Origin of the sequence: Mesorhizobium sp. CC13 (assembly GCF_039907765.1) — a bacterium.
In the GTDB taxonomy this organism is placed as follows: Bacteria; Pseudomonadota; Alphaproteobacteria; order Rhizobiales; family Rhizobiaceae; genus Aminobacter.
This window is the reverse complement of record NZ_JARDJI010000022.1, coordinates 1-85,092: the sequence shown is the minus strand read 5'-3', so window position 1 is coordinate 85,092 and position 85,092 is coordinate 1. Positions and strand designations below refer to the sequence as shown.

The window sequence follows — 85,092 nt, the reverse complement described above, 5'->3', positions numbered from 1 at the left end:
TCAGGTGACCTTGAACATCACCAGCCTGCCATGACCGCCCTCTCTCAGCGAATTTGCAGAACTCTCAGCACACTACCCGCAACTGCCAATCTCCCCCCTTGTGGGGGAGATGTCCGGCAGGACAGAGGGGGGCGCCACAAGGCGCAAACCATCCCGGTTAGCGGATAAGGATGGCCCTGAGATCATTGACGTTGGTGCCGGTCGGCCCGGGCACAAAAAGGTCGCCCACCGAATTGAACGCGGTCCAGGCGTTGTTGCCGGCGAGCATGGCCTTGGCGTCGACGCCGGCCGCGCGCATACGGGCGACCGTCGAGCCGTCGGCGAAGGCGCCGGCATTGTCCTCGGAGCCGTCAATGCCGTCGGTGTCGGCGGCGAGCGCGTCGATGCCGGAAAGCCCATCGATGCCGATGGCGAAGGCGAGCAGGAACTCGCTGTTGCGCCCGCCCTTGCCTCCCTTTTCACCAGGTTTGGCGCGAAGCGTCACGGTGGTCTCGCCGCCCGACAGGATCAGCACCGGCTTGGCGAAGGGACGGTTGCGCGTGACGACCTCGCGGGCGACCGCCGCGTGCACGCCGCCGACCTCGCGCGCCTCGCCCTCGATGGCGTCGGAGAGGATCACCGTCTCGACGCCGAGCTTGCGTGCAGCTTCGGCGGCGGCGTCGAGCGACACGGCGGCGGAGGCTATGACATGCACTTCGTTGTGGGCAAAGCGCGGATCGGATGGCGACGGGGCGTCGGCGGCCGCCGAATTGATATGCGCCATGACATTGGCCGGAAGCTGGATCCGGTAGGTTTCGATCAGCCGCAGCGCGTCCGCGCGTGACGCCGCGTCGGGCACGGTGGGGCCGGAGGCGACCAGCGCCGGGTTGTCGCCGGGAATGTCCGACACCACCAGCGAGACGACGCGCGCCGGATGGGCGGCTGCGGCGAGCCGGCCGCCCTTGATGGTCGAGATGTGCTTGCGGATGGTGTTCATCGCCGAGATCGGCGCACCCGAGGCAAGCAGCGCCTCGTTGACCGCGATCTCGTCGGCGAGCGCGAGCCCGCCCGCCGGCGACGGAAGCAGCGCCGAGCCGCCGCCCGAGACCAACGCCACGACCAGGTCGTCCTCGGTCAGGCCCTTGACCGTCTCGAGCAGCAGTTTCGCCGCCTCGAGGCCGTTGGCATCCGGCACCGGATGCGAGGCTTCGACGATGCGGATGCGCTCGCAGGGTGCTGAAAAGCCGTAGCGGGTGACGACCACGCCCTCCAGCGGCCCGTCCCATGCCTTCTCGAAGGCCGCCGCCATCTGCGCCGAGCCCTTGCCGGCGCCGATGACGATGGTCCGCCCCTTGGGCCTTGCCGGCAGGTGCCGGCGGATGGTCAGCTCGGGATCGGCAGCCGCGACGGCGGCCTCGAAGATCTTCGTCAGGAACTGCTTCGGGTCGGTGATGGTCATCCGGACTCTCGCTATACGCTTTGCTTGTTCATGTTGCGCTGCCCCTCATCCCCCTGCCGGGACCTTCTCCCCGTGAACGGGGAGAAGGAGGCTGGCCGCAGCGTCGCCGCATCTCCCTTCTCCCCGCCCGCGGGGAGAAGGTCCCGGCAGGGGATGAGGGGCGGCGCAGCATTCAAATCATGCAGGCCCGAGCACAAGCTCCTGCCTGGGAATGCCGAGATGGTCGCAGATCGCCGCCACCACGACCTCATGGTCCTGGCGCTCCGGCAGTCCGGACACGGCGATCGAACCGATAACGCCCGCGCCCTTGACCCGGATCGGGAAACCGCCACCGGCAAGCACGTAGTCCTCGATCGGCAGCGCCTCGCCGACCGGGAAGGTCCGGTCCTCGCGCGCCTTGGCCAGCACCATGCGGTAGCTGCTGCGGTGGAACATCCTGACGACGTTGAACTTGCGCCGCGCCCACTCGGTGTTGCTGACCGTAGAGCCGGGCAGCGCGCAGTAGAAAAGCGTGCGGTCCCACAGGCGGATGTCGACGACGATAGGGAATTTCTCGGCGAGGCCGCGCGCGCGGAGGGCCGAGCCGATCTCGTAGGCCGTTGCCTCGTCGAAAGCGTCGAAGACCAGCCGGGCCTCCTGCTCGGCGATCTTCTTCACATCATCGGCTGCCGCCATCGTCCGCTCCTCCTTCAGACCAGAGGTCACATGGCAGACACCGGGCGATGACGCAAGGTCAGGATGCCTGATCCATGGTCGACTTTGCCGGGCGGCCGGCGACATAGACCTCGGCCACGGCGCGGTCGTCGCCCAGCGTCTGGAGCAGGAACAGCTCCTCGGCCAGCGTCTCGACGCGCTCCATGCGCAGCCGCATGCCGGGCGTCGCGCGGGCGTCGAGCACGACGATGTCGGCGTCGGTGCCGACCTCCAGTGTGCCCACCTTGTCGGAGATCGACAGCGATTCGGCGTTGCCGCGCGTCAGCTGCCAGTAGGAAGCGAGCGGGTTCAGCTTCTCGCCGTTGAGCGCGATGACCTTGTAGGCCTCGTCCATGGTGCGCAGCATCGAATAGTTGGTGCCGCCGCCGACGTCGGTCGCGGTCGCGATGCGCAGCGGCTTTTCGCGCCGCCTATAGCGGTGGTAGTCGAACAGCCCCGAGCCGAGGAACAGGTTGGAAGTCGGGCAGAACACCGCGATCGAGCCGTGTTCGGAAATCGCGTCCGATTCGCGCTCGCCGAGATGGATGCAGTGGCCGAGCAGCGTGCGCTTGCCGAGCAGGCCGTAGTGCTCGTAGATGTCGGTGTAGTCGCGCGACCAGGGATAGAGTTCCTGGGTGAAGGCGATCTCGGCGTGGTTCTCCGACAGGTGCGTCTGGATGTGCAGGTCGGGATGTTCCCTGGCGAGCTGGCCCGCCATCTCCATCTGCTCCGGCGAAGACGTGATCGCGAAGCGCGGCGTGATCGCATAGAGCTGGCGGCCCCTGCCGTGCCATTCGGCGATCAGCGCCTTGGTGTCGTCGTAGCTCGCCTGCGGCGTGTCCAGCACGCCCTCTGGCGCGTTGCGGTCCATCATCACCTTGCCGGCGATGTTGAGCATGTTGCGGTCGTGCGATTCGGCGAAGAAGGCTTCCGCCGACTGCTTGTGCACCGAGCAGTAGGCGGCGACGGTGGTGGTGCCGTGCCGCACCATCTCGTCGAGGAAGGTCCTGGCGATGCGGCGCCCATGCTGGGCGTTGATGAAGCGCGTTTCCTCCGGGAAGGTGTACTTGTTCAGCCACTCGAGCAGTTCGGCGCCATAGGAGGCGATGATCTGCATCTGCGGCACATGCACGTGGGCGTCGATGAAGCCGGGCAGGATGAGGTGGGACCGGTGGTCGATCACCCTCGCGCCGCTGCCCGCCTCGGCGGCCACCCGCTCGTAGGCGCCGACGGCCGCGATCTTGCCGTCACGCATGAGCACGGCGCCATCCGCCTCATAGGCATAGGAGGCGTGGTCGTCGGCACTGTCGGGCCAGCGCAGGAAGGAGAGCGTGCGGCCGCGGAGGAGCGTTGTCGTCATGATGGAACCCTACGAGCTTTTCTGCCCAGGCGAAATCGGCCGTTTCCTCGCGGAAACGTGCTTCCGGTTTCGATCCGGGCCTTCTCAGTCGTCAGCGCAGCTTCTGCGCTTCTTCGAACCAGGTGGCGAGCATCTGCCGCTCTTCCGGCGTGATCTGGGTGACGTTGCCGGGCGGCATCGCATGGCTGCGGCCGGCCTGCAGGTAGATCTCGCGCGCATGCTGGGCAATCTGGGCGTCGGTCTCGAGCTTCACGCCCTTGGGCGCCTGGTAGACACCCTCGTAGGAAGGCGTGGCGGCATGGCACATGGCGCAGCGGCCGAGCACCGTGTCACGGACCGCCGGGAACTGCGCCGCGGCGATCAGCGGCTGGGCGGCGGCCGCGGCATTGGCGGCGTTCTTGTCCTCGCCGGTCAGCACCTTCGGCACAGTCGACAGCCACATGATGACGATGAACAGCAGGGTGGCGGCCAGCCAGGTCCAGTGCGGGTTGCCGGCACGCCTGTGGACGGTGTTGAAGTAGTGGCGGATGAGCACGCCGATGATGAAGATCAGCGCGCCGATGATCCAGTTGAACTGCGTGCCGAAAGCCAGCGGATAGTGGTTCGACAGCATGAAGAACAGGACCGGCAGGGTCAGGTAGTTGTTGTGCGTCGAGCGCGTCTTGGCGATCTTGCCGTATTTGGGGTCCGGCGTGCGCCCGGCGATCAGGTCGGCGACCACGATCTTCTGGTTCGGGATGATGATCATGAAGACGTTGGCCGACATGATCGTGGCGGTGAAGGCGCCGAGGTGCAGGAAGGCCGCGCGGCCGGTGAAGAGCTGCGTGTAGCCCCAGCTCATGAACACGACGACGCCGTAGAGCACCAGCATCAAGAGGGTGTCGTTGTCGCCGAGGCGCGACTTGCACAGCTGGTCGTAGACCACCCAGCCCAGAGCGATCGACGCCAGCGAAATGCCGATCGCCACCGGAACCGACACGTCGAGCACGTTGCGGTCGATCAGGAAGAGCTCGGCCCCGCCGTAATAGACCACCCACAGCAGCGCGAAGCCCGACAGCCAGGTGGCGTATGATTCCCATTTGAACCAGGTCAGGTGCTCGGGCATCTGCGCCGGCGCAACCAGGTATTTCTGGATGTGGTAGAAGCCGCCGCCATGCACCTGCCATTCCTCGCCATGGGCGCCGGCAGGCAGGTTCGCGTGCTTTCTGAGTCCCAGGTCGAGGGCGATGAAGTAGAACGATGAGCCGATCCAGGCGATGGCGGTGATGACGTGCAGCCATCTGACGCCGAAGCTCAGCCAATCCCACAAAAGCGCGTAATCGTTCACCATCCGCCGATCCTCTTCCCAACGTGGCGGCAATCTTACGACGCCGCACGCCCTGCGGAAGAGGACGGATTCGCGATGACTTTCAAAAAAATCTGGAAAATACTAGCGTATTGCCGCACGGCATAAGCCGGCTATGGGAGGCCAATGGCATATCTGGACAACATCGCCGTCTTCGTGCGGGTCGTGGAGCTCGGCAATCTCTCGGCCGCGGGCCGCGACATGCGCATTTCCCCGGCCGTCGCCTCCAACCGAATCAAGGAGTTGGAGAAGCACTTGGGCGTGCGCCTGTTCAACCGCACGACGCGGCAGCTGATGCCGACCGAGCACGGCACGGTGTTCTACGCCGGCGCCAAGCAGGTGCTGGATTCGATCGTCGAGGCGGAGGCCGCCGTCGCGGCACTCTCGGGCCAGCCGCGTGGCACGATCCGCGTCACCGCCCCGCTCGGCCTCGGGCGCAGGCTGATCGCCTCGGGCATCCCCGAGTTCCACGACAAATATCCCGACATCGAGGTCCGGCTCCGGCTTTCCGACCACAATGTCGACATCCTCAAGGAAGGCCTGGACGTCGCCTTCCGGCTGGGCCTGATCGAGGATTCGAGCCTCAGGATGCGCGGCATCATGGAATGCGAGCGCGTGCTGGTCGCCTCGCCCAAATATCTGGAGCGACGCGGCGAGCCGCAGTCGCCGCAGGAGCTGGTCTCCAACAAGCACGACTGCCTGATGCTGCGCTATCCCGGCTCGCGCGAGTTCTTCTGGCTGCTGGAGACGAGCGCGGGCCCGGCCAAGTTCGAGGTCCACGGCCCCTTCGATTCCGACGACGGCGACGTGCTGACCGGCTGGGCGCTGGCCGGCCGCGGCATCGTCAACAAGCCGCGCTTCGAGGTCGAGCCCTTCCTCCGCGACCAGCGGCTGAAGGTCATCCTGCCGCAGACCCCGCCCGTTCCGGTGCAGTTCGCGGCCGTCTATCCGCACAAGAAGCTGCAGGACCCGAAGGTCCGGCTGCTGCTCGACTTCATGGCCGACCGCTGCCAGCGGCTGATCAAGGACATCCTCGCCGGGCGTTGAGCCCGTCATGCCGCCGCTCGCTCGAGCCGCCTCAGCCGACCACTCACCGGGCCCGGCACGATGCCGCGCTCGACACGGCCCGCAACGGTCATTGCCATACGGTCGAACCATGGGCTTCGGCCGCCGGCGCTTTCACACGCTCCAGTCCCTGCGACAGACTTCCGCCAGCCAGCTGCAATCAATAATCGGTTGCACGCCATCTCAACTGATTTTATAATGCAACCAGTTTTCCGGGGAGTTCCCTTGCATGGACCAGCAGCATCGCTCGGGCTGTCCGATCAACCTCACCCTCGAGGTCGTCGGCGACAAATGGAGCCTGATCGTCTTGCGCGACATGATGTTCGGCAATCGCCGCCACTTTCGCGAACTGCTGACCCAGTCCGGGGAGGGCATCGCCTCCAACATCCTGGCCGACCGGCTGAAGCGGCTGCTCGAGGACGGGCTGATCAGCAAGGCGGGCGACCCCAGCCACAAGCAGAAGGCGATCTACAGCCTGACCGAAATGGCGATCGAACTGCTGCCGGTGTTCGCCCACATCGCCGCATGGGGACGCAAGTGGCTGCCGGTGAGCGAGGAACTCAGCATCCGCGCCGAACTTCTGGAAAAGGGCGGGCCGGAGATGTGGGACCGCTTCATGGAGGAACTGCGCGCCGACCATCTTGGCGAGCCGCTGTCGCAGGCCGCCGCCAAACGCCTGCCGGTTCGCGCCGAACTGCAGGCCGCCTATCTTGCTGTCGTGGCCAGGAATGCCACGGCTGCGGCCGGCTGAGGCTCAGCCCTTCGTGGCGCCCGCCAGCGCCGTCATGATCTCGGCGGCAGCCAGTGCGGCGATCACGGCGGGCCGTTTGTCCTTCACCGCGCTCCCGCCGATCGGGCAGACGAGCCGGGCGAAAGCCTCCTCGCTGCCGCCCGCGGTCTTCAGGAACCAGCTCCTGAACGTCGCCTTCTTGGTCTTCGAGCCGATCATGCCGACATAGGCGGCGTCATCGCGCTTCAGCGCCTCGGCGACGATCAGGAAATCGAGCGCATGGTCATGGGTGAGCACGACGAAGGCCGCCCCGGGAGGCGCCTCGCGCACCATCTCTTCCGGCACCGGGGTCAGCCGGGTGTCGATGCCTACGGGCATGCCGTCCAGCGCATCGGCGCGGGTCTCGACGACCACCACATTGAGCGGCAGCAGCGCGAAGGCAGATGCCAGCGCATGGCCGACATGGCCGCCGCCAAAGACTAGGACATGCGGCAGGGCCGCGTCCGACGTCTCGGCCAAGGCGACCAGCTCCGCCGCGATCGCCTCGTCCACCGCGCGCACGGCGATCTCGACGCGCCCGCCGCAGCACTGGCCGATCTCCGGGCCAAGCGGGATGTCGAGGGTGACATCCTTTGTTATGTCGGCAAGTTGCCCCTCATCCCCCTGCCGGGACCTTCTCCCCGCAGGCGGGGAGAAGGAGGCTGGCATCGACGTCGACGCCCCCCTCTCCCCGTCTTTCACGGGGAGAGGGTAAGGGTGAGGGGCATCTCTCAGCATCGCCCGCGCCGCGTCGATCGCCATGAATTCGAGCTGGCCGCCGCCGATGGTGCCGAAGATGCGCTCCGGCGACACCAGCATCCACGCGCCCTTTTCGCGCGGGGTCGAGCCCTTGGCCTCGGTCACCTCGACCAGCGCCGCCGAGGGCGCTGTGTCGAGAAATGCCCGGAGGCGCCTGCCCGTCTTGCTCACTTGGCCTGGGCCGCCTCGGCCCGGAGGCGTTCGATCGCCATCAGCACCCGCTCCGGCGTCGCCGGCGCGTCGAGACGCGGGCTGATCTTGTGGTCGGCGACGCTGGCGACCGCATCCGACAGCGCCTGCAGCACCGAGATGCCGAGCGGCAGCGGCGGCTCGCCGACGGCCTTCGAGCGGTGGACGGTCGGCTCATAGGCCTCCGACCAGTCGGTCAGCGCCACGTTGAAGATCTTCGGCCGGTCCGACGCCAGCGGGATCTTGTAGGTCGACGGCGCGTGCGTGCGCAGCCGGCCCTTGCCGTCCCACCACAGCTCCTCGGTCGTCAGCCAGCCCGTGCCCTGGACGAAGCCGCCCTCGACCTGGCCGATGTCGATGGCCTGGTTCAGCGACCGGCCGGTGTCGTGCAGGATGTCGGCGCGCTCGATGACGTATTCGCCGGTCAGCGTGTCGACCGAGACCTCCGAACAGGCCGCGCCATAGGCGTAGTAGTAGAAGGCATGGCCCCTGCCCTTGCTGCGGTCCCAGTGGATCTTCGGCGTCTTGTAGTGGCCGGCCGCCGAGAGCTGGATGCGGTTGAGATAGGCCTGCTTGACCAGGTCGTTGAAGGAGATCTCCTGGTTGCCGACGCGCACCCGGTTGGGCAGGAACACGATCTGGTCGGCCGGCACCTGGTATTTCTCGGCGGCGAAGTCGGTCAGGCGCTTGCGGATCTGCCGGGCCGCGTTCTGCGCCGCCATGCCGTTGAGGTCGGCACCCGAGGACGCCGCGGTCGGCGCCGTGTTCGGTACCTTGGCCGTGGTCGTCGCGGTGATCTTCACCCGGTCGAGGTCGATCTGGAACTCCTCGGCCACCACCTGCGCCACCTTGAGATGCAGCCCCTGCCCCATCTCGGTGCCGCCGTGGTTCATGTGCACCGAGCCGTCGGCATAGACATGCACCAGGGCACCGGCCTGGTTGGACTCGGTCTTGGTGAACGAGATGCCGAACTTGACCGGCGTGAGTGCCAGGCCGCGCTTGACGAAGCGGCTGTTGTTGTTGAAGGCCGCGATCTCGCGCCGGCGGCGCTGGTAGGACGAGCTTTCCTCCAGTTCCGCCACGATGCGGTGGATGATGTTGTCCTCGACCTTCTGGTGATAGGGCGTCAGGTTGCGTTCGCCCGGCGTGCCCATGGCGTCGTAGAAGTTGAGCTTGCGGATCTCGAGCGGGTCCTTGCCCACCGCAAACGCCACTTCCTCGATGACGCGCTCGGCGCCGACCATGCCCTGCGGGCCGCCGAAGCCGCGGAACGCCGTGTTCGACACCGTATTGGTGTAGAGCGGCGCCGACTTGGCGTGCACGTTCGGATAGAAATAGGCGTTGTCGCAGTGGAACAGCGCCCGGTCGCCCACCGGCCCGGAGAGATCGGCCGAGAAGCCGGCATTGAGCGCGAACATGAAGTCGACGCCGAGGATCTGGCCCTCGTGGTCGAAGCCGACCTCGTAGTCGATGACGAAGTCGTGGCGCTTGCCGGTCGCGGTCATGTCCTCGTCGCGGTCGAGCCGGACCTTGACTGCGCGCTTGTGCTTCTTGGCGGCGATGGCGGCGATCGCCGCGCACTGGTTGGCCTGGGTTTCCTTGCCGCCGAAGCCGCCGCCCATGCGGCGCACTTCCACCGTCACCGCGTGGCTCGGCACGCCGAGCACGTGGGCAACGAGGTGCTGGGTCTCGCTCGGCCCCTGCGTCGAGCAGTAGACGATGACCTCGTCGTCCTCGCCGGGCACCGCCAGCGAAACCTGGCCTTCGAGATAGAAGTGGTCCTGGCCGCCGAGCTTCATTCGCGCCTTGACCTTGCGCGGGGCGGCGGCGATGGCAGCGGCGGCGTCGCCGCGATTGAGCGTCAGCGGCGAGGTGACCTGCTTGTCCTTCTCCGGATCGAGGTCCCAGATGTTGATGATCGCCGGCAGCTCTTCATATTCGATCTTGGCGAGGCGCGCCGCGCGGCGAGCCTGCTCGCGGGTCCTGGCGACCACCGCGAAGATCGGCTGGCCATGGAACTGCACCTTGCCCTCGGCGAAGACCGGGTCGTCATGCATGCCGCTCGGCGACACGTCGTTTTCGCCGGGTACGTCTGCATACGTCAGCACGTCGACGACACCGGGGGCGGCGCGCACCGCAGACAGATCGACCGACTTCAGCGTGCCATGCGCGACATTGGACAGGCCGAGCCCGATATGCAGCGTGCCCGCTGGTTCCGGCATGTCGTCGATATAGACGGCCTCGCCGGCCACGTGCTTGTGCGCGGAATCGTGGCGCTGGTCGGTGTGCACGCCGCCGGTGATCTTTGCGGCCTTGAGGTTCGGTTGGTGCTGGGTCATGTCACGCAGCCTCGTATCTCGACACCGTCAGCGGCGCCTTGGTGCCGGTGGTTTCCGCGTAGAAGCGCAGGAGCAGGTTCTTCGCCACCAGCGCACGATACTCCGCCGTGGCGCGCATGTCGGTCAGCGGCGTGAAGTCCTCGGCATATCTGGCCATCGCCGCATCCACGGTCGCCTCGCTCCAGGGCTGGCCGAGCAGCGCCTTTTCCACGGCGCTGGCACGCTTTGGCGTCGCCGCCATGCCGCCATAGGCGATGCGGACATCGGCCACCGTGCCGTCCTTGGCGAGCTGCAGCCAGAAGGCGCCGAGCGACGCGGTGATGTCCTCGTCGCGGCGCTTGGTGACCTTGTAGACGGCGAAATGGTCGCCCTTCGCCGGCACCGGCACATGCACGGCCTCGACGAACTCGCCCGGCGCGCGGTCCTGCTTGCCATAGGCGATGAAGAAGTCCTGCAGCGGGATCGTGCGGCGCGACTTGCCCTTGCGCAGGGTAAGCGTCGCGCCGAGCGCGATCAGCGGCGGCGGCGTGTCGCCGATGGGCGAGCCGTTGGCGACGTTGCCGCCGATGGTGCCCATGTTGCGCACCTGCTCGCCGCCGATGCGGTCGATGAGCGGCCCGAGCGCCGGAATGCGCTTCGACAGCGTCTCGAAGGCCTCGGTGTAGGTGACGCCGGCGCCGATGGAGACGACGCCCTTGTCCTCGCTCAGCGAGTGCAGGCCGTCGATGTTGGCGATGAAGATTGCGGGCGCGATGTCGCGCATGTGCTTGGTGACCCAGAGACCGACGTCGGTCGAGCCGGCGACCACGGTCGCGGTCGGCTCGGCTTCGAGCACGGCGGCGAGGTCGTCGACATCGGCCGGGATGACGAAGCGGTCCTTGCCCTCGCCGACCTCGACGCGGGTGCCGTCCTTGAAGGCTTCGAGCCGGGCGGTGATCGCCTTGCGTTCGGCCAGCAGCGGGTCCTTGGCCACCTTGCCGTAGTCGGAGATGGCGCGCGCCGCGCGCATGATCGCCTCGTAGCCGGTGCAACGGCAGAGATTGCCCTGCAGCGCCTTCTCGATCGCCGCGTCCGACGGTTCGGGCGAGACCATCCACAGGCCGTAGAGCGACATCACGAAGCCCGGCGTGCAGAAGCCGCATTGCGAGCCGTGGAAATCGACCATCGCCTGCTGCACCGGATGCAGCTTGTCGCCGCCGCCGGCGAGATGTTCGATGGTCACGACATGGCAGCCGTCGAGCGAGCCGACGAAGCGAATGCAGGCATTGACGCTTTCATAGAGCAGCTTGCCGGCGGACAACCGCCCGACCAGCACCGTGCAGGCGCCGCAGTCGCCCTCGGCGCAACCTTCCTTGGTGCCGCGCAGCGAACGGCTGAGGCGCAGATAGTCGAGCAGCGTCTCGGCGGGCGCAACGTCGGAGAGCGCAACGTCCTCGCCGTTGAGGATGAAGCGGATCTGGTTGCGTGTCTTGACCGTCGCCATGGCTCAGCTGCCCCTGTAGGTGGAATAGCTGTAGGGGGAAATCAGCAAGGGCACATGATAGTGCGTCCGCTCGGCCATGCCAAAGCGGATCGGCACGACGTCGAGGAACGCCGGCTTCGGCATCTCGGTCCCCTGGCGGCGCAGGTAGTCGCCGGCCTCGAATACCAGTTCGTAGTCGCCGGTCAGGAATTCGTCGCCGGCAAGCAGCGGTGCATCGCAGCGGCCGTCGGAATTGGTGGCGACCTTCTTGAGCAGCGTCCGCGCATCGCCCTCGATACGGAACAGCGTGATCGACAGCCCTTCGGCAGGCTTGCCCGATGCAGTATCAAGGACATGGGTGGTGAGGCGTCCGCCTTCGGCCTTTGTCATTCGCTCTCCCTACTGGCGACATGCGCCATCGTCACAGATTTTGCGCCATTTAAGGGCATTGCATAAGGTGCGGTCGAGAAGAGGCGTACAAAAAGACTTTCAAAATTTTTCGAGGGAATATCTCCCGTTCCTTTCGCTATCCTGCTCAAGTGGCAGAAAACACCGCTTTCGAGGTACCATGCGTTACGTAAGAGATATGCGCGGCTACGGCGCGAACCCACCAGACCCGAAATGGCCGGGCGGTGCCAATGTGTGCGTGCAATTCGTGGTCAACTACGAAGAGGGCGGCGAGAACAACGTCCTGCACGGCGACGCCGCCTCGGAAGCCTTCCTCTCGGAGGTCGTGGGCGCGGCTCCATGGCCGGGCAAGCGCCACTGGAACATGGAATCGATCTATGAATACGGCGCCCGCGCCGGCTTCTGGCGGCTCCACCGCATGTTCACCGAAACCAGTGTGCCGGTGACCGTCTATGGCGTCGCCTCGGCCCTTGCCCGCTCGCCCGACCATGTGGCGGCGATGCAGGACGCCGACTGGGAGATCGCCTCGCACGGCCTGCGCTGGATCGACTATCGCGATCACGAGGAAGCCGCCGAGCGCGCCGACCTGCTGGAAGCGATCCGCCTGCACAAGGAAGTCGTCGGCGAACGCCCGACCGGCCTCTATCTCGGCCGCACCTCGGTCTACTCGGTGCGCTTGGCGGCTGCCGAAGGCGGCTTCGATTGGATTTCCGACACCTATGACGACGAGCTGCCCTACTGGCTCGACCATGACGGTCACGGCAACGCCATTCCGCCGCAGCTGGTGATCCCCTACACGCTCGACGCCAACGACATGCGTTTTGCAACCGCGCAGGGCTTCAACTCGGGCGACCAGTTCTACGCCTACCTGAAGGACAGCTTCGACACGCTCTACCGCGAGGGTGCCGCCGGCCGGCCGCGCATGATGAGCATCGGCCTGCACTGCCGCCTCGTCGGCCGTCCCGGCCGCGCCGAAGCGCTGCGCCGCTTCATCGAATATGTGCAGGGCCACGACAAGGTCTGGATCGCCCGCCGCGCCGACATCGCCAGGCATTGGCGCGAAAACCATCCCTACAAGCCGCAGGCGCTGCGACCCTCGCGCATGGAGCGCCCGGAGTTCGTCCAGCGCTTCGGCTCGATCTTCGAGCACTCGCCCTGGGTCGCCGAACGCGCCTTCGACCTTGAGCTGGGCCCCGCCCATGACAGCGCCGGCGGCCTGCACAATGCGCTCTGCCGCGCCTTCCGTTCCGGCACCGACGCCGAGCGGCTCGGCGTGCTGACCGCCCACCCCGATCTCGCCGGCAAGCTGGCCCAGGCCAAGCGCCTGACCGAGGAATCGACCAGGGAGCAGGCCTCCGCCGGCCTCGACGCGCTGACCGACGCCGAGCGCGCCCGCTTCACCGAGCTCAATAACGCCTATGTCGAGAAGTTCGGCTTCCCCTTCATCATCGCCGTGCGCGACAACGACAAGGCAAGCATCCTCAAGGCATTCGAGTCCCGCATAGCCAACTCCCGAGACCAGGAATTCTCGACTGCCTGCAAGCAGGTGGAACGCATCGCCTGGTATCGCCTCAACGACCTCCTTCCCCGCTAAGACCGATGACAAAACGCTCCTATTACGCGCCGAAAGGCGGCCTGCCTCCCCAGACGGACCTGATCACCGATCGCGCCGTCTTCACCGAAGCCTATGCGGTGATCCCGAAGCGCGAGTTCTCGGACATCGTCACCAGCTTCCTGCCGCACTGGGACAAGACGCGGCTCTGGGTCATCGCCCGCCCGCTGTCGGGCTTTGCCGAGACCTTCTCGCAATACATCATGGAAGTGCAGCCGGGCGGCGGCAGCGACCGGCCGGAACCGGATGCGGGCGCCGAAGGCGTGTTCTTCGTGGTCGAGGGCGAAGTGACCGTGACGGTTGCCGGCAAGCGCCATGTGCTGACGCCGGGCGGCTATGCCTACCTGCCGCCGGCCAGCAAATGGACCGTCCGCAACGCCGGCACCGAGACCGCGCGCTTCCACTGGATCCGCAAGGCCTACGAATATGTCGAGGGCCTCGACGCGCCCGAGCCGCTGTTCCTCAACGACAACGACGTCGAGCCCAACCCGATGCCGGACACCAACGGCACCTGGGCGACCACGCGCTTCGTCGATCCCGACGACCTGCGCCACGACATGCACGTGACGGTCGTGACCTTCGAGCCGGGCGGCGTCATCCCCTTCCCGGAAACCCATGTCATGGAGCACGGCCTCTACGTGCTCGAAGGCAAGGCGGTCTACCGCCTGAACAACGACTGGGTCGAGGTCGAGGCCGGCGACTTCATGTGGCTGCGGGCCTTCTGCCCGCAGGCCTGCTATGCCGGCGGCCCCGGCCGCTTCCGCTACCTGCTCTACAAGGACGTCAACCGCCACATGAAGCTTGGCGCGCCGTTCGCCTCGCGCCGCGGCTGATCACCGGGAGCCGATCGTGAAGCGCATCGTCGCAAGACCCCTGACCCGCGAAAACTTCGCCGAATTCGGCGAGGTCATCGACACCAACTGCGACACGCACTACCCGATCAATGCCGGCAAATGCGAGCGCTTCCACGCGCTCGCCCGCGCCGAGGCAACCGGACCGGACGCCTGCGTCATCATCAACATCTTCAAGGGGACGCCCTACGACTTCCCCTTGAAGCTCTCGATGGTCGAGCGTCACCCGCTCGGCAGCCAGGCCTTCATCCCGCTGTCGCCGCGTCCCTATCTCGTGGTCGTATGCCCCGACACCGACGACGGCCCGGGCGAGCCGCACGCCTTCGTCACCGCGCCCGGCCAGGGCGTCAACTATCCGCGCAACCTCTGGCATGCGGTGCTGACCCCGATCGGCGAGAACCAGGATTTCATCGTCGTCGACCGCGGTGGCTCGGGCTCGAACCTGGAAGAATTCCATTTCTCCCACCCTTACGAAATCGTCCTCCCGGAAGGCTTCTGACACATGGCCGAGCTGTCCCTGATCGAGCGCCTGTTCGACGTCATCGAAGACGACATCGTGCCCAAGACGGCCGAGGGCGTGAAGAAGGGCAACAAGCTGTTCGGTGCCGCGCTGCTCGCCAAGGACGACCGCTCGCTGGTCATCGCCGAGACCAACAACGAGCTCGAAAACCCGCTCTGGCACGGCGAGATGCATTGCCTGAAGCGCTTCTACGAGATGCCGAAGGCGGATCGTCCCGACACCAGGGAACTGATCTTCCTGTCGACGCACGAGCCCTGCTCGCTCTGCCTGTCGGCCATCACCTGGGCCGGCTTCGACAATTTCTACTACCTCTTCAGCCATGAGGATTCGCGCGACAGCTTCGCCATCCCGCACGACCTCAAGATCCTGAAGGAGGTCTTCACGCTGGAGCCCGGCGGCTACAACGCCGAGAACGCCTACTGGAAGAGTTTTTCGCTGCGCAAGCTGGTGCGCGGACTGCCCGAGGCCGACCGCAAGCGCCTGGAAGAACGCGTCGCGAAAATCTCGAAGCTCTACGACGAGATGTCGGAGACCTACCAGGAGAGCAAGGCCGACAACGACATCCCGCTGAACTAGCTCAGCGCCTGGCCGCCTTGGCATAGACCTCAAAGCGGTCCCGCCGGCCCACGGCTATGACCAGGATCACCAGCCGGCCGTCCTCCACTTCATAGACGGGGCGATAGCCGGCGCTGCGGAGCTTGATCTTGTAGCGGTCCTTGGCGCCGTGCAGCTTGGCCGAGGGAACGCGCGGGTTGTCGCAACGCTCCTTCAGCTTCTTGCGGAATTGCTCGCGCGTGTTGGCGTCGAGCGCCTTCCATTCCTTCAATGCGGTTTCGAGGAACTCGACCTCATAGGGCATCGAGATCGACCCGAATGCGCTTTTCGCCCTTGCGGGCGTCGGCGAGCGCATTGAGTTCGATATCCTCGAGCCGCTCCATCATCGCCTCGAATGCCTTCGCCGGCACGCAATAGAAGGCCGGTTCATTCCGGTTGAGAATGGCGACGGGGAAGCCTTCCCCGGCAGCAACCGTGCCCATCGGGTTCTTCTTCAGCTCGGAGACGCTGGCCGTGACTTCGGCGAGGACTGTGTTCGGCATTTTCGTAGCCCCTTTTCGAGAACTATAAATAGTACCTTTAACAGGTCTCTTCAATCTGCTGTGTCGTGCGGCCGTCGGTGACGTTTCCGCGCTAGCCAGCAACGCTGCAGGCGTGCACAAATGGGCAGGCACAAGACTGGAATATCAATGAAAACCATCACCGAGTTTCCGCGCGACATCGTCGAATTTCCCGACATGGGCATCGTCATGCCCGACGGCACGCGGCTGTCGGCGCGGGTGTGGATGCCTGCCGATGCCGACCAGGACCCGGTGCCGGCGATCCTCGAGCACCTGCCCTACCGCAAGCGCGACGGCACCACGACGCGCGACTGCCTCACCCACCCTTACTTTGCCGGCCACGGCTATGCCTCGATCCGCGTCGACATGCGCGGCAACGGCGATTCCGAAGGGCTGATGGAGGACGAATACACCGACCAGGAATGGCAGGACGCCTGCGAGGTCATCGCCTGGGCGGCCGCCCAGCCCTGGTGCAACGGCAAGGTCGGCATGATGGGCATCTCCTGGGGCGGCTTCAACGGCCTGCAGGTGGCAGCCCTCCAGCCCAAGGCGCTCAAGGCCGTCATCACGCTCTGCTCCACCGACGACCGCTACGCCGACGACATCCACTACAAGGGCGGCCTTCTGCTCAACGAGAACATGGGCTGGGGCGCGACCATGCTGTCCTATTCGTCGCGCCCGCCGGATCCGGCGCTGGTCGGCGACAAATGGCGCGACATGTGGCTCGACCGGCTGGAGCACGAACCCTTCCTGCCCGGCGTCTGGCTGGGGCACCAGCGGCGCGACGCCTACTGGAAGCGCGGCTCGGTCAACGAGGACTATTCCGCCATCAAGGCCGCGGTTCTGGCCGTCGGCGGCTGGGGCGACGCCTACAAGAACACCGTCTCGCGGCTGGTCGCGAACCTGAAATCGCCCACCAGGGGCATCGTCGGCCCGTGGATCCACAAATACCCGCACTTCGCCGTGCCGAAGCCCGCGATCGGCTTCCTGCAGGAGGCGCTGCGCTGGTGGGACCGCTGGCTGAAGGGCAAGGACACCGGCGTCGAGGACGACCCGGCGATGCGGCTCTACGTCATGGATTCGGAGCCGCCGCGCGACTGGTATCTCGAGCGCAGGGGCCGCTGGATCGCCGAACGGCAATGGCCGTCGCCGAACATCGTCGCCAGGAGCCTCTCGCTCGGCGCCGGCGGCCGCCTGGCCGAGGCCGCCAGGCTCGACGCTCCGGTGACGATCGCCTCGCCGCAGGACTGCGGCATGGACGGCGGCGAATATTGTGCGATCTGGCTGGGACCCGAACTGCCGGGCGACCAGCGCCACGACGACCGGAAGTCGGCCTGCTTCGACGGCCCGCCGCTGCAGGCGCCCATGGACATCGTCGGCAGCCCGGTGATCCGGCTGAAGCTCGCCGCCGACCGCAAGCGCGCGATGGTCGCGGTGCGCCTGTGCGACGTCCAGCCCGACGGCGCCTCGACGCGCATCACCTATGGCGTGCTCAACCTCTGCCACCGCAACGGCCACGAGTTCCCCGAAGACGTCGTGCCGGGCGAGACGTTCGAGATCGCCTTCAAGCTCGACGACATCGCCTACCGCATTGCTGCGGGCAACCGGCTACGCGTCGCCGTCTCGTCGACCTACTGGCCGCTGGTCTGGCCGTCGCCGGAAAAGGTGACGCTCACGATCCACGACGGCGCGATCGACCTGCCGGTACGTCCGCCCAGCGAAGGCGACGAATGGACCTTCGAGGAGCCCGAGGGTGCCACCCCATGGCAGATCGAGACCCTGCGCGAGAGTTCGAACAGCCGCAGGATCGAGCGCGACGAAGCGACCGGCAAGGTGACGCTCGCCATCGTCGACGACTTCGGCGAAATCCGCGACGTCGACCACGGCCTGGTCATCGGCGACGTCGCCCGCGAGACCTGGACAATCCTCCCCTCCGACCCGCTCTCGGCCCATGGCGAGACCCACTGGACGCAGACATTGTCCAGAAACGACTGGGCCGTCCGCACCGAGACCTTCAAGACGATGCGCTCGGATGCGATGAATTTCCATCTCACGGGCCGCATCGAGGCTTACGAAGGCGAAAAACTGATCTTCGAACGCGATTTCGACGAAGTTATTCCCCGCGACGGGATCTGACGCTCGCGGGCATTTGGTCCAGAAGCGACATGCCGATTGCGCCATGCGATGTCGTAATCGGTCTTGCCGCTGTCCTTGCGTGCGGTCAATATCGGCATCAGAAGTCGAGCCATAACGACCGCCAGAGTGAGGAGCCTTCCAATGTCCGATGAACTGGAATTCCTGAGCCGTCATGTCGCTGTAGGCAAATTGAGCCGGCGCGACTTCCTGGGCCGCGCCGCTGCCCTTGGCGTCTCCGCAGCATTCGCCAACACGCTTATGTCCAACGCCGCCAGGGCCGAAGGCCCGGTCAAGGGCGGCATCCTTCGCGCCGGCATGCAGGGTGGCGCCGCAACCGACAGCCTCGACCCGGCATCCTGGTCGAGCCAGGTTCCCTATTTCTTCGGCCGCCAGTGGGGCGAACAACTGGTGCAGATCTCGCCCACCGGCGAAGTGCATCCCGCCCTTGCCGAGGAGTGGGGCGCATCCGACGATGCCAAGACCTGGACCTTCAAGATCCGCAAGGGGGTGCAGTTTCACAACGGCAAGGAGATGACCCCCGACGACGTGGTGGCGACAATGGAGCGCCACTCGGACGAAAAGGCGAAGTCTGGCGCGCTCGGCCTGATGGGCGGCATCGCCTCGGTCAAGACGGACGGCCAGAACGTCGTCTTCACGCTCAAGGAGGCCAATGCCGACCTGCCCTTCCTGCTCGACGACTACCACCTGATGATCCAGCCCAACGGCGGCAAGGACAAGCCCGATGCCGGCATCGGCACCGGCCCCTACAAGGTTACCGTCAACGAGGCGGGCGTGCGGCTCGGCGGCGAGAAGTTCGCCAATTACTGGCGCGACGACCGCGGCTTCGCCGACCAGATCGAGATCATCGTCATCAACGACGCCACGGCGCGCACCTCGGCGCTGCAGGGCGGCCAGGTCGACATCATCAACCGCGTCGAACCGAAGATCGTCGATCTGATCAAGCGCGTGCCGGGCGTGGTCATCCGCAACGTCGCCGGCCGCGGCCACTACGTCTTCATCGCCCACTGCAACACCGCCCCCTTCGACAACAACGATCTTAGGCTGGCGCTGAAATACGCGCTCGACCGCGAGGAGATGCTGCAGAAGATCCTGATGGGCTACGGCTCGGTCGGCAACGACACGCCGATCAACAAGGCCTATCCGCTGTTCACCGAGATGGAGCAGCGCAAGTACGATCCCGACAAGGCGGCCTTCCACTACAAGAAGTCCGGCCATTCCGGCTCGGTGCTGCTGCGCACCTCCGACGTCGCCTTCCCCGGTGCGGTCGATGCCGCCCAGCTCTACCAGCAGAGTGCCGCCAAGGCCGGCATCACCATCGAGGTCAAGCGCGAGCCGGGCGACGGCTATTGGTCGGAGGTCTGGAACAAGCAGCCCTTCTCCGCCTCCTATTGGGGCGGGCGGCCGACGCAGGACCAGATGTATTCGACCGCCTACTATTCCAAGGCCGACTGGAACGACACGCGCTTCTTCCGCGAGGACTTCGACAAGATGCTGTTTACGGCACGCTCCGAACTCGACAATGACAAGCGCAAGAAGATCTACGCCGACATGGGCCAGATCGTCCGCGACGAAGGCGGGGTCATCACGCCGATGTTCAACGACTTCATCGACGCCACCAGCGGCAAGGTCGGCGGTTGGGTCGATGACGGCAACCAGGAGATGATGGGCGGCTACGCGCTGTCGAAGTGCTGGCTGAACGCCTGACGAGGGCGCAAGCGGCATGTCCAACCCAATCCTGAAACTGATCGCCCAGCGCATTGCGCTGGGCCTTCTCCTGCTTCTGGCCGTTTCGGTCCTGATCTTCGCCGGCACGCAAATCCTGCCCGGCGACGTCGCCCAATCCATTCTCGGCCAATCGGCCACGCCGCAGGCGCTCGCCAACCTGCGCGAGTCGCTCGGCCTCAACGATCCTGCCTATGTCCGCTACTTCAGGTGGCTGGGCGGGGTGCTGAGCGGCGACCTCGGCACGGCCTTGTCCAGCCGGCAGGACATCGCCGCCGCCATCGGCGGGCGCCTCAAGAACACGCTGTTCCTCGCTTTCTGGGCGGCAATCGTTTCCGTGCCGCTGGCGATCCTGCTCGGGCTGCTCGCGGTGCGCTACCGTAACGGCTTCATCGACAAGGCGATCTCGGGCCTGGCGCTGGCCTCGACCTCGCTGCCGGAGTTCTTCGTCGGCTACCTGCTCGTCTATTTCTTCGCCGTGAAGTGGCAGATCTTCCCCGGCATCTCCACCGTCTATGACGGCATGCCCTTCCTCGAGCGGATGAAGGCGATCGCCCTGCCCGCCACGGCGCTGACGCTGGTGGTGCTCGCCCACATGATGCGCATGACGCGCGCGGCGATCCTCAACGTCATGCAGTCGGCCTACATCGAGACGGCCGAACTCAAGGGGCTTTCGCCCTTCGACATCATCCGCAAGCACGCCTTCCCCAACGCGATCGCACCGATCATCAACGTCGTCATGCTCAACCTCGCCTTCCTCATCGTCGGCGTCGTCGTCATCGAGGTGATCTTCGTCTATCCGGGCATGGGGCAGTACCTGGTCGACCATGTCGCCAAGCGCGACGTGCCGGTGGTTCAGGCGGTCGGGCTGATCTTCGCCGCGGTCTACATCGGCCTCAACATGGTCGCCGACATCGCCGCCATCGTCGCCAACCCGCGCCTCCGGCACCCGAAATAGGACGGCGCCATGCGAGACCTCAAACGCATTCCCATCGGCGCCTGGATCGGCTTGATCCTGACCACGCTGTTCCTGATCGCGGCCGTCTTCGCGCCGTGGGTCGCACCTTATGGCAAGGCCGAAATCGTCGGCGACGTGTGGGCGCCGACGAGCGGCCAGTTCCTGCTCGGCACCGACAATCTCGGCCGCGACCTGCTCTCGCGCATGATCTACGGCGCCCGCACGACGATCTTCATCGCCGTGCTGGCGACCGCGCTGTCCTTCTCGCTCGGCTCGATCCTCGGCTTTACCGCAGCCGTCGTGGGCGGCTGGTTCGACACCACCATGTCGCGGCTGGTCGACCTCCTGATGGCGATCCCGACGCTGATCTTCGCGCTCGTGGTGCTGTCGGTGCTGCCCTCGACGCTGCTGACGCTGATCCTGGTCATGGGCATCCTCGACGCCACCCGCGTCTACCGCCTGTCGCGGGCGGTGGCCGTCGACATCAACGTCATGGACTTCGTCGAGGCGGCCAAGCTGCGCGGCGAAGGCAAGGCCTGGATCATCTTCCGCGAGATCCTGCCCAATGCGCTGTCGCCGCTCGTCTCCGAGCTCGGCCTGCGCTTCATCTATGCGGTGCTGTTCCTCTCGGCGCTATCCTTCCTCGGCCTCGGCGTGCAGCCGCCGGACGCGGACTGGGGCGGCATGGTCAAGGAGAACAAGGACGGCATCGTCTTCGGCATCCCGGCGGCGCTGATCCCGGCCGCGGCGATCGCCGCACTCGCCATCTCCGTCAACCTCGTCGCCGACTGGGTGCTCAACCGGACGACCGATCTCAAGGGAGGGCGCGGCAATGGCTAGGACACCCAGGCCGGCAGCCGGCTCGGACATGCTGCTCGACATCCGCAACCTCCGGCTCGAGGCCAAGGTCTACCCGCCCGGCGAGGCGCCCAGGACGATCACGCTCGTGCACGACGTCTCGCTCAGCCTGCACCGGGGCAAGGTGCTCGGCCTGATCGGCGAATCCGGCGCCGGCAAGTCGACCATCGGGCTGTCGTCGATGGCCTACGGCCGCGGCGGCGTGAAGATCACCGGCGGCGAGATCATCCTCAACGGCCGCGACATCCGCAAGGCCGGCACGCCCGGCGTCCGTGCCCTGCGCGGCCGCGAGGTCTGCTATGTCGCGCAGTCGGCGGCGGCCGCCTTCAACCCCGCCCACCGGCTGATGGACCAGGTGGTCGAGGCCTCGGTGCTGCACGGCGTCTGCAGCCGCGAAGAGGCCGAGAAACGCGCTGTGGCGCTGTTCAGGAAGCTCAGCCTTCCCGATCCGGAAAACATCGGCAAGCGCTTCCCGCACCAGGTCTCGGGCGGCCAGCTGCAGCGCGTCATGACCGCGATGGCGCTGTGCTCCGAACCCGACCTGATCGTCTTCGACGAGCCGACGACCGCGCTCGACGTCACCACCCAGATCGACGTGCTCGCCGCGATCAAGGAAGCGATCCGCGACACTGGCGTGGCCGCCCTCTACATCAGCCACGACCTCGCCGTGGTCGCCCAGGTCGCCGACGAGATCATGGTGCTCAGGCACGGCAAGCTGGTGGAATGGGGCGGCACGCGCCAGATCATCAAGGAGCCGCGACAGGAATACACCACCGCCCTGGTCTCCGTGCACGAGATCGCGCATGAGGAGAAGAAGCCGGACGCGGCCCCCTTCCTGTCGGTGAAGAACGTCACTGCGGCCTACGCCGGCGGCAGGATCAAGGTGCTGAAGAACGTCTCGGTCGACGTCCTGCCCGGCCAGACGCTCGCCGTCGTCGGCGAATCCGGTTCCGGCAAGTCGACGCTGGCGCGCGCCATCACCGGGCTTCTGCCGCCAGAACAGGGCAGCATCAGCTTCGCCGGCCGGACGCTCGCCAACCGCCTCGCCGACCGCACCCGCGACGACCTGCGCGAGTTGCAGATGATCTACCAGATGGCCGATGTGGCGATGAACCCGCGCCAGACGGTGGCGACGATCATCGGCAGGCCGCTGGAGTTCTACTTCGGCATGGGCGGCAAGGAACGCGACGCCCGCGTCGCCGAGCTGCTCGACAAGATCGAGCTCGGGCGCGGCTTCGCCGACCGCTATCCGGCGGAGCTTTCGGGCGGCCAGAAGCAGCGCGTCTGCATCGCCCGGGCGCTGGCGGCCAAGCCGCGGCTGATCATCTGCGACGAGGTCACCAGCGCGCTCGACCCGCTGGTCGCCAACGGCATCCTCAAGCTGCTGCTCGAGCTGCAGCGAGAGGAAGGCGTCGCCTACCTCTTCATCACCCATGACCTGGCCACGGTGAAGTCGATCGCCGATTCCATCGCCGTCATGTATCGCGGCGAAGTGGTGCGCTACGGGCCGAAGTCCCAGGTGCTCGAGCCGCCCTTCGACGCCTATACCGACCTGCTGCTCTCGTCGGTGCCGGAGATGGAGATGGGCTGGCTCGAAAAGGCCATCAAGGGCCGGAGGATGGCAAGCGCGGGGAATTGAGGGGTCGCCCTTCCCTCCCCCCGTTCACCGGGGAGAGGGATCACCACACCCACTCGCCACGCCCCGGCGCGGCCACCACATCGACGATGCGGGTGAAGCTGATCGGGCGTGTCAAATCGCTGAATTTGCCAGAGATACCAATCTTTGGTATCGTCAAGGCATGAACAAGAACACCTCCATCTCGCTCGGCCTGCATTTCTCCGAGTTCGTCGACCGACAGGTCGAGGACGGTCGCTACAGCTCGGCCAGCGAGGTCATCCGCGCCGGGCTGCGGCTGCTGGAAGAGCACGAGCTGCAGGTGGCGCAGCTCCGCGCCGCCATCATCGAAGGTGAGGAGAGCGGCCCGTCCAAGCCGTTCGATCCAGTGAACTTCCTTGGCCGGATGCGCGCCGGCCATGGCCGATAAGCGGCTTCTTTTTTCTCCTGCCGCCGAAGCCGACCTCGAGGCGATCTGGCTGTATACCGCCGAGCATTGGAGTGCCGAGCAAGCCGACCGATACGTGCTGCAAATTCACGGTTGCGGCCTGGAGATAGCGGCAGGTAGGCGCAAAGGCCGATCCCTTGCGAGTATCCGTCCCGGCTATTTCAAGGCGAATGTCGGATCGCATCTTGTCGTCTACCGCATTGTAGGCGACGCGGTAGACGTCGTCCGTATTCTTCACCGGCGCATGGATATCGAGGCTCGGCTGGACGAGTAGCTTCGAACCCGCGAATGCGCATGTGCCCAACCTGCTGCATCCGGCCGAGCCTCACCACACCCACTCCGCTCGCCCCAGCACGGCGACCGCATCGACGATGCGGGTGAAGCTGGCGCGCGCGCGACCGACGGTGTGACGGGCGCGCAGGTAGCCGTGCACCAGCCCCGGTTCCTCGTGCCAGAACGCCTTGCCGCCGGCGGCGACCACGCGTTCGCCATAGGCCTCGCCGTCCGAGGACAGCGGGTCGCATTCGGCGGTGATGATCACCGTTGGCGGCAGGTTGCAGAAATCCGCGTCTGCGAGCGGCATGAGCGTGATGTCGCCGGTGCGGTCCTCGCCGCCGGTGCGGATGTCCTTGTAGAATTCGAGGTCGCGCATCGTCAGCATCGGCGCCTCGGCGTGACGGACATAGGAGCCGCGCGACTGGTCACCGCCGAGCCCGGGATAAATCAGCACCTGCCCGGCCGGCCGGCGCTTGTGCCCGCGCGTGGCGTGGCTGACGGCGGCGGCGAGGTTGCCGCCGGCGCTGTCGCCGGCGAGCACGATGGGCTGCGCATAGGCCTCGATCGCCCATTCGAAAGCGGCCATGGCGTCGTCGAATGCCGCCGGATGCGGGTGCTCCGGCGCCAGCCGGTAGTCGACCGACACCACCTCGTAGCCGGTACGGCCGCAGAGTTCGGCGCAGACGTCGTCATGGCTGTCGAGCCCGCCGAGAATGAACCCGCCGCCGTGGAAATAGAGCACCACCGCCTCCGGCTTCTTGCCGGCCAGGTGGTAGACGCGAATGCGCACCTCGCGCCCGGGCGCCGGAATGGCCGTCGTCTCTGCCGTCACGCCATCGGGATAACCGGCGAAGAACTCCCGGCACATCCGGTCGTAGACCACGCGCTGCTGGGTGATCGTGTAGTCGATCGTGTCGGGCGGATAGTAGGAATTGGTCCGCTCGATGAAGGCCCAGGTCTCGGCGTCGATGAGTTTGGCGTAGTCGGTCATTGGAGCAGGCTCCGGTGGAGGTAGAACTCCTTCGCGCCCCCCTCTGGTCCTGAGCTGGTCGAAGGGCCGGACATCTCCCCCACAAGGGGGGAGATTAGGCTGTCACCAACGTCGCGACCAATCACAAGCTTCTCAGGTGTGCGCCGCGTTGCGAAGCCGAGGAGCTTGGCGAGAGGCCAACGCGACTGATCTCCCCCCTCGTGGGGGAGATCGCCGGCAGGCCAGAGGGGGGCGCGAAGAAACTCGACCATGCCGCCACCCCCTACTTCCCCTTCCACACCGGATCGCGCTTTTCGGCAAATGCCTTGAAGCCCTCGAGATTGTCCTCCGAGCTGTAGAGTTCGTCCACAGTGCGGAACTGGCGCTTGGTGATGCGGTTCATCGTTTCCTGGAAGCCCATCGCCTCGGCCGCGCGGGCAACCTCCTTGATTGCGGCAAACACCAGCGGCGGGCCGCCGGCGAGCAACCGGGCGATCTCCCAGACCCGGTCCTCGAGCTTGTCGGCCGGCAGCACCTCGTTGACCAGCCCCCAGCGATGCGCCTCGGCCACGTCCATCCAGCGGCCGGTCAGCAGCAGGTCCATCGCCACGTGATAGGGAATGCGCTTGGGCAGCTTGATGGTGGCGGCGTCGGCCAGCGTGCCGGCCTTGATCTCCGGCAGGGCGAAGCTCGAATGATCCGAGGCGTAGATCAGGTCGCAGGACAGCGCCAGCTCGAAGCCGCCGCCCACCGCCATGCCGTTGACGCAGGCAATCACCGGCTTGTTCAGGTCGCGCAGCTCCTGCAGCCCGCCGAAGCCGCCGACGCCATAGTCGCCGTCGACCGCATCGCCGTTTGCCGCGGCCTTCAGATCCCAGCCGGCCGAGAAGAACTTCTCCCCCGCCGTCTTGACGATGGCGATGCGCAAGCCGTCGTCGTCGCGGAAGGCCTTGAAGGTCTGCCCGAGCAGCCGCGACGTGGCGAGGTCGATGGCGTTGGCCTTGGGCCGGTCGAGCGTGACCTCGAGGATGGCGCCCTCGCGGCGGGTTTTCACGACGTCGGACATTTTTCCCTCCATTGCCCTCACTCACCCTTGGCCTGGATGGCCCTCACGACCTTTGGCCCCTCACCCTTTCCCTCTCCCCGTAGATGACGGAGAGAGGGGGGCGTCAACGCCGCGGCCATCCTCCTTCTCCCCGTCACGACGGGGAGAAGGTCCGGCAGGGGATGAGGGGCCATTTGAACCTACCAGCAGCGCGTCCGCGATCCAGGCGCCCTGCCCTTCGCCGCAGACGATCAGCGGGTTGATGTCGAGTTCCTCGATTGCATCGGCATGATCGGAGACGAATGCGGCAATCGTCATGATCGCATCGACGGCAGCGCCGACATCAGCCCTGGCGCGGCCACGATAGCCGTCGAGCAGCGGGTACATCTTGAGCCCCTTCAACGCCGCCTCGACCTCGTCGCGCGAGGCGGGCAGCAGCAGCGTCGCGCTGTCCTTGATGAGCTCGACCAAAACGCCGCCGGTGCCGATGGTCATCACCGGGCCGAACAGCGGATCCCTGACGATTCCAACGATCAGCTCCGCCACGCCGCCCGACACCATCTTCTCGACATAGACCCCGGAGCCCAGCGGCAGGAGCGCGACGGCCGCCGCGCCCACATCCTCGCCGGTCCGCAGATTGAGCCGCACCCCGCCCAACTCGCTCTTGTGGGCAACGCCCAGCGCCTTGAGCGCGACGGGATAGCCAAGCGCCTCGGCCGCCGCGATGGCTTCGGCTACGCTTTTCGCGCGACGACCCGCCGGCACGGCAAGGCCTGCTTCGCGCAGCAGGGATTTGGCGGCGGCTTCGTCGAGGGTTCCACCCTCCCTCTTGTGGGGAGGGTCGGCGCGCAGCGCCGGGGTGGGGGTATTGGCGGCGGCTCGGTTACTCCCACCCGCGCCTTCGGCGCGACCTCCCCACAAGGGGGAGGTAGAAGGCTTGCTCCACGCTTCTGCAATCCCCGCCGCCGCCTCCGCCGCGTCCATCGCCTCTGCGATCCCCTGCAACGGCACGATGCCGCGCGCAAACAGGTCGGCCGCGTGTTCCTCGGTCAAATTCTCCGACATCGACGCCACGATCGCCCCGCGCGCGCCATTGGCCATCAGCGCCGCCTCGAAGGCGCGCACCGTCGGCCACCAGTCGGCGTCGGAGCAGCGGTCGTTGCGCGGGAAATCCAGCACCAGCATGTTGAGATCGAAGCCGCCCGACGCCATCGCCGCGAAGGTCGCGGTCATCGCCGGTTCGTCGTTCCAGATGAAGGTGTGGTAGTCGAGCGGGTTGGCGACCGCCACGAAGGCGCCGAGCGTCGACTTGACCCGGGCATAATGCTCCGGCGTCAGCGCCGGGAAGTGGAGCCGCCGGCCCTCGGCGCTGTCGGCCATGACCGATGCCTCGCCGCCCGAACAGCTCATCGACGACAGCGAAAAGCCCGGCAGCGGGCCGACCGCGTGCAGAAGCTTCAGCGTTTCGAGCAGCGACGGGATGGTGTCGACGCGGGCGATGCCCAGGCGCTTGAGGAAGGCGTCGGACGCTGCGTCCGAACCCGCCAGCGACGCCGTATGCGAGATCGTCGCCTTGCGCGCCTGCTCGGAGCGGCCGACCTTCATGGCGACGATCGGCTTGTTCAGTTCCCGCGCCCGCGCCGCCAGCCGCTCGAAGCCCTCGACCTTGTCGAAGCCCTCGATATGCAGGCCGAGGCAGGACACCCGCTCGTCCTCGATCAGGCCCAGCGCCATCTCGGACAGGCCCGTCTGCGCCTGGTTTCCCGCCGTCATCAGGAAGGCCACCGGCAGGCCGCGCTTCTGCATGGTCAGGTTGCAGGCGATGTTGGACGACTGCGTGATGATGGCGACGCCGCGCCCGCCAGGCGCCAGCCTCTGGCCGCCATGCTGGTCGGGCCACAGAAGCGCGCCGTCGGCATAGTTGATCAGGCCGTAGCAGTTGGGCCCGATGACCGGCATGGCACCGGCGGCCGCCACCAGCTCGGCCTGCAGCCGCTCGCCATCGGCATCGTCGTTGCCGGCCTCGAGGAAGCCCGAGGCAAAAGAGATCGCTCCGCCCGCGCCGCGCGCAGACAGCTGCGCGATCACCTCGATGGTCAGGAAGCGGTTGACGCCGACGAAGGCCGCGTCGGGCGCTGCGGGCAGCTCGGCCACCGAGCGGAAGGTTTTTATCCCCTCGACTGCCTCCTTCGTCGGGTGCACCGGCCAAATGTCGCCGGCAAAGCCCATTTTCAGGCATTGCCTGACCACGGCTGCCGCCTGCGAGCCGCCGAAGACTGCAATCGACTTCGGCCGCAGCAGGCGTTCGAGCCTGCCCTTGCCGGGTTCGGGCGGGGCCAGCTTCGGGGTGGGGGTAGATGAAGTCGAGCCAGACATATTTACCCCCACCCGGCCCTGCGGGCCATCCTCCCCACAAGGGGGAGGGTCGAACCAGGAAGCCGCGACATCATCCGCCCACCGCCCTGAGCAGGGCGCGGGAGATGATGTGCCGCTGGATTTCCGACGTTCCTTCCCAGATGCGCTCGACGCGGGCGTCGCGCCAGATGCGCTCCAGCGGCAGGTCGTCCATCAGGCCCATGCCGCCATGGATCTGGATCGCCTCGTCGGCGACGTAGGCCAGCATCTCGGTGGCCTTCAGCTTGGCCATCGCCATGTCCTGGTCGGTGACCGTGCCCTGGTCGTATTTCCAGCCGGCCTCCATCACCATCAGCTCGGCCGCCTTGAGTTCGGTCGCCATGTCGGCGAGCTTGAACGACACGCCCTGGAACTTGCCGATCTGCTGGCCGAACTGCTCGCGCTGCGCCGCATATTCGACGGCGTGGCCCAGCGCCCGCTCGGCGCGGCCGAGGCAGGTGGCGCCGACCTGCAGGCGCGTCGCGCCCAGCCAGCTGTTGGCGACCTCGAAGCCCTTGTGCACCTCGCCCAGTACCTGGCTCGCCGGCAGGCGGCAGTCGTCGAACTCCAGCACCGAATTGGTGTAGCCGCGATGCGAGACGTTGCGGTAGCCGTCACGCACGGTGAACCCTGGCGTGCCCTTGTCGACGAAGAAGGCGGTGATCTTCTTGCGTTTTCCGCGCGGCGTATCTTCCTCGCCAGAGGCCATGAAGACGATGGCGAAATCGGCGAGGTCGGCGTGGGAGATGAAATGCTTGGTGCCGTTCAGCACCCAGTCGCCGCCCTTCTCGACGGCGGATGCCTTCATGCCGCGCAGGTCGGAGCCGGCGCCCGGCTCGGTCATGGCGAGGCAGTCCCACTTCTCGCCGCGGATGCAGGGGAAGAGATACTTTTCGCGCTGCTCCGGCGTGCCGGCGAGCAGGATGTTGGACGGCCGCGCCACGCAGGTCCAGTGCAGCGCATAGTTGGCGCGGCCGAGCTCCTTTTCGTAGAGCAGCCAGGTCAGCGTATCGAGCCCCGCCCCGCCGACATCCGCCGGCATGTTGGCGGCATAGAGCCCGGCGGCGATCGCCTTTGCCTTGATCTCCTCGATCAGCTCGCGCCGGAGATGACCGCTGCGCTCGACCTCGCGCTCATGCGGGTAGAGCTCGTTCTCGACGAAGGCGCGCGTCGTGTCGACGATGAGCCGCTGTTCCTCGGACAGACCGAAATGCATTCTTAGCCCTCCCCGGGATGGTTGGGGTCGCTGGACTTTGCCGACAGGGAAGCACCCCCACTCCGTCGCGCTGCGCGCGCCACCTCTCCCCCTGCCCGGGGGAGAGGACGGGCGCCAAGGCTGCGGCCGGCCTTCCTCTCCCCCGTAGAACGGGGGAGAGGTGGTTTGCGCAGCAAACCGGAGCGGGGGTCGACCTCCTCGAACTGCATCGTCTCAGCCCTTCTTCTTTGCCGCCGCCTTCTTCACCGGCTTGGTCGCCTTGGCCTTCTCGGCGGCCTTCGACACCTTGGGCTTCGCCTGCGCGGCGAGCTGCCTGGTGTAGTCCTTGTAGAGCGCGCCGGCGCCCCAGCCCTTGCCCTTGTTCTGCTTCGACAGCGCATCCATGATCGCCACGAGATTGTCGTCTCGGATCTTTTCCAGCTCGCGGATCGACCATTTGTCGGATTGCTCGTCCGACTGGGTCGCGATCAGGTCGACCAGCTCGTCGTTGAACTCCGGCACGTCCATCAGCTTGGTCCACGGCCATTTCAGGCAGGGGCCGAACTGGGCCATGAAGTGGCGCATGCCGGCCTCGCCGCCGGCGATGCGGTAGACCTGGAACATGCCCATCTGGGCCCAGCGCAGGCCGAAGCCGTAGCGCATGATGTCGTCGAGTTCCTCGACCGAGCAGATGCCGTCCTTGATCAGCCACAGCGCCTCGCGCCAGGCCGCCTCCAGCAGGCGGTCGCCGACGAAGGCCTCGATCTCCTTGCGGATGACGACCGGCTTCATGCCGATGGAGGCATAGATCTCCTTGGCGACCTCGATGGCCTCGGGGAAAGTCTGGGCGCCGCCGACGATCTCGACGATGGGCAAAAGGTAGACCGGGTTGAACGGATGGCCGACCACCAGCCGCTCGGGGTGCTTCTTCATCGCCACCTGCATGTCGGACGGCTTGATGCCGGAGGTGGACGAACCGATGATCGAATTGGCGGGGGCGTGGCTGTCGATCTCCGCCAGCACCTTGTGCTTGAGGTCGAGCCGTTCGGGCACGCTTTCCTGGATGAAGTCGGCGTCGGCCACTGCTTCCGCGATGGTCTTGGCGAAGCTCAGCTTGCCCTCCTTGGGCAGGCCGCCGGGCAGCATCTGCTTGTAGGCCCGGCGCGCGCCCTTCATCACCTCGCCGACCTTGCGGGAGGCCTCCGGGTCGGGATCGAAGATCGACACGTCGATGCCGTTGAGCAGCAGCCGCGCCACCCAGCCCGCGCCGATCACCCCGCCGCCGATGGCGGCTGCCTTGGAAATTGTCATGGTTCCAGTCCCCCAAATTCGACCCCCGCTCCGGTTTGCTGCGCAAACCACCTCTCCTCCGATCGACGGGGGAGAGGAAGGACGGCCGCAACCTTGGCACCTTTCCTCTCCCCCGGGCAGGGGGAGAGGTGGCGAGCGCAGCGAGCCGGAGTGGGGGTGATTGTCTTCATCGCAAGGTGGTCACGCCGCCAGCGGCGCGCGCTTCGTAAGATTCAGCTTCTTGCGTACCTCTTCGGGCCCGATGACCCGCGCGCCGAGGGTCTCGACGACCGTCACCGCCTTCTCGACCAGCTGCGCATTGGTCGCCAGCACGCCCTTGTCGAGCCAGAGGTTGTCCTCGAGGCCGACGCGCACGTTGCCGCCGGCAAGCACTGCGGCCGCGGCATAGGCCATCTGGTTGCGGCCGAGCGAGAAGGCCGAGAAGGTCCAGCTCTTCGGCACGTTGTTGACCATGGCCATGAAGGTGTTGAGGTCGTCGGGGGCGCCCCACGGCACGCCCATGCACAGCTGCACCAGCGCGTCGGGCTTGAGCACGCCCTCCTCCACCAGCTGCTTGGCGAACCACAGGTGGCCGGTGTCGAAGGCCTCGATCTCCGGCTTGACGCCCATCGCCGTCATCATGCCGCCCATGGCGCGCAGCATGCCCGGCGTGTTGGTCATGACGTAGTCGGCCTCGGCGAAGTTCATCGTGCCGCAGTCGAGCGTGCAGATCTCCGGCAGGCACTGGCGCACATGCTCGACGCGGTTCGACGCGCCGCCCATGTCGGTGCCGGCTTCCTTCAGCGGCAGCGGGCTCTCGACACCGCCGAACACCATGTCGCCGCCCATGCCGGCGGTGAGGTTGAGCACCACGTCGACGTCGGCCTCGCGGATGCGCTCGGTCACCTCGCGGTAGAGATGGATGTCGCGGCGCGGCTTGCCGGTCTCGGGATCGCGCACATGGCAGTGGACGATCGCCGCGCCCGCCTTGGCCGCCTCGATGGCCGAGTCGGCGATCTGCTTGGGCGAACGCGGCACCAGATGGCTGCGATCCTGCGTTCCACCGGACCCGGTCACGGCACAGGTAATGAAGACCTCGCGGTTCATCTCGAGCGGCATCGCATTCCTCCCATACGAAACATCTGGCCGCGATCATCGCGCCGCTTGCGCGCGTCTGTTTTGCGTTTTACGAAATCCAAATGGCCAAGAGCGAAAAACCGACAATCTTTCGCAGCGAGCGGGCCCCGCTCAGGGTGACGATGCTGGTCTTCTCCGGCGCGTCCATCATGTGCGTGGCCTCCGCCATCGATCCGCTGCGCGCCGCCAACCGCATCGCCGGCGAAACGCTGTTCGATTTCCGCCTCGTCTCGGCCACCGGGGAGCCGGCGTTCACCACCTGTGGCCTGCCGGTAGCCGTATCCGGTGCCTTCGATCCCGGCGAACCATGCGACGTGCTCGTCGTCATCGCCGGCTTCGGCACGCAGGGCTACGCCACCTCCAAGCTGCTCGGCGGCCTGCGCCGCGCCGCGCGTGGCGCGCGGGCGGTCGGCGGCGTCGAGGCCGGCACCTGGCTGGTCGCCCGCGCCGGCCTGCTGGACGGCCGGGCCGCGACCACGCACTGGGAGGACCTGGAGGACTTTTCAGTGGCCTTTCCCGAGGTCGAGGTGCGCCCCGACCGCTACATCATCGACGGCCCGGTGTTCACCTGCGGCGGTGCCGCGCCGACCTTCGACCTGATGCTGCATCTGGTGCGGTCGCGGCTCGGCATGGCGGTGGCGCTCGATGTGGCCAGCGTCTTCATCTACGACCAGTCGCGTGCCGCAACCGATGCCCAGCCGCTGGTCTCGCTCGGCCGGCTCGACGGTTACGATCCGCGGCTCGCCCAGGCGATCCGGCTGATGGAGGCGCATGTCGACCGCCCGCTGACGATCGCCGCGATCGCCAGGCGCGCCGGGGTGACGGCGCGCACGCTCGAAAGCATCTTCCGCGCCTCGATCGGCGAAACGCCGGGCGCCTACTATCTCAGGCTCAGATTGAGTGCCGCCCGCCGGCTGGTGGTGGATACCCGCGTCAGCATGGCCGAAGTGGCCGAGCGCACCGGCTTCTCCTCCGCCGCCGCCTTTTCCCGCAGCTTTTCGCGTGCGTTCGGAACGGCCCCGGTCAGGATGCGGCGGGGGTAGTTGGCGCTCTGCCGGCGGCGCCCGTGTGCTTCATACCCCCACCCTCAATCCCTCCCCACAAGGGGGAGGGAGGTTTTGCGTCGCGCTATACGATCCAATGGTGACAACATCTCGCTTGGCGCGAGCAGCCCCGGAATCCCCCTCCCCCTTGTGGGGAGGGGTTAGGGGTGGGGGTAACCTCACATGCACGAGCGAGGATGCAGGCGGCCTATCAGCCCCGCTTGCGAACAATCCACTCGACCGCAGCTTCCAGGTCGTCGACGACCGCGGTCGGGTGCGGCGCGAAGCGGCCCTCGTCGCCCGGCCGATACTTGCCGGTGCGGACCAGCAGCCCTGCCCCCAGCCCGGCACGCAACGCGCCGGCGACGTCGCTCTCCATGTCGTCGCCGACCATGACGGCATCGCCCGGCCCGCAGCCCAGGCCGGCAAGGGCGGCGTGGAAGAAGTCGCGCGACGGCTTGCCGAGCACGATCGCCTGCTTGCCGGCGGCGAACTCGAGCGCGGCGACGAAGGCCCCGGCATCGAGGCTGAGGCCGCCATCGGCGTCCTTGAAGGTCCGGTTGGTGGCGAGCGCCAGGAACTCGGCGCCGTCGACGAGCTGCCGGAAGGCGCCGTTCATCGCGGCATAGTCGAACGCCTCTGCGGCGTCGCCGACCACGACGGCCTTCAGCTCGCCCGCGGGGACGCCGGAGAACTCCGCTTCGAGATCCGGATGCACGAGCAGATGCGGGCTGCAGCCATGCGCCGTAAGCCAGGCAACCGCGGCGTTCGCCGGCGTCAGCAGTTCGTCATCCGCGATGGTAATGCCGAGCCCGGCCAGTTGCACCACGATCGCCTGCCGCGGCGAGCGCGTGGTGTTGCTGACGAAGCGGATGGGCAGACCGGCATCGCGCAGAAGCGCGATCGCCTCGACCGCGCCCCGGATCGGCGTGTCGCCGTCATAGACGACGCCCGAAAGATCCAGGAGCACCGCGCGTATCATCTAAGGAGGATGGCTGACCATCCTCCGTTCGTCAAACGCGGCGGCAAGGGGCTATGCCGCGTCGCGGCCTTCGTGGTCGATCCGCGCCCGCATGCTCTCGGCGAGCACGAGTTCGAGCCGCTTTGCCACTGCCCGGCTCCATTCGTCGGACAGTTCGGTCTCCGTGACCGGCGGCAGCGCCATCAGGCGGTCGACGATCGAAACGGCCTCCGACTTGTCGAGGAGAGCCTCGATCGCCGGATCGTGCCTGTCGGTGGTGAAAGTCTTTTGTTCCCGTCTCATGGAACACTAAGTGGCTGATTCGACTGGCGCCATGAGGGCGAGAAAGGGGCAATTCGGGGGCAAGGTGTGCCCCCGCCGGAACCTCAACCGCCTGCGCCCCACCCGCCAACCGCGCGTGGGGCCTCCATGGTTTCCGACAGCCGTGCCTGGAACGCGCCGTCAGACGTAGCGGTTGACGACGTTCTCCAGATATTCCTGCCGCCCCGACTTCGGCTGCGGCTCGATGCCGTCCTTGACCACGCGCGCGGCGATCTCCTCCAGCGTGCGCTCGCCTGCCAGCATCGCCTTGGCCTCGGCCGCGTTCCAGCCGGCGTAGCGGGCGTCGAGCGGGCCGGACAGCGCCTTGTCCTCGATCATCCTGGCCGCCGCCTTCAGGCCACGGGCGCAGGCATCCATGCCGCCGATATGGGCGACCAGCAGGTCCTCCGGATCGAGCGACTGGCGGCGCAGCTTGGCGTCGAAATTGGTGCCGCCCGTCTTGAAGCCGCCGCCGAGCAGCACCTGGTAGTAGGCCAGCGCCATCTCCGGCACGTTGTTGGGGAACTGGTCGGTGTCCCAGCCCGACTGGTAGTCGTTGCGGTTCATGTCGATGGAGCCGAAGATGCCGAGCGCATTGGCGGTCGCCAGCTCGTGCTCGAACGAGTGACCGGCCAGGATCGCGTGGCCCTGCTCGATATTGACCTTCACCTCCTTCTCCAGCCCGTACTTTTTCAGGAAGCCGTAGACGGTGGCGACGTCGTAGTCGTACTGGTGCTTGGTCGGCTCCTGCGGCTTCGGCTCGATCAGGATCGTGCCGGTGAAGCCGATCCTGTGCTTGTAGTCGACGACGAGGTTGAGGAAGCGGCCGAGCTGGTCGAGTTCGCGGCCCATGTCGGTGTTGAGCAGCGTCTCATAGCCTTCGCGCCCACCCCACAGCACGTAGTTCTCGCCCTTGAGCCGCTTGGTGACGTCCATGCAATGCTTCACAGTCGCTGCCGCATAGGCGAAGACGTCCGGATCGGGGTTGGTCGCCGCACCCGCCATGAAGCGGCGGTTGGAGAACAGGTTCGCCGTGCCCCACAGAAGTTTGACGCCGGTCTTGGCCATCTTGGCCTCGAAATGGCCGGCGATCTCGTCGAGGCGCTTGGCACTCTCGGCGAAGTTGGTCCCCTCGGGCCGCACGTCGGCATCGTGGAAGCAGAAATAGGGCACGCCCAGCAGCGAGAACAGCTCGAACGCGACGTCGGCCTTCAGCCTGGCATGCTCCATCGTTTCCCCAAACCAGGGGCGTTCAAAAGTCTGGCCACCGAACGGGTCGCCGCCCGGCCAGGCGAAGCTGTGCCAGTAGGCGACGGCGAAGCGCAGATGGTCCTCCAGCCTTTTGCCGAGCACCACCTCGTCGGCGTTGTAGTGGCGGTAGGCCAGCGGATTGGTGCTGTCGGGCCCCTCGTATTTGACGGGCTTGATGTCGCCGAAATAGCCGGTGCTCATGGGAGAACTCCTTTCAGTGAGTAAGCATCGCCGCCCGCTGCCGGGCGACTGCAGAATTTCCGAATTCGATTACTTCAGGCGTAATTGGTTCCAGTCGAGCCTGCTGCGACAAAGGCCGCGTCAACCAGGACGAACCCGACGGAGTGCAGAAATGACCGATTACAACGCCATCGCCGAGGCCTACATCGCCGCCTGGAACGAGACCGACGCAGCCGTCCGCAAGGCCAAGATGGACGCCGCCTTCACCTCCGCCGTCAGCTACCGCGACCCGATCATGCAGGGCGACGGCCATGGCGGCATCGACGCGCTGATCGCCGGCGTGCACGGCCAGTTCCCCGGCTTCCGCTTCAGGCTGAAGGGCAGTGCCGACGGCTTCGGCGACAACATCCGCTTCTCCTGGGGCCTTGGCCCCGACGGCGTCGACGCGGTGATCGAGGGCTCCGACTTCGCCACCATCGAGGGCGGCCGCCTGAGCGCCATCACCGGCTTCCTCGACAGGGTGCCGGGCTGAGGCGACGCGACTGATCTCCCCCCTTGTGGGGGAGATGCCCGGCAGGGCAGAGGGGGGTGCGAAGGAGTGCGACCTCACATCGCCCCCCGGATCGCCGGATAGAGCTTGCGGTAGCGCTGGTAGGCTTCGTCATAGGCGCCTGCCATCGCTGCCGCCGGCTCGATGGTTTCGGCTGTCGCCGGCGGCGTGCAGACCTGATGCGGGTCGGCGCCTTCGGCGGCGATGAGGCCGAGGCGCGCGGCACCGAAGGCGGCGCCGAAATCGCCATCGGCGGGAATGTCGACCGGCAGGCCGAGCGCCGTGGCGATCGACTTTAGCCAGTAGCGCGAGCGCGAACCGCCGCCGATCGCCGTCACGCGCGTCAGCGTGGTCCCGGCCTTGGCCAGCGCCTCCAGGCTGTCGCGGAAGGCGAAGGCCACGCCCTCGAGCACCGCCTGCGTCATCGCCGCCCGGTCGATCTCATGCACGAGGCCGGTGAACGAGCCGCGGATCGCCGCGTCGTTGTGCGGCGTGCGTTCGCCCGAAAGATAGGGCAGGAAGGTGACGCCCGACGGCGCGCGCAATTCGCCGCCCAGCTCGCGGGTCAGTTCGGCAGCATCCTTGCCGGTGATGTTGCACAGCCAATTGAGCGAGTCCGTCGCCGACAGGATGACGCCCATCTGGTGCCAAGCATTGGGCAGCGCATGACAGAAGGTATGCACGGCGCTTTCCGGATTGGGCAGATAGGCGCCGTTGGCGGCAAACAGCACGCCCGACGTGCCCAGCGACACGAAGGCCGCGCCCGGCTTGACCGTGCCCATGCCGCAGGCGGAAGCGGCGTTGTCGCCGGCGCCGCCGGCAATGACCACGCCCTGCCCCATGCCCCACTTCGCCGCCAGTTCGCCGCGCAAGGTGCCTGCCCGGTCGGTGCCTTCGACCAGCGACGGCATGTGCTCGGCGCCGAGACCGGTGGCGGCCAGAAGCTCGGGCAACCAGCGCCGAGCCGCGACGTCCAGCCACGAAGTTCCGGCGGAGTCGGACATCTCCGAAATGTATTCGCCCGACAGCCAGAGCCGCAGATAGTCCTTGGGCAGCAGCACCTTGGCCACCTTGGCGAAGATTTCGGGCTCGTTGGCCTTCACCCAGGCGAGCTTGGGCGCGGTGAAGCCCGGGAAGACGATGTTGCCGGTGATCTTGCGAAAGCGCGGATCGGCGTCGAGCGCGGCCGCCTCGGCAAAGCTGCGTGTGTCGTTCCACAGGATGCAGGGACGCAGCACCTTGCCGGAGGCATCGAGCAGCGTCGCGCCATGCATCTGGCCCGACAGGCCGATGCCGCGCACGGCGGCGATCTCCTTGGGATGCGCCGCCTTGAGTTCGGCGACCGCCTCTTCCGTGGCGGCGATCCAGTCGGCCGGGTCCTGCTCGGACCAGCCGTGATGCGGCCGCGACACGTCGAGCGAACCGTGGCCGGAGCCGATGATCTTCTGGTCGGCGTCCATCAAAAGCGCCTTCACGCCTGACGTGCCGAGATCGAGCCCGAGATACATGCCATTCCTCCCGAATGAGCGACGCGGACGCTCGTCGCGTCCATCCTCTCACGTCATTGGCCGGCCTCATCGCCAACAGGCTGAAACGGCCGGGCCACCTGCCCGTTCCTCCGACGGACGATGCTTATTAGCAAACATTCCCGGGCCGGGTCGACATTTATTTCGGAACTCGCAAAAAATAAATCGAGCGCCTCGGCGACGGGCCTTCGGTCTCAGTCAGCCATGCGCGAGAAGTGCAGCTCGCTGGACGAACAGGCCCGATAGCGGGCTTGCCGGCCGCGCATGGTTGCGTGCGGTGGCCAGCTTCACGGCCAGCGCGTCATTGCCGTCGCGCAGGGCGGCCTCGATCAGCGTCAGCTCGATGACGTCGCGCTGGGCGTGGCTGCCGCCGAAGCGGTGGGCGATGGCACGCACGGGTTCGAGCAGGCTGACGGTCTCGCCATAGCGCCCTTCCCCGAAGGCCTTCACCGCAAGCGTCACCGGGTGGCCGACGTCACGGGTGAAGGCGGCGTTGTCGTCGTCGCGGGCAATCGCCTCGCGCTGGGTGTCGAGCATCGCCTTGGACGGCGCTTCGAGCCCGGCGCCGACGAAAGCCATCATCGCATGCGCATCGTTGAAGGCGTAGTTGCCGGCTGCGGCCTTCGGCGCCCAGTTGGCCGCGAGATCCGCCCAGCGTGCGCCGACATCGACGCCACCCAGATGCAGCCGCCACAGGATCGCCGAGGCATCGACCATGTTGAGCGCCAGCTTCGACTGCGCGCCGTAGATCGGCCCGTCATAGAGGGCGAGCACCTCGTCGGTCTCGCCGAGATCGTAGTGGAACAGCGCCAGGTGCCACCAGTTGTGCACCTGGAGAAAGCTCTCCTTCGTCCAGGCCTCGGCGTTGCCGCGCATCCAGGCGATGCCGTCGCCCTGGCGGCTCTGCATCTCCATCACATGCGCCACCGCATGCTGGGCCCAGCCGTCGCGCGGCTCCAGCGCCACTGCCTCCCGGCCCAGCGCCTCGGCGCGCGCATAGTCGCCCATCTCCTCGAAGCCGAAGGCCTGCATGCCGAGGATGGCGTGATAGCCCGGCATGCCCCTGCCCCATGCCGGCATCGCACGTGCGATGCGGTCGCGCAGCATCAAGGCGTTGCCGGTGAAGAAGTCGATCTGGTGCCCGGCCTGCAGCGCCAGCGCATCGGTGGGATGCTCCGCCGTCAGCTCCGCCAGGATATGCCCGGCTTCGTGCCAGTGACCGCCGGCGAGACGCCCGAGGGCGGCGACATGCGCCTTCTCGCGCGCCGTTGCGGCAAGACCGGCCGCCGTATGGTGGCAATCCCGCGCCACGACCATCGCCTCGCGCTCGGTCGACAGACCGTAGAGCCAACCCTTCAGCACATGCGCCATGACGAAGTCGGGCGCCGCCGCGATCGCCTTGTCGGCGGAGCCGACCGGATCGCCGACGAAGCGCTGCAGTTCGCTCACGCCTCGCTCGTAATACGCGGCGGCCGCCTCGTCGGCGCCGCTCAGCGCAAGACCGAGCCTGTCCTTCACCACGACGGGCTCCTCAGTGCCCGGAGCGTGCCGCCGCCGCCGCGATGCCGGCGCCGACCAGCAGCGTGCCGCCGGTACGGTTGAAAATGCGGATGGCGCGCGGGTTCGACACCACCTTGCGGGCCCGCGCGGCCACCAGCGCGTAGCCGAAGGCGTTGGCGAAGGCGAGCGTCAGGAAGGTCAGCTCGAAGATCGCCATCTGCGTCCAGAAATCGGCGCTGCGGTCCAGGAACTGCGGCAGGAAGGCGACGAAGAAGGTTATGCTCTTGGGGTTCAGCGCCGTCACGATCCAGGCATGCGCCATCATCTTGGCGGCTGACGCTGCATCCGTGCGCGGCTTGGCGTCGAGCGCACCACCGGCGCGGAACAGCTTGATGCCGAGATAGATCAGGTAGGCCGCGCCGATCCACTTCACGATGGTGAAGATCGTGGCGGACGCCGCAAGCAGTGCGCCGATGCCGAGCATCGACAGCGTCATTGCGGTGAAGTCGCCGAGCGCCACGCCCACCGCCATCGGCAGCGCCGTGCGCCAGCCCTGGCCGAGCGCATAGGAAACGACCAGGAGGATCGTCGGCCCGGGGATCACGAGCAGCACGGCGGATGCGGCGGCAAAGGCGGCCCAGCTTTCGAACGACATGGCGGTCTCCCTGTTGAGCGGCGATCAAGCTCCGCCGCGGCACCGTTGTAAAGCCCTTAACGGGAAGCACGCCGCATTCACCCTTTCTCAACCATGAATGCCGAAAATGCGGTCTATCCGGCCGGAGTTTTCTCGGGGCCAGGCCACCCGCGTAACCAGTGGAATTGTGCCGTGTCGAAATCGCCTGCTTCGCCGGTCTCCGGCCCGAACGACCACAACGCCCCGAAATCCGCCTCGCGCCGCAGCGTCCTTCTCGGCATCGGCGCTGCCGGCCTGCTCGCCGGCTGCAGCCGCACGCTCGACATGGAGATGCTGCAGGTGCCGGAGATGGGGCTCGACACCACGCCCACCGGATCGATCCGGCCCAGCATCAGCGTCGACAAGCAGGTCACCAGCCCCGAGCTGATGTACGCTTCCTTCACCGACGAAGGCTACCAGCTGCCGGAGATCCCCTTCGCCAAGGTCGACCCCAAGTTCCGCCGCCAGATCGTCGTCGATCCGACCGGCGAAGCGCCCGGCACCATCGTCGTGCGGCTGCAGGAGAGGTATCTCTATCTCGTCCAGCCGGGCGGCGACGCCATCCGCTACGGCGTCGGCATCGGCCGCGACGGCTTCCGCTGGTCCGGCCGCGCCAACATCCAGTACGGCAAGAAATGGCCGACATGGACGCCGCCGCCGGAGATGATCGCCCGCAAGCCGGAACTGGAGAAATGGCGCGGCGGCCAGCCCGGCGGCCTCGACAACCCGCTCGGGGCGCGTGCGCTCTACATTTTCCAGGACGGCCGCGACACCGGCTACCGCGTGCATGGCTCGCCCGAGTGGTGGACCATCGGCCAGGCCATGTCGTCGGGCTGCGTGCGCATGATCAACCAGGACGTCATCGACCTCTTCAGCCGCGTCCACGGCAAGAGCCCGATCGTCGTCGGCTAGCGCCTTTCGCAGCCAGACCAAGTCGTCTGGCGCGTCCCGTTCCGACGAACTGCGCCCCACGCCGGCGGTCGTCCGCAGGCCGCTCCATCTCCCCCATTGCGTCGCTTGCCGATAAGGGCGAAAGTTTGCCGATATCATTGGGGAGGATGCCCACCATGCCTTCGACATTCGTGATCGCGCAGGGCGGCGGACCGACCGCCGTCATCAATCAGACCATGGCCGGCGCGGTGCTCGAAATCCGCCGCCGCCATCCCAAGGCCCGCATCCTGGGCTCGCGCCACGGCGTCCGCGGCATCCGCGACGGCGACTATGTCGACCTGACCGACATCGCCGAAGAGCAGCTCCTGCGCATCGCCGCCACCCCGGGCGCAGCCCTGGGCAGTACCCGCGACAAGCCCGACGCTGCCTATTGCAAGGTCATCCTCGAAGGGCTGAAGAAAGCCGATGCCCAGGCCTTCATCTATATCGGCGGCAACGACACCGCCGGCACCCAGCAGATCCTCACCGACGCAGCCCAGGGCAGCATGGCGTTCGTGCACGCGCCCAAGACGATCGACAACGACCTCGAGGAAAACGACCACGTTCCGGGCTTCATCTCGGCCGCCGAGTTCGTCGCCGGCGCCTTCCTGTCGGTCGATCTCGATTTCCGGGCGCTGCCCGGCATCTATGTCGGCATCGTCATGGGCCGCCACGCCGGCTTCCTGACGGCCGCGGCCGCGGCCTGGCGCGACGACGACAGCGACGGCCCGCACCTCGTCTATGTTCCCGAACGGGCCTTCTCGGTGCCCCGCTTCATCGACGACGTGAAGGCGACGCTCGCCCGCCACCGCCGCTGCGTGGTGGCGGTGTCCGAAGGCGTCACCACCGAGGACGGCCGTGCTCTGGTCGAGAGTATCGTTCCCGCCGACAAGCTCGAGCGCGATGCCCACGGCAACATCAAGCTTTCCGGCAGCGATCTGCCCCGTGCCTTCGAACAGGCCCTGGCCGAGGGCCTGCCCGGCAAGCGCGCCCGTGTCGATGCGCTCGGCTACATGCCGCGCGGCTATGTCGGCGCGGTCAACGCGGTCGATGCGCAGGAGGCCTTCGACGCCGGCGTCTTCGCCATCGATGCGGCAGACAAGGGCGGCGGCTCGGTCGCGCTCAAATACGAGGGCGGCAAGACCATGCTGAGGCTCGTGCCGCTCGCCAATGTCGCCGGCAAGACCCGCCACATGCCCGACGATTTCATGCTGCCCGACGCCAACCACCTGTCGGAGAAGGGGATGGACTATCTCCGCCGGCTCGTGCCCGGGCGTTTCAAGATCGGCAGGCCGTTCGTGTGAGGCGACAGCCGGGCTGGTTTTCGAAGCGCATCGTCGACGACAGGACGAGGATGCTGACCGAGCCCTTCGTCACCGACTATTGCCGCGCCAACATCTGGCTGGTGCGCGGCCGCGACCTCGACATGCTGGTCGACACCGGCATGGGCATCTGCCCGTTGGCACCCGAGATCGCGACGACGCATCGCGACGCAAGTTCCTTCGGCAAGCCGCTGCTCGCGGTCGCGACCCATGTCCATCTCGACCACGTCGGCTCGCTGCACGAATTTGCCTGGCGCGCCGGCCCGCGCGTCGAGGCCGAGTTCTTCGAGACCATGCCGGACGAAGCGACCTACGCCCACATGTTCCGCGACCTGCCGAGCGCCGTTTCCGAGCTGCCCTACCCCGGCTGGCGCTCCGCCGACTACGCCATCGAGCCCGCGCCGCTTCACTGCCTGCTCGATGAGGGTGACATCATCGACCTCGGCGACCGCGCCTTCCGCGTGCTGCACCTGCCCGGCCATTCGCCCGGCTCCATCGGCCTGTTCGACGAGCGCGACGGCACGCTGTTTTCCGGCGACGCCATCCATGGCGGCCTGCTGGTTGACGACATGCCGGATTCCGACCGCCCCGCCTACTGCGCCACCATGCGGCGCCTCATCGAGCTTCCGGTTCACGTCGTCCACGGCGGCCACGCCGACAGTATCGACGGCGCGCGGATGCGGCAGATTGCAGAGGATTATGTAAGCCGGAACGAGGGGTAGGCGTCGGGGTCAGGTGCGCCCGACGCCGCGTGCGCCTTCTACTTGGCCAAAGGCCCCCTCCCCGTCACGGCTTCGCCGTGCCATCCCTCCCACTCCGTGAGGCGAGGAAACGCCAATCGTCCAGGCCCCAGCCCGGTCGAATGATCAAGTGCGGCCTTGCAGAGCCGGGGTTCCTCGCCCCCACGCAGTGGGGGAGAGGTGGCACGGCGAAGCCGTGACGGAGAGGGGGCCCCTTCTGCGAGACACCAGTTCTACTCTCAGCCCTGCCCTTCCTCGAACCCGCTGATCGCCTTCACTTCGAGAAAATCCTCGAGCCCCCACTTGCCGCCCTCGCGGCCGAGGCCCGACTGCTTGTAGCCGCCGAACGGGCTGCCATAGGGACGGTCGGTGCCGTTGATCTGCACCATGCCGGCGCGCAGCTTGCGGGCGACGCGCTGGGCGCGGACCTTGTCGGCCGACTGCACATAGGCGGACAGGCCGTAGGGCGTGTCGTTGGCGATGGCGATCGCCTCCTCCTCGGTCTCGAACGGGATCATCGCCAGCACCGGCCCGAAAATCTCCTCGCGGGCGATGCGCATGTCGTTGTTGACGTCGGCGAACACGGTCGGCCGCACGAAATAGCCGCGGTTGAACCCCTCTGGGCGCCCGAGCCCGCCGGCCACCAGCCGCGCGCCTTCCTTGATGCCGGCGTCGATCATGCCCTGCACCTTGTCGAACTGCACGTCCGACGACAGCGGGCCGATATGGTCGCCGTCCTCGGCCGGCTGCCCGACCGTGACGGTCGCCGCATATTTCGCCGCGATGTCGACCGCCTTGTCGTAGACCGGACGCTGCACAAGCATGCGCGTCGGCGCGTTGCAGGACTGGCCGGTGTTCTCGAACACATGGGCCAGGCCGCGTGTGACGGCATCCTCGAGCTCGACGTCGGCGAAGACGATGTTGGGCGACTTGCCGCCGAGTTCGAGCGCCACGCGCTTGACCGTCTCGGCTGCAGCCCGTGTGACCGCCGTGCCGGCGCGAGTCGAGCCGGTGAACGACATCATGTCGATGCCGGGATGCCGCGACATCGCCTCGCCCACCGTGGGGCCGTCGCCGTTGACCATGTTGAACACGCCTGCGGGGAAGCCTGCTTCCTCCATCATCTCGGCGAAGACGATCGACGACATCGGCGCGATCTCGGACGGCTTGAGCACCACTGTGCAGCCGGCGGCCAGCGCCGGCACCACCTTCAGCGTCACCTGGTTCATCGGCCAGTTCCACGGGGTGATCAGCCCGCACACGCCGATCGGCTCGCGCACGATGCGCTCCTGCGGGTTCTTCTCGTTCAGCGGTTCCTCGAACTCGAATTCGCCGAGCACCTCGATGAAGCTCTCGATGTGGCCGGCGCCGCAGGCCGCCTGCGATTCCAGCGCCAGCTTCATCGGCGCGCCCATCTCCGCCGAAATGGCCTCGGCCATGTCGCGCATGCGCCGCCTGTAGGCTGCGAGCAGCTTTTCGAGATAGCCGATGCGTTCGGCGCGGCTGGTGGCGCTCCATGCCGGAAACGCCCGCTGCGCGGCTTTCACCGCCTTGTCGACGTCGGCCGGTGATCCGAGCGAGATCACGGCAAAGGGCTGTTCGTCGGCAGGATTGATGACCGCGAGTTCCCGGGCGACGGCCGGCGCCACCCATTTGCCGTCGATGAAGAATTCCGTCTTGCGCAGCATGGCAGGCTCCCTGTTACGATAAAGGTCTTAGACCGGCGCGCATCGCGGCCATGTCCTGAATCCGACCGCATTTTTAGGCCGGCAGCCGCGCTGCGGGAAGGCTTGGTTCAGCGCTTGGCTCCCTCTGGACCGACAGCCGGCATCCGAAGCGTGGCGCTCAGTTTTCGCGAAAACTCCTGGCGAAGGATTCGAGCAGCGGGCCGAGGAAATAGGCCAGCACGGTCTGCTCGCCCGTCAGGATCATCACCTCGGCGGGCATGCCCGGGCTCAGCCGCACTCCCGCAATATGCGCAAGCTCCGCCCGGTCGACCTCGACCTTGGCCAGGAAATAGGGCTCGCCGGAGCGCTCGTCGATCAGCCTGTCCGCCGAGATGGTCCGCAGCACACCATGGATCTGGGGCATGTTGCGTTGCCTGTAGGCGGTCAGCAGGATGCGGCTCCTCATGCCCGGCCGGACCGTGTCGATGTCGATCGGCTTGACCCTTGCGTCGATGATGAGCTTGTTCTCCGCCGGCACGATATCGAGCAGAGGCGCGCCCGCGCCGATCACGCCGGTCTCGGTCGTCACCCGGACATTCATCACCGTCCCGGCAATCGGCGCCTCGATCACGGTCCGGCTCAGGACGTCGGTCCGCGACGGCAACTGGCTGCGCAGCTCGGCCAGGCCGGCGCGCACCTTCGTCAGTTCCTCGTTCACCCGTTCCTTGTTCTCCTGGCGCAGCGTCAGGAGCTGCATCTCAGCCTCGCCGATCTCCTGCTTGTCGCGCGCGATCGCGGCCCGGTTCGCAGCCTGCCCGGCCCGTAGCCCGGCCTGCTCGCGCTGCAGCGCCAGCAGCCGCGGCAGGCGCTCGAGGCCCTTGCCATAGAGCTCCTCGACCGACTTGATCTCCCTGCCGATCAGCATCAGTTGCGTGTCCTGGGCCGCTATGATCTCGCGCAGGCCGGTGATCTCCTCCTCCAGCTGCTTGACCCGCTGCCCGAGGATCCGGTCCCTCCCCTCCCGGGTGGCGCGGCGGCTGAGCAAGAGGTCGCGCTGGCCCAGCATCGTCGGATGGGACTCGGAAACTCCGAATGCCTTCAGCTCCTGGGGAAACGCGATGTCCTTCGCGTCGGTCTGCTCGGCGACGAGCCGCGCCTCGGTCGTCAGCAGGTGGACGAAGCGTTCGCGCAGTTCGTCGCGGCCGGCGCGGGCCTGCGTATCCTCGAGCGTGATCAGCTTCTGGCCTTTGGCCACCCGTTCGCCTTCCCGGACATGGATGGTCCGGATGATCCCGCCTTCGAGATGCTGGATGGTCTTGCGGCTGCCGTCCGGGCTGACGACGGCGGGCGCAATGGCGGCGCTCGCCAGCGGAGCGGTCGACGCCCAGGCGCCGAAGCCCGCCACCAGCAGCAGGAACGCCGCATAGCCCAGCCTGCGGGGCCAGCGCGTCACCTGCGCCAGGCTCGGGTCGGCGGCTTTCGGCGAGGGGCCGGCAAGCGCCAGCCAGAGCAGCATCATGACGCAGCCCACAAGGACGATCAGCGTCACATAGAGGGCGATCCGCGCCACCTCCTCGGGATTGGCCCAGCCCGCCGCGGTAAAGACCTCCTCGTACCATGCTTCCACGAGGGCCGCGTACTGCTGCAGTCGCGCGACGATCTCATCCCACATGGCCGCTACTCCGCCGCCGTCGGGCCGCGGGTCGGCCGGCTCAACGTGCCGCTGGTCGAGACGACGCTGATGTGGCGGCGGCCGCCGCCGAGCATCTTGAGAACCTCGTCGCGGTTGCTGAACATCGCGACGCTGCCTTCCTTCAGGATCAGGATCTTGTCGGCCAGTTGCAGCGGCATCGCCTGGTGGGAGACGATCAGGATCGTCCGACCCTGCTGCTTCAGCAGGTTGAGCGCCCGGAGCAGCGCCTGGTCGCCCTCGCTGTCCAGGTTCGAATTCGGCTCGTCGAGAATGATCAGCGGCGGATCGCCGAACAGCGCGCGCGCAAGCCCGATGCGCTGCCGCTGACCCAGAGAGATCCGGGTGCCGTGCAGGCCGACGACGGTCTGGTAGCCGTCAGGCAGGTGAAGGATCATCTCGTGAATGCCGGCAAGCTTCGCCGCCGCGATGACCGGCGCGCTCTCGACCTCTTGCAGGCGGGCGATGTTTTCGGCCACGGTGCCCGGGAACAGTTCCACCTGCTGCGGCAGGTAGCCGAGATATCGGCCCCTGTCCTCCGCGTCCCACGCCGAGATTTCGGCGCCGTCGAGCCGCACGTGACCGTGGGAGGGCTTCCAGGCCCCGACGAGCAGTCGGCAGAGGCTCGACTTGCCGGCCCCGGACGGCCCGACGACCGCGCAGGTCTGGCCGGGCTCAAGCGTAAACGAGACGTTGTCGATGATACGGTCTCCCGATCCCGGCGCGCGGTATTGCAGCTCCTGCGCTTCGAGCCGGCCTAGCGGGCGCGGCGGCTGGACTGGATTTGGCACCGTGTCGCCGGCGCCGAGCAGCCGGCTCAGGTTCCGGTGCGCGGTCCGCGCCGAAACGAAGCTGCGCCAGCCACCGATGGAGCGCTCGATCGGGGCGAGCGCTCGGCTGAGGATGATCGACCCGGCGATCATGCCGCCGGCCGTCAATTGTCCCCTCAGCACGAAATAGGCCCCGAACCCGAGGATCAGCACCTGCAGGGCAAGGCGCAGGGCGCGTGTGCTGCTGACGATGGCGACGGTCGTCTCGGCGAGGCGCTGACCTTCGGCCTGGGCGTCGCGGCGCTGCGCCTGCCAGCGCGCCAGGACCATGCCGGTCATGCCCAGCGGGGCGATGGTTTCGGCGCTCTCGACATAACGGAGCGCCTCCGCCTGGTTGTGGCGCATGATCAGGCTGGCGCGCTGCTGGCGCCCGCGCGTGAGGAAGTCGTTGGCGAGCGCGGCGACGAACAGCACGACCGCACCGCCCGTCGCCAGCATGCCGAGCCCGGGATGCAGCAGCCAGACGATCGTCAGGAACACCGGCGTCCAGGGTGCGTCGAGAAACGCCAGGATGCCGTCGCCGCCGATGAAGGCGCGCAGGTCGGCCACGTCCTTGAGGCCCGCATCCGCGCTGGGCGCGCCGGCAAGCCGCGCGTCCATCGAGCGGCGGATCACGGGACCGCACAGCTCGTTCTCGAGCCAGGCGCCGATGCGGCCGAGGATGAGACGGCGAGCCTGCTCGAACAGGCCGTAGACGGCGATGGCCGCGAGCGCCATCGCCGTGAGCAGCATCAGCGTGTCCATCGAGCCGCTCGCCAGCACCCGGTCGTAGACCTGCAGCATGTAGAGGGCACCGACCAGCAGGAGCAGGTTGGACAGCAGGCTGAACACGACGAGAGCCGGCGCCTGCCGCCTGACCGCGGCCATGATCGCGGCGAAGGAACGCTCACTGCGCGGCATGGCAGCATCCCCCGCGCCGCGACAGGTCGAAGTGGCGGCCGTGCGCCGCAAGGCGCACGGCCGCTTTCCGTCTAGGCGATGACGCCGTCGACGTGGTTGTCGTCAAAGATTCCTGTCCCATCGATCCCTATCGCGAAGCTGTCGCTGGCGGTATCCCCGTCGGCATCGGCGATCTGCACGGTGAAGTCGAGCGCCTCGTCCGGCGCCGGCTGCGTCTGCGAAATGCCGATGCGTCCGATGTCGAACTTGCCTTCGAGGCCGGTGACCTTGAGCCGCTCGTGCGAGTCGGCGTCGTACTCGATGAAATAGTCGTCCTCGAGCCCTCGCACCTCGACCTCGCCGCTGGCCAGGAAGTCGACGGTGATGCCGTTGACGGGCGTCGAAACGTCGCCGGTGGCCGTGAGCAGCAGCGTACCGCTGTCGTCGAAGATCCTGACCTCCGAGATCGCGGCGATGGGATCATTGGTGTAGCCGTTGATGAACCCGTCGCCGCTTGGCTCGGCGGCGCTGCCGTCGCCCTTGGTGTTGTAGGCGGTCAGCCGCATTCCGGCCGGATCGTTGCCCTGGGTCTGCGAGATGGCAACCTCCCCGCCGGTGATCGTCTTCACGTCGCCGAACAGGATGTTGGTCTCGAGATCGGCCTCGCCCTGGCTGAGGTTAGGTACCGTGAAGTTCGCGTTCGGGTTGCTCAGGAAGGTGAACATCATGGTCTCGTTCGGGTCGATCATCTGGTTGAACACCCCGAGCGTGGTGGGTCCGCCGCCTTGCGAGATGTGCAGCTTGACCACCTCGGTTTCAGGCGTCGCCACGATGCCGCTTCCGTCGGACTGGACCATCGTGAACAGGTGGTTGCCCGACGGCGTTCCGTCAAAGGTGAAGGTGACCTCCGCCGGCGGCGGATCCTCGAGCACCTCGAAGGTGTAGTTTCCGCCCGCCACCGTCAGCTTGAAGAACGACGTGTCGCCGGCATTGAGCGTGCCGCTGTTGTCCGCGTCGTCATAGTAGGTGACGACAGTGCCGTTGCCCGAGATGTCCCTGAGCAACGTCAACTCCGCGGAGGTGCCGTCGAAGATGGTCAGCGTCGCAGGCGAGCTGGTGACGCTGTAAGTCGCCGGCCCGTCGGCGCCGACCAGGCCGTTGAGCGGATTGGTGACCGAATCCCCGTCGGCGAAATCGACCAGCCCATCCGAGATCGGCCCGATCAGCGGCGTGTCGTCGTCGACATTGATGCCGAGCGTGCCGTTGGCGGTGTCGCCGTCGGCATCGGTCACCTGGTAGGCGATCGTGAAGGCCTGGTTGTTCTCGTCCAGGCCGGTCGCATGCAGGATCGGATTGTTCTGCGTCACGGTATAGGCGCCGGTCACTGCGTTGAGCGTCACCGTCAGCACAGTCGTCGTGCCCTGCTTGACCAAAAGGTCGCTGCCCGACAGCTGGTAGGTGAAGCCGGACGGCGCCCCGGTGGTCAGGAAGGCGATCGATCCGGCTCCGTCGGCGCCGTAGCTATGGCCCAGCGTGCCGGAGGTGTTCGACGCATCCGCGTCGTCGCCCGTGCCGCCGGCATTGCCGCCCGTCAGCGCGTCGTCGTCGAGCAGTGCGGTCAGGTTCGCGCTCGTGGTCGGCGTGTCGTCGTCGACATTGACACCGAGGGTGCCGTCGGCGGTGTCGCCATCCGCGTCGGTCACCCGGTAGGTGATCGTGAAGGTCTGGTTGTTCTCGTCCAGCCCGGTGGCATGCAGGATCGGGTTGTTCTGCGTCACCGTATAGGCGCCGGTGGTCGTGTTGAGCGTCACCGTCAGCACCGTCGTCGAACCCTGTTTGACCAGGAGGTCGTTGCCCGACAGCTGGTAGGTGAAGCCAGACGGCGCCCCGGTGGTCAGGAAGGCGATCGAGCCCGCGCCGTCGGCGCCGTAGCTGTGTCCCAGCGTGCCGGAAGTGTTGGACGCATTGGTGTCGTCGCCCGTGCCGCCGGCATTGCCGCCCGTCAGCGCGTCGTCGTCGAGCAGCGCGGTCAGGTTCGCGCTCGTCGTCGGCGTGTCGTCGTCGACATTGACCCCTAGCGTGCCGTCGGCGGTATCGCCGTCCGCGTCGGTCACACGGTAGGTGATGGTGAAGCTCTGGTTGTTCTCGTCCAGGCCGGTCGTGTGAAGGATCGGATTGTTCTGCGTCACGGTATAGGCGCCGGTGGTCGTGTTGAGCGTCACCGTCAGCACCGTCGTCGTGCCCTGCTTGACCAAAAGGTCGTTGCCCGACAGCTGGTAGGTGAAGCCAGACGGCGCCCCGGTCGTCAGGAAGGCGATCGAACCGGCCCCGTCGGTGCCGAAGTCGTGCCCCAGCGTGCCGGAGGTATTGGCCGAGTTCGTGTCGTCGCCCGTGCCGCCGGCATTGCCGCCCGTCAACGCATCGTCGTCGAGCAGAGCCGTCGCATTAGCGCTCACGCCGGGCCCGTCGTCCTCGATCACGATCTGCTGGCCGACAGCGGCCGAGGCCGAGCCGGGCGTCTCCACGCCGATCCCGCCGACGTCGAACTTGCCGGCAAGGCCGGTGATCTTGAGCCGCTGGTGGGTGCCGGCGTCGTATTCGACCGTGTAGTTCTCCTCGAGGCCGAGCACGTCGACCGTGCCGTCGGCGCGGAAGTCCACGGTAATGCCGTTGACCGGGGTGGTGACGTCGGTGGTGGTGCTGAGCAGCAATGTGCCGGAGCCGTCTTTCACCCGGATCGCCGTGATCGTCGAGATGCCGTCATCGGCGTAGCCGGCGATGAAGTTGTTGCCGGTCGATTCGGTGGTGCCGGTCGCGATGCTGGCGGTGAGCCGCATGCCGGCCGGGTCGTTGCCCTGGGTCTGCGAGATCGTCACCGAACCGCCGGAGATCGTCTGCAGGCCGCCGAACAGGATGTTGGTCTCGAGATCCGCTTCGCCCTGGCTGAGGTTCGGCACCGTGAAGTTGGCGTTCGGGTTGGTGAGGAAGGTGACGACCAGCGTCTCGTTCGGATCGATCATCTGGTTGAACAATCCCAGCGTGGTCGGCCCGCCGCCTTGCGAGATGTGCAGCTTGACCACTTCGGTCTCGGGCGTCGCGACCAGGCCGGTCGTGCCGGACTGGACCATGGTGAAGAGATGGTCGCCGGAAGGCGTGCCGCCGAAGCTGAAGGCGAGCTTCTCGCTCGCTGCGAGCCTGAGGGTGTTGCCGAGATCGACGGCGTCGTCGGGATCGGTGGCGGTGCCGTGGAAGATCGGGGTATAGGTGACGATGTGGAACGTCACCTGGGCGCTGGTGGCGCCGACGTTGATGATCTCCTGCTTGAAGATGACGAAGGCGATCGCATCGGCACTGCCGTTGCCGTCGCTGTCGTACTTGCCGATCACGGTGTCGTTGCCGTCGGCGAACAGCAGGATGTCCTTGCCGTCGACGGTGTTGAGCCCGCTGTCGTCGCCGTCGAGGGCGCCGCCGGCACTGTCGGTGAACTTGACGCCGGTGATCTGGGCGCCGGCGGTGGCGTTGACGGTGACCGAATTCGCCTTGGTCGCAACCCCGACGCTCGTCGGGAAGGTGGACGTCAGCCCGAGGGTGGTTTCGAGATAGGTGCGGAACGCAGCCGGCAGCGAGGAATACGCCACGTCGGTATCGGTGAAGCCGTCGCCGCTGTCGCCGGTTTGCAACCCTGTCGTCTGGTCGTTTACGGCCTCGTCGTTGAGAATGAAGCTGATCGTCATGTCGTCCTCCGTGCTCGCGCGCGGCCTGCCCCGATGGGCACGCGCGTTCACGCGACGCCCCGGCCGGTGCTGTTCTGGCTGTCAAGCAATTCAGGCAGGACACGAGGCATGGGGGCCGAAACTACGCCGCCATACCTCCTGACGCTCTTCTGGTGGACATTTTCCCAACAGCGCATACGCCGCTGTGTCGACACGGGACGCAACGACGCACACACGCCTCCCATTCGCCCGGCAGCCCAAGCCTGCCGTACAGGGCGGAAATATTAGGATCATGTCATATTGAGCGCAATTCAGCCTTTTGATTGAGTACGGCATCAAGAAAAGGCCCGCTCATCCGGCAAGATGCCAGCCGAGATGACGAAGGTAGAATTGGTGGGCCGCAGGGCGCGAAGCATCATCCAGCGTATGGGGGGTGGGAGGTCGCCCCTCGGGGGCCACCTCGGCACCCGCTCGCGAACGCCGTCTCCGGCTTCCGTTGCCGTTGGCAAAGCCGCTGCGCCCGCAATGCGCCGGCCCACTCTCGCAACAGCTCCAGCGCCTGTCGGAGGTCGCATCCAAAGAACAACCCCGACAAGTCACCTCTCCGCTGCTTCTTGGCGATAAGAGATGACGGACAGGAAGCGAGCCGGGAGTTTCGTGAGTTGATCTGGCCCATGCGGTGAATCGGCATCGAAGAACAGGCTGTCACCGGGCGCCAGACGGTACAGCGTCGAGCCGTGCCGGTAAGTGATCTCACCTTCCAGCATATAGAGGAACTCCATGCCAGGGTGCTGGAACAGCGGAAAGGTATCGCTCTCTCTGGTCAGGGTAATGAGATAAGGTTCGATGCCCAAGGTACTGGCGTCCGGCCTGATGTAGCCGAGAAGGTTGTAGTGGTGACCGGCGCGGGTGCCGCGCCTTTCGACCGCGACTCCGTCGCCCGCTTTGACGAAGGCGGCGTCTTGTTCGTGTTCGAAGCGTCGCAGCAATGTGGTGAGGGGCACGCCAAGCGCCTGCGATAGAGCCTGCAGCGTGGCCAGCGACGCCGAGATGACCCCGTTCTCGATTTTCGACATCATGCTGATCGAGATGTTGGCGGCACCGGCGAGTTCGGTCGCGGTCATGCCATGACGCCTGCGGCAGGCACGTACCTCCCTGCCGATTGCAAGCTGCAGCCGGTTCTCGCCTGGCCCGCTCAATGCATGCGGGTCCTGGTGCAGAGAAGCCGACGCAGCTTTCAAGCTGGCAACAGCCCCGGCCCTTGCGCGCAAATCCTTGGGCCGGGCCCGAACTACCGTAGTTGACATATTCACCGTGGACCTCGCGCAGTTGGCCATGCGGACGTTGCTCGACTGGCGCAGACGGCTCGACCGGTCTCAGACGAGGCCGGTCACGAGGCCGAGGCCGGCGACCGCTGCCAGCGCGCCGAGCGAACGTGCGAGGCGGGCTCCCCTCGCCGCGCCCTTGCCGTCAAGCAGGAATCCGGCGCCGAGACCCGCTGCATGCAGCGTTGCGGTCGCCAGCAAGAAGCCCGCGCCATAAGCCAGGCCGCCAGCAGTTTCGGGCATCTCGCCGCCGTGGGCATAGCCATGAAAGACCGCAATAAATCCAACCATCGCCATGGCCGCAGCCACCCCCGCCCGGAAGCTGAAGGCAACAACGCCGCCAAGGACGACGACGGACAGGCCGATGCCCAGCTCGACGAAGGGGAGGGCGATGCCGGCAAAGCCAAGTGCAGCGCCCAGCACCATCACGGAGACGAAGCTGGCTGGAACGAGCAGCCGAGCCCTTCCGCCGAGCTGGCAGGCAAAGAGCCCGACCATGACCATGGCAAGGACGTGATCGAGACCGCCGAGCGGATGAGTGAAGCCATGGGTAAAGCCATCGACATGGCCGAGGCCGGTATGGGCCATGGCGAGGCTCGGCACCAGTGCAAAGAAGCCGGCCAAAGCCGCGAACCGGGCGAGATATCTGATGCTCATGATCTGCTTCCTTTCAACGATGTGGCATGTTGCGGACGGGACGATGGCTTCATTTGCGCCGCGGGGCAGGCTGGTGGCCAAAGGCCGCTTGAACGGCGAGTGCAAACAGGCATTCGGCCACGGCGAGCGCGGCAGTGGCGTCGGCCGAAAGGCAGCGCACGCCCCAGCCAGAACCATCGGCAAGGGCGCTTACGCCCAAGATCGCCGCCGCCGGTTGCTTCACGGCTTCCAGCGTCCTTGCGTCCGGCAGCCGGCTTGCATCGCCCAGGAACATGAAGCTGGAAACCACATGCCAGCCGCCTATCGGCGAGGCAGGTCCGGCGAGATCGGACCCAGTCACCTCGAGGCTGTCGCGCACGACGAGCCGGCCCTTGGCATCGCATATGACAATATCGGAGCGAAGCCGGTCGAAGGGGCGGCCGATGCCTTGTGGATCGTGACAGTCGAAGGCGTCGGACAGAAACAACACCGCTCCGGACGCCAGCCGCGCCTGCAGGATGTTTGAGCAGGAGGCGCCCGGAAACAGCACCAGCGGGTCTGGTGCAAGGGCCAGGAACGCTCCTTCGTCGAGGACGATCTCGTTCGCCTGGCGCGCCGGTTGACCATGGCAGTCATGGACCACGGTGGCTGCCTGGGTGGTTACATGAGCTGCCGTCCCCGCCCCGAGTTCGTAGCGGCTCTCGAGCCTGTCATCGCGATAAAGCCCGCCCGACGACGACTGCTGATAGACGGTCAGCAGCGACGGGATGGCCGCATCGAGTGTGAACGGCCGGGTCATGTGGAACGGGTAGGAAACGAACTGGCGGCCGATATGGGTGCGCGTGCCATGGCGCGTGAAGGCCAGATCAAAGCGTCCGCCGCGTGTCCCTGCCTTTGGCGGCTGCGGCCAGGCGTCGTGACGGCTTGGCTGCGCCCAGTGGCTCGTCATCGGAACAACACCTCCGCCATGATGCGGTCGGCGATGGCGTCGATCCCCTCCCCCTTGCGGCAGTTGGTCAGCACCATCGGCCGGTCGGCCCGCGCGGCACGTGCCTGGCTGGCCATCTGGTCGAGATCGACGCCTACATAAGGCGCGAGGTCTGTCTTGTTGACGACCAGCAGATCGCACTTGAGCACGCCGGGACCGTTCTTGCGCGGAATGTCGTCGCCGCCGGCGACGTCGATGACGAACATCCACCAGTCGACCAGATCGAGCGAGAAGGTCGAAGCGAGATTGTCGCCACCGCTCTCGATCAGGATCAGCTCGACATCCGGAAATAGCGCCTCGAGATCGTCGGCTGCGGCGATGTTGAGGGTGGGATCCTCGCGGATCACGGTATGCGGGCAGGCTCCCGCCTCGACGGCGGCGACGCGTGCCGGATCGATCAGGCCGGAGCGGCGGATGCGCTCGGCATCCTCGGCGGTGACAAGGTCGTTGGTGACGATCGCTATCGACACTGCCCGTTTGGCAAAGGCCGGGATCAGGCGCTCTAGCAGGGCTGTTTTGCCCGACCCCACGGGGCCACCGATGCCGATGCGGGCAGCACCGACGCGGGACAGCGGGACGGCGCCGGATGAAGGTCGCGCATCCATGGCTCACCTCAACATGTAGCGCTGGGCGAGCGGCAGCTCATGCGCCGGCTCGCAGGTTGCCAGTTCGCCATCGACGAAGACGTCGAAGGTCTGCGGGTCGACGCGAATGTCGGGACAGGCGTCGTTGTGCAGCATGTCCTTCTTGCTGAGGGCGCGATTGCCGTGTGACGGCAGCAGCGCCTTCTTGAGGTCGAGGCGCTCGGCAAGGCCGCGTTCGATGGCAGCAGGATTGACGAAGCAGGCCGACAGTGCCTGCCTGGCGCGGCCGAAGGCGCCCCATTGTGGCCGCAGCAAAAGCGGTTCGCAGGTCATCAGCGATGCTGCGCTGTCGCCCATGGCGCCCCAGGCGATGAAGCCGCTCTTGATGACGAGTTCCGGCTTGATGCCGAAGAAGGCCGGCCGCCAGATGACGATGTCGGCCAGCTTGCCGTGCTCGAGCGAGCCGACATGGTCGGCGATGCCGAAGGTGCGCGCCGCATTGATGGTGTATTTGGCGATGTAGCGCTTGATGCGCTCGTTGTCGCCGAAACGGGTCGCCTCCCCGGGAAGGCGGCCGCGCTGCTTCTTCATCTTGTCGGCGAGCTGCCAGGTTCGGCAGATCACCTCGTTGATGCGGCCCATGCCCTGGCTGTCGGAGCCGAGCATCGAGATCGCGCCGATGTCGTGCAGGATGTCCTCGGCGGCAATCGTCTGGGCGCGGATGCGGCTTTCGGCGAAGGCGACGTCCTCGGGAATGGCCGGGTTGAGGTGGTGGCACACCATCGTCATGTCGAGGTGTTCGTCGAAGGTGTTGATCGTGTAGGGATTGGTCGGATTGGTCGAGGACGGCAGGCACCAGGGAACGCCGGCAACGCGGATGATGTCGGGCGCATGCCCGCCGCCGGCGCCCTCGGTATGATACATGTGGATGGTGCGGCCGTTGATGGCCGCGAGCGTGTCCTCGAGGAAGCCGGATTCGTTCAGCGTGTCTGTGTGGATCTGGACCGGGAAATCGAGCTGATCGGCCACCGTCAGGCAGGTGTCGATCGAGGTCGGCATGGTGCCCCAGTCCTCATGCAGCTTGAGCCCGAGGCAGCCGGTCTCGATCTGCTCGACGAGGGACGCAGGCCTGTGCGAGTTGCCGCGGCCGAGGAAGCCGAAATTGATTGGCCACTGTTCGGCAGCCTGCAGCATCTTGCCGACGTTGAAGGGACCGCCGCAGTCGATGCCGACGGTGATCGGCCCGAGCGAGCCGCCGAGCATGGTGGTGATGCCCGAGGCGATTGCATGTTCGCAGAGCTGCGCGCTGTCGAAATGCACATGCACGTCGAGCGCGCCGGCCGTGGCGATCAGCCCCTCGCAGTCGCGTACCGTCGTTGCCGCCGAGACGATCAGGCGCGGGTCGACGCCGTCCATGGTAGCGGGGTTGCCGGCCTTGCCGATGCCGACGATCCTGCCGTCCCGGACGCCGAGATCGCCCTTGACGATGCCGACCACGGCATCGATGACGGTGACATTGCACAAGAGGAAATCGAGCGCGCCTTCGGCACTGGTGACGCCGGCGGCAAGGCCAGCGCCGTCGCGCAATGTCTTGCCACCACCATGCAGGCATTCGTCGCCATAGACGGCGAAATCCTTCTCGACGACCGCGACGAGCGAGGTGTCGCCGAGGCGGAAGCCGTCGCCCGTCGTCGGTCCATACATCGCGGCATAATCGTGTCGTGACAGCGTTGCCATCGTATCGTTCCTCTTCAGGCGCCGCGGAAGCCGCGGGCGCGGGCGTTTTTAAGGGCGGCCGCCTTGGCCGCCGGATCGGTGGCCGAACCGTTCGACAGGCCGTTGAGGCCGGCCAGCCGCTGCTGCCCGCCGAAGGTGGTGAGAGGAACGTCCTTCTCCTGCCCCGGCTCGAAGCGCACGGCCGTGCCGGCGGCGATGTCGAGGCGCATGCCGAAGGCAACTTCACGGTCGAAGTTGAGCGCCTTGTTGACCTCGAAGAAGTGGTAATGCGACCCGATCTGGACCGGCCGGTCGCCCTCGTTGACGACCCTGAGCGTTACCTTGCGGCGACCGGCGTTGAGTTCGATCTCGCCGTCTTCGGTGATGATCGCTCCCGGCTCGAGATCATCGGCGGCCGCCCCGGCCGCTGGTCGCAGCGGCTCGTGTACGGTGACGAGCTTGGTGCCGTCGCGGAAGGTCGCCTCGACCTGCAGCATCGGCAGCATCGCCCCCACGCCCGGCATGACATCGGCCTGGGTCAGGATCTGCGAGCCGATCGACATCATCTCGGCCACCGAACGCCCCTCGCGAGCGCCTTCGAGAATCTCGTCGGTGATGATCGCCACCGCCTCGGGATAGTTGAGCGGCAATCCCTTGGCCCGGCGTTTGCGGGCGAGCTCCGCTGCCGTATAGATGGTGAGGCGCTCGAGCTCGGTTGGGGTCAGCAGCATCTCTTGAACTCCTCCATCCTCAATTGGAAAACAGCCGCTGGCCGGTCGCGACACCGTGCAGGGCCACCGCGATCTCGCAAAGCGGCGTAAACGACCGCAGCGGCTCATCGTCGATGACCGCCCTGCGGGCCGCGGCTTGGATCGCTGGCAGGGTCTGCGCGACCACCTTCTGGGCATCGATGGCGCCGATCACGCCGAGCCGCACGGCAGCCGTCGCCAGCGACGCCACCGTCTGGTAGCCGCCGATCGCGACGGCAGTGGCCTCGTCGAGGTCCAGCGCCTGCCAGACCAGCCCCTGGACGACGGGAAGATGGCCGCAGGCGACCCCCTTGCGGATCATCGCGCGATAGACGGCAGCGCCCCTGGTCGCGATCCGCTCATGCGTCGTCAGAAGCGCCATGCCGTTGCGGCGCGAGCCCGATCGCAGCCCCGCGACGAAGGTCGAGGCTTCGACCTCGCGGTCGAGTTCGGCCAGCGCCTCGAGATCGCCGGCGAGCCGGTGGGCGCGAACCAGGGCGACGCGGTCGGCGCCGGCCCAGCGATGACGGATCTGGGTTGCGACGAAATCCGCGAAATCGAACGGCCCCAGCAGGCCGGCAAACGAGGACGATGCCTCGAGCCCTTGCGAAAAGGCAAAGCCGCCCGAGGGGAACTGTCCGTCGGCATGTTGCAGGGCGACGAGCAGTTGTGCGAGCAGAAGGGTCATTCGGCCTCCTCAGTCATCTCGACGCGGCCAGCCGCAACAAGCGGCTCCAGGCGCGCGGCATAACCCGACGCTGGCCCATCCTGGGCGACAAGCAGATCCTCGCCGTCGAAACGCACCCGCCAGTGCAGGTTGCCGGCGTGGTAGCCGAGCTCCAGCGCGTCGATGGCCGAACGCGGGGTGAAGCGCAGCCAGCGCTGCTCGCCGGCGCGCACGATGACGGCGCGGTGATGGTCGAGCACCAGCACGGCGCCATCATGCAGCTTCTGGTCGCGCGGCAAGGTGATCGCCACCTCCTCGCCCTTGTCGGTGCGCGCCATCAGCCGTCGCCGGTCGAGATCACCGACCGCAATCGACACAAACTCCACCGCATGGTGATGTTCGAGATGATGGATGGCCTCGTGCAGCGCCGGATCGCCTCGGCTGCCAAGCAGGGTATGGACGCGCAACATCGTCTCCATCCTTTCTACAAACGGAGTGCGATTTCGGGTTGGTCCCGGAATGTCGGAACGTCAGGCGCCGCCGGAAAGCAGATCGTAGAGCGCGAGCGCTACAACGTTCGTTGCCAGAACAAGATCATCGATCTTCAGCTTCTCGTCGGCGCGATGGGCATTTGCCTCGAGCATTGTCCGGGGGCCAGCCCCGTAGAGAACGGTTGGGATGCCCGCGTTGCAGTAGTGGCGCGCGTCTGTGTACAACGGCACGCCGTGGGTAGGTACCTCCTCTCCCAGGAGCTCCGACGCATGCCTCTGCAGTGCTCCGGCCAGGCGTTCCTGGCCAGCCAGAGGCTTTAGCGGATCGGCCAGCATCAGCTGCCGAACGCTACACTCAACGCCCGGCATTTCCCTTGCGCTAGTCTCGATGAATGCGATGAGTTCGCGGGCTACGTCCGCCCCGTTTTCTTCCGGGATCATGCGACGGTCCACCCGCATGACGATCTTGTCGGGAACCACGTTGGTGTTGATGCCGCCCGAAATCAGTCCAATCACGAGTGACGGCGTGGTGATACCCTCCACAGACGATCGCTGCTTCGAAAAGCCTGCGCGCAGTGAATAGAGGCGGCTCAGTATGTGGGTAGCAGCCTCCAGCGCGTCGATGCCGGTTTCCGGACGGGCTGCGTGTGCAGATTTTCCGCGGACCTCCACGTCCAGATGCAGACAGCCATTGTGGGCGGTGACCACCCCGTAGGACAGGCCGGCGCAGATTGCGTAGTCCGGGTTCGTCACCCCCTGTTGAAGGAGATAAAGCGGGCCGATGTCGCCGCCCACCTCTTCGTCATATGTAAGGTGTATTTCGACGGTACCTGACAGTTTCTCGCCCAACGCCAACAAGGCAAGTAGCGCGTAAGCGTAGGTAACGAAGTCGGATTTTGAGGTTGCCACCCCTCGCCCGTACATCCATCCGTCCCGGATCTCAGCTCCGTAAGGGTCGACGGTCCAGCCTTCACCGGGAGCCACGACATCGCCGTGCGCGTTGAGCGCAATGGTTGGTCCTGGTCCGAAGGTGTGCCTGACGATCAGATTTGTCGCGCTGATCATCCCAACGCTTTTGACAAGTTCATCCGGTACTTTGTGTCGCTCAACCGAAAATCCGAGCCTTTCGAAGAGTTGTGCGGCCCGATCTGCATGTCGCTGGCAGTCTCCGGGCGGGTTGTCGGAGGCAACCTTCACCAACTCCGCAAGCATGCGAACCTGCTCATCCCGATGTGCGTGCACGAACTCGGTCAGGCGAGTAGCCGAAGTGACGCTCGATTGTTTGACGGTCTGGTTCGGTTCCATCACTGGTTTCCCTGAAAATTCTCGATGAAGCGGAGGAGAGCAGCGGCGCCCACCGCAACGTCTTCAGTGGTGACTGACTCATCAGGCGAGTGGCTGATGCCGTCCTTGCAGCGGACAAAGATCATTCCGATGTCCGTGAGTTCACTCATCGCCATCCCGTCATGACCAGCGCCGCTGGGCAGATGCAGAAGGCGAACGCCGGCTCCCTCGACGGCAGATTCGATCTGGCTGATGAAGCTGGGCGCGCAGGGGCACGACTTGAGGTCGAGTATCTTGTCGATCTCCAGCCGGACGCCACGCCGCGCGGCGATCAGTTCGAACGCAGCGCCAAGTTCGGCGAAGGCAGCATTCCTGTCACAATCGGCTTGCGACCGCAGGTCGACCGTGAGCGAAACGTCCCCGGGGATCACGTTGATGACGCCGGGTTCGGTTTTCAGCGAGCCGACCGTGCCGACGGTATTCGGGAAGGATGAGGCGACACGCTCCACCTCCAGGACGATCTCGCTTGCAGCAAGCAGCGGATCATGGCGCATTCCCATGGGAACCGTGCCGGCATGGTTCGCCGCCCCCTTCAGCTTGATCACGGCTCTTGTCTGGCCGCTGATTGCCGTGACGATACCGACGGGCAGGTTCGCAGCCTGCAGTACGGGTCCCTGCTCGATATGGACTTCGACGTAGCCGATCACTTGGTCGGACAGATGCGCCGCGAGATGGACCTTCGCCGGATCGAGGCCGAACTCCCTCATGGCCGTCGGAAGGCTCACTCCATTGGCGTCCTTGGCAGCAAAAAGGTCCTCGCCGAAACGGCCCGTCACGGCACGGCTCCCGGCAAGGGTCGTCCGAAACCGAACCCCTTCTTCATCGGCGAAGGCAACAACTTCGATGCCAAAGGGAAAACGACGGCCTTGATTGCCGAGCACGGCAACACAATCCAGGGAGGTCAGCACCCCGAGGGGCCCGTCATAGCGGCCGGCATTCACCACGCTGTCCATGTGCGAACCCGTCACCAGATAGGGGCCACCCCCGTTCACGGAGTGATAACGCCCCACGACATTGCCGGCCTCGTCGATGCGGGCGTCCATTCCAGCATCCTGCATCCACCGGACAAGGACCTCGGCCGCAAGGCGATGTTCGGGCGAGAGGTAAAGGCGCGTCACGCCCTCGCCCGGCTCGCTGATGCTGCCCAGTTCGTCGCAACGGCTCATGATGCGCTTGCCGGCATCGGCCTCGCTCAGGTACGTCGACATATCGCGATCTCGATTGCTTCTGGGGTTACCGTTCAGGCGAATGGTGCTTGTGCCAGTGACGGGCAATTTCATCGCGCCGGCAGATCCACACCCCCTCATGCCGCTGGACGTAATCGAGGAAGCGGAGGAACGATGCCCAACGTCCCGGGCGGCCGACGATGCGCAGATGAAGGCCGGTGGACATCATCCGCGGTATCCTGTCGCTCTCGCGGTAAAGGACGTCGAAGGTGTCCTTCAGGTAGGCGAAGTACTGGTCACCCGAGTTAAAGCCGGCCGCCGCGACAAATCGCATATCGTTGGCTTCAAGCGTGTAGGGAATGCGCAAGTGCTGCCTGCCGTTCACGTTCTCCCAATAGGGCAGGTCGTCGGCATAGGTGTCGGAATCGTAGAGGAAGCCTCCTTCCTCGACCACCAGCTTGAGCGTATTGGGGCTGCACCGGCCGGTATACCAGCCTACCGGCCGTTCTCCAGTCAGCCGTGCGATCGTATCGATCGCGAGCTTCATGTGGGCGCGCTCGGTTTCTTCGCCCATCCATTGGTGATCTATCCACCTCCAGCCATGGCTCGCTATCTCATGGCCCAGCGAGTGCATGATCTTGGCGGCCTCCGGATAATGTTCGAGGGCCAACCCGTTTGCGAGCACCGTGGCATTGATGCCGCGCTCCTTGAACTCGTTGAACACCCGCCAGAACGCCACGCGCGTCCCGTATTCGTAGAGCGACTCCATGTTCATGTTTCGCACACCGAGCAGCTGAGGCGCGCCGATGAGGTCGGAAATGAAATTTTCCGAATGAGCATCACCATGGAGAACGCAGTTCTCCGAGCCTTCCTCGAAAGCCACGATGATCTGCAGCGCAAGCTTGGCGCCATTCGGCCAGTTTGCCATCGGAGGACGATCGCCGTAGCCGACCATGTCGCGGGGATATGCCATTGTTCGATCCTTTCTTCGTTGCCGAGCCTGGCCCTAGTGTTGGCCGTCGCGGCGCGGCGAAATTTCCAGATGCTTCACGGTTCCGCTCAGACGCTTCGGCAAGGGATAGGCGAGATCGCCAAACTTGCTTGTGCCGAGCCGCAGGGCGACGATGCCTTCGATCAGCTTGGTCGCGGCCGTAACGCCTTCAATGACGGGAACCCCGATCTGCTGCTGGATATGGGAGGCGAGATCGGCCATGCCGGCACAGCCGAGCACTATGGCGCCGATGTCATCTTCGGCCACGGCGCGCCGGCACTCCTCGACGATCTCGCGGCACGCTTCCATGCCGGTTTCCTCAAGCTCGAGCACCTCGAGCCCGGATGCCCTGACCCTCCGGCATTGATGTTCGAAGCCATGCACCTGCAGCAGATGCTCGCAGATTATCTTGGTCCTGGCCAAGGTCGTGACGACCGAGAAGCGGGTCGCCACAATGCTGGCGACATGAAAGGCGGCCTCGGCAATTCCTATCACCGGTCCCCGTGCGATCTCACGGGCAGCCAGGTAGCCAGGGTCGCCGAAGCAGGCGATGACGTAACCATCGACCCCTGCACGCTCGCCCTCATGTATCTGCTCTAGAATGCCGATCGTGCTGACTGCCTCGTCGTAGTGGCTTTCGATCGAGGGGGGCCCGCTGGCGACCGAAACAGAAAGGATCTCGGTACCAGGCGAGGCAACGCCTTGCGCAGCCGCCAGGTTCTTCATGGCAAAGGCGGCAGTGGTGGTCGGATTGATGATCTCGATCTTCATCGCCTGCCCCTAGCCTCCGAGATAGGCGCGCCGGACATCATCGTTCTCCGCCAGTTCATGGGAGGGACCGGACAATGCGATCTTGCCGGTCTCGAGCACATAGGAATGACTGGAGAGCTTGAGTGCCATGCGGGAATTTTGTTCGACGAGGATAACGCTCACGCCGTTGTCCCTGTTGATGCTGGTGATGAAGCGGGCAATCTCGCGGACGATGATCGGCGCGATGCCTAGCGACGGTTCGTCGAGCAGTAGCAGGCGCGGCTTCGACATCAGCGCGCGGCCGATGGCGACCATCTGCTGTTCGCCCCCCGACAGGCTGCCGGCCTGCTGTCTTATGCGCTCACGCAAGCGCGGGAAGCGTGTCAGGATGCCTTCAAGGTCGGAGGCGACGCCGGCGCCATCCTTGCGTCGGTAGGCGCCCATCAGCAGATTGTCGCGGACGCTCATGAACGGGAAAATGCGCCGGCCTTCAGGGACCATCGCCACGCCGCGCGCCACGATCTGATCGGGCCCCTTGCCATCGATGCGCTCGCCGTCGAACCAGATCTCCCCGCTTTCGGGAGCGGTCAGTCCGGTGATGGCGCGGAGTATGGAGGATTTGCCGGCACCGTTTGCGCCGATGAGGGAAATGATCTGGCCCTCTTCGGCATTGAGCGAAACGCCTTTCACGGCACGGACCCTGCCGTAAGACACCGCCAGATCACGGACGGAGAAGTGCGCGCTCATAGGCCGATCTCCTTGTCTTCCGAGCCCAGGTAGGCTTCGATGACCTTCTCGTCCTGCTGTATCTCGGCGGGTGTTCCCTCGGCGATCTTGCTGCCGAAGCTCACCACCAGGATTCGCTCGCTGACCGACATCACCGCACTCATGTCGTGCTCGACCAGTATCGGCGTGACCCCCTCGTCGCGGATCTTGCGGATCAACTCGACGCCGCGTTTCGTCTCGTCCGAATTCAAGCCTGCAAACGGCTCATCAAGGAGGATCAGCTGCGGCTTCGCCGCAAGCGCAACCGCGATGCCGAGATTGCGCAACATTCCATGTGGCAGCGCTGCCGCCACGGTGTTGGCAAGACTGGTCATGCCCAGCATGTCGAGCACGTGATCGGCATACTCGCCGGCTTCCCGGTCATCCTTCCGGGCTCGCGGAGATCGGAAGATCATGCCGGCCAATGACGCCTTGCAGTCCTTTTGGTACCCAAGCAGGATCGCATCGCGCACCGTCATGTCCTGGAAGCTGGTGTTCTCCTGGAAGGTCCGCACAATCCCATGCCGCGCGACCGCATGAGGTCCGATGCCGGTGATGTCCTTGCCGTTGAAGCGAACGGTTCCCGCCGTGGGGGTCAGGAACGACGCGATCAGCTTGAAGCATGTGCTCTTGCCGGCACCATTTGGGCCGATGATCGAAAGGATCTCGCCTTTCTTCAGCGTGAAGCTCAGATCCTTCACCGCTGTCAGGCCGCCGAAGATCTTGGTCAGTCCGAGAACTTCAAGCATTGGCTGCCTCCTTCGATTTGCCGGAGCGCCGCTTGATGACGCTCAGGATGCCGTTCGGCATGAGCAGGATGCAAAGGATCATCAGGCCGGAGAAAATGACCGTCTGAAAGCGCTGGAATTCATGCAGGAGCTCGAAGCTGCTCATCATCACTGCAGCACCGACCAGCGGGCCAATGACGAATTCGAGGCCGCCGACGAAGCAGTAGACCATGAAGTAGACGCTATCGATCACCTGGAAGGTCGTGGGGTAGACGTTCTGTTGCAGGGTCGCGAAGAAGGCCCCACCCACACCGGCATAAAAGCAGCTCACCATGAACGCCACCACGCGATACTTGGCGACGTTGATGCCGAGGCTCGAGGCGAGATCCTCGTTTTGCCGCAGCGATCGGAACACGGCGCCCACTCGGCTGGTGTCGAGAAGCCACATGAACAAAAGCCCAAGGAGCATCAGAGTGCCGGCGAGATAGAAGAACGGCAGCCGAGCGCCCTTTTCGAATGCGGGGATGATCGTGAGGCCGAAAAGCGACAACTCGCCCGGGAGCGGAAGGTCAACGATGCCCTGGGCACCCCTGGTAAGGGCCGGGAAGCTCAAGGCGGCCAGGCGACAAGCCTCTGTGATGCATAGGGTTATCATCGCGAAGTAGACACCTTTCAGCCGCAGCACGGGCCAGCCGATCAGGCCGCCAAGTATGGCTGCAATGGCGCCGGAAAGCGGAAGGCAGACCCAGAACGAAACGCCGAACCGTGAAACCAGAATGGCGGTTGCATATGCGCCGATCAACGCAAAGCCAGCCTGGGCCAGATTGATACGCCCGATCGCAAAGGTCAGCCACACGCCGAAGCTGATGAAGCTGACGGCCGCCATGGTCGTGAACACGTTCAGAAGGTAGCCGTCTGCGCCAAAGAGGAGCGGAACTCCGATGAAATATGCCGCGGCAACCAGCACTCCCAGACCCAGAGGCTTACGCGAGGAACGTGGCCGATCGCTTTCGGGAAGATGGATGTTCGGCATGGACATGGTCTTTTGCATGGTCATCTCAGCCCCACGGCTTACCCATGATCCCGTTCGGCCTCACGATGAGGAAGCAGATCACGATCAGGAAAATGATGAGAAAGGTCAGTGACCCCGGCAGGAGCGCATAGCCGACGGATTCGAGGAAACCCAAAACGAACCCGCCGAGAATTGCACCGGACAGGACGCCTGCGCCGCCGATCATGATCATCAGGAACGCCTTGATTGACACGGCTGTGCCAGCGCCGGTGTGTACCGCGAATATCGCTACGAGCAGCCCGCCCGAAAGCCCGGCCAACCCCGTGCCCAAGCCAAAGCCCATGGCGGACAGCCACTTGAGATTGACGCCCTGAAGCGCCGTGGCTTCGCGATCCTGAGCCATCGCCCGCAGCGCACGACCGGTCTTGGTGTAGCCGATGAATGCCATGAGTGCTGCGATCAGCAACGCTGCGACGATGATCACGACGATGCGCCCGGTGGGCAGCCGCGCTCCGAAGAGTTCGACGATTCCCGTGGCGATCGGCGGTACGCCCCTTTGCTTCTCGCCGAAGACGATCAGCGCCAGGCTTTCGAGGAAGACTGCCGTGCCCATGGCAAGCAGCATGGTCACTTCCTCGCGTTTGACGCGCAGCATGACTGGCCGGAACAGGAAGAGTTCCATGGCCACGCCGAGTAGGCCAACGATCAGGAAGGACATCAGCAGGCCAAACCAGAACGGCAGGCCAAACACGACGTTGAAATAGTAAACGACGAACCCGCCGATCATGTAGAGCTGGCCGTGCGCGAAATTCACCACCTTCATGATGCTGAAGATGATCGTGATGCCGAGCGCGATGAGGGCATATGTCGTTCCGACGACAAGCGCGTTGAGCATAACCTGCGTCATGCGAGGGTCTCCTGTCTCGGGCAGGCAACTGAGGCCACCCCGTGGCCCGCGCACGACGGGACGTCGCGGACCTCATGCGAGAGAAAGAAGGCGGCGATCCAATGGGGCAGACCGCCGCCCAGTAAGCTCGGTCAGTCTGGGAGCTTGCCGACAAACAGTGGTTTGTATTCGCCGTTTTCGACTGCCTGCACGACGATCGGCACCGAAACCTGGCGCGCCTGGCCATAGTCCGTCCGGCCGACATACTTCAGGTCGCCGCCCTCCTTCAGGAAGGGGTTCTTGCCGACGAAGCCGTCGAGCGCGGCCTTGAATACCTCGGTATCTTCGAGAGCCTTCGGGCCCGCGCTTTGAAGCGTCTGGATCATGATCTCGGGGCCGTAGACATAGAGGCCGGCAACATCGTTCCACTCACCCCAGTCCTTGGTGTAGCGTTCGATGAACCTGACCATGAAGTCGCTGCGGATGGCTTCCGTGCTCGCGCCACCTGCCGCGATGAACCCGTTGGCAGCATCGCCGGCGACCTCATAGATGGCCTTGGGGTCTTGTCCGGTTTCGGTGCTCATGGTCCCGGTGAAGCCCAGTTCGCGGGCAGCCTTGATCAGCGGGCCGACATCCGAGGGCGACACACCCGAGAGCACGATGTGATCCGGAGACGTGCCGATCACTTTCGTCAGGATCGGAAAGAAGTCCGTCGTCCCCGACTCGTATGTCTCTTGGTCCGAGACGACCTCGAGGCCGAGCGCCTTTGCTCCGGCGGCGCCTTCATCGCGCTGCTTGATGGGATCGGCGTTGTTTTCGCTGACAAAGGCGATCTTTTTCACGCCCTTGTTTTCCATCAGCCATTTGTAGATGACCGGACCGACCTGGTAGGACGCCACCATGCCGAGGATCGACTGGGATGCCGGTGCCTTGTAGAGCGACTTCGAGAAGGCGTAGGGCATGTTGATGGTGCCGTTTGCCTCCATGACGGACTTGGCGCTTTCCGCGGTGGAGTCCGTGTTGGGCCCCTGAATATACTTGACCCCTTCCGACACCAGCTTTTCGGCACCGGTCTGAGCACCCTTGGGGTCGCCCTTGTCGTCGACGCAAACGACTTCGACCTTGTAGGTCTTGTCGCCGATCGCCACGCCGCCATCGTCGTTCCACATGCCGGCGCGAGACTTGAACGTCTGGCACATCACGCCACCCCAGCCGGCAAACGGCCCGCTCATCACACCGAGCGCGCCGATCTTCAGAGTTTCCTCGGCCTGCGCCGAAGTTCCAAATGCCAACGCGCCGATAGCAGCGCCCAGTACAAGCACCCTATTGGGCCTGAATTGTTTCTGCCTTCGCAAATTCATCTTCTCCTCCGTTGCGATGCTCGCCGTTCATCTGCAATTGAACCCATGTCAATGGACTCAATATGGTCAGATTTCCTAGTTTTGTTCCCTTGTGTTTGTTATTTTTTGAGCGTATGTCTGACATCAAAGGGTGTCAATTATTTCATTGACACGGTGTCAAAGTAGGCGAGGCCGCATGAACTGGAAGCCGGAGATCAGGAAAGGCGCCGGGCCAATCTACGCGGCGATATGCGACGCGCTCGAACGTGGCATAGCGGAAGGCCAATTGCTGCCCGGAGAAAAGCTGCCGCCGCATCGCGATCTTGCCTATCGGCTCGGCGTTACGGTCGGGACGATCGCGAGAGCCTATGCCGAAGCAGCAACCAGAGGCCTAGTCGTCGGCGAAGTCGGGCGAGGTACGTTCATCAATGACTTCGACAATCATCGCGACGACATCACGCGCCTCGTGGTGCCGGAAAAGCCGCAGCCGGAGGTCATCGATCTCGGATTGAACCTTTCCGCCATCGGCGAAGCAGACGAAATCTTGAGGTCGACGCTGAAGGACATGTCGCGGTCGGGTTCGCTCGATGCGCTCCTGACCTATCAGCCCAGCGCAGGAATGATTGCGCACCGAGCGGTCGCCGCTCAATGGCTTGAGGGGATTGGGATCCGAGCCCACCCGGACAACGTGATCGTCTGCAACGGCGGACAGCATGGCCTTTTGATCAGCATGATGGCTCTGGCCGGCCACGGCGACTGCATTGCCACCGAACAACTCACCTATCCTGGCGCGCGAGCGATTGCGCATCAGCTTGGCATCAGTCTCGGCGCGATCCAGATGGACGAAGCGGGAATTGACCCCTCAGCCCTCCGCGAAATGTGCGAGACCAAGAAACCCAAGGCGCTCTACTGCATGCCTGTCCTGCAGAACCCGACGACGGTCACCATGTCCGAACAGAGGATGCGCGAGATTGCCGCGATCGTCGACGAGTTTGACCTCTGGATCATCGAGGACGACGTCTATGGCTTCCTCGCCGAAACCAGGCCGCGCCCATTTGCTTCGATTATCCCCGAGCGAACCATATATCTTACCAGCGCATCCAAGAGCATGGCTCCGGGCTTGCGCATCGGCTTCCTGGTGGTGCCGCCGACATTGAGCCGAACTGTCCAGGAAATCGTCACCATGAGCAACTGGATGTCGCCCCCGCTGATGGCGGCAGTGGTGGCCAACTGGATGGCCAACGGCTATGCAGACAAGCTCATCGCCTGGCATCGCAAGCAGGCCCGTGAACGCCAGGAACTGGCGCACCGGGTTCTCGGGCCGTTTGCGGAGCGGGCCTCGACGTCCTGCTATCATCTCTGGCTGCAGTTGCCGGAACCGTGGCGAATGGACTCCTTTTCCGCGACCGCCTTGCGGGAGGGCGTGAGAGTGATCACCGCGGATGCATTTGCGGTAAAACGCGACCACGCGCCTCACGCAGTCCGGCTGTGCCTTGGGGCAGCGCATTCGCTTTCTCAGATCGAACTCGGCCTAAGTCGGCTGATGGGCCTGCTTAGCTCTCAGCCAAAGCCCCATATGGACCTGCAATCGATCGGCTACCTGTAGAGGCCTACAACCTGGCAGCTGCCGTTGGCTACGCCATGTCGAGCTGCCAGCGGAACAGCATCCCCGTCACGATCCCGTGCTTGCGCGCGACAGCCGGGACGCCTTGCTGGTCACTCTCCCGCTGGCTGCCGGAGGCAGCCATCATGCGCAGATTGCATCGGCCGGGCCACGCGGCGGCGCTTTGCTACAGACACCTTGTGCCAAGCGAGACAGCGCCTTGAACGCCATTTCACGCGTCAGTATGCCGGCGGGAGCGCCGCTGTCTATGACGACGACGGCGTCGTCGCCAGCCAGGAAGGGGAAGCTCTCGCCAAGCGTGGCCGCGACATCAATAGACGCAACTCGCTTCGCCCGGTCTGGCTCGCTGGAGGTAAGGACCCTCATCTCAGCACCCTGCGCAACGATCACGGCAGGATGCTCGCGCAGGAGCGCTGCGGTCCGGTCCGCGACGGCTTCCGCCTGCGTAAGCACAGGAACCTTCGTGAAGGCGCCGTAGGCAGAGAGAGCGCGCGACAGGTCGACCTTGCGCACGAAACGTTCGACGTAGTCGTCCGCCGGATGAAAGAGGATTTCCGCACCTGTGCCCACCTGCCGCAACTCGCCATCCTTGAGGATGGCGATGCGGTCGCCGAGATGCAGGGCTTCGTCGAGATCGTGGGTGATGAAGATGATGGTCTTCTTCAACCGTGCCTGAATGTCCTTGAGCTGTTCCTGCATGTCGCTCTTGATCAGCGGATCGAGCGCACTGAAAGCCTCATCCATCAACAGCACGTCGGCCTGGGTCGCGAGCGCCCGGGCAAGACCGACACGCTGCTGCATGCCACCGGAAAGCTGTCTTGGGAAACGGCTCTCGAACCCCTTCAGGCCGACGAGTTCCAACTGCTCCATGCCGAGCGCCACCGCCTCGCGCCGGCTCACACCCTGTAGGATCGGCCCGCAGATCGTGTTCTCGAGAACCGTTTGATGCGGCAGCAGACCGAAGCGCTGGAACACCATGGAAATACTGGTACGACGAAACGCCAGCAGGTCCTTGGGGTTCATGTCCATGATGTTGCGGCCGTCGACGAGGATGCGGCCGGCGGTTGGCTCGATCAGCCTGTTGAAGTGGCGGATCAGCGTTGACTTTCCTGAACCTGAAAGGCCCATGATGACGAAGGTCTCGCCGCTGCGGACCGAGAAGTCGATACCATTGAGGCCGACGATGCAGCCGGTCTTCTGCAGGACATCCGCCTTGCGCGCACCGGCGTGCAGCTCGGCCATGGCGTCGTCCGGACGATTGCCGAAGATCTTGTAGACATTGTCGACCTGGATTTTCACGTCGGAAGCGGTCACGGCCTTACTCTCCGCTCGCAAGATGCTTCTGGGCGCGGCGACCGTAGGACTGGGCGATGCGGTCGAAGATCACCGCCAGGAAGACAATGGCGATGCCGGCAACCAGGCCGCGGCTCACCTCCAGCCGCTGGATTCCCTGCAACACCTGGTAGCCGAGCCCGCCCGCGCCGATCATCGAGGCGATCACAACCATCGACAGCGCCATCATCGTCGTCTGGTTTATGCCGGCCATGATGGTCGGCAGGGCGAGCGGGATCTGGACTTTCAACAGCTTCTGGCCCGGCGTCGCGCCGAAGGCGACAATCGCCTCGACCACCTCTGCGTCGACTTGGCGGATGCCGAGATCGGTCAGCCTGATCACCGGCGGAATGGCAAAGAACACGGTGGCGAGGATGGCCGGGATCTTGCCGGGACCGAACAGCATGACGAAGGGAATGAGATAGACGAAGATCGGCAGCGTCTGCATGATGTTCAGGAGCGGCAGCGCCACCGAGCGCAACCAGTCGGAACGCGCCATCAGGATGCCCAGCGGAATGCCGACCACAACGGCCACCACGGTCGCGGCGAGCATCAGGGCCACCGTCGCCATGGCATCGTTCCACAGGCCAACCGCACCGATGAAGAACAGCATGACCACCGCGGCGCCCGTCATCCTCATGCTTCGCGAGGCCGAGTAGGTCAACAGGGCGATTCCGGCGATCGTGACATACCACGGCAACCACTGCAGGAAGGCCTCCATGGCGCCCAGAAGCTTGAGCAGCGGCCCCAGCAACCGCTCCAGCGTGTCGCCGTAGTTCGCCACGATCCAACTGAAGCCGTCGTCGATCGCGAAGCGGAGCCCGCGCGTGTCGACGAGTTCGGGAAAATTGTCTGCCATGGCATGACCCTTTCAAAGGTTGGCGATCCGCTCCTCGCCGCTCACGCGTCGCGGCCGGTTGCCATGTTCCGCGCCCCATGCGCGTCAGGCATCCGGCCGAAGCGTGATATGCGGTGTGCGGCGCGTCCGGGGGAAGATGTGCCCGCCAGGCTGCGATCAGAGCGCTGCCTTCACCTTGCTGGCCACATCGGCCGGGACCCACTTCGTCCAGATCGTTTCGTAGTTCTTGAAGAAATAGGTGGCGACCTCCTCGGGCGACGCCTTGTTGTCGTCTCCCCAGGCGAGCACGTCACTGATCTCTACGTTGGGCACCTGCATCTTCGACAGGAATTCGGCAACGGCCGGCGCCTTCTCCTTGAGACTGGTGGTCGCCGCGACGGCAACTTCGCCGACCGCCCAACCCGTCAGTTCCGGCTTCTCGCACTTGGCATCGGTAAGGCAGGTGAACTTTGCCTGATCATAGGCCGGCATCTCGAGCACCTTGAGCTTGTACTTGCCAATCACCTCGGTCGGCCCCCAGTACCAGCCGATGAACGGCTTCTTGCGCGAGACCTGCCGCGCGATCATGGCCTTGAGGTTCGCACCCGAACCGGTAGGATAGACCTCGTAGGTCGCTTCCAGGCCGAGTGCCTTGACGAGATTGTTGGTGATGATCTCGCAACCCCAGCCAGGAGGGCATGCGTAGAAGCGGCCCTTGCCGGGGCTCGACGGATCCTCGAAGACCTGCCAGTTGTCCTTGAGGTCGCTGACGGAACGGATTTCCGGGTGCGCCTGGGCGATATAGTCCGGGATCCACCAACCCTCCTGGCCGCCGCTGGCAAAGATGTCACCGGCCTTGTAGACGGTGCCCTTCGCCAGCATCTGGTCCCAGGTCGACTTGACCGTGGAGACCCACAGTTCGGGCGCGATGTCAGGCTCTCCCTTGGCCAGCATGGAAGATGCGGTGGGCACCGTGTCGCCGGGCACGATCTGGACATTGCAGCCATATCCTTCGGCAAGGATCGCCTTGGTGACGTAGGCTAGGGTGCCGGCAGACAGCCAGGTCATTTCGGCGATCGTGATCGGATCCTTCGTCCCGCATTCCGTAGCCTCGGCAGCGTTGCTGCCGAGAACCATGCAGGCAAGGCAAACTCCCGCAAGTATGGATGTCTTGAGCTTCATCGCAGTTCCCTTTGTTGTCGTTGTGATGGCCTCGAAGGGTACGATGTAGAAGGCTGTGACTTTTATCAAACCGAAATAACTGATCCGGATTTCAGAAAAACTTTAGCAGCAGAGCACTTCGATTCGATTCGCGAGACCGGCGTCGACCAGCACGCCCTCCCGCTCGGTGCGGCGGCGGGCAGCTTGGCGGCCGCCACCCGGAAGGCGGCCGCCTTGCCCGACGATTGCTTCCACGAGACTTGCGACCTGGCGCGAAAAGCCTGCCGAAAAGGCCGAGGTCTCGAAGGCGACAAAACACTGTCCGGTTCTCGGCGGACCGCCCGTGGTTCCGGAAAACGGGCTCGCCTCCTTGCTGAGCACGGCGCCCGCAAGGCACGACGCGAGAGTTTCCACCAGAAGCCCGACGCCGAAACCCTTGTGGCCACCGGCGGGGAGCATCGAACCCTTGAGCGCCGCGGCCGGATCGAGCGTGCCAGCGCCGTGCTCGTCGATAGCCCAGCCAGGTTCGATCGGCCTGCCCTCGCGCGATCGCAGTAGGATCTCCGATTTCGCCACCACGCTCGCCGACTGGTCGAGCACCAGCGCGGCACCGCCTGCGCCATCGGGAACGCCGAGCGCAAACGGATTGGTGCCGATGACCGGCAAGCGCCCGCCCGGCGGCGCTATCGAAGCCGGCGCATGTGTCGTGCAGAGGCCGAGCAGTCCCGCCTCGGCGATGCGCTCCGCGTGATGGCCGAGCACGCCGCAATTATAGGAATTGAACACCGTCATCGCGGCGACACCGTTGACCCGTGCGGCGGCAATGAAACGATCCCACCCGGCATCGATCGCAGGATGGGCGAACCCGGTCGCCGCATCGACGACGACCGCGCCGGGGCGCGGCTGTGAAACGGCTGGCCGCGCCCTGCCGTCGACCTTGCCGCAACGGACGTGTTCCGCGTAGATCGGCACGTAAAGCAAGCCGTGGCTGCGGATGCCGTCGCGCTCCGCCAGCATCGTCGAGCGGGCTACGGCCGCCGCATTGCCCGCGCTGGCTCCCGCCGCCGTCAGCGCGCGCAGGCACAGCTGCTCCACCGCGGCGAGCGTCATCATCGGCACTGTCATGGAATTCCTCAATCGTTGTCGGTGGTGCCCGCACCGGCGCCCCGGGCACGTGACAGTTCGGAAGCCGGCACATAGGTCTTCGCCGCCAGGCCAAGTGCTGCCGCGTAGGCTGCGGCATCGGTTGCCGCTGGCCGATGTGATCTGAGCGGGGTGGGCGCACCGTCATCGGCGAAAGGCAACAACAGCAAACCCACCACCGACGGCACCAAGGCCTCGGCGGTGACCATCCGCGCCAGTGGCTCCACATTCCCAGCCTTCCGAACGGCGAGGTTCATCTCCGTACCGGCTGCCACAGCGCCAGCCAGGCCGATCAGCATCAGGCGGCAGTTCCATCCCTCGGCAGCAATCTCCGCCGTTTCGCCGCAGCACAGAGCATCGATGGCCGCCTGGGCGCCGAGGATCTCCGCTGGGCTGCCAAGCGCATCGACCACGATTGAGACAGCGTCAACGCCACGTGCCGACAGCCAGACGGCTGCCTCGCCGACATCCTCCGCGACGCCATGGGGCAATCCGGCCCCGCCGGCAGCCTTGCGGGCGACCGTCAGCACTTCGTTGTAAGACAGTTGGATCGTCGTCATCGCAGCACCGGAAGCCAGCAATCGTCGGTTTCGCCGGCAGCGATTTCGCCTGCCGTCGGCGCGCCCTGGAAAAGCGTGATGCGTGTCCAGCGATCCGAGCGCGGATCGAACTTCGATGCACCGAAGAAGGCGAGCTTGCAGCGCAGCATATTGATGGGCAGACAGCGGTCCGAGAGCAGGTTGTCGCGGATTTCAGAATAGGGAGCGGTGGCCGCCGTCTGTATGCGCCGAACCACATGTCGATGCTGCGGGAAGCGGGCGAGGAAAGCAGCGACGGTCTGCGTTTCCGGCTCATCCGCAAGGTCGGCGGCGAGGCCTTGCACCTGTCTTGCGATGTCGAGCGGAAGCTCGAGATCCGCGCCAGGCTCGGAAGTCCGGCGGCCGAGCCGGGGCTCCAGCTTCTCCTCCGAAACGTACCAGAACTGGGCGGTCTCGGCCGGCCTGTCGAACGCGACGATCAAGGCCCAGCCATAGTGGTCACGCAGGAGCCTGCGAAGCGCCGCAAGCCTCATGCCTGGCTGCAGCGTCGCTTCCCGCACTGCTGCCATGCCGTCGGCAAGATCGTCGTTCTCGGTCCCCGCCATTTCGATGACAAGCGCTGCAAGCAACTCCTGGAAGTCGACCGACATGAATTGCGAACGCTCGAGCAGTGACGCCACAGGTGACGATACCGCCCGCAGCCTAGCGGGGTCGATCCAGGCTTGGGCCTCGGCCCACTCCCCTCGCAGACCCAGGATGCGCGCCATCAAGGCATCGTCCTCGACCGACCATTGGTCGAGATGCATGCCGGCCTGCCGCCAGAGCTCGGCCAGCCGGTCCAGCGATGCCGCATCCAGGTATCGTTTGGACCTCACCCGCGCCAGTGCGGTCTCGCGCGCGAAAACCCAGTTGTTCAGGAGCTGCGGATGATTTGCCAGGAACGGCGCCATGCCGAGACCCGTGGAATTGCCGACCCCGATGTGGCGGCGCAATTCCGGCGCAAGCGGCACGAAGGTTTCGGGCGCGCGGGACCTGGCGACGTGCTCGACGAGATCGTGGGAGAACTCTCGGATCAGCCAGACCGTCAGCATCTCGGCCTGGAAGGGACCGGCCAGCCCCTCGCGTTCCGCCAGCACGAAGCGATCGGCAATGCCGAACTTGCCGTTGCCGTAGACGGCCGTGGTACGCAGGAGGTAACCGACCTCGCCAAGACGCTCTCGTTCCGGCTGCCGCCCACGCGCCAGGCTGTCGGCGACATGTTCGAAGAAGCGCACGGACTTGTTGGCTCGGCTCAGCACCAGGTCGCGCGGACCAAAACGTCCCGCCTCCTGCCGCGGCGCATTTTCCCGCAGCCGCTCTGTCTCGGCATCGTCGGGAATGCCGTCATAAAGCACGAAGCTGGTGTCCCAGGCCTCGGCGATGACACGGTCGGAGCGCTTCTCGTCGGGAAGCGGGCAGGAAAAGGCAACGAGGCTGTAGTCGTGCCCACCCAGCTCGAGCGTGTAGACCGCGTCGCCAAAACCTTGGTCGTCCAGGCGCCAGAGCGGGCGGCGCACCGTCGCACCGCCCGAAGCGAGACGCCGGATCAGGCTGCGCAGGAAGCTGAGCCGCGTTGGAAACGACGCTCCGATCCGCCGCAGGCGCATGACGACGTCGGGTGAGCGCATGGCCAGCTCCGGCGCTGTCGTGATGGCTGTCGCCCGGTTGTTCATGACATCGGTCCGAAAGATCGGGTGTAGAACCGAAGCCAGTTGCCACCCATGATGCCGCCAACCTCCTCGTTGGCGAACCCGGCCTTGCGCAGCCCGTTGCGGAGGTTTCCGAGGTCGGCGTTACTGGTGAACCAGCTCGGCTGCCGGGGAAAGCCGGCTGCCGACGCCGAGCCCTCACCGTAGTCCGTCACCTTCGACCAGCGGCCGTTGCGCATCCAGGCTACAACCGAATCCGGCTGGTCCTGGCAGAGATCGCTGCCGATGCCGACATGCTCGACGCCGTAGCGCGAGGCGGTCTCCGCAACCATGGCGCAGAAGCTCTCCAGCGTGCAGTTCGAGCCGTCCTTCATATGGTGCGGATAGAGCGACAGGCCGAGCATGCCGCCCGATCGCGCCAGCGACTTCAGCACCGTATCCGATTTGTTGCGCAGGGCTGGATGCCACCAGTGCGGATTGGCATGGGTAATGGCGACCGGCCGCGCGGAAATCTCCATCGCCTCCAGTGTGGAGCGTTCGGCGGAATGGCTCATGTCGATGACCATGCCCACGCGGTTCATCTCGGCGATGGCCTGGCGGCCAAAGCGTGTGATGCCGGGATCCTCCCCCTCGTAGCAGCCGGTGGCAAGCAAGGACTGGTTGTTGTAGCTGAGCTGCATGAAGCGCACGCCGAGCGTGTGGCAAATCTCGATCAGGCCGATGTCGTCTTCGATCGGCGACGGGTTTTGCAAGCCGAAGAAGATGGCCGTGCGTCCCTCCCGCATTGCCCGTTCGATGTCGCTCCCGCAGCGGCCCGGAAAGATGAGATCCGGATGGCGCTCGAAATGGCGGTTCCAGGCGATGATGTTGGCCACGGTCTCGCGGAAGTTCTCGTGATAGGCGATGGTGGCATGAACGGCGTGCACGCCCCCGGCCCGCATCTCAGCAAAGACGCCCGGGCTCCAGTTGGCATATTGCAGGCAGTCGACGACAGGAGTGGCGATACTTGCGTCCATGGCCTTACTCCGGCTCCCCCGCTCGAACATAGGCGGTCTTGACCTGGGTGTAGAACTCGGCCGCCGAACGGCCCTGCTCGCGCGAGCCGAAGCTCGAATCCTTCCGCCCGCCGAACGGCACATGATAGTCGGTTCCCGCCGTCGGCAGGTTGACCATGACGCAACCGGTGTCGACATGGCGGCGGAAATGGGTCGCGCGGGCGAGCGAGCGAGTGAAGATGCCCGCGACCAGCCCGTAGCGCGTGTCGTTGACCACGGAGAGACCCTCCTCGTAGGAGCCGACCTTCTGCACGGCGGCGATGGGCGCGAACATCTCCTCGCGGTTGAAATCCATGGCATTGTTCGTGCCGGTCAAGAGCGCCGGCGCCATGTAGAAGCCCTCATGTGCCATCTGCAGGCGCTCGCCGCCGACCGCGACTTTGGCGCCGGCGGCACGGGCGCGTTCCATCCAAGCAAGGTTTGCCGCGAGCTGGCGCTCACTGACGACCGGGCCGATCTGTGTGCCGTCCGCCAACGCGTGGCCGACCTTCAGCGCGGCCACGGCGGCGGCGAGTTTTTCGACAAAAATGTCGTGGACGTGCTCATGCACCACAAGGCGTGAGGAGGCCGTGCATTTCTGCCCCGTGCCGGAGTAGCCGCCGCCAATCGACGCCGCTACGGCGAGGTCGAGATCCGCGTCGTCCATGACGAGCAATGCGTTCTTGGAGCCGAGTTCGAGCTGGAATTTGGTGAGGTTCGCCGCGGCGGCGACAGCCACCTGGCGGCCGACCTCGTAGGAGCCCGTGAAGGTAATCGCGTCGACGTCGCGGTGGCCGGCAAGCCCGTTGCCGACGACCGAACCTGGCCCCATCAGCAATTGGAACGTTCCGTCCGGCAGGCCGGCGCGATGAATGATGTCGGCCAGAGCCCAGGCCGATGCCGGCGTTTCGTTGGCCGGCTTCCAGATGACGGCATTGCCGTAGGCGAGCGCCGGGGCGATCTTCCAGCTGGCGGTGGCTGCAGGGAAATTCCAGGGAGAGACGACGGCCACCAACCCCATCGGCTCACGACGCATGTCGATCTCGATGCCGGGACGTACCGAGTCCGCGTTCTCGCCAAGCTGTCGCAGCACTTCGGCCGCATGATAGGTGAAGAACTGGCCGGCGCGGTAGACCTCGCCGCGGCCTTCAGCCAGCGGCTTGCCCTCTTCGCGCGAGAGCAGCTCGCCAAGCTCGGCGGCGCGCTCCATCAGTTCCGTGCCGATGCGGTTGAGGATCGTCTGGCGCTGCTCGAGCCCGGTTGCCCGCCAGGCCGGCATCGCACCACGGCCAGCGGTAACGGCCTCCTCGACATCGGCCGCATCGGCCTGCGCATAGAGGCCGATCAGGTCGGTGACGTCTGACGGGTTCCTGTTTTCATGGAAGCGTCCGCCCTGCCTCCACCGGCCGCCGATCAGGTTGGCGTAGCGTTCTGCCATGTCCGGTCTCCATTCTGTTCGACCGAAAAATCCGCCAGCACCCCGCTTCAATCAAGCAGATATTTCTGTTATCAATTTCAGAAGAATTGAAATAGGCGCCATGATCAAACTTGAAGCATTGCGGGTCTTCGTCACGGTGGCGGAGAGCGGGAACATCAAAGATGCAGCCGATGTGGTCGGCCGCACCGCCTCCGCCGTATCGATGACCCTGAAGCAGCTGGAAGATGAGATCGGCGGGCCACTGTTCCAGACCGACCGCAAGAACAGCCTGACCGCCCTCGGCAACCTGATGCTCGACCTCGGCCGCGAGCAGATCCGCAGTTTCGACAAGTCAGTCAGCATCATGCGCGCATTTGCGCACAGCCGCATCGGCAGCCTGTCGATCGCCTCGGTGCCATCGGTGGCGACGAACGTGCTGCCGCCGATCCTGCAACGCTTTCTGGAAGCGCGGCCGCAGGTGCAGGTCGAGTTGTTCGACATCGACAGCGCGCAAGTGCGGCGCATGGTGGAAAGCGGCGTCGCCGACATCGGCATCGCCGGCGAAAGCCGTACCGGCGGCGGAGTAGAGTTCACGCCGCTCTTCAGCGACCGGTTCAAGCTGCTCTGCAAGGACGACCACGAACTCTGCCGCCTGCAACGCCCCGTCGAATGGAGCGACCTCAATGCGGCGACGCTGATCCGCAATGGCGCTTCCGACCGGATCGAGGCGGAGGATTACAAGCTACTCTCGGCGCAGTCGCTGATCACCGTCTACAACGTCACATCGCTGGTGGCGCTGGTGAAGGCGGGACTTGGGCTCACCATCCTGCCTTCGCTGACCATGCACGATGCGCATGACGGCGTGGCGGTGCTGGAACTAGCCGATGCGGCGGCAAGCCGCAAGGTGGGGCTGGTCGAGCGGCGCGACGTTCCGCCGTCCCCCGTCACCGCCGCCTTCCGCGCTTTTGCCCTGAAAGCAATCCCGGCGCTGGTGGAAGAGCGGCTCGGAGTCTAGGACCGCGGCCCGCAGGAACAAATGCATCGATCGTTCGCCGTGGTGCCGGCCAAAATCTGCGTTGCGCCGGTGTAGCCGGCCTGCCGAGAATGGTGGAGGTACGGTTGTAGGCGGCTCGTGGCTCTGCATTGAAGAGACGCTGAAATATGAGCCGAACGGGCGCGTAACTCACAGGGTCCCCCGCTCCATGTTGCCGGCCAGGACAGCCCCCAAAGGACGCTTTGTCGGAATAGTGTCACCGAGTGGCTGCCCTTCTCTCGTAGCGCCCACTGCGACGCAAGCAGTTACTCCCAGATGCGATTGGACTGCGACGGGATGTCGGCGAAGGCGCCGCCCAAGTACCGACCTGCCGACGAGGTCGACCACACTTCGGTAACGCGATCGACCGCGTCGCAACCTTCGGCTCGACGTGGGGCAGCGCCGAGACGCGATCGGCCTCCACCATGCGCTCGCGAAGCGCAATGACGAATGCGAGTCGGATCGCGGAATCCCGAAAGGGAACCAAAGGGCTCGGCCGCAGCCAGGGTCGCAGCCGAAACGTTGCGCGCGAAGCCAGTGCGTCGAAGCCGGGTGGCCACGCCCGCAAACCGGACGCGATTCGCCCTCGCCTGTCGGAAGCTGCTACGGGGTCACGCCGTAGACGCGGGCGACGTCGTCGAGCAGAAGGTTGGCCGCGATCACGCCCCCGGCGGTGTTCCACACGGCGTCGTCCACCGCCACGGCCTTGCCGGCCTTGACCACCGGCAGGTTCTGCCACAGCGGCTCGGCCAGCCACTCCTCCGACTGCTTGCTCGCCTTGCCGTTGCCGGTCTCGTAGACGAAGTAGAACAGCCGGTCGCCGTCGAAGTCGGGGATGCGCTCCTTCGTAACGTCGTCGGCGAAGCCCGGCTTGTCCTGTACGGCCGGGCGCGCGATGCCGATCTGATCGAGGATCATGCCGGGGAAAGTATCCTTGAAATAGATGCGGGTCAGCCCCGGCATGAAGCGGATCAGCGACACCTTCTCGGCCTTCTTGTCGCCCAGCGCTTCCGCCAGCTTGGCGGCCTTGTCGTCGAAGGCCTTCAGCCCGGCCTCGCCCTCGGCCTTCTTGCCCAGCGCGTCGGCATAGAGCGCGTAGTTCAGCTTCCAGTCGCCGCGCAGGCGCTCCGACATGACCGTCGGCGCAATGGCCGAGAGCTGGTCGTAGATCTTTTCCTGGCGGGTCTTGTTGCCGAGGATGAGGTCAGGCTGCAAGCCGGCGATCAGTTCGAGATTGACGGCCGATTCCTCGCCCACCACCTCGACGCCGTCCATCTTGTCGGCGATGTGCTTGTACCAGGGCGAGCCCGTCCAGGATCGAACGGCGCCCACCGGCTTGAAGCCGAGGGCGAGCACGGCTTCAGTGCCCTCGTTGGTCAGCACCACGATGCGCTGCGGGTTATCGGGCACGTCGGTCACGCCCATGGCGTGCTTGACCTCGTGGGCGGAGGCGGCACTCGGGCCGAAGGCGGCCAAGGCTAGGCCGAACATGGCTTTGACGAAGAGCTTCATGGCAAGGGATCCAAACTTGACTAAGTAGAGAAGGTTTGGCAAAGGGTCAGAACAAACCCTGACTGTCAAGCTCATATTAAGGCCTGTGCGTGCCACTCGCTTCGTCGACCACGAGCATCCGAGCGCGCTGGCGCATCGGGCACCGGTCGCTCATCGCCGGTCTGGTGATGAGCCTGCTTGTGCTGATGTATCTGAGCCTCGCCTTTGGCTACCGGCTGTATCCGGCCCAGGAAATCTGGGCGGCGCTGACCGCCTTCGACGGCAGTGAGACACATGTCGTGATCCAGGAATTGCGCCTGCCGCGGGCGCTGATGGCGCCGCTGGTGGGCGCTGCGCTCGGTGTCGCGGGCGTCGTCGTCCAGACCCTGTCGCGCAACCGCATCGCCTCGCCCGATACGCTCGGCCTCAATGCAGGTGCTGCCTTCGCCGTCGTCATGGCCAGCGGCATCTTCGGCGTGGGCTCGCTTCCCGGCCTGTCGCTTGCCGCGGCTTCCGGCGCACTTCTGACCAGCGTCATCGTCTTCGGCCTGGCCTCCGCAGCCGGCGGCATGTCGCCGCTCAGGATCGTGCTGGTCGGGGTCACCTTCGCCGGATTGTTCGACAGTTTCGTCCATGTGGTGCTGACCATCAACGAAACCATGCTCGACCAGCTGCTGTTCTGGCTGGCCGGCTCGTTTGCCGACCGCAAGCTCGGGCTGGCGCTCAACGGCCTGCCGTTCGTGCTCGTTGGCGCAGGCCTCGCCGTTGCGCTGGCGCGGCCGCTCGACATCCTCCAGACCGACGATTCCACCGCGCGCGGGCTCGGCGTGCCGCTCGGCGTCGTCAGGGGGCTCGCCTTCCTCGCGGTGGCGCTGCTCAGCGGTGCGGCCGTCGCCATGGCCGGGCCGGTCATGTTCGTCGGCCTCGTCGTGCCGCATGCGGCTCGCGCTTTGGTCGGGCTCGGTCACCGTCTGCAGATCGCTGCCGCAGCCCTCGTCGGCGCGCTCTACACGACGGTTGCCGACATCGTCGCGCGCTTCGCCATCTATCCGCGCGAGGCGCCGGTGGGCGCGGTCACGGCCATCGTCGGCGGCCTCCTGCTGCTCGTCCTGCTCCGGAGGCGCATTGCATGAGCCTCGCGCTGCCGCGCCGTTCCGCGCTTTCCCGCCTCAACCGCCGCGCTTGGATCGCGGTCGCCATTATCGGCGTTGTCGCCGTCGTCCTGGCGCTGTTCGGCGTCGGCTTCGGCTCGACCTGGATCGATCCGCGCCGCATCGTCGAAATCCTGCTCGGAGAGGGTTCGCGCGGCGAACGGGTCGTGGTGCTGCAGCTGCGCGCGCCCCGCGTCGCCATCGCCATTCTCGCCGGCGGCGCCATGGCGGTGTCGGGCTACCTGCTGCAGAAGGTGACGCGCAACGAGCTTGCCTCGCCCGGCGTGCTCGGCGTCATAGGCGGCGCCGGCCTCGGCGTCGTCATCTTCCTGGCGCTTTTGTCCGACGAGAGCAATGCGCTCGTCACCTCGATCGTCTGGCAGCCGGTGGCGGCGATGATCGGCGCCAGCATAGCCATTGCGGCCGTCTTCCTGCTCTCGGGTCAACAGGCGTCGTCGGCGGTGCGGCTTTTGCTGTTCGGCATCGCCGTCGGCGCCGTCTGCAAGGCCGGAACGTTGATCCTGATGATCGTCGGGCCGATCTACCGCGTCACCCAGGCGAGCCGCTGGCTGGCCGGCGCGGTCAATGAGATCAACTGGGGCGAGGTCCAGGTGGTCGCCATCGGATTGGCCATCGCCATGGTCGGCGTCTTCGCCGTGGCGCGACGCCTGCCGCCCACCGATCTCGACGAGGTCTCGGCGCGCGGCCTCGGCCTCACCCTGCCTGCCTTCCGCATCCTGGTCTTCGCGCTCGCCTCGGCGCTGACGGCATTCGCGGTTGCTTTTGCCGGCGGCGTCGGCTTCGTCGGGTTGATGGCGCCGCATCTCGCCCGGCTGATCGTCGGCCGGCCGGTCATGGCGGGCATCGTCGCCAGCTTCCTTTTGGGCGCCATCATGCTCGTCGGCGCCGATCTCATCGTCCGCGTGTTGTTTGCGCCCACCGAAGTGCCCGCAGGCACGGTCACCGCGGTCATCGGCACGCCCTATTTCCTCTACCTCGTGCTGCGCAGGGGAAACACCAATGGATAAAGCCGTTTCCGTCGCCGCCCTCACGGTTGCCTACGGTGCGGCGACCGCGCTCTCGGCCATCGATCTCGATGTCCCGAAGGGCAAGGTGACGGTGCTTGCCGGCCCCAACGGTTGCGGCAAGTCCACGTTGCTGCGGGCCATCCGCCGGCTGCACCAGCCGAAATCGGGCGAGATACGGCTCGGCGACCTGCCGATCTCGGGCCTCAAGGAAAAGGAACTCGCCCGCCACATCGGACTTCTGGCGCAGAACCCCTCCGCGCCCGACGACATGACCGTCGAGGAGCTGGTTCGCCTCGGGCGCTACCCCCACCAGACCATGCTGCAGCCCTGGAGTGCTGCCGACGGCGAAGCCATCCGGGCGGCGATGTTCGGCACCGGCGTCTCGCACCTCTCCGACCGGCGCCTCGGCTCGCTGTCGGGCGGCCAGCTGCAGCGCGTCTGGATCGCGATGGTGCTGGCGCAGGAGACCGACATCATCTGCCTCGACGAGCCGGTCAACCACCTCGACATGGCCCATCAGATCGATTGCCTCGACCTGGTCAAGCGCCTCAACCACGAGCATGGCCGCACCGTCGTGCTCGTCTTGCACGATCTCAACCTCGCCGCCCGCTATGCCGACCGCCTGGTGTTCCTAAAGGGCGGAGCGGTCGTCGCCGTGGGAGAGCCGGAGAGGCTGATGAGCGAAACGCAGATCGAGGACGTGTTCGGCATTTCCTGCCGCGTCATCACCGACCCGGTGCACGAACGGCCATTGTGCATCCCGATTCGCACCTCTGTTCCGACGCCGCCCTGAGCTATAGTGATCTAGCTCGAGATCAGAATTTTTCGCGGTGCCGATGCGGTTCATGCGACGGATCCCGGTCACCGGACCTGCCCTTTCCGCTGTGTGATCTGAAATCCGCATAGCAACTATCCAGGCACCTGCTCTAGAGTATTTCCGCTTTTCTTCGAATCGCGAAAACGCTCTATCTCCTTGTTTTTGCACAATTCCGGACAGAAAACCGCTGCGCGCTTTTCCTGGAATTGCTCTAAGACCAAGCGAGTGCTCGACGACCTGCAACAACATCATCCAGATAACCGCGCGGATGGGACAATGACCCGGTAGAGAAGCCGTGGAACACCTGCCATTTGCCGTTCCTAACGTGCCGGCCCACAGGCAAGGGAGACGACAGAAGCTGGGCCGGTGGCCTTTCTGCTGACCGGCGGCAACATGGCCGACTGCAAGGCGGGGCGACGCAGGTGCCGCCGCCGGCCTGGTCAACGCCGACAAGGGTTTCGACAGCAACGCCGTCCGTGGCCAGGTCGGTGCTCGGGGGCGCCTTTGCCAACATCCCGTCGCAGGCCAATCGCATCTGGACGACGGCGAGATAGAAGAGCATGCGCGGAACGCCCTAAGCCACTAGCATGGCTTGCGTTTTCCCGGGCATATCTGTCGGTCGCGTGCTTGCAACACAATTTATGTGAGGAATTTCAACGCACCACTATGCACATGACGACCGTTCGCCGATGCGCGCAGCTGGAGCCCGGTTCTAAACGCGTGGTGTTGCCAGCAGCCTGACCGAACCGTCGTTCCGATGGCCGCAGCGCAACTTCCGCACCCACGACCAAGTTCCAAATAAACCTGTTGATATTTTGGTTGTGTGATCGTCGCCGAACAAGTTGTACGCGTATTGTCAGTATTTGTTAGCGTGCAGCTTGTTCGGGGGGAT

At 65.7% G+C, this 85,092-nt stretch carries 75 protein-coding genes; 23 read left to right on the top strand and 52 right to left on the bottom strand.

Annotation, left to right across the window (positions count from 1 at the left end):
* Nucleotides 1–157 precede the first annotated feature (157 nt).
* The 4 genes from PV773_RS22230 to PV773_RS22215 form a co-directional block, all read right to left on the bottom strand.
* Nucleotides 158–1,438 carry a glycerate kinase gene (locus PV773_RS22230; RefSeq protein WP_347968457.1) on the bottom strand — a complete coding sequence of 427 codons (1,281 nt, stop codon included), beginning with the start codon at nucleotides 1,436–1,438 and terminating at the stop codon, nucleotides 158–160.
* Nucleotides 1,439–1,615: 177 nt separating this feature from the next.
* The gene (locus PV773_RS22225) at nucleotides 1,616–2,113 is read right to left on the bottom strand and encodes a heme-degrading domain-containing protein (RefSeq protein WP_347968456.1); all 498 of its coding nucleotides are present in this window, start codon (nucleotides 2,111–2,113) and stop codon (nucleotides 1,616–1,618) included.
* Between the two features lie 58 nt (nucleotides 2,114–2,171).
* Complete coding sequence (gene guaD, locus PV773_RS22220; RefSeq protein ID WP_347968455.1) at nucleotides 2,172–3,491, bottom strand: guanine deaminase; 1,320 nt, start codon at nucleotides 3,489–3,491, stop codon at nucleotides 2,172–2,174.
* Between the two features lie 91 nt (nucleotides 3,492–3,582).
* Nucleotides 3,583–4,818 (bottom strand): urate hydroxylase PuuD, encoded by a 1,236-nt coding sequence (locus PV773_RS22215; protein WP_340036886.1) that lies wholly within the window; start codon nucleotides 4,816–4,818, stop codon nucleotides 3,583–3,585.
* Between the two features lie 144 nt (nucleotides 4,819–4,962).
* Here PV773_RS22215 and PV773_RS22210 point away from each other — a divergent pair, with 144 nt between their 5' ends.
* Nucleotides 4,963–5,883 carry a LysR family transcriptional regulator gene (locus tag PV773_RS22210; protein WP_347968454.1) on the top strand — a complete coding sequence of 307 codons (921 nt, stop codon included), beginning with the start codon at nucleotides 4,963–4,965 and terminating at the stop codon, nucleotides 5,881–5,883.
* 247 nt (nucleotides 5,884–6,130) lie between these two features.
* On the top strand, nucleotides 6,131–6,652 hold the full coding sequence (locus tag PV773_RS22205; RefSeq protein WP_347968453.1) for a helix-turn-helix domain-containing protein: 522 nt from the start codon (nucleotides 6,131–6,133) through the stop codon (nucleotides 6,650–6,652).
* Nucleotides 6,653–6,655: 3 nt separating this feature from the next.
* Here the strand turns inward: PV773_RS22205 and xdhC are convergent, their stop codons facing one another.
* From xdhC to uraH, 4 genes are read right to left on the bottom strand one after another with little or no spacing between them, the layout of a single operon-like run.
* Nucleotides 6,656–7,600 carry a xanthine dehydrogenase accessory protein XdhC gene (xdhC, locus tag PV773_RS22200; protein WP_347968452.1) on the bottom strand — a complete coding sequence of 315 codons (945 nt, stop codon included), beginning with the start codon at nucleotides 7,598–7,600 and terminating at the stop codon, nucleotides 6,656–6,658.
* Nucleotides 7,597–9,957 carry a xanthine dehydrogenase molybdopterin binding subunit gene (xdhB, locus tag PV773_RS22195; protein ID WP_347968451.1) on the bottom strand — a complete coding sequence of 787 codons (2,361 nt, stop codon included), beginning with the start codon at nucleotides 9,955–9,957 and terminating at the stop codon, nucleotides 7,597–7,599. Before xdhB ends, xdhC begins: the two co-directional genes overlap by 4 nt.
* A 1-nt stretch (nucleotide 9,958) precedes the next feature.
* The gene (xdhA, locus tag PV773_RS22190) at nucleotides 9,959–11,440 is read right to left on the bottom strand and encodes a xanthine dehydrogenase small subunit (RefSeq protein WP_347968450.1); all 1,482 of its coding nucleotides are present in this window, start codon (nucleotides 11,438–11,440) and stop codon (nucleotides 9,959–9,961) included.
* Nucleotides 11,441–11,443: 3 nt separating this feature from the next.
* Nucleotides 11,444–11,809 carry a hydroxyisourate hydrolase gene (uraH, locus tag PV773_RS22185; protein WP_347968449.1) on the bottom strand — a complete coding sequence of 122 codons (366 nt, stop codon included), beginning with the start codon at nucleotides 11,807–11,809 and terminating at the stop codon, nucleotides 11,444–11,446.
* Between the two features lie 178 nt (nucleotides 11,810–11,987).
* Here uraH and puuE (PV773_RS22180) point away from each other — a divergent pair, with 178 nt between their 5' ends.
* The 4 genes from puuE (PV773_RS22180) to PV773_RS22165 are packed head-to-tail and all read left to right on the top strand — an operon-like array spanning nucleotide 11,988 to nucleotide 15,386.
* Nucleotides 11,988–13,421 (top strand): allantoinase PuuE, encoded by a 1,434-nt coding sequence (gene puuE, locus PV773_RS22180; RefSeq protein ID WP_347968448.1) that lies wholly within the window; start codon nucleotides 11,988–11,990, stop codon nucleotides 13,419–13,421.
* Nucleotides 13,422–13,426: 5 nt separating this feature from the next.
* Nucleotides 13,427–14,272, top strand: coding sequence for a bifunctional allantoicase/(S)-ureidoglycine aminohydrolase (locus tag PV773_RS22175; protein ID WP_347968447.1), 846 nt, complete (start codon nucleotides 13,427–13,429; stop codon nucleotides 14,270–14,272).
* A gap of 16 nt (nucleotides 14,273–14,288) precedes the next feature.
* Nucleotides 14,289–14,789, top strand: a complete 501-nt coding sequence (locus tag PV773_RS22170) for an ureidoglycolate lyase (protein WP_347968446.1) — start codon at nucleotides 14,289–14,291, stop codon at nucleotides 14,787–14,789.
* Nucleotides 14,790–14,792: 3 nt separating this feature from the next.
* A complete protein-coding gene (locus tag PV773_RS22165; RefSeq protein WP_347968445.1) occupies nucleotides 14,793–15,386 on the top strand; it encodes a nucleoside deaminase in 594 nt (197 codons plus the stop codon).
* A gap of 1 nt (nucleotide 15,387) precedes the next feature.
* Here PV773_RS22165 and PV773_RS22160 read toward each other — a convergent pair whose 3' ends face one another.
* Nucleotides 15,388–15,669 (bottom strand): type II toxin-antitoxin system RelE/ParE family toxin, encoded by a 282-nt coding sequence (locus tag PV773_RS22160; RefSeq protein ID WP_347968444.1) that lies wholly within the window; start codon nucleotides 15,667–15,669, stop codon nucleotides 15,388–15,390.
* Nucleotides 15,659–15,907, bottom strand: a complete 249-nt coding sequence (locus PV773_RS22155) for a type II toxin-antitoxin system Phd/YefM family antitoxin (protein ID WP_055980024.1) — start codon at nucleotides 15,905–15,907, stop codon at nucleotides 15,659–15,661. Before PV773_RS22155 ends, PV773_RS22160 begins: the two co-directional genes overlap by 11 nt.
* A gap of 147 nt (nucleotides 15,908–16,054) precedes the next feature.
* On the opposite strand from PV773_RS22155, the gene PV773_RS22150 reads away from it, so the two are divergent.
* From PV773_RS22150 to PV773_RS22120, 7 genes are all read left to right on the top strand, one after another.
* Nucleotides 16,055–18,061 carry a CocE/NonD family hydrolase gene (locus tag PV773_RS22150; protein ID WP_347968443.1) on the top strand — a complete coding sequence of 669 codons (2,007 nt, stop codon included), beginning with the start codon at nucleotides 16,055–16,057 and terminating at the stop codon, nucleotides 18,059–18,061.
* A gap of 141 nt (nucleotides 18,062–18,202) precedes the next feature.
* Entirely contained in the window at nucleotides 18,203–19,786 is a 1,584-nt protein-coding gene (locus tag PV773_RS22145; RefSeq protein WP_347968442.1) for an ABC transporter substrate-binding protein, read from the top strand.
* Between the two features lie 16 nt (nucleotides 19,787–19,802).
* A complete protein-coding gene (locus tag PV773_RS22140; protein WP_347968441.1) occupies nucleotides 19,803–20,762 on the top strand; it encodes an ABC transporter permease in 960 nt (319 codons plus the stop codon).
* Between the two features lie 9 nt (nucleotides 20,763–20,771).
* A complete protein-coding gene (locus tag PV773_RS22135; protein WP_347968440.1) occupies nucleotides 20,772–21,602 on the top strand; it encodes an ABC transporter permease in 831 nt (276 codons plus the stop codon).
* Nucleotides 21,595–23,259 carry an ABC transporter ATP-binding protein gene (locus PV773_RS22130; RefSeq protein ID WP_347968439.1) on the top strand — a complete coding sequence of 555 codons (1,665 nt, stop codon included), beginning with the start codon at nucleotides 21,595–21,597 and terminating at the stop codon, nucleotides 23,257–23,259. Before PV773_RS22135 ends, PV773_RS22130 begins: the two co-directional genes overlap by 8 nt.
* Nucleotides 23,260–23,419: 160 nt before the next feature.
* Nucleotides 23,420–23,665, top strand: coding sequence for a type II toxin-antitoxin system ParD family antitoxin (locus PV773_RS22125; RefSeq protein ID WP_347968438.1), 246 nt, complete (start codon nucleotides 23,420–23,422; stop codon nucleotides 23,663–23,665).
* On the top strand, nucleotides 23,655–23,957 hold the full coding sequence (locus PV773_RS22120; protein ID WP_347968437.1) for a type II toxin-antitoxin system RelE/ParE family toxin: 303 nt from the start codon (nucleotides 23,655–23,657) through the stop codon (nucleotides 23,955–23,957). Before PV773_RS22125 ends, PV773_RS22120 begins: the two co-directional genes overlap by 11 nt.
* A gap of 51 nt (nucleotides 23,958–24,008) precedes the next feature.
* On the opposite strand, the gene PV773_RS22115 is transcribed toward PV773_RS22120, so the two are convergent.
* From PV773_RS22115 to PV773_RS22090, 6 genes are all read right to left on the bottom strand, one after another.
* A complete protein-coding gene (locus PV773_RS22115; RefSeq protein WP_347968436.1) occupies nucleotides 24,009–24,950 on the bottom strand; it encodes an alpha/beta hydrolase in 942 nt (313 codons plus the stop codon).
* 262 nt (nucleotides 24,951–25,212) lie between these two features.
* Complete coding sequence (locus PV773_RS22110; protein WP_347968435.1) at nucleotides 25,213–25,995, bottom strand: carnitinyl-CoA dehydratase; 783 nt, start codon at nucleotides 25,993–25,995, stop codon at nucleotides 25,213–25,215.
* 60 nt (nucleotides 25,996–26,055) lie between these two features.
* Nucleotides 26,056–28,350 (bottom strand): acetate--CoA ligase family protein, encoded by a 2,295-nt coding sequence (locus PV773_RS22105; protein WP_347968434.1) that lies wholly within the window; start codon nucleotides 28,348–28,350, stop codon nucleotides 26,056–26,058.
* Between the two features lie 70 nt (nucleotides 28,351–28,420).
* Nucleotides 28,421–29,584 (bottom strand): acyl-CoA dehydrogenase, encoded by a 1,164-nt coding sequence (locus PV773_RS22100; protein WP_347968433.1) that lies wholly within the window; start codon nucleotides 29,582–29,584, stop codon nucleotides 28,421–28,423.
* 213 nt (nucleotides 29,585–29,797) lie between these two features.
* Nucleotides 29,798–30,874 (bottom strand): carnitine 3-dehydrogenase, encoded by a 1,077-nt coding sequence (locus PV773_RS22095; RefSeq protein ID WP_347968432.1) that lies wholly within the window; start codon nucleotides 30,872–30,874, stop codon nucleotides 29,798–29,800.
* Nucleotides 30,875–31,054: 180 nt separating this feature from the next.
* On the bottom strand, nucleotides 31,055–31,972 hold the full coding sequence (locus PV773_RS22090; protein WP_347968431.1) for a 3-keto-5-aminohexanoate cleavage protein: 918 nt from the start codon (nucleotides 31,970–31,972) through the stop codon (nucleotides 31,055–31,057).
* Nucleotides 31,973–32,052: 80 nt separating this feature from the next.
* Here PV773_RS22090 and PV773_RS22085 point away from each other — a divergent pair, with 80 nt between their 5' ends.
* A complete protein-coding gene (locus PV773_RS22085; protein WP_347968430.1) occupies nucleotides 32,053–33,033 on the top strand; it encodes a GlxA family transcriptional regulator in 981 nt (326 codons plus the stop codon).
* Nucleotides 33,034–33,244: 211 nt separating this feature from the next.
* On the opposite strand, the gene PV773_RS22080 is transcribed toward PV773_RS22085, so the two are convergent.
* From PV773_RS22080 to xylA, 3 genes are all read right to left on the bottom strand, one after another.
* Nucleotides 33,245–34,003: a TIGR01458 family HAD-type hydrolase gene (locus PV773_RS22080; RefSeq protein WP_347968429.1), complete on the bottom strand. Its 759-nt coding sequence runs from the start codon at nucleotides 34,001–34,003 to the stop codon at nucleotides 33,245–33,247.
* Nucleotides 34,004–34,066: 63 nt separating this feature from the next.
* The gene (locus PV773_RS22075; RefSeq protein ID WP_347968428.1) at nucleotides 34,067–34,297 is read right to left on the bottom strand and encodes a hypothetical protein; all 231 of its coding nucleotides are present in this window, start codon (nucleotides 34,295–34,297) and stop codon (nucleotides 34,067–34,069) included.
* A 159-nt stretch (nucleotides 34,298–34,456) separates the two neighbouring features.
* Nucleotides 34,457–35,767, bottom strand: a complete 1,311-nt coding sequence (gene xylA, locus PV773_RS22070; RefSeq protein WP_347968427.1) for a xylose isomerase — start codon at nucleotides 35,765–35,767, stop codon at nucleotides 34,457–34,459.
* Nucleotides 35,768–35,918: 151 nt separating this feature from the next.
* Here xylA and PV773_RS22065 point away from each other — a divergent pair, with 151 nt between their 5' ends.
* Nucleotides 35,919–36,278, top strand: coding sequence for a nuclear transport factor 2 family protein (locus PV773_RS22065; protein WP_347968426.1), 360 nt, complete (start codon nucleotides 35,919–35,921; stop codon nucleotides 36,276–36,278).
* Nucleotides 36,279–36,352: 74 nt separating this feature from the next.
* On the opposite strand, the gene xylB is transcribed toward PV773_RS22065, so the two are convergent.
* The 3 genes from xylB to PV773_RS22050 all read right to left on the bottom strand — a co-directional run bounded on the left by xylB (nucleotide 36,353) and on the right by PV773_RS22050 (nucleotide 39,977).
* Complete coding sequence (gene xylB / locus PV773_RS22060) at nucleotides 36,353–37,804, bottom strand: xylulokinase (protein ID WP_347968425.1); 1,452 nt, start codon at nucleotides 37,802–37,804, stop codon at nucleotides 36,353–36,355.
* Nucleotides 37,805–38,020: 216 nt separating this feature from the next.
* Nucleotides 38,021–39,340 carry a tetratricopeptide repeat protein gene (locus PV773_RS22055; protein ID WP_347968462.1) on the bottom strand — a complete coding sequence of 440 codons (1,320 nt, stop codon included), beginning with the start codon at nucleotides 39,338–39,340 and terminating at the stop codon, nucleotides 38,021–38,023.
* Nucleotides 39,341–39,353: 13 nt separating this feature from the next.
* Nucleotides 39,354–39,977, bottom strand: a complete 624-nt coding sequence (locus PV773_RS22050) for a LysE family translocator (RefSeq protein WP_347968424.1) — start codon at nucleotides 39,975–39,977, stop codon at nucleotides 39,354–39,356.
* Between the two features lie 258 nt (nucleotides 39,978–40,235).
* On the opposite strand from PV773_RS22050, the gene PV773_RS22045 reads away from it, so the two are divergent.
* The 3 genes from PV773_RS22045 to PV773_RS22035 all read left to right on the top strand — a co-directional run bounded on the left by PV773_RS22045 (nucleotide 40,236) and on the right by PV773_RS22035 (nucleotide 42,969).
* Nucleotides 40,236–40,907, top strand: a complete 672-nt coding sequence (locus PV773_RS22045) for a L,D-transpeptidase (RefSeq protein WP_347968461.1) — start codon at nucleotides 40,236–40,238, stop codon at nucleotides 40,905–40,907.
* Nucleotides 40,908–41,062: 155 nt separating this feature from the next.
* Nucleotides 41,063–42,229, top strand: a complete 1,167-nt coding sequence (locus PV773_RS22040; RefSeq protein ID WP_347968423.1) for a diphosphate--fructose-6-phosphate 1-phosphotransferase — start codon at nucleotides 41,063–41,065, stop codon at nucleotides 42,227–42,229.
* A gap of 50 nt (nucleotides 42,230–42,279) precedes the next feature.
* Nucleotides 42,280–42,969, top strand: a complete 690-nt coding sequence (locus tag PV773_RS22035) for an MBL fold metallo-hydrolase (RefSeq protein WP_347968460.1) — start codon at nucleotides 42,280–42,282, stop codon at nucleotides 42,967–42,969.
* 257 nt (nucleotides 42,970–43,226) lie between these two features.
* On the opposite strand, the gene PV773_RS22030 is transcribed toward PV773_RS22035, so the two are convergent.
* The 21 genes from PV773_RS22030 to PV773_RS21930 all read right to left on the bottom strand — a co-directional run bounded on the left by PV773_RS22030 (nucleotide 43,227) and on the right by PV773_RS21930 (nucleotide 67,856).
* Nucleotides 43,227–44,675: an aldehyde dehydrogenase family protein gene (locus PV773_RS22030; protein WP_347968422.1), complete on the bottom strand. Its 1,449-nt coding sequence runs from the start codon at nucleotides 44,673–44,675 to the stop codon at nucleotides 43,227–43,229.
* A 157-nt stretch (nucleotides 44,676–44,832) separates the two neighbouring features.
* On the bottom strand, nucleotides 44,833–46,326 hold the full coding sequence (locus tag PV773_RS22025) for an HlyD family type I secretion periplasmic adaptor subunit (RefSeq protein ID WP_347968421.1): 1,494 nt from the start codon (nucleotides 46,324–46,326) through the stop codon (nucleotides 44,833–44,835).
* Between the two features lie 5 nt (nucleotides 46,327–46,331).
* Entirely contained in the window at nucleotides 46,332–48,074 is a 1,743-nt protein-coding gene (locus tag PV773_RS22020) for a type I secretion system permease/ATPase (protein WP_347968420.1), read from the bottom strand.
* A gap of 71 nt (nucleotides 48,075–48,145) precedes the next feature.
* Nucleotides 48,146–51,787, bottom strand: coding sequence for a DUF5801 repeats-in-toxin domain-containing protein (locus PV773_RS22015; protein WP_347968419.1), 3,642 nt, complete (start codon nucleotides 51,785–51,787; stop codon nucleotides 48,146–48,148).
* Between the two features lie 575 nt (nucleotides 51,788–52,362).
* Nucleotides 52,363–53,073 carry an XRE family transcriptional regulator gene (locus tag PV773_RS22010; RefSeq protein WP_347968459.1) on the bottom strand — a complete coding sequence of 237 codons (711 nt, stop codon included), beginning with the start codon at nucleotides 53,071–53,073 and terminating at the stop codon, nucleotides 52,363–52,365.
* 69 nt (nucleotides 53,074–53,142) lie between these two features.
* Complete coding sequence (locus PV773_RS22005) at nucleotides 53,143–53,748, bottom strand: HupE/UreJ family protein (RefSeq protein ID WP_347968418.1); 606 nt, start codon at nucleotides 53,746–53,748, stop codon at nucleotides 53,143–53,145.
* Nucleotides 53,749–53,797: 49 nt separating this feature from the next.
* On the bottom strand, nucleotides 53,798–54,676 hold the full coding sequence (locus PV773_RS22000; protein WP_347968417.1) for an urease accessory protein UreD: 879 nt from the start codon (nucleotides 54,674–54,676) through the stop codon (nucleotides 53,798–53,800).
* A complete protein-coding gene (gene ureG, locus PV773_RS21995; protein WP_347968416.1) occupies nucleotides 54,673–55,320 on the bottom strand; it encodes an urease accessory protein UreG in 648 nt (215 codons plus the stop codon). Before ureG ends, PV773_RS22000 begins: the two co-directional genes overlap by 4 nt.
* Nucleotides 55,321–55,323: 3 nt before the next feature.
* Complete coding sequence (gene ureC / locus PV773_RS21990; RefSeq protein ID WP_347968415.1) at nucleotides 55,324–57,036, bottom strand: urease subunit alpha; 1,713 nt, start codon at nucleotides 57,034–57,036, stop codon at nucleotides 55,324–55,326.
* 14 nt (nucleotides 57,037–57,050) lie between these two features.
* Complete coding sequence (locus PV773_RS21985; RefSeq protein WP_347968414.1) at nucleotides 57,051–57,746, bottom strand: urease subunit beta; 696 nt, start codon at nucleotides 57,744–57,746, stop codon at nucleotides 57,051–57,053.
* Between the two features lie 19 nt (nucleotides 57,747–57,765).
* Complete coding sequence (locus tag PV773_RS21980; RefSeq protein ID WP_347968413.1) at nucleotides 57,766–58,452, bottom strand: urease accessory UreF family protein; 687 nt, start codon at nucleotides 58,450–58,452, stop codon at nucleotides 57,766–57,768.
* Complete coding sequence (gene ureE, locus PV773_RS21975) at nucleotides 58,449–58,901, bottom strand: urease accessory protein UreE (RefSeq protein WP_347968412.1); 453 nt, start codon at nucleotides 58,899–58,901, stop codon at nucleotides 58,449–58,451. Before ureE ends, PV773_RS21980 begins: the two co-directional genes overlap by 4 nt.
* A gap of 60 nt (nucleotides 58,902–58,961) precedes the next feature.
* A complete protein-coding gene (locus PV773_RS21970; protein ID WP_347968458.1) occupies nucleotides 58,962–60,134 on the bottom strand; it encodes an ArgE/DapE family deacylase in 1,173 nt (390 codons plus the stop codon).
* 92 nt (nucleotides 60,135–60,226) lie between these two features.
* A complete protein-coding gene (locus PV773_RS21965; protein WP_347968411.1) occupies nucleotides 60,227–61,474 on the bottom strand; it encodes an allantoate amidohydrolase in 1,248 nt (415 codons plus the stop codon).
* A gap of 25 nt (nucleotides 61,475–61,499) precedes the next feature.
* The gene (gene puuE / locus PV773_RS21960; protein WP_347968410.1) at nucleotides 61,500–62,405 is read right to left on the bottom strand and encodes an allantoinase PuuE; all 906 of its coding nucleotides are present in this window, start codon (nucleotides 62,403–62,405) and stop codon (nucleotides 61,500–61,502) included.
* Nucleotides 62,406–62,438: 33 nt separating this feature from the next.
* Nucleotides 62,439–63,194 (bottom strand): aspartate/glutamate racemase family protein, encoded by a 756-nt coding sequence (locus tag PV773_RS21955; protein WP_347968409.1) that lies wholly within the window; start codon nucleotides 63,192–63,194, stop codon nucleotides 62,439–62,441.
* Nucleotides 63,195–63,203: 9 nt separating this feature from the next.
* Nucleotides 63,204–63,920, bottom strand: coding sequence for an ABC transporter ATP-binding protein (locus PV773_RS21950; protein ID WP_347968408.1), 717 nt, complete (start codon nucleotides 63,918–63,920; stop codon nucleotides 63,204–63,206).
* Nucleotides 63,917–64,687: an ABC transporter ATP-binding protein gene (locus PV773_RS21945; RefSeq protein WP_347968407.1), complete on the bottom strand. Its 771-nt coding sequence runs from the start codon at nucleotides 64,685–64,687 to the stop codon at nucleotides 63,917–63,919. The genes PV773_RS21950 and PV773_RS21945 overlap by 4 nt, the downstream gene beginning before the upstream one ends.
* On the bottom strand, nucleotides 64,680–65,717 hold the full coding sequence (locus PV773_RS21940) for a branched-chain amino acid ABC transporter permease (protein ID WP_347968406.1): 1,038 nt from the start codon (nucleotides 65,715–65,717) through the stop codon (nucleotides 64,680–64,682). Before PV773_RS21940 ends, PV773_RS21945 begins: the two co-directional genes overlap by 8 nt.
* A gap of 7 nt (nucleotides 65,718–65,724) precedes the next feature.
* Nucleotides 65,725–66,573 carry a branched-chain amino acid ABC transporter permease gene (locus PV773_RS21935; protein ID WP_347968405.1) on the bottom strand — a complete coding sequence of 283 codons (849 nt, stop codon included), beginning with the start codon at nucleotides 66,571–66,573 and terminating at the stop codon, nucleotides 65,725–65,727.
* Between the two features lie 143 nt (nucleotides 66,574–66,716).
* On the bottom strand, nucleotides 66,717–67,856 hold the full coding sequence (locus PV773_RS21930; protein ID WP_347968404.1) for an ABC transporter substrate-binding protein: 1,140 nt from the start codon (nucleotides 67,854–67,856) through the stop codon (nucleotides 66,717–66,719).
* A 244-nt stretch (nucleotides 67,857–68,100) separates the two neighbouring features.
* Here PV773_RS21930 and PV773_RS21925 point away from each other — a divergent pair, with 244 nt between their 5' ends.
* A complete protein-coding gene (locus PV773_RS21925) occupies nucleotides 68,101–69,510 on the top strand; it encodes a PLP-dependent aminotransferase family protein (protein WP_347968403.1) in 1,410 nt (469 codons plus the stop codon).
* A 141-nt stretch (nucleotides 69,511–69,651) separates the two neighbouring features.
* Here the strand turns inward: PV773_RS21925 and PV773_RS21920 are convergent, their stop codons facing one another.
* The 8 genes from PV773_RS21920 to PV773_RS21885 all read right to left on the bottom strand — a co-directional run bounded on the left by PV773_RS21920 (nucleotide 69,652) and on the right by PV773_RS21885 (nucleotide 78,701).
* On the bottom strand, nucleotides 69,652–70,842 hold the full coding sequence (locus tag PV773_RS21920) for a betaine/proline/choline family ABC transporter ATP-binding protein (RefSeq protein WP_347968402.1): 1,191 nt from the start codon (nucleotides 70,840–70,842) through the stop codon (nucleotides 69,652–69,654).
* A gap of 4 nt (nucleotides 70,843–70,846) precedes the next feature.
* Entirely contained in the window at nucleotides 70,847–71,719 is an 873-nt protein-coding gene (locus PV773_RS21915) for an ABC transporter permease subunit (protein WP_347968401.1), read from the bottom strand.
* Between the two features lie 156 nt (nucleotides 71,720–71,875).
* On the bottom strand, nucleotides 71,876–72,880 hold the full coding sequence (locus tag PV773_RS21910; protein ID WP_347968400.1) for a glycine betaine ABC transporter substrate-binding protein: 1,005 nt from the start codon (nucleotides 72,878–72,880) through the stop codon (nucleotides 71,876–71,878).
* A gap of 102 nt (nucleotides 72,881–72,982) precedes the next feature.
* Nucleotides 72,983–73,984 carry an Ldh family oxidoreductase gene (locus PV773_RS21905; protein ID WP_347968399.1) on the bottom strand — a complete coding sequence of 334 codons (1,002 nt, stop codon included), beginning with the start codon at nucleotides 73,982–73,984 and terminating at the stop codon, nucleotides 72,983–72,985.
* 8 nt (nucleotides 73,985–73,992) lie between these two features.
* Nucleotides 73,993–74,562, bottom strand: coding sequence for a DUF3726 domain-containing protein (locus PV773_RS21900; protein ID WP_347968398.1), 570 nt, complete (start codon nucleotides 74,560–74,562; stop codon nucleotides 73,993–73,995).
* Complete coding sequence (locus PV773_RS21895; RefSeq protein ID WP_347968397.1) at nucleotides 74,559–76,208, bottom strand: hypothetical protein; 1,650 nt, start codon at nucleotides 76,206–76,208, stop codon at nucleotides 74,559–74,561. Before PV773_RS21895 ends, PV773_RS21900 begins: the two co-directional genes overlap by 4 nt.
* Before the next feature lie 41 nt (nucleotides 76,209–76,249).
* Nucleotides 76,250–77,245: a membrane dipeptidase gene (locus tag PV773_RS21890; RefSeq protein WP_347968396.1), complete on the bottom strand. Its 996-nt coding sequence runs from the start codon at nucleotides 77,243–77,245 to the stop codon at nucleotides 76,250–76,252.
* 4 nt (nucleotides 77,246–77,249) lie between these two features.
* Nucleotides 77,250–78,701, bottom strand: a complete 1,452-nt coding sequence (locus PV773_RS21885) for an aldehyde dehydrogenase family protein (RefSeq protein WP_347968395.1) — start codon at nucleotides 78,699–78,701, stop codon at nucleotides 77,250–77,252.
* Here PV773_RS21885 and PV773_RS21880 point away from each other — a divergent pair.
* Nucleotides 78,700–79,695, top strand: coding sequence for a LysR substrate-binding domain-containing protein (locus tag PV773_RS21880; RefSeq protein WP_347968394.1), 996 nt, complete (start codon nucleotides 78,700–78,702; stop codon nucleotides 79,693–79,695). The genes PV773_RS21885 and PV773_RS21880 overlap by 2 nt on opposite strands.
* A gap of 621 nt (nucleotides 79,696–80,316) precedes the next feature.
* Here the strand turns inward: PV773_RS21880 and PV773_RS21875 are convergent.
* Nucleotides 80,317–81,225 carry an iron-siderophore ABC transporter substrate-binding protein gene (locus PV773_RS21875; RefSeq protein ID WP_347968393.1) on the bottom strand — a complete coding sequence of 303 codons (909 nt, stop codon included), beginning with the start codon at nucleotides 81,223–81,225 and terminating at the stop codon, nucleotides 80,317–80,319.
* A gap of 89 nt (nucleotides 81,226–81,314) precedes the next feature.
* On the opposite strand from PV773_RS21875, the gene PV773_RS21870 reads away from it, so the two are divergent.
* From PV773_RS21870 to PV773_RS21860, 3 genes are read left to right on the top strand one after another with little or no spacing between them, the layout of a single operon-like run.
* A complete protein-coding gene (locus tag PV773_RS21870) occupies nucleotides 81,315–82,337 on the top strand; it encodes an iron ABC transporter permease (protein WP_347968392.1) in 1,023 nt (340 codons plus the stop codon).
* On the top strand, nucleotides 82,334–83,383 hold the full coding sequence (locus PV773_RS21865; protein WP_347968391.1) for an iron ABC transporter permease: 1,050 nt from the start codon (nucleotides 82,334–82,336) through the stop codon (nucleotides 83,381–83,383). Before PV773_RS21870 ends, PV773_RS21865 begins: the two co-directional genes overlap by 4 nt.
* Nucleotides 83,376–84,176 (top strand): ABC transporter ATP-binding protein, encoded by an 801-nt coding sequence (locus PV773_RS21860; protein WP_347968390.1) that lies wholly within the window; start codon nucleotides 83,376–83,378, stop codon nucleotides 84,174–84,176. Before PV773_RS21865 ends, PV773_RS21860 begins: the two co-directional genes overlap by 8 nt.
* Nucleotides 84,177–85,092: the final 916 nt, after the last annotated feature.

Coding starts and splice junctions, on each gene's coding strand:
- PV773_RS22230 (WP_347968457.1), bottom strand. CDS start 1,438: ATGACCATCACCGACCCGAAGCAGTTCCTGACGAAGATCTTCGAGGCC.
- PV773_RS22225 (WP_347968456.1), bottom strand. CDS start 2,113: ATGGCGGCAGCCGATGATGTGAAGAAGATCGCCGAGCAGGAGGCCCGG.
- guaD (WP_347968455.1), bottom strand. CDS start 3,491: ATGACGACAACGCTCCTCCGCGGCCGCACGCTCTCCTTCCTGCGCTGG.
- PV773_RS22210 (WP_347968454.1), top strand. CDS start 4,963: ATGGCATATCTGGACAACATCGCCGTCTTCGTGCGGGTCGTGGAGCTC.
- PV773_RS22205 (WP_347968453.1), top strand. CDS start 6,131: ATGGACCAGCAGCATCGCTCGGGCTGTCCGATCAACCTCACCCTCGAG.
- xdhB (WP_347968451.1), bottom strand. CDS start 9,957: ATGACCCAGCACCAACCGAACCTCAAGGCCGCAAAGATCACCGGCGGC.
- xdhA (WP_347968450.1), bottom strand. CDS start 11,440: ATGGCGACGGTCAAGACACGCAACCAGATCCGCTTCATCCTCAACGGC.
- uraH (WP_347968449.1), bottom strand. CDS start 11,809: ATGACAAAGGCCGAAGGCGGACGCCTCACCACCCATGTCCTTGATACT.
- puuE (WP_347968448.1), top strand. CDS start 11,988: ATGCGTTACGTAAGAGATATGCGCGGCTACGGCGCGAACCCACCAGAC.
- PV773_RS22175 (WP_347968447.1), top strand. CDS start 13,427: ATGACAAAACGCTCCTATTACGCGCCGAAAGGCGGCCTGCCTCCCCAG.
- PV773_RS22165 (WP_347968445.1), top strand. CDS start 14,793: ATGGCCGAGCTGTCCCTGATCGAGCGCCTGTTCGACGTCATCGAAGAC.
- PV773_RS22160 (WP_347968444.1), bottom strand. CDS start 15,669: ATGCCCTATGAGGTCGAGTTCCTCGAAACCGCATTGAAGGAATGGAAG.
- PV773_RS22155 (WP_055980024.1), bottom strand. CDS start 15,907: ATGCCGAACACAGTCCTCGCCGAAGTCACGGCCAGCGTCTCCGAGCTG.
- PV773_RS22150 (WP_347968443.1), top strand. CDS start 16,055: ATGAAAACCATCACCGAGTTTCCGCGCGACATCGTCGAATTTCCCGAC.
- PV773_RS22145 (WP_347968442.1), top strand. CDS start 18,203: ATGTCCGATGAACTGGAATTCCTGAGCCGTCATGTCGCTGTAGGCAAA.
- PV773_RS22140 (WP_347968441.1), top strand. CDS start 19,803: ATGTCCAACCCAATCCTGAAACTGATCGCCCAGCGCATTGCGCTGGGC.
- PV773_RS22135 (WP_347968440.1), top strand. CDS start 20,772: ATGCGAGACCTCAAACGCATTCCCATCGGCGCCTGGATCGGCTTGATC.
- PV773_RS22130 (WP_347968439.1), top strand. CDS start 21,595: ATGGCTAGGACACCCAGGCCGGCAGCCGGCTCGGACATGCTGCTCGAC.
- PV773_RS22125 (WP_347968438.1), top strand. CDS start 23,420: ATGAACAAGAACACCTCCATCTCGCTCGGCCTGCATTTCTCCGAGTTC.
- PV773_RS22120 (WP_347968437.1), top strand. CDS start 23,655: ATGGCCGATAAGCGGCTTCTTTTTTCTCCTGCCGCCGAAGCCGACCTC.
- PV773_RS22115 (WP_347968436.1), bottom strand. CDS start 24,950: ATGACCGACTACGCCAAACTCATCGACGCCGAGACCTGGGCCTTCATC.
- PV773_RS22110 (WP_347968435.1), bottom strand. CDS start 25,995: ATGTCCGACGTCGTGAAAACCCGCCGCGAGGGCGCCATCCTCGAGGTC.
- PV773_RS22105 (WP_347968434.1), bottom strand. CDS start 28,350: ATGTCTGGCTCGACTTCATCTACCCCCACCCCGAAGCTGGCCCCGCCC.
- PV773_RS22100 (WP_347968433.1), bottom strand. CDS start 29,584: ATGCATTTCGGTCTGTCCGAGGAACAGCGGCTCATCGTCGACACGACG.
- PV773_RS22095 (WP_347968432.1), bottom strand. CDS start 30,874: ATGACAATTTCCAAGGCAGCCGCCATCGGCGGCGGGGTGATCGGCGCG.
- PV773_RS22090 (WP_347968431.1), bottom strand. CDS start 31,972: ATGCCGCTCGAGATGAACCGCGAGGTCTTCATTACCTGTGCCGTGACC.
- PV773_RS22085 (WP_347968430.1), top strand. CDS start 32,053: ATGGCCAAGAGCGAAAAACCGACAATCTTTCGCAGCGAGCGGGCCCCG.
- PV773_RS22075 (WP_347968428.1), bottom strand. CDS start 34,297: ATGAGACGGGAACAAAAGACTTTCACCACCGACAGGCACGATCCGGCG.
- xylA (WP_347968427.1), bottom strand. CDS start 35,767: ATGAGCACCGGCTATTTCGGCGACATCAAGCCCGTCAAATACGAGGGG.
- PV773_RS22065 (WP_347968426.1), top strand. CDS start 35,919: ATGACCGATTACAACGCCATCGCCGAGGCCTACATCGCCGCCTGGAAC.
- xylB (WP_347968425.1), bottom strand. CDS start 37,804: ATGTATCTCGGGCTCGATCTCGGCACGTCAGGCGTGAAGGCGCTTTTG.
- PV773_RS22050 (WP_347968424.1), bottom strand. CDS start 39,977: ATGTCGTTCGAAAGCTGGGCCGCCTTTGCCGCCGCATCCGCCGTGCTG.
- PV773_RS22040 (WP_347968423.1), top strand. CDS start 41,063: ATGCCTTCGACATTCGTGATCGCGCAGGGCGGCGGACCGACCGCCGTC.
- PV773_RS22035 (WP_347968460.1), top strand. CDS start 42,280: ATGCTGACCGAGCCCTTCGTCACCGACTATTGCCGCGCCAACATCTGG.
- PV773_RS22030 (WP_347968422.1), bottom strand. CDS start 44,675: ATGCTGCGCAAGACGGAATTCTTCATCGACGGCAAATGGGTGGCGCCG.
- PV773_RS22025 (WP_347968421.1), bottom strand. CDS start 46,326: ATGTGGGATGAGATCGTCGCGCGACTGCAGCAGTACGCGGCCCTCGTG.
- PV773_RS22020 (WP_347968420.1), bottom strand. CDS start 48,074: ATGCCGCGCAGTGAGCGTTCCTTCGCCGCGATCATGGCCGCGGTCAGG.
- PV773_RS22015 (WP_347968419.1), bottom strand. CDS start 51,787: ATGACGATCAGCTTCATTCTCAACGACGAGGCCGTAAACGACCAGACG.
- PV773_RS22010 (WP_347968459.1), bottom strand. CDS start 53,073: ATGTCAACTACGGTAGTTCGGGCCCGGCCCAAGGATTTGCGCGCAAGG.
- PV773_RS22005 (WP_347968418.1), bottom strand. CDS start 53,748: ATGAGCATCAGATATCTCGCCCGGTTCGCGGCTTTGGCCGGCTTCTTT.
- PV773_RS22000 (WP_347968417.1), bottom strand. CDS start 54,676: ATGACGAGCCACTGGGCGCAGCCAAGCCGTCACGACGCCTGGCCGCAG.
- ureG (WP_347968416.1), bottom strand. CDS start 55,320: ATGGATGCGCGACCTTCATCCGGCGCCGTCCCGCTGTCCCGCGTCGGT.
- ureC (WP_347968415.1), bottom strand. CDS start 57,036: ATGGCAACGCTGTCACGACACGATTATGCCGCGATGTATGGACCGACG.
- PV773_RS21985 (WP_347968414.1), bottom strand. CDS start 57,746: ATGCTGCTGACCCCAACCGAGCTCGAGCGCCTCACCATCTATACGGCA.
- PV773_RS21980 (WP_347968413.1), bottom strand. CDS start 58,452: ATGACCCTTCTGCTCGCACAACTGCTCGTCGCCCTGCAACATGCCGAC.
- ureE (WP_347968412.1), bottom strand. CDS start 58,901: ATGTTGCGCGTCCATACCCTGCTTGGCAGCCGAGGCGATCCGGCGCTG.
- PV773_RS21970 (WP_347968458.1), bottom strand. CDS start 60,134: ATGCTTGCGGAGTTGGTGAAGGTTGCCTCCGACAACCCGCCCGGAGAC.
- PV773_RS21965 (WP_347968411.1), bottom strand. CDS start 61,474: ATGTCGACGTACCTGAGCGAGGCCGATGCCGGCAAGCGCATCATGAGC.
- puuE (WP_347968410.1), bottom strand. CDS start 62,405: ATGGCATATCCCCGCGACATGGTCGGCTACGGCGATCGTCCTCCGATG.
- PV773_RS21955 (WP_347968409.1), bottom strand. CDS start 63,194: ATGAAGATCGAGATCATCAATCCGACCACCACTGCCGCCTTTGCCATG.
- PV773_RS21950 (WP_347968408.1), bottom strand. CDS start 63,920: ATGAGCGCGCACTTCTCCGTCCGTGATCTGGCGGTGTCTTACGGCAGG.
- PV773_RS21945 (WP_347968407.1), bottom strand. CDS start 64,687: ATGCTTGAAGTTCTCGGACTGACCAAGATCTTCGGCGGCCTGACAGCG.
- PV773_RS21940 (WP_347968406.1), bottom strand. CDS start 65,717: ATGCAAAAGACCATGTCCATGCCGAACATCCATCTTCCCGAAAGCGAT.
- PV773_RS21935 (WP_347968405.1), bottom strand. CDS start 66,573: ATGCTCAACGCGCTTGTCGTCGGAACGACATATGCCCTCATCGCGCTC.
- PV773_RS21925 (WP_347968403.1), top strand. CDS start 68,101: ATGAACTGGAAGCCGGAGATCAGGAAAGGCGCCGGGCCAATCTACGCG.
- PV773_RS21915 (WP_347968401.1), bottom strand. CDS start 71,719: ATGGCAGACAATTTTCCCGAACTCGTCGACACGCGCGGGCTCCGCTTC.
- PV773_RS21910 (WP_347968400.1), bottom strand. CDS start 72,880: ATGAAGCTCAAGACATCCATACTTGCGGGAGTTTGCCTTGCCTGCATG.
- PV773_RS21905 (WP_347968399.1), bottom strand. CDS start 73,984: ATGACAGTGCCGATGATGACGCTCGCCGCGGTGGAGCAGCTGTGCCTG.
- PV773_RS21900 (WP_347968398.1), bottom strand. CDS start 74,562: ATGACGACGATCCAACTGTCTTACAACGAAGTGCTGACGGTCGCCCGC.
- PV773_RS21895 (WP_347968397.1), bottom strand. CDS start 76,208: ATGCGCTCACCCGACGTCGTCATGCGCCTGCGGCGGATCGGAGCGTCG.
- PV773_RS21890 (WP_347968396.1), bottom strand. CDS start 77,245: ATGGACGCAAGTATCGCCACTCCTGTCGTCGACTGCCTGCAATATGCC.
- PV773_RS21880 (WP_347968394.1), top strand. CDS start 78,700: ATGTCCGGTCTCCATTCTGTTCGACCGAAAAATCCGCCAGCACCCCGC.
- PV773_RS21885 (WP_347968395.1), bottom strand. CDS start 78,701: ATGGCAGAACGCTACGCCAACCTGATCGGCGGCCGGTGGAGGCAGGGC.
- PV773_RS21875 (WP_347968393.1), bottom strand. CDS start 81,225: ATGAAGCTCTTCGTCAAAGCCATGTTCGGCCTAGCCTTGGCCGCCTTC.
- PV773_RS21865 (WP_347968391.1), top strand. CDS start 82,334: ATGAGCCTCGCGCTGCCGCGCCGTTCCGCGCTTTCCCGCCTCAACCGC.
- PV773_RS21860 (WP_347968390.1), top strand. CDS start 83,376: ATGGATAAAGCCGTTTCCGTCGCCGCCCTCACGGTTGCCTACGGTGCG.